Origin of the sequence: Kitasatospora setae KM-6054 (assembly GCF_000269985.1) — a bacterium.
Taxonomy (GTDB): Bacteria; Actinomycetota; Actinomycetes; order Streptomycetales; family Streptomycetaceae; genus Kitasatospora; species Kitasatospora setae.
The window spans coordinates 5,855,001-5,970,343 of the sequence record NC_016109.1 but is presented as its reverse complement, the minus strand read 5'-3'; the positions used below and the strand labels follow the sequence as shown (position 1 = coordinate 5,970,343).

Below are 115,343 nucleotides of genomic sequence, written 5' to 3'. Positions count from 1 at the left end.
CCCGGCCAGCACCGTCCCGAGCCCCTCCGCCCCGGTGCCGGCCAACGGCGGCACCGGGGCGGGCGACGCGCTCGGAGCGGGCGCGGACGAGGGCGCCCCCGACGGCGACGGGCTCGCGCTCGGCCCCGCCGTGGCCGTCGCCGTGGCCGTCGGGCTCGGGCTCGGGCTCGGGCTCGGGCTCGGCCCGCCCAGCACCCGGATGGTCTCCTCCGGGCTCCCCACCCCGTGCCCGACCGGTTCCTGCCCGCCGGTCAGCACGGTGTGCGTCATGACGGTGTCGAAGCTGTAGCACCCGTCCCGTTCGAGCCGGACCGGCTCGGTGGTGACCGAGCCGTCGGCGGTCAGGTCGTGCGGGGCGAGCCGGGCGGCGACCGGGAGGCCGGGGGCGGTCCAGTCGAGTCCGGCGCAGCCGCCGTCCCCGGCGGGGGCGAGCGGGCCGTACAGGGTGGGTTCGAGGTGGACGGTGCTCCCGGCGGTGACGCCGGTGACGGTGAGGGTGTCGGTGGCCTCCCCGCCGGCCGGGAGGGTGCTCGCGGAGGCCCGGGTGGTGAGGGCCGGCACGGGCGGGACCTCGCGCGGGTCGACCCGGAAGGTCTCGGCCGGGTCCCCGGGCAGGAGGTTCACCGGGTCGCCGCCGTCGGGCCGCAGCTCCGTGCCGAACGAGAAGCAGCCGGTCTCGCCGGTGTCCCGTTCGGGGACGACGGTCCGTCCGTCGCCGGTCAGCCGGATCGGGGCGAAGGCGGCCGCGACGGGTACGGCGACCGCCTCCCAGCCGGCCCGCGCGCAGTCGCCGGAGTCGGGGACGGGCAGCGGGCCGTACAGGGTGGCGGTGAGCGTGGCGGGGCCGCGCAGGCCGGCGACGTCGACCCGGTCGAAGACGGGGTCGCCGCTGGTCAGCACGGTCGCGGAGACCTGGCTGGCGAGGCGCGGCGGGTCGCCGGCCACCAGGGTCAGGGTCCGTTCGGACTTGCCGGTGAGGGTGACGGCGGTGGCCAGCACCATCGACTGCACCCGCACCGCCGGGTCCCCGGCGACGTACGTCCCGATCTCGGCCCGCACCGGCCCCTCGGCGTGCAGCACGACCGGCCCGGCGGGCCCGCGCAGCCACAGCTGTCCGCCGGGCGGGAGGGTGTCGCCGCTGGTGAAGGGCACCGTGCCGGCCGCGTCGGTGTACGCGCCGACCCCCGCACCGTCGATCCGGACGGTCACCGGCCCCACCGCGTTGGCGCCGACGGTGTACGGCCCGACCAGGTCCTGGGCGTCGCCGCCGGCGGGCCCGTCGAGGGCTGGGGTCGGGTCGGCGGGCGCGGCCAGCGGCCCGGCGGCGAGGGCGCCGTCGACGACCTCCTTGACGGACGCGTACAGCGCGGGCACCTGGTAGTCGGGCGGCATCACGATGCCGTCGCTGAACCAGTGGACGGCCATCGCGACGGCCCCGGAGCGCTGCCGGTTGGCCACCGTCGGGTTGGCGGCGCCGGGCACGGAGGGCAGGGCGCTGCTGGGCCAGTACGCGGCCAGGATCCGCCGGACGTACCCGGCGTTGCGGACGGGGGCGGCGTCCTGCGGGTCGTAGCCGGTGCCGGAGAGCTGCCCGGCGGCGTACTGCACGCAGTAGCCGGAGGCGATGTAGACGGCGGTCGGGTCGGTGCGCGGGTCCTTGTCGTAGAACTTGTACCGGCAGGCGTTGGTGCCGCCGGTGGCGGTGAACCCGAGCGCGACCGGGTCGTAGCCGAACGCGGGGTAGCCGGCCGTCGGGTCGTACCCGGCGGGCGCGGCGTACGGTTTGGGCTGCCCGTCCCGGGCGCCGACCTCCAGGCAGCCGTCGGTGCCGTACTGGTAGGCGGCGAACGGCGCGCTCGGCGGCACCGCCCCGGCCGTCCCGGCCCAGCCCCCGCACCAGCAGGCGGCCAGCAGCACCAGGGCCGCCCAGACCGCCGCCACGCTCCGCCGCATCGCCGTCCGCCTTCCCGCCGGGCACCCGTTCCGGCCCGACGCTAGGCAGCGCGCGCGCCGGACGGGCTCCGACACGGCCCGGCGGTCACCCTCCCGGCGGACCGCTTCGCACGCGGAGCGGCCCGGACGGAGCGGCCCGAACCCCCCGGGCCGCGCCGCCCGACCGCCCCGCCCGGCGGCCTACTCGGTCAGCATCTTCTCCCCCGCGTTCGGCAGTGCGGCCCCGGAGCGGTCGTAGAACCCCCAGGAGGCGACCTTCACGCCGGGCCGCTCCGCCACCACCAGGCGGCGGTACGGGGAGTCCCCGACGGTGACCGGCCGGAGCTCGGAGACGGTGCCGTCCGTCCAGGTCACCACGGTCTTGTCGATGCCGGGCCCGAGCGCCAGCACGGCGAGCGTCACCGGCAGCGGGCCGGGCCGGAAGTCCTTGTCCCGGGCCGCCAGCAGGCCGCCGCTGAAGGTGTCCGCCATCCACGGTTCGAGGTGCCCGGGCGCCGGGTAGCCGCCCTGCTCGTCGTCCTTCTGCCGGACGCCGTCCAGCGTCGCGTACGTGTTGACGACGTCCTCCCCCGGCTGCCAGTACTGCCGGACGTACGCCTCGGTCGGCGCCTCCAGGCCGGGGTCGACGGCGTGGCGCTCCTGCCAGACCGCCAGCGCCTGCTCGTAGGCCCGCTCCTGCGGGGCGAGCGGCCAGAGCGCCTCCCAGAGCTGCCACTCCCGGCCGTCCACGACGCCCTGCCCGATCAGCACCCGGACGGGCGTGAGCGGGTCCCGGACGGCCGTCGGGGCGGAGGCCGGGGCGGAGGCGGGCCCGGACGGGCTGGCCGGCCCGCCGAGGGCCGCCGGGCCGATCTCCCGGGCGGTGCCGGCCCCGCCCGGGGCCCCGGGCAGTCCGGCGGCCGCGCCGCCGCCGAGGACGGTCACCGCGGCCAGCGCGAGCGCGCCGACCGCGGTCCGGCGGCGGCGCCGGATCCGCCGGCCGCCGGCCACGATGCCGTCGACCGGGACCGGCCCGACCGCCACCTCCGCCGCCGCTCCCGCGAGCCCGAGCTCGACCCACATCGCGCCGTCGCCGCGCGTTCCCTCGCCGGTCCCGTTCACACCGCACCCCCGATTCGTGTCATGTCCCGCAGTTCCCGCAGACCGGCGCTCTGGCGCAGTCTGGCTATCCCCTTGGCCGCGTGGCTGCGCACGGCCCCGGCCGAGCAGCCCATCGCGGCGGCCGCCTGGCTGTCGCTCAGGTCGTCCCAGTGCCGCAGCACCACGGCCTGCCGCTGCCGGGTCGGCAGCGTCGCGAGGGCCGCCATCAGCTCCCGGCGCTGGTCCGACCTGGCGTACCCGTCCTCGGCCCCGGCCGTGTCGGGCACGGCCTCCACCAGCACCTCGGGCGCGCGGCGGCGCCAGCGGCGGGCGTGCTGGTTGACCATGATCCGCCGCACGTAGCCGTACGGGTCGTCGGCCCGGCGGACCCTCGGCCAGGCCGCGCAGGTCCGTTCCGCGACGGACTGCGCGAGGTCCTCCGCCGCGTGCCGGTCGCCGGTCAGCAGGTACGCCGTGCGGGTCAGCCAGGGCCAGGCCGCCACGACGAACGCCCGGAAGTCCTCGTCCGGATCGCTCCGTTTCCCTTTCATGACCACCTCCTTCACCCGTACAGAGCCCGGAGGGGGCGCGAACCGCTTACTCCCCCGGCGGATCCTCCCGCCGCCGCTCCGGGCGCTCCCCGCCGGGGCCGTCCGCGCCGCCCCCGCCCGAGCCGCCGGAGACCATCCGGCGCAGCCGCCGGACGGTGTGCCGGCGCCGTTCGCGGCGCTCCTCGCCGCGGTCGATCCGCGGGTCGTCCTCGACCTCGTAGCGGCGCACGTACGTCCCGACGAAGCCCTGCAGGGTGGCGGCGACCGGGATGGCGATCAGCGCGCCGACCGCGCCGAGCAGGGCGGCGCCGGCGATCACCGAGCCGAACGCGACGGCGGGGTGCACGTCGACGGTCCTCGCGGTGATCCGCGGGTGCAGCAGGTAGTTCTCGATCTGCTGGTAGACGGTGACGAAGACCAGCACCCAGAGCGCGTCCACCGGCCGCACGGTCAGCCCGACCAGGACCGGCAGCGCGCCCGCCAGGTAGGTGCCGATGGTCGGCACGAACTGCGACATGACGCCGACCCAGACCGCCAGCGCCGCCGCGTACGGCAGCCCGATCGCGGCGAAGAACGCCCAGTGCGCGAAGGTGGAGACCAGCGCGAGCAGCGCCCGGGAGTACAGGTAGCCGCCGGTCTTGGCGAGGGCGATCTCCCAGGCCCGGAGCACCTCGCCCTGCTTGGAGGGCGGCAGCAGCGAGCAGACGGTGCGCCGCACCCGGGGGCCCTCGGCGGTGAAGTAGAAGGTGAACAGGCCGACGGTGAACGCCTGGAACAGGCCGCCGACCACGGTGCCGGTGACGCCCCAGACGTTGTCGGCGGCCTGCTGGGCGTACTTCTCGATGGTGCCGGAGTCCTTGAGCACCTGGTGCTGGAGCTGGTCGAGCGACAGGTCGGTGTGGAAGGTGTGGTTGATCCAGTTGATCAGGTCCTGGAGCAGCTGCGGCAGCCGCCCGGCGATCTGGGTGATCTGGTCGACCAGCAGGGTGCCGAGCGCGGCGAGGAAGCCCGCGACGGCGAGGCCGACGCCGATGAAGACCAGGAAGGTGCCCAGGCCGCGGCGGACCCCGCGGGCGGCCATCCGGTCCACGGCGGGCTCCATCGCCAGCGACAGGAAGAACGCCACCAGCAGCATCACGAACAGGTCGATCAGCTGGTGGAAGGCCCAGTCGGCGAGCTGGAACAGGCCGACGCCGAGCAGCGCCAGCAGGATCGCCCGGGGCAGCCAGCGGGGCATCGCGCCGCCGCCGAGCTCGGCCCGGCGCAGCAGCCGGGCGGCGGCCGTGCGCACGGTCTCGGCGTCGGCGGCGTCCGTCTCGGCGGCGTCCGCCTCGTCCGCCGCGGCGTCGACGGCCGCGACCGCGTCGGCGGCCCGGGCGGTGGTCCCGGGGTTCGGTTCGGGGGCGGTCGGGTCGGGGTTCTCTGCGCTGCTCGCCACCGGGACAGTCTCACCCAACCCGGGGCGTTTACTCTCACCGCAGCTGCGCCGACACCCCCTGCGTGACGCAGACCACCCGCCAGACGTCCTTGGCCTCCCAGCCCGCGTCCAGCGCCTGCCGGACGGTGCGGCCGTCGAGCTCGCCCATCACGTGGTCCTGGGCGAAGGACTCCGCGTACGCCTCGCCGAAGTGCTCGTACATCCGTCGCCAGAACTCGGTCAGCCTCATGCGCCCCAGTATCGGGCACCGGTCGGGGCACCCGGCGTCAGTCGGCGGGGAGGATGAGGATGCCGGCGCCGTAGTAGTCGCGGTCCTGGCAGCCGAGCGGCAGGGTGCGGTCGCAGCCGTTCGCGGCGGCGGCCCGGGCGAGGGCGGCGGTGATCCGGTCGGGGCCCCAGTCGGGGTGCCGGGCGGCGACCACGGCGACGGCGCCGGTGACGTGCGCGGCGGACATCGAGGTGCCGGCCAGTGCCGCGTACCGGCCGCCGGGCCAGTCGGAGACGATCGCGCCCTGGTTGCCGCCGTCGGGGTCGCCGCCGGGGGCGGCGAGGGAGACCTTGCCGCGGCCGTGGTTGCTGTAGAGGGCGGGGCGGCCGTCGCGGTCGACGGCGGTGACGGTGACCACGCCGGGCAGTTCGCCGGGCAGCCGGATGCACTCGGTGCCGAGCCGGCGGTCCTCCGGCGGGGCCGTGGTGCGGTCGTTGGGGCTGCGGCGGTCCTCGCGGCCGGCGTTGAGGTCCTGTCCGTCGTTGCCCGCCGAGGCGACCACCACGGCGCCCTTGCGCTGGGCGTAGGCGACGGCCCGGCCGACGGCGGCGGCGAGCGCGGCCTGGTCGGCGTCCTCGGGGCAGTTGTACTTCCACGGGTCGGCGAAGTAGCTGTCGTTGATCGCCCGGGCGCCGTGGTCGGCGGCCCAGATCATGCCGCAGACGATGTTCTCGGCGTAGTACTGGCCGAGCGGGCCGAGCAGCCGGACGGCGGCGATCCGCACGCCGGGGGCGACGCCGGTGACGCCGCGGCCGTCCCGGGCGGCGCCGACGATCCCGGCGACGTGGGTGCCGTGGCCGCTCTCGTTGATCGCGGGGTCGGGCCGCCAGGCGCCGTCCCGGGAGTCGGGGCGGCCGTCGGCGCAGGACGCGGAGGCGGCCGGGTCGACGGCGGCGCGCAGGTCGGGGTGGGTGTCGTCGACGCCGGAGTCCAGCACCGCGACGGTGACCCCGGCGAGCTGCCCGGCGGTGGGCAGCGCCCCGGCCCGGTCGGCGGACGGCTGCTCGGCGGCGTTGCCGGCGGTCCCGACGGGCGGGCGGAGCAGCGCGGCGGTCCGTCCGGCGGGGCGGTCGAGGGCGCCGATCATGGCGAGGTTCCAGTCGGTCCGCTCGCCGGGGTCGGGCACGGTGGGGGTGGAGTCGTCGGCCCGCTCGACGGCGTCGCCCGCCGGCCCGGGGGCCCCGGCGGCCCCGGCGCCCCCGGCGTGCGCGTCGAAGCCGGCGCCGGCCAGCGGCCGGGGCGGCGAGGGGACGGGGACGGTGCGGGTGGCGCCGACGGCGGCTATCCCGGGCCGCTGCCGGAGCTTCTCGGCGAACCGCGGCCCGGCGTAGGCGAGCACCGCGCCGATCTGCGGGTAGTCCTGGACGACCCTGCCGCCGAGCGCCCTGGCCTGCTCGCCGGCGTGCTCGGCGCCCTCGGCGTCGGTGCGCTCGTCCAGCACCAGGTAGCTGAGGTAGGTGCCGCCGTTGCCGGTGACGTACGGGACGGCGCCGCCGAGCAGCAGTCCGGTGAGCAGCGTCGCGCCGAGCACCCGGACGCTGCGGCGCCGGCGGGTCGCGGGGGTGCTGCTGTGGGCGTGGCTCACCTGCTCCATCGCACGGTCTCCGCTCGTCAGGCAGGGCCGGACCCCGGGGGATCGGGTCCGGATCATCACGATATGAGCGATTTGTACGATTTGCTTCACGGGATTGGGTCAGACGGTGACCATTCCGTGACCTGTCAGCGTGTCGGGGCACCATGGGTCCATGGCCACCTCCGACGCTGACCCGCTGCAAGGCTTCGCCCCGGCCACCCGGGCCTGGTTCTCGGGGGCGTTCGCCGCGCCCACCGAGGCGCAGGCCCGGGCCTGGTCGGCGATCGGGCTGGGGACGGACGTGCTGGTGGTCGCCCCGACCGGCTCCGGCAAGACGCTGGCGGCGTTCCTCTCGGCGCTGGACCGGCTGGCCGCCGCCCCGCCCCCGGCCGACCCGAAGCGCCGCTGCCGGGTGCTCTACGTCTCCCCGCTGAAGGCCCTCGCGGTGGACGTCGAGCGCAACCTGCGCGCCCCGCTGGCCGGTCTGCGGCAGGCGAGAGTCCGACTCGGCCTGCCGGAGCCCGACGTCCGGGTCGGGGTCCGCTCGGGCGACACCCCGGCCGCCGACCGCCGCCGCTTCACCACCCATCCGCCGGACATCCTGATCACCACCCCCGAGTCGCTGTTCCTGCTGCTCACCTCGGCCGCCCGGGAGTCGCTGCGCGGCGTCGACACGGTGATCCTGGACGAGGTGCACGCCGTCGCGGGCACCAAGCGCGGCGCGCACCTGGCGCTCAGCCTGGAGCGGCTGGACGAGCTGCTGGACGCGCCGGCCCGCCGGATCGGCCTGTCGGCGACCGTCCGCCCGGTCGAGGAGGTGGCGCGGTACCTCAGCCCGCGGCGCGGCGCGGCGATCGTCCGGCCCGGCTCGGACAAGCGCTTCGAGCTGTCCGTGGTGGTCCCCGTCCCGGACTTGGCGGACCTGCCCGCCGCGCCCGCCGAGGAGGACGACCCGCAGCGGCAGTCGTCGATCTGGCCGCACGTCGAGGAGCGGATCGTCGACCTCGTGCAGGCGCACCGCTCGACCATCGTGTTCGCCAACTCCCGCCGGCTGGCCGAGCGGCTGTGCAACCGGCTGAACGAGATCGCGCACCAGCGGGCCACCGGGGCGCCGCTGCCCGCCGGGCACGCGCCCGCCGAGCTGATGGGCGGCTCGGGCGCGGCCGCGGGCGCCCCGCCGCTGCTGGCCCGGGCGCACCACGGCTCGGTCTCCAAGGAGCAGCGGGCGCTGGTGGAGGAGGAGTTGAAGGCCGGCCGGCTGCCCGCCGTGGTGGCCACCTCCAGCCTGGAGCTGGGCATCGACATGGGCGCGGTCGACCTGGTGGTGCAGGTCGAGTCGCCGCCGTCGGTGGCCTCCGGCCTGCAGCGGGTCGGCCGGGCCGGGCACCAGGTCGGCGCGGTCTCCCGGGGCGTGTTCTTCCCCAAGTACCGGGGCGACCTGGTGCAGTCCGCGGTGGTCACCGAGCGGATGCGGGACGGCCGGATCGAGGCGCTGCGGCTGCCCCGCAACCCGCTGGACGTGCTGGCCCAGCAGCTGGTCGCGATCACCGCGATGGACGTCCGGGACGTCGACGAGCTGCTCGCCCTGTGCCGCCGGGCCGCCCCGTTCGCGACCCTCCCGCGGTCCGCGTTCGACGGCGTCCTCGACATGCTGGCCGGCCGCTACCCGTCCGACGCCTTCGCCGAGCTCCGCCCCCGGCTGGTCTGGGACCGCGTCGCCGGCACCGTCACCGGCCGCCCCGGCGCCCAGCGCCTCGCCGTCACCTCGGGCGGCACCATCCCGGACCGCGGCCTGTTCGGCGTCTTCATCGCCGGCGCGGACCCGAAGAAGGGCGGCGGCCGGGTCGGAGAGCTGGACGAGGAGATGGTCTACGAGTCCCGGGTGGGGGACGTCTTCACCCTGGGCACCACCTCCTGGCGGATCCAGGAGATCACCCACGACCGGGTGCTGGTCGTCCCGGCCCCCGGCGTCCCCGGCCGGCTGCCGTTCTGGAAGGGCGACACCCTCGGCCGCCCGCTCGAACTCGGCCGCGCGGTGGGCGCGTTCGTCCGCGAGGTGGGCGCCCTGGAGCCCGCCGCGGCCACCGCCCGGCTGCGCGCGGCGGGGCTGGACGACTGGGCGGCCGGCAACCTGCTCGCCTACCTCGCCGAGCAGCGCGCCGCCTGCGGCCACCTGCCCGACGACCGCACCATCGTGGTCGAGCGGTTCCGCGACGAGCTCGGCGACTGGCGGATCGTCGTGCACTCCCCGTTCGGCGCCCAGGTGCACGCCCCGTGGGCGCTGGCGATCGGCGCCCGGCTGCGCGAGAAGCACGGCCTGGACCCGCAGGTGATGCACGCCGACGACGGCATCGTGCTGCGCCTGCCGGACGCCGACCTGCTGGCCGACTTCCCGTCCGCCGCGCCCGCCGCGACCGACCCCGACGAGGCGCCGGTCGGCGCGGACGCCGCGGTCTTCGAAGCCGACGAGATCGAGCGGCTGGTGACCGACCAGGTCGGCGGCTCCGCCCTGTTCGCCGCCCGGTTCCGCGAGTGCGCCGGCCGCGCCCTGCTGCTGCCCCGCCGCAGCCCGGGCAAGCGCACCCCGCTCTGGCAGCAGCGCCAGCGCGCCTCCCAACTCCTGGAGGTGGCGGCCGAGTACGGCTCGTTCCCGATCGTCCTGGAGGCCGTCCGCGAGTGCCTGCAGGACGTCTTCGACGTGCCCGGCCTGGTCGAGCTGATAGGAGACCTGGCCTCCCGGGCGGTCCGCCTGGTCGAGGTCACCACCCCCGAGCCGTCCCCGTTCGCCCGCTCGCTGCTGTTCGGCTACGTCGCCCAGTTCCTGTACGAGGGCGACTCCCCGATCGCCGAGCGGCGGGCTGCCGCCCTGGCGCTGGACTCCCGGCTGCTGGCCGAGCTGCTCGGCCAGGCCGAGCTGCGCGAGCTGCTCGACCCGCGGGTGCTCGCCGAGCTGGAGGCCGAGCTGCAGCGGCGCACCCCCGAGCGCCGGATCCGGGACGCCGAGGGCGTCGCCGACGCGCTGCGGCTGCTCGGCCCGCTGTCCGAGTCCGAGCTGGCCGAGCGCGGCGCCGAGCCGCTCTGGGCGCTGGAGCTGGAGGCCGCCCGCCGGGCGGTCCCGGTCCGGATCGGCGGCGTGCCGCGCTGGGCCGCGATCGAGGACGCCGGGCGGCTGCGCGACGCCCTGGGCACCCCGCTGCCGGTCGGCGTCCCCGAGGCGTTCACCGAGCCGGTCAAGGACCCGCTGGGCGACCTGCTGGCCCGCTACGCCCGCACCCACGGCCCGTTCACCGCGCGGCGGGCCGCCGAGCGCTTCGGCCTGGGCACCGCCGTCGTCACCGGCACCCTGCAGCGACTGACCGCGGCCGGCCGGCTGGTCCAGGGCGCGTTCCGCCCCGACGGGTCGAGCACCGTCCCGGAGTGGTGCGACGCCGAGGTGCTGCGCCGGCTGCGCCGCCGCTCGCTGGCCGCGCTGCGCCAGGAGGTGGAGGCCGTCCCGCCCCGGGCGCTGGCCGCGTTCCTCCCGCAGTGGCAGCACCTGGCCGGGCACCGGCTGCGCGGCGCGGACGGCCTCTACCGGGTGGTCGAGCAGCTGCAGGGCACCGCGCTGCCCGCCTCCGCGCTGGAGAAGCTCGTGCTGCCCGCCCGGCTGTCCGACTACTCCCCCGGGCTGCTGGACGAGCTGATGGCGGCCGGCGAGATCGGCTGGTCCGGCGCGGGCGCGCTGCCCGGCAAGGACGGCTGGATCGGCCTGCACCTGGCGGAGAGCGCCCACCTGCTGCGCCCCGAGCCGCTGCCGCTCACCCCGGGCCCGGTGCACACCGCCCTGCTGGAGGCGCTGGCCGGCGGCTACGGCGCGTTCTTCCGCCAGCTCGCCGAGCGCGTCCCGGACACCCCGGACGCCGAGATCGCCGACGCCCTGTGGGACCTCGTCTGGGCCGGGTACGCCACCAACGACACGCTGGCCCCGCTGCGCGGCCTGCTGGGCTCCGGCCGCACCGCGGGCGCCACCGCGCACCGCGCCCCGCGCGCCACCCCGCGCGGCCGCTACGGCGGCGCGGCCCGCGGCCTGGCCCGCCCGGCCTCCCGGACCGGCCCGCCGACCGCGGTGGGTCGCTGGTCGCTGCTGCCCGCGCTCGCCGCCGACCCGACGGTGCGGGCCACCGCCCGGGCCCAGGCCCTGCTGGACCGGCACGGCGTGCTGACCAGGGGCGCGGTCGGCGCCGAGCGCGTCCCGGGCGGGTTCGCGGGCGTCTACCGGGTGCTGTCGGCGTTCGAGGAGCGCGGCCGGGCCCGCCGGGGCTACTTCGTCGAGGGCCTGGGCGGCGCCCAGTTCGCGATGGACGGCGCCGCGGACCGGCTGCGCTCGGTCGGCTCCCGGCTGGAGCGGGCGGGCGGCGACGAGTGGTCCGCGCCGGCCGCGGACCGGGCCCCGCAGGCCCTGGTGCTGGCCGCCGCCGACCCGGCCAACGCGTACGGGGCGGCGCTGGCATGGCCCGAGCCGCCGACCGGCACCGCGGCGGCGCACCGCCCGGGCCGGAAGGCCGGCTCGCTGGTCGTCCTGGTCGACGGCGGGCTGGTGCTGTACCTGGAGCGCGGTGGGAAGTCCCTGCTGTCCTGGGCGGCCGACGGCCCGGCGGACGACCCGGCCGACGACCCGGTCCTGGCGGCCGCGCTGGGCGCGCTGGCCGGTCCGCTCGCGATCGAGCGGATCAACGGCCTCCCGGCGCTCACCAGCCCGCTGGGCCCCGCCCTGGAGGCGGCCGGTCTGCATCCCGCCCCGAAGGGCTACCGGCTCCGGTAGCGGCGCCGCGGTTCACCCGTCCGAGGGAGGCCCGCCCGCCCCGGACGGGTCCGGCGGCCCGCCGTCGGGGCTCTCGCCGGCCGGCCCGTCGGCCTGCTTGTCGGCCGACCCGCCGCGCGGCTCCGGCGGCGCCGTCGTCGCGTGCACCGGGATCAGCCCCATCCCCCACCAGCCGGCCGCGAGCATGCCGAGGGCGGCACCGCCGTTCATCGCGGTGCCGCCCACCAGCAGCAGTATCAGGCCCAGGCCGACCAGTGCCGTCGCACCGAGCAGCAGCGCACGTCGCGTACTCCGCATCGCGGCCCTCCTTCACCCGGCGCCCCGCGGTGGCGGGGCGGTCGAGGTCCGGTCAGGCCGCCACCACGTCCATCGCCGCCTTGGGCGCGATGGAGCCGGACCGGTCGACACCGGGGGCCGGCAGCGGAACCGGTTCGAGAACCGGCCTCAGCAGATCACCCTCCGAGAGGGTGGCCATCGCCGCAAGTTCGGCGAGCGACAGTTCGTCGCTGACCTCCCGCATGACCTCCGACATCCGGACGTCGAGCGCGTCGCAGATGGCGGAGAGCAGTTCGGAGGACGCCTCCTTCTGCCCCCGCTCGACCTCGGAGAGGTAACCGAGCGAAACCCTGGCGGCTGCCGACACCTCGCGGAGTGTGCGGCCCTGGCGCTGGCGCTGCCGACGCAGCACATCGCCAAGCAGGCGACGGAGCAGGATCATCGGTGCCTCCCTCCTCGGACTGCGGATCGAGATGTCACGACCCCACCGTACCGCCTTGCCAGCATCCCGTGCCGGGACCGGGGTCGTGTTCACTGTGGGCTGCAAGGCGCCCCCTCCCTGATTCTTCCCCTTCCGGGCCGTCGAACCACCCGTGAAGGCAGGATGTCCGGCTCCGGACGCGCGGTCGACGAACGACCCTCCGCCGGGGGTCGGCCCCGCCGGAGCATCCGGTCTAACACGTTCCCCCACCGGGTGCGGCGGGTTCGAGGGTTTTCGGCGCGGAGTGTCAGGTCTTTCGGCGAAGCTCAGCCCTCGCCGGGCGTCAGCCCTCGCCGGACGTCAGCCGGACGTCAGCCGGGCGTCAGTCGGCGGAGCAGCAGCCCCAGCGCGGCGTCCACCGACCCGTTCCGGATCGTGTCACGCCCACCCGACAACCGGAGCGGGAGCGCTTCTGTTCCCGCCGGCCCGGCCAGCGCGACGTGGACGGTGCCGACCGGCTGCCCGTCCTGCGGGTCGGGGCCGGCCACGCCGGTGGTGGCCAGCGCCCAGTCGGCGCCGAGCAGGCGGCGGACGCCCTCGGCCATCTGCCGGGCCACCACCGGGTGGACCGGGCCGTGCACGTCGAGCAGGCCCTCGTCGACGCCGAGCAGCGACGCCTTCAGCTCGGTGGCGTAGGCGGTGACCGAGCCCCGGAAGACCGCGGAGGCGCCGGGGACGGCGACCAGGGCGGCGGCCAGCAGGCCGCCGGTGAGCGACTCCGCGACGGCCAGCGTGGCCCCGCGGGCCCGCAGCGCCGCCAGCACCCCGGCCGCGGCGTCCGCCCCCGCCGCGGCGCCCGCCCCGCCCGTCGCGGCCTCACTCACCGCGGCGCTCCCTGGCGATGCCCTCGCGGCGCAGCCGGACGGCCTGCAGCACGTAGTCGAGGCCGGTCGCGAGGGTGAGGAACACCGCGACGCCCATCACCACGGCCCGGGCGGTGGCCAGCGGCCCGGTCAGCACCAGCACGTACATGCCGACCGCGGTGCCCTGGGCGAGCGTCTTGACCTTGCCGCCGCGGCTGGCCGGGATGACGGCGTAGCGGATCACCCAGAACCGCATCAGGGTGATGCCGAGCTCGCGGGCCAGGATCACCGCGGTGATCCACCAGGGCAGGTCGCCGAGCAGCGACAGGCCGATCAGGCCGGTGCCCATGATCGCCTTGTCGGCGATCGGGTCGGCGATCCGGCCGAAGTCGGTGACCAGGCCCTTGCGGCGGGCCAGCGCGCCGTCGAACACGTCGGTGATCATCGCGATCGCGAAGGCCGCCCAGGCGAGCGCCCGCCACTTGGGGTCGTGCCCGCCGCCGGCGAACAGCAGCGCGGCGAACACCGGGACGAGCAGCAGCCGGAACATGGTCAGCACGTTGGCGATGTTCCACACGCCGGGCTGCGGCGGGACGGCGGCCGGGGTCGGCCGGGTGGCGGCCGGGGCCCCCGGCCCCTTGGTCATACGTCGGCTCCGGCGAGCTCCGCGGCCTCGTCGCCCTCGATCGCCTCGGCGACCAGGTCGACGCCCTCGGTGCCGGTCACGACGGCCCGGTAGAACCGGCCGACCACCGCGTCCGGGGCGCCGAGCAGGGTGGTCAGGCCGTCGGTCTCCGGGGCCTGGTGGGCGGAGCGGCCCTCCACCACGCCGTCCTCGACCGACTCGACCAGCACGGTGACCTTGCTGCCGATCCGCTGCTCGGCGCGCTGCGCGGTGAGCTCCTCGGCGAGCTTGGAGAGCCGGGCGACCCGGTCGTCGACGACGTCCTGGTCGAGCTTGCCGTCGTAGCCGGCCGCCTCGGTGCCGTCCTCGTCGGAGTACCCGAACACGCCGATGGCGTCGAGCCCGGCGTGGATGACGAACCGTTCCAGCTCGGCGTAGTCCTCCTCGCTCTCGCCGGGGAAGCCGACGATGAAGTTGGAGCGGGCGCCGGCCTCCGGGGCCTTGGCCCGGATCGACTCCAGCAGGCCGAGGAACTGCTCGGTGGAGCCGAAGCGGCGCATCCGGCGCAGCACGGCGGGCGCGGAGTGCTGGAAGGACAGGTCGAAGTACGGGACGACCTTGTCGGTGCCGGTCATCACGTCGATCAGGCCGGGGCGCATCTCGGCGGGCTGCAGGTAGCTGACCCGGACCCGCTCGATGCCGTCGACGGCGGCGATCTCGCTCAGCAGGGTCTCCAGCAGGCGGATGTCGCCGAGGTCCTTGCCGTAGGAGGTGTTGTTCTCGGAGACCAGGACGACCTCGCGGACGCCCTGCCCGGCCAGCCAGACGGCCTCGTTCAGGACGTCGCTCGGCCGGCGGGAGATGAAGGAGCCGCGGAAGGCCGGGATGGCGCAGAACGAGCAGCGGCGGTCGCAGCCGGAGGCGAGCTTGATCGAGGCGACCGGGGCGTCGTCCAGCCGCTTGCGCAGGGTGCGCGGGCCGGAGGCGGGGGCGACGCCGTCGGGGAGGTCCTCGGGGGCGCCGTGGCCGGGCAGCGCGACCTCGGCGGCGGCGGCCTGCCGCTCGACCGGGGTGAGCGGCAGCAGCTTGCGGCGGTCGCGCGGGGTGTGGGCCTCGACGTGGCCGCCGGAGAGGATGGTGTTGAGGCGGCTGGAGATGTCGGCGTAGTCGTCGAAGCCGAGCACGCCGTCGGCCTCGGGGAGGGCGTCGGCGAGCTCCTTGCCGTAGCGCTCGGCCATGCAGCCGACCGCGACGACGGCCTGGGTGCGGCCGTGTCCCTTGAGGTCGTTGGCCTCCAGCAGGGCGTCGACGGAGTCCTTCTTGGCGGCCTCGACGAACCCGCAGGTGTTGACGACGGCGACGTCGGCCTCGCTGGCGTCGTCGACCAGTCGCCAGCCGTCGGCCTCCAGTCGCCCGGCGAGTTCCTCGGAGTCGACCTCGTTGCGGGCGCATCCGAGCGTGACCAGGGCGACAGTGCGGGTTTCAGGCATGACGCCAAGATTAACGCGCGCCCCCCGGTGGAGTTCCCCCCGGAGGGCGCGCGCGTTGCCGCAAGGGTCGGATCGTCCCGGTTCAGCCCGCCTGCGGGTCGCCGGGGGTGTAGGTGAGGTGCACGACCTGGCCGTCCTGGCCGGCCGTGCCGAGGTCCTTGCCGTTGACGAACAGGTGCACGGCCCCGGCGTTGCCGATCACCAGGGTGATCTTCTTGGCGTCGGTGAAGGTCTGGTCCTGGCCGGCTTCGAGGTTGTTGGAGAACAGCGACTTGCCGCTGCCGTCCTTGGCGGTGACCCAGCTCTTGTCCGGCCCGGCGACCAGCTTGACGGTGACCTTGTCGGCGGGCGCGGCGGCGATCGCGGCGGCGCTGGCCTCGGGGGCCGGCGGCTGGGCGGACGCGGCGGTGGCCGGGGCGGAGACGCCGGAGGGCAGCGGGGCGCTGGCCGCGCCGGGCTGGCCGCCGCCGGAGGACGAGGAGCCGACCAGGTTGTAGCCGATCAGCGCGACCACGGCGAGGATCGCGACGACCATCGCGCCGGTCCAGTTCGGCCGGTTGTGGTCACGGACCTTGATCGGGCCGGAGTCGAGCAGCGGGCCGGTCGGCCGGACCGGGGCGCCGCCGTGCTCGGCGTCGTAGCGGGCGACCAGCGCCTCGCCGTCCAGGCCGACCTCGCGGGCCAGCAGCCGCAGGTGGCCGCGGGCGTAGAAGGCGCCGCCGCAGCGCTCGAAGTCGTCGGACTCGATGGCGTGCACGATCGGGACCCGGATCCTGGTCCGGGTGCTGACCTGGTCGACCGTCAGGCCGGCGTCGATCCGGGCCCTGGCGAGCAGCCGCCCGACGCTCGGTCCGCCGGTGGCACGACCCGGTTCCTCGGCGGGCCCGGGCGCGGGCGCGGCGGAGTCGGGGGCGGAGCGGCGGGGGGACTTGCCGATGGTCACTGGGCACGCCTTTCGAGCGGAGGCCACCTGCTGAGGCACCAGTCTAGGGGTGCGGGCGGAACGTTTCTCAACCGGAGGGGGCCCGAACGTGCCACAGTCTCGCTACAGAAGTTGACGGGCCCTCACGGCCGCTTCCGGCCGCCGCACCGCCCCCGCCTACCCCCGCAGGGCGATCAGTACACCGTCCAGTTCGTCCGGTTTGACCAGGACGTCGCGGGCCTTGGAGCCCTCGCTCGGGCCGACGATGCCGCGCGACTCCATCAGGTCCATCAGCCGGCCGGCCTTGGCGAAGCCGACCCGGAGCTTGCGCTGGAGCATCGAGGTCGACCCGAACTGGGTGGTGACGACCAGCTCGGCGGCCTGGACCAGCAGGTCGAGGTCGTCGCCGATCTCCTCGTCGATCTCCTTCTTCGGGCCGCCGCCGACCACCACGTCGTCCCGGTAGCGGGCGGTCAGCTGGTCCTTGCAGTGCTGGACGATCTTGGCGATCTCGGCCTCGGTGACGAAGGCGCCCTGCATCCGGACCGGCTTGGAGGCGCCCATCGGGAGGAACAGCGCGTCGCCCTTGCCGATCAGCTTCTCGGCGCCGGGCTGGTCCAGGATGACCCGGGAGTCGGCCATCGCCGAGGTGGCGAAGGCCAGCCGGGACGGCACGTTGGCCTTGATCAGGCCGGTGACCACGTCGACCGAGGGGCGCTGGGTGGCCAGCACCAGGTGGATGCCGGCGGCGCGGGCGAGCTGGGTGATCCGGACCACGGAGTCCTCGACGTCGCGCGGGGCGACCATCATCAGGTCGGCCAGCTCGTCGACGATCACCAGCAGGTACGGGTAGGGCGCCAGCTCGCGCTCGCTGCCCAGCGGCGGCTGGACGGTGCCGGCCCGGACGGCGGCGTTGAAGTCGTCGACGTGCCGGAAGCCGTAGGCCGCCAGGTCGTCGTAGCGCATGTCCATCTCGCGGACCACCCACTGGAGGGCCTCGGCGGCCTTCTTCGGGTTGGTGATGATCGGCGTGATCAGGTGCGGGATGCCCTCGTAGGCGGTCAGCTCGACCCGCTTGGGGTCGACCAGCACCATCCGGACCTCGTCGGGGGTGGCGCGCACCAGCACCGAGGTGATCAGGCAGTTGATGCAGGACGACTTGCCCGCGCCGGTGGCGCCGGCCACCAGGACGTGCGGCATCTTCGCCAGGTTGGCCATCACGGTGTGGCCCTCGACGTCCTTGCCCATGCCGACCACCATCGGGTGGGTGTCCTCGGCGGCGGTGCGCGAGCGCAGCAGGTCGCCGAGGGTGACCATCTCCCGGTCCCGGTTCGGGATCTCCACGCCGACCGCGGACTTGCCGGGGATCGGCGAGATGATCCGGACGTCGGGGGTGGCCACCGCGTAGGCGATGTTCTTGGCCAGCGCGGTGATCCGCTCGACCTTCACGGCGGGGCCGAGCTCGACCTCGTAGCGGGTCACCGTCGGGCCGCGGGTGAAGCCGGTGACCCGCGCGTCGACCTTGAACTCGGTGAAGACGCCGCTGAGTTGGGTGACCACGTCGTCGTTGATCTGGGACCGGGCCTTGCCGGGGGCGCCGCGCTCCAGCAGGTCGAGGGAGGGCAGCGCGTAGCCGCCGTCGCCGGAGAGCCGGAGCTGTTCGGTCCGGGCCGGGGCGGCGCCGTGGCCCTCGGGGGCGCCGGCGGCCCGGGCGGCGGGCACCTCGGGCGTCCAGGGCTCCTCGGGGGGCGCGGTGTTGTCCTTGACCTGGCCGAGCATGCTGGCCACCGCGGGCGAGCCGGGCACGCCGTACAGCAGCGCGCCGTCCAGGTCGGCGGCGACGCCGGCCGCCAGGTCGCGGGTCTGGTACGGGTCCTTCTCCAGCGAGAGCGGCTCGGCGGTCCCGTCGGCGGTCCCGTCGTCGGCGGCGGCGGGGCCGGGGTCGGCCTTGCGGCGGCGCCGGCTGCGGCGGGCGGACAGCTCGTCGTCCTCGACGGTGATCGGCAGCGCGTCCGGGTCGGCGTCCTCGGGCGGGGCGGTGGAGTACTCCCGCTCGCCGGCCGCGTCCTCGGTGCCGTCGCCGTCGCCGGGCAGCGGCTCGACCACGCCGAGCCGGACGCCGAGCTGCCGCAGCCGCTCGGGGATCCGGTTGACCGGGGTGGCGGTGACCACCAGCAGGCCGAAGAACGCGACCAGCAGCAGCAGCGGGACGGCCAGCGGCGGGCCGGCCGCGGCCATCATCGGGGTGGAGGCGGCCCAGCCGATCAGGCCGCCGGCCTGCCGGATCCTGGTCGCCCCGGCGCCCATCGCGGGCCCGCCGCAGCCGATGTGCACCAGGCCGAGCACGCCGACCACCAGGGTGCTCAGGCCGATCGCGATCCGGCCGTTGGCCTCCGGCAGTTCGGGGTGCCGCATCAGCCGGACGGCGACCGCGCCGAGCAGGAACGGCACCAGCACGTCGAGCCGGCCGAACAGGCCGGAGACCACGTTGGTGGCGGCCTCGCCGAGCCAGCCCTGCGGGCTGAACCAGGTGCCCGCGGCGGTGACCAGGGCGAGCGCCAGCAGCAGCAGCGCCACGCCGTCCTTGCGGTGCTCGGGGTGCAGGTTGCGGGCGCCGTGGCCGAAGCCGCGGAACACCGCGCCCACCGAGTGCGCCAGGCCCAGCCAGACGGCCCGGACGGCGCGGAAGAGTATCGGCCGCTTCGGGGGCGACGGCGGCGGAGCGGCGGCGGCCGCCTTCTTGGCGGGGGCGGCCTTCTTCGCCGGGGCCTTCTTGGCGGGGGGCTTGGGCGCGGCCGCCTTGGCGGGTGCCTTCCTGGCCGGCGCGCTCTTGGCCGGCCCGGGCTTGCCGGTGCGGGCGGCGGCGCTTCCGGGCGTTCGTGTGGCCATGGGGGGCAGCCTACCGGCGGCCCCGGGCGGCGGACACGCTCGGGCGCCCTTCGGCGGGTTGTGTCGCCGACGCGCCGTCAGCCGCCCGGGAATCACCCGGACGGGCGACGGCTGAGGGTCCGTCAGCCGGAGCCGGGGCGCAGCGCGTCCAGCGCCCCGCGCAGGCCCGCGATCTTCCGCTCCAGGTGCGCGGCGGTCGCGGCGGCGCCGGCGTCGGCGGCCGCGTCGAGCTGCTTGGTGAGCGCCTCGGCCTGCTCCTCGACGGCGGCCAGCCGGGCCGACAGCTCGCCCAGCAGCGCCCCGCCGATGGCCGGCTCCGCGCCCGCCTCCAGTTGCAGGCGCAGCAGCGCGGCCTGCTCCTTGAGCTGGGTGTTCTTCTGGTAGAGGTCGACGAAGACGGAGACCTTGGCGCGCAGCACCCACGGGTCGAAGGGCTTGGAGATGTAGTCGACCGCGCCGGCCGCGTAGCCGCGGAAGGTGTGGTGCGGGCCGTGGTTGATCGCGGTCAGGAAGATGATCGGGATGTCCCTGGTCCGCTCCCGGCGCTTGATGTGCGCGGCGGTCTCGAAGCCGTCCATGCCGGGCATCTGGACGTCGAGCAGGATCACCGCGAAGTCGTCGGTGAGGAGTGCCTTGAGCGCCTCCTCGCCGGAGGAGGCGCGCACCAGGGTCTGGTCGAGCGCGGAGAGGATCGCCTCCAGGGCGAGCAGGTTCTCCGGACGGTCGTCGACCAGGAGGATCTTCGCCTTCTGCATCAGGACCCGCCCTCCTGCCGGTTGTTTCCCGAGGGCGGGCGCCTTCGCGCCGCCCATCACTGCCCCGGTCATGCTAGCCGTACCCCCTTGCCCGCCACAGGCCCGGTGCCGGGCGTCACCGTCCGGTCACTGTTGGCAACGACGGGTGACCTTGCCGGGTTCCCGCCCGCGGGTGCCAGCCGGAGCGGGCGCCCGCGGGCGGCGGTCACCGGACAGGCAGGTGCTGGCGCATCACCGCCAGCAGGTGGTCGGTCTCCACCGGCTTGGTGATGTGGTCGGTGGCGCCCGCCTGGAGGCTCTTCTCGCGGTCGCCCTTCATCGCCTTGGCGGTCAGCGCGATGATCGGCAGGCCGGAGAACCGGGGCATCCGGCGGATCTGCTCGGTGGTCGCGTAGCCGTCCAGCTCGGGCATCATGATGTCCATCAGCACCAGGGCGACCTCCTCGTGCTGCTCCAGCATCTCGATGCCCTCGCGGCCGTTCTCGGCGTACAGCACGGTCAGGCCGTACTGCTCCAGCACGCTGGTCAGGGCGAACACGTTGCGGATGTCGTCGTCGACGATCAGCACCCGCTCGCCGTCGAAGCGCGGCGGCGGGCCGGCCGGGGCGGCGGGGCGGGACGGCTCGCCCTGGCGCGGGACGCCCTCCTCGGCGCCGCGGGGGGCGTCGGCGGGGCGGCGGCGCTCGACGGTGGAGCGGCGGCGCTCCTCGACCAGGCCGCGGGCCTCCTGGGTCCACTGCTCGGCGGGTGTGCGGGGGGCCTCGAGGGCGCGCGGGGCGCCCGCGCGCTCCAGCGCGACCGGCTCGGGGCCCTCGCTGCGCAGCGGCAGGTAGAGGGTGAAGGCGGAGCCGCTGCCGATCTGGCTCTCGACGTGGATCTCGCCGCCGAGCAGTCGGGCGATCTCCCGGCTGATCGACAGCCCGAGGCCGGTGCCGCCGTACTTGCGGCTGGTGCCGCCGTCGGCCTGCTTGAACGCCTCGAAGATCTCGCGGAGCTTGTCGCCGGGGATGCCGATGCCGGTGTCGGCGACCGAGAAGGCGATCAGCGGCTCGTCCGGGTCGGCCATGGTGCCGGACTCCAGCAGCTGCTCGCGGACGTGCTGCGGGATCTCCGGGCCGGCCACCGGGCGGATCATCAGCTCGACCGCGCCGTTGTCGGTGAACTTCACCGCGTTGGAGAGCAGGTTGCGCAGCACCTGCTGGAGGCGCTGCTCGTCGGTGTGCAGGGTGGGCGGCAGCTCCGGGGAGACCCGGACCGCGAAGTCCAGGTTCTTGTCGGCGGCCAGCGGCCGGAACGCGGCCTCGACGTAGTCGACGAGCTGGACGAGGGCGATCCGGGCCGGGCGGACGTCCATCTTGCCGGCCTCGACCTTGGACAGGTCGAGGATGTCGTTGATCAGCTGGAGCAGGTCGCTGCCCGCGCCGTGGATGGTCTCGGCGAACTCGACCTGCTTGGCGGAGAGGTTGCCCTCGTTGTTGTCGGAGAGCAGCTTGGCCAGGATCAGCAGCGAGTTGAGCGGGGTGCGCAGCTCGTGCGACATGTTGGCGAGGAACTCGCTCTTGTAGCGGGACGCCTGGGAGAGCTGTTCGGCGCGCTCCTCCAGGATCTGCCGGGCGTCCTCGATCTCGCTGTTCTTGATCTCGATGTCGCGGTTCTGCTGGGCGAGCTGCTCGGCCTTCTCCTGGAGCTCCTCGTTGGTGCGCTCCAACTCCTCCTGGCGGGCCTCCAGTTCGGCGGAGCGCATGGAGAGTTCGGCGGTCAGCCGCTGGGATTCGAGCAGCAGGCCCTCGGTCTTGGTGTTGACCGAGATGGTGTTGACGGTGACGCCGATCTGGTCGGCGATCTGGTTGAGGAAGTCCAGCGCGACGGTGGTGAAGCTGGAGAAGGTGGCGAGTTCGATCACGCCGAGCAGCCGGCCCTCGAACAGCACCGGCATCACCACCACGTGCGCCGGGGAGGACTCGCCGAGGCCGGAGGAGATCTTCAGGTAGCCGGGCGGGGTCTCCTTGAGCACGATCGGCCGCTTCTCGACGGCGGCCTGCCCGATCAGGCCCTCGCCGAGCCGGAAGGTGGTGGGCATGGTGCGCCGGTGGTAGCCGTAGGAGCCGATCAGGCGCAGCACGATGTCGTTCTCGTCGTCGTCCTCGGTGACGAGTTCGGCGGTGCGGCCGGCCGGCTGGGCGAGGAAGAAGGCGCCGTGCTGGGCGGAGACCACCGGGGTCAGCTCGCTCATGATCAGCGAGGCGACGGCGGAGAGGTCGCGGCGGCCCTGCAGCATGCCGGACATCCGGGCCAGGTTGGACTTGAGCCAGTCCTGCTCCTTGTTGGTCCGGGTGGTCTCGCGCAGGTTGGCGATCATCTGGTTGATGTTGTCCTTGAGCTCGTCGAGCTCGCCGGACGCGTCCACGTTGATCCGCGGCGACAGGTCGCCGCGGGTGACGGCGGTGGCGACCTGGGCGATCGCGCGGACCTGCCGGGTCAGGTTGTTGGCCAGCTCGTTCACCGACTCGGTGAGGTCCTGCCAGGTGCCGGCCACGCCGGGGACGCGGGCCTGGCCGCCGAGCCGGCCGTCGGTGCCGACCTCGCGGGCGACCCGGGTGACCTCGTCGGCGAACGCGGAGAGCTGGTCGACCATGGTGTTGATGCTGGTCTTGAGCTCCAGGATCTCGCCGCGCGCGTCGACGTCGATCTTCTGCGAGAGGTCGCCGCGGGCGACGGCGGTGATGACGAGCGCGATGTTGCGGACCTGGCCGGTGAGGTTGTTGGCCATCAGGTTGACGTTCTCGGTCAGGTCCTTCCAGATCCCGGCGACGCCGGGCACGCTGGCCTGGCCGCCCAGGATGCCGTCGGTGCCCACCTCGCGGGCGACGCGGGTGACTTCGACGGCGAACGCCGACAGCTGGTCGACCATGGTGTTCAGGGTGTCGGCGAGCGCGGCGACCTCGCCGGCCGCGTCGATGGCGATCTTCTTGGACAGGTCGCCGCGGGCCACCGCCGAGGCCACCTCGGCGATGTTGCGGACCTGGCTGGTCAGGTTGGACGCCATCAGGTTGACGTTGTCGGTCAGGTCGCGCCAGATGCCGGAGACGCCGGAGACCCGGGCCTGGCCGCCCAGGATGCCGTCGGTGCCGACCTCGCGGGCCACCCGGGTGACCTCGTCGGCGAACGCGGACAGCTGCTCGACCATGGTGTTGACGGTGGTGACGAGTTCGCGGATCTCGCCCTTCGCGTCGACGGTGATCTTCTTGGAGACGTCGCCGCGGGCCACCGCGGTGGTCACCTCGGCGATCGAACGCACCTGGCTGGTCAGGTTGTTGGCCATCAGGTTGACCGAGTTGGTGAGGTCCTTCCAGGTGCCGGAGACCCCGGGCACGCTGGCCTGGCCGCCGAGGATGCCCTCGGTGCCGACGTCCCGGGCGACCCGGGTCACCTCGTCCGCGAACGCCGAGAGCTGGTCGACCATGGTGTTGATGGTGTTCTTCAGCTCCAGGATCTCGCCCCGGGCGTCGACCTGGATCTTCTGCGACAGGTCGCCCTTGGCGACCGCGGTGGTGACCTGGGCGATGCCGCGGACCTGCGAGGTGAGGTTGTTCGCCATCGAGTTGACGTTCTCGGTCAGGTCCTTCCAGACGCCGGCCACGCCCGGCACCTGCGCCTGCCCGCCCAGGATGCCCTCGGTGCCGACCGCGCGCGCCACCCGGGTCACCTGCTCGGCGAAGCCGGAGAGCTGGTCGACCATGGTGTTGATGGTGTTCTTCAGTTCGAGGATCTCGCCCCGGGCGTCGACCTCGATCTTGCGCGACAGGTCGCCCTTGGCGACCGCGGTGGTCACCTCGGCGATGTTGCGGACCTGCGCGGTCAGGTTGGCCGCCATGAAGTTCACCGAGTCGGTCAGGTCGCGCCACACGCCGGCCACGCCCGACACCTGCGCCTGCCCGCCGAGCCGCCCCTCGGTGCCCACGTCGCGGGCGACCGTGGTGACCTGCGCGGCGAACGAGTTGAGCTGGTCCACCATGGTGTTGACGGTGTTCTTGAGCTCCAGCATCTCGCCGTCGACGTCGACGGTGACCTTGCGGGACAGGTCGCCGCGGGCCACCGCGGTGGTCACCTCGGCGATGTTGCGGACCTGCGCGGTCAGCCGGCCGGCCATCGTGTTGACCGAGTCCGACAGGTCCTTCCAGGAGCCGGAGACGCTGCGCACCCGGGCCTGGCCGCCGAGCTTGCCCTCGGTGCCGACCTCGATCGCCACCCGGGTCACCTCGTCGGTGAACTCGGAGAGCTGGTCGACCAGCCCGTTGACGGTCCGGCCGACCTTCAGGAACTCGCCGCGCAGCGGGTAGCTGGCGCCGGTGGTGTGCAGCGAGCGCAGCTCCATGGTCTGGGTCAGGTCGCCCTCGGCGATCGAGGACAGCACCCGGCCGACCTCGGCCATCGGGCGGGCCAGGTCGTCGATCAGCGCGTTGCAGTTGTCGACGGCCGCCATCCAGGCGCCCTCGCCGACCCCGGTCTCCAAGCGCTCGGACAGCCGGCCCTCGCGGCCCACCGCCCGCCGCACCCGGGCCAGTTCGCCGGTCAGGTGCTGGTTGCGCTCGGCGACCTCGTTGAACACCGCGGCGATCTCGGCCAGCAGGCCGTCGCCGGGGAAGGTCAGCCGGCGGCGGAAGTTGCCGTCCCGCATCGCGGTCAGCGCGGTCAGCAGCTTGCGCAGCTCGGCGGGCTCGGCGCCGCGCCCCTGGCCGGGCCGCCGCCCGCCGCCGCCACCCCCGCCCGGGCGGGCCGCCGGCGGGGGCGGGGCCGGGCGGGCGCCGCGCGCGGCGGTGGTCGTACCGGACACGTCCTTGGTCGCCGAACTCAACGGGGGCCCTCCCAGGTCCTGACTCGGTTCACCGCCGCGGGGGAGGGCCGGAGTCCGGCCCGCCGCTCCCGCGCCGCCCCTCCGACCGTACTGCGGCGGTCACGGCACGCGGACCCCCCAGTGTGGCAGCACCGGCCCCCGGTGTCGGACCGGTTGCGGAGGGTTTTCCCGGCGACCAGGGAAAGTGGTGAACGAAATCACTCGCAGGGGCCTGTTTCGGCTCCCCGGCCCCATGGGGTACCAACCGGAAAGTAGGGTGGAGGGCCGCACCGGGCCCGGGCGACGCGTTCCGGCGCCTCCCGCACCGCCCGGAGCACCGCCCGAAGCCGTCCGCCGGACCAGCAGCAGAGGAGACGTGGACGTGGTCACCGCGCGCGCAGCCGCCACCTTCGAACCGGTCGACCGGTCGGCCGCCGCGGCCCGCGGCTTCGTCCGGGACGCCCTGCTCGGCTGGGGCGTGCCCGAAGTGGTGGACGACGCCGTGGTGCTGGTCAGCGAGCTGGTCACGAACGCCGTGGTGCACGCCGGGACGGCCGCCGAGGTGGCCTGCCTGCGCGAGCAGGAGACCGTCCGGATCGAGGTCAGCGACCGGCACCCGGAGCGCGGCCTGCCGTCCTTCGCCAACGTGACGCTGAACTCCGACCGGTACGCCGACCCGGACGGCGAGGGCGGCCGCGGCCTGCTGATGTGCTCGGCGCTGTCCAGCAGCTGGGGCGTCGAGTACGCGGCCGGCCGCAAGACCGTCTGGTTCCGCCTCGACCTGCCCGACCAGCGCCCCGGCACCCGGTACGCGCTGCCCAGCCTGCCCGGCGGCGAGCTCCCGGCCGCGGACGGGCCGGTGCGGGTGGCCGTCGTCCAGCTCGACGACCACGGCCGGGTCCGGCACTGGAACGCCGACGCCGAGTCGCTCTTCCACCGGCCCGCGGACGCCGTCTTCGGCCGCCCCTGGGCCGAGCTGGCCCGCTGGCCGCAGACCCCCGGCCTCGGCCTCGGCGACACCCTGCGCCTGGCCCGCTGGGAGGGCTCGTACGCGGTGCGCGGCGGCGACGGCGCGGAGCGCGAGGTGTACGGCACCCACGTGCGGCTGCGCGACAGCCAGGGCACCCCGACGGTGCTGTGCGTGCTGGTCCGGGAGGCCGACCGCGCGGTGCTGCGCACCCCCGGGACGTCCGCCGAGACCACCGCCACCGCGGTCGAGCCGCTGGACCTGCTGGTCGGCCCGGTCTCCCCCGACGACCTGCCCAGCCTGCTGCAGCGGATCGTCGAGCGGGCCCGCGACCTGCTCGACGCCGACGCCTCCTACCTGCTGCTCACCAGCGAGGACGAGACCGAGTTCGAGCTGCGCGCCGCCACCGGCCTGGCCGGCCCGTCCCGGCGGTTCGCCCGGCTGCCGGTCGACGCCGGCGCGGGCCGCTTCGACTCGGCCCGGCTGCCCGCCGTGCACGAGGACCTGGCGGTCCGCCCGGCCGGCGCCGCGCCGCTGCTGGACGGCACCGAGCTGCGGTCGCTGATCACCGTCCCGCTCAAGGTCGAGGGCCGGCTGACCGGTTCGCTCGGGGTGGCCGCGGCCGCCCCCGGCCGCTACGACAACGAGGACGCGCTGCGCCTGCAGTTCGCCGCCGACCGGATCGCGCTGGCCCTGGAGAGCGCCCGCCTCGGCGAGCTGGAGCGGCTGCGGCGCGGCTCGCTGTCCTTCCTGGTGGAGGCGTCCGACCTGCTCGCGGGCACCCTGGAGCACGAGCAGACGCTCGCCCTGATGGCGCAGATGGCCGTCCCCACCCTCTCCTCCTGGTGCGCCGTCTACACCACGGCGGACACCGCGGCGGGCGCCGAACTCGCCTTCGTGCTGCACGAGGACGAGGACCGGATCGACGCGCTGCGCGCCCTGCTCGACAAGTCGCCCGCCCCGGAGGCGGTGCCCAGCCCGGGCGCCCGCCCGTGGACGGCCCCGGCCGAGACCGCCCGGGCGCTCGGCCACCCGGTCGGCCCGGAGCTCGGCGAGACGGTGGTGCTGCCGCTGTCCGCCCGCAACCGGGTGATCGGCCTGCTGGTGCTCGGCACCCGGCGCGGCCTCCGGTTCCGCCAGGAGATCCTGGAGCTCGGCGAGGACCTCTCCCGCCGGGCCGCCCTGGCGCTGGACAACTCCCGGCTGTACTCCGAGCGGACCGCCACCAGCCAGGCGTTCCAGCGCGCCCTGCTGCCGCCCGAACTGCCGAAGATCCCCGGCGTCGAGGTCGAGGTCTTCTACCAGGCGGCGGGCGAGGGCAACGAGGTCGGCGGCGACTTCTACGACCTGTTCCCGATCCGCGAGGGCACCTACGGCTTCGCGATCGGCGACGTCTGCGGCACCGGCCCGGAGGCCGCCTCGGTCACCGGCCTGGCCCGCCACTCGCTGCGCCTGCTGGCCCGCGAGGGCCTGGACGCCCCGCAGGTCCTCACCCGGCTGAACGCGGCGATCCTCGACGAGGGCAGCCGGGCCCGCTTCCTGACCCTGCTGTACGGCGAGCTGACCCCGCGCGAGGACGGCTCGACCGCGCTCTCGCTGGTCTGCGCCGGCCACCCGCTGCCGCTGCGGCTGCGCGTCGACGGGCAGGTCGACCAGGCCGCCTCGCCGCAGCCGCTGCTCGGCGTGATGGACGAACTCGACCTGACCGCCGAGGAGTTGGTACTCGCCCCGGGCGAGGTGCTGCTGTGCGTGACGGACGGCGTGACCGAGCGCCGGGAGGGCCGCCGGATGCTCGGCGACGACGGCCTGGCCGAGGTGCTGACCGGCTGCGCGGGCCTGACCGCGGGTGCGGTCGCGGCCCGGGTGCACCGGGCGGTGGAGCGCTTCGCGCCCGAGCCGCCGTCCGACGACATGGCGATCCTGACGCTGCGCATCCCGACCCAGCGCGGGAACTGACCGGTCCGGAGTCGGTTCCGGCACCTGAACCGACCGGACCGGCGACCCGAACTGGTCACGGTTTGCTCACACTTGCTCATTCTGCGTGATTCACAAGGGTACAAGTCCGGGACGCCGGGTACACCGTAAGCACCGGGGGCTTCCACCCCGGAGGGCATGACCAGCGGCTGGGCCGCCGGTTCTCTCACTCGCCGCAGCCGCCGCACCCACCTTCGGTGCGCCCACGACCCGGCACCTGGCACCACCTCTTCGCACACCCACTTTTCACCGTGATCTCGCCATGCCCTGGCGCAGAGTGAAAGGAGCCTCCGGTGAGCAACGAAGCCTCCGGGGCGAACGCCCGATCCGCTGACGCGGGTCCGCTCGGTTACCTGGCCCTCGGTCTGACTCTGCTGGCGTACGGCCTGCTCGGCACCGGTGTCCTCAGTGGCACCTCGGTCGGCGGCGCGGCCTCGCTGGCGCACCTGGTCGGCGGTGTGACGCTGTTCGTCGCCGGCCTCTGGCAGTTCCGCGGCGGCGACCGCTTCAGCGGCACCGCGTTCACCGCCCTCGGCGCCTTCTGGGCGACCTGGGCCGCCGGCGGCGCCGCCGGCAAGAACACCGCGGGCCTGTTCCTGCTGCTGTGGGCGCTGCTGGCGCTCACCCTGACCGCCGCCTCCTGGGGCGCCGGCCTGCTCACCCGCGCCGTCTACGGCCTGCTGACGCTCTCGCTGGTGCTCAGCGCCGTCGGGGTCCTCGGCGAGGCGAGCGGCTGGGGCAAGGTCGGCGGCTGGGTCGCCGCCGCGGCCGGCCTGGCCGCCTGGTACTCGGCCACCTCCGAGCTGGCCGGCGGCCGCTGGGGCAAGCTCGCCCTGCCGACCAGGTAACCGCGCCACCGCACTGCCCGCTCGACCGCACCACCTGCTCGACCGCACCACCCGGAGCCCGGACGCCACCCCCACGGCGCCCGGGCTCCGGCCTGTCCGCAGGTCAACTGCCGCTTGAGATCATCTGATTGACAAGCAGTCAGCCCTCCAGTTCCATAGTGCTAGGAACCTAGATAAATGAGGTTGCGGTGATCGAGTTCCACATCGAGCCCCGGTCCGGCGTCGCCCCCTACCTGCAACTGGTCCACCAGGTGCGGCAGGCCCTGCGGCTGGGCCTGCTCTCCGAAGGGGACCGGCTGCCCAAGGTGAAGGAGGTCGCGGCGAAGGTCGCGATCAACCCGAACACCGTGCTCAAGGCGTACCGCCAGCTGGAGAACGAGGGGCTCGTCTCCCCCCGGCCCGGCGTCGGCACCTTCGTCAGCGGCACCCTCGGCTCCCCCGCGCCCTCCGAACAGGAGCCGCTGCGAAGGGAGTTGCGCCGCTGGCTGGACGCCGCCCGGGCCGCCGGGCTGGACGAGGAGTCGATCGAGGCGCTGTTCCGCCAGACCGTCCGAAGTCCCCCCGAGAGTCCCCCCGAGGAGGAGTGATGACCGCGATCGTCGAGGCCCGGGCGCTGGGCAAGCGCTACGGCCGCCGCCAGGCGCTCACCGACTGCACGCTGAGCGTCCCGGCCGGCCGGATCGTCGGCCTGGTCGGCCCGAACGGCGCCGGCAAGTCCACCCTGCTGCAGCTCGCCTGCGGCCTGCTCACCCCGACCAGCGGCGGCATCGAGGTGTTCGGCGCCCCGCCCGACCGGCCCGGATCGCGCGCCCGGATCGGCTTCGTCGCCCAGGACACCCCGGTGTACGCGGCCCTCTCGGTCGCCGACCACCTGCGGATGGGCGCCCGGCTCAACCCGCGCTGGGACGCCGCCCTCGCCGACCACCGGATCCGGCAGGCCGGACTCGACCCGGCCCAGAAGGCCGGCCGGCTCTCCGGCGGCCAGCGCGCCCAGCTGGCACTCGCGCTGGCCGTCGCCAAACGGCCCGAACTCCTGCTGCTGGACGAGCCGGTGGCCGCCCTCGACCCGCTGGCCCGGCGCGCCTTCCTGCAGGGCCTGATGGAGTTCGCCGCCGACGGCGGGCCGGAGACCACCGTGGTGCTCTCCTCGCACCTGCTCTCCGACCTGGAGCGGGTCTGCGACCACCTGGTGGTGCTGGCCGGCGGCCGGGTCCGCGCCGAGGGCGGCGTCGACGACCTGCTCGCCACGCACTTCCGGCTCACCACCGCCCGCCGGGCCGCCGACACCCTGCCCGCCGGGCTGCGGGTGCTGGCCGCCGAGCACACCGCGCGGCAGAGCACCTTCACCGTCCGGGCCGACGCTCCCGTCGACGACCCGTCCTGGGTGATGGAACCGCTCGGCCTGGAGGACCTGGTCCTGCACCACCTGTCCGCTTCCGCGGACGCTGCCGCCGCCCCCACCGCCGACCCCCGTCCCGTCCCGGAGCCGCAACGATGACCTGGCTGACCTGGCGCCAGTACCGCACCCCGTTCCTGGCCGCCGCCGCCCTGCTCGCGCTCGCCGCCGCCTACCTGCTGGTGGACGGACTCCGGCTGCGCGCCGGGCTGCACGGACTGCCCGCCGACTGCGGGGCCGACGCGTGCCCCGGCCTGGAGCGGCTGCTCGGCGCCAAGCGCAACGGCTACCTCGCGGCCGGCGCCCTGGTGCTGCTCGCCCCCGCGCTGATCGGCGCGTTCTGGGGCGCACCGATGATCGCCCGCGAGCTGGAGGCCGGCACCCACCGGCTGGTCTGGAGCCAGAGCGTCGGCCGCGGCCGCTGGCTGGCCGTCCGGCTGCTGCTCACCGTCGCGGCCGCGGTGCTGGTCACCGGACTGCTCAGCCTGCTGGTGGGCTGGTACGCCGCCCCGTTCGACCGCTTCGACCGCGACCGCTTCCAGCCGCTGCTGTTCGACGTCCGCGGCACCGTCCCGCTCGGCTACGCCGCGTTCGCGGTCGCGCTCGGCGCCTGCGCGGGCCTGCTGCTGCGCCGCACGGTCGCCGCGATGGCCGTCACGCTGGCCGTCTTCGCCACCGTCCAGGTCCTGGTGCCGCTGGCCGTCCGCCCGCACCTGCGGGAGCCGGTGCACGCGCTGACCGCGCTCGGCTCCGACCGGGGCCCGGGCAACCGCTCTTCGGTGGCCGGCTTCCAGTCCGCGGGCGACCACCTCGGCCCGGACGCCGTGATGGTCGCCCACGTCGAACTCCCCGACGCCTGGGTGCTGTCCGGCGGCGCCCCGCTGCCCGTCCGGGACGCCACCGGCCGCCCCCTCACCCTCGGCACCCAGCCCTGCCCGGCCGCCGCCGGCCTCCCGCCGGACGGCGCCTGCCTGGACCGGACCGCACTGTACGTCGCCGCCGACTACCAGCCGGCCGACCGCTACTGGACCTTCCAACTCGCCGAGACCGGCCTCTACCTCGCCGCCGCCGGCACCCTCGCCGCCCTCACCGCCCTGGGCCTGCGCCGCCGCCTCGGCTGACCGGCCGCCCGGGGTGAGCGCTGCTCGCCCCGCCCCCTCCGCCTCGCCCCGTCCGCCCCACGGTGATCGCGCATTCACCCCCTCCACCGGCCACCGGTTGCTACTGTCTGCCTGCGGAGGGGGACGCATGGGTCACTGGCTGGTGGGCGCGGAGTCCCTCGCCGCATGCCGTTTCGCGTTCTCGCCGCTGGTCGAGACGGTCGCCGCGCTCGGCGTCCTCGCCGAGATCCGCCCCGAGCCGTGGCGCCGCGACTGGCTCGCCGCCCACCAGCCCGCCTTCCGGGCCCACCTCGCGACCGCTCCCGGGCCCGCCGCCTGGCTCGCCGCCCGCCGCCCGGCCGACTGGCCCGCCGAACTGCGCCTGCCCGTCCCGGACCCGGACGCCGACCCCCGGCTGCCCGACCTCCCCACCGCCACCGGCCTGCCGCCCGAGGCCGCCACCCTGCTCGACTGGACGTGGCAGCACGTCGTCCGCCCCGAGTGGCCCGCCCGGCTGCGCGCCCTGCGCGCCGACCTCACCGCCCGCCGGGCCCGCGCCGAACGCCACGGCTGGCCCGCCGCCCTGCCCCAACCGGGCCCCCGGCACCGCTGGCTCCCCGACGGCCGCCTCCGCCTCACCGCCCCCGACGGAACCACCCCCCGCCCCGGCACCTCCCCCGCCCTGCTGCTCGTCCCCACCAGCGCCCGCCACGGCTGGCTCCTCCCGGACGAGTCGCACACCCGGCTGGCCGTCGTCTACCCCGTCTCCGCCGCCCCCGTCCCCGCCCCGCAGGCCGCCCCCGACAGCCTGGGCCGCCTGCTCGGCGGCGCCCGCGCCGCCCTGCTGACCGGCCTGGACCGCCCGCGCGACACCCGCCAGCTGGCCGGCCTCACCGGCCTCAGCCCGGCCGCCGTCGACGACCACCTCACCGTCCTGCTCGACGCCCGCCTGGTCGCCGGCACCACCACCCCCGGCCGCTACTACCGCACCGCCCTCGCCGAGGCCCTGCTCTCCGCCCAACCCCGCTGACCCGCCCCGGCCCCCGGAAACACCGAGGGCGGCCCGCAGGCCGCCCTCGTCCCCTCCACCGCTACCGCACCCCGGTGCGCTCCGGCTCCCCCACCCCCGGCGCAGCCTCCGCGGCCGGCTCCTTCTCCTGCCGCCAGCCCTTGACCGCCGCCTGCACCAGGTACACGGTCAGCAGGATCACCACCGCCACCAGGCCGTCCGCCCAGAAGTGGTTCGCCGTCACCACCACCACCCACACCGTCACCAGCGGATGCAGCACCACCAGCCACCGCCACGGCCCGCGCGCCACCGAGACCACCGCCACCGCCGCGATCACGCACCACGCGACGTGCACCGAGGGCATCGCCGACAACTGGTCCGCCACCACCCCCGCGACCGCGCCGCCGTACACCGACTGCCCGTACTGCTCCGCCAGGTCGACGAACCCGTTCCCCGGCAGCATCCGCGGCGGCGCCACCGGGATGAACTGGATCAGCAGGCACACCGCCGTCGTCGCCACCACCGTCGTCCGCACCCACGCGTACCGCGCCCGGTGCCGCAGGAACAGCCAGAGCAGCACCAGCAGCATCACACCGAAGTGCATCGTCGCGTAGTAGTAGTTCGCCGCCTGCACCAGCCACGGATGCCCCACCACCGCCCGCTGCCAGGACGCCTCGTCCGGCAGCCCGAACTCCCCCTCCGTCCGGTGGATCCACTCCGCCCGCTGCAACGCGTGATCCGTCCCCAGCAACGACAGGTGCCCCACCACCTGCCACAGCGCGAACAACGCCAACAGCGTCCCCGCCTCCCGCAGCACATCCGCAGCCACCCCCGCCCGACGCCGCCGCACCCCCTCCCCGGCCGGCCGGGCCGCCCCCCTCCTGACCGCGAACGCCGCAGCGTACAGCGCCGCGGAGGCACCGGCCGAGGTTTGCCACGTCAACGTCAGGTTCTGCATTGGCGCAGGCTACCCGGCATGTCCCGGAAACGCGAGAAAGCCCCCCGACATCCCGTCGGGGGGCTTTCTCAGAAGAATTGTTCGGCGGCGTCCTACTCTCCCACAGGGTCCCCCCTGCAGTACCATCGGCGCTGTGAGGCTTAGCTTCCGGGTTCGGAATGTAACCGGGCGTTTCCCTCACGCTATGACCACCGAAACACTATGAAACCGTGCACCACCCACCATGCGGTGGGGGTCGTTGTTTCAGAACAACACAGTGGACGCGAGCAACTGAGGACAAGCCCTCGGCCTATTAGTACCGGTCAACTCCACCCCTCACAGGGCTTCCATATCCGGCCTATCAACCCAGTCGTCTACTGGGAGCCTTACCCTCTCAAGGAGGTGGGAGTGCTCATCTCGAAGCAGGCTTCCCGCTTAGATGCTTTCAGCGGTTATCCCTCCCGAACGTAGCCAACCAGCCATGCCCTTGGCAGGACAACTGGCACACCAGAGGTTCGTCCGTCCCGGTCCTCTCGTACTAGGGACAGCCCTTCTCAACACTCCTACGCGCACAGCGGATAGGGACCGAACTGTCTCACGACGTTCTAAACCCAGCTCGCGTACCGCTTTAATGGGCGAACAGCCCAACCCTTGGGACCTACTCCAGCCCCAGGATGCGACGAGCCGACATCGAGGTGCCAAACCATCCCGTCGATATGGACTCTTGGGGAAGATCAGCCTGTTATCCCCGGGGTACCTTTTATCCGTTGAGCGACGGCGCTTCCACAAGCCACCGCCGGATCACTAGTCCCTACTTTCGTACCTGCTCGACCCGTCAGTCTCACAGTCAAGCTCCCTTGTGCACTTACACTCAACACCTGATTGCCAACCAGGCTGAGGGAACCTTTGGGCGCCTCCGTTACCCTTTAGGAGGCAACCGCCCCAGTTAAACTACCCACCAGACACTGTCCCTGATCCGGATCACGGACCCAGGTTAGACATCCAGCACGACCAGAGTGGTATTTCAACGATGGCTCCACCATGACTGGCGTCACGGCTTCAAAGCCTCCCACCTATCCTACACAAGCCGAACCGAACACCAATATCAAGCTATAGTAAAGGTCCCGGGGTCTTTCCGTCCTGCTGCGCGAAACGAGCATCTTTACTCGTAATGCAATTTCACCGGGCCTGTGGTTGAGACAGTCGAGAAGTCGTTACGCCATTCGTGCAGGTCGGAACTTACCCGACAAGGAATTTCGCTACCTTAGGATGGTTATAGTTACCACCGCCGTTTACTGGCGCTTAAGTTCTCAGCTTCGCCACGACGAATCGTGACTAACCGGTCCCCTTAACGTTCCAGCACCGGGCAGGCGTCAGTCCGTATACATCGCCTTACGGCTTCGCACGGACCTGTGTTTTTAGTAAACAGTCGCTTCTCGCTGGTCTCTGCGGCCACCACCAGCTCAGGGAGCTAAGTCCCGTCACCAGCAATGGCCCCCCTTCTCCCGAAGTTACGGGGGCATTTTGCCGAGTTCCTTAACCACAGTTCACCCGAACGCCTCGGTATTCTCTACCTGACCACCTGAGTCGGTTTGGGGTACGGGCCGCCATGAAACTCGCTAGAGGCTTTTCTCGACAGCATAGGATCATCCACTTCACCACAATCGGCTCGGCATCAGGTCTCAGCCTTGATGAGTGACGGATTTGCCTATCACTCGGCCTACACCCTTACCCCGGGACTACCACCGCCCGGGCTGGACTACCTTCCTGCGTCACCCCATCGCTCACCTACTACAGGCTTGGACCGGCGGCTCCACCACGTCCCATCGTCCGAAGACTCCGGGCCGGCTTCACGGCCTTAGCATCACCTGGTTCGACGTTGGCGCTTCAAAGCGGGTACGGGAATATCAACCCGTTGTCCATCGACTACGCCTGTCGGCCTCGCCTTAGGTCCCGACTTACCCTGGGCAGATCAGCTTGACCCAGGAACCCTTGGTCAATCGGCGCAAGAGTTTCCCACTCTTGTATCGCTACTCATGCCTGCATTCTCACTCGTGAACCGTCCACAACTCGATTCCTCGGCTGCTTCACCCGGCACACGACGCTCCCCTACCCATCACAGCCTCCGTTGGGAGTATTGCTGCAATGACACGACTTCGGTGGTGTGCTTGAGCCCCGCTACATTGTCGGCGCGGAATCACTTGACCAGTGAGCTATTACGCACTCTTTCAAGGGTGGCTGCTTCTAAGCCAACCTCCTGGTTGTCTCTGCGACTCCACATCCTTTCCCACTTAGCACACGCTTAGGGACCTTAGTCGGTGTTCTGGGCTGTTTCCCTCTCGACCATGGAGCTTATCCCCCACAGTCTCACTGCCGCGCTCTCACTTACCGGCATTCGGAGTTTGGCTAAGGTCAGTAACCCGGTGAGGCCCATCGCCTATCCAGTGCTCTACCTCCGGCAAGAAACACGCGACGCTGCACCTAAATGCATTTCGGGGAGAACCAGCTATCACGGAGTTTGATTGGCCTTTCACCCCTAACCACAGGTCATCCCCCAGGTTTTCAACCCTGGTGGGTTCGGTCCTCCACACGGTCTTACCCGCGCTTCAACCTGCCCATGGCTAGATCACTCCGCTTCGGGTCTTGGGCATGCAACTCGAACGCCCTATTCGGACTCGCTTTCGCTACGGCTACCCCACACGGGTTAACCTCGCTACACACCGCAAACTCGCAGGCTCATTCTTCAAAAGGCACGCAGTCACAGCCCGAAGGCTGCCCCCACGGCTTGTAGGCACACGGTTTCAGGTACTATTTCACTCCGCTCCCGCGGTACTTTTCACCATTCCCTCACGGTACTATCCGCTATCGGTCACCAGGGAATATTTAGGCTTAGCGGGTGGTCCCGCCAGATTCACACGGGATTTCTCGGGCCCCGTGCTACTTGGGAGAAGCTCAAGCGAGCCGTACAGATTTCGTCTACGGGGGTCTTACCCTCTACGCCGGACCTTTCGCATGTCCTTCGACTACCCATACGGTTTCTGACTCGCCCAGCCGCCGGCAGACGACTGAAGAACTTTCCCACAACCCCTTGAGCGCAACCCCTGCCGGGTCTCACACGCTCAAGGTTTGGCCTCATCCGGTTTCGCTCGCCACTACTCCCGGAATCACGGTTGTTTTCTCTTCCTGCGGGTACTGAGATGTTTCACTTCCCCGCGTTCCCTCCACATACCCTATGTGTTCAGGTATGGGTGACAGCCCATGACGACTGCCGGGTTTCCCCATTCGGACACCCCCGGATCAAAGCTCGGTTGACAGCTCCCCGGGGCCTATCGCGGCCTCCCACGTCCTTCATCGGTTCCTGGTGCCAAGGCATCCACCGTGCGCCCTTAAAAACTTGGCCACAGATGCTCGCGTCCACTGTGCAGTTCTCAAACAACGACCAGACACCCAAACCCGACACCCCCAAGACAGGGACGCCCGGCATGAGGCCGGCAACCTGAAGACAACGATTACTCGTTCCCTCAGGACCCAACAACGTGCCCGACCCGACGACCAGACGAAGCGCTTTCCACGCCGAAGCAGTACTACCGCTCGTCTCGTTCATCGTGCCGAATAGTCAACGTTCCACCCATGAGCTAGCACTCCGGGACATTCGCCCGAAGCTGCCGTGTGCTCCTTAGAAAGGAGGTGATCCAGCCGCACCTTCCGGTACGGCTACCTTGTTACGACTTCGTCCCAATCGCTGGTCCCACCTTCGACGGCTCCTCCCCTCACGGGTTAGGCCACCGGCTTCGGGTGTTACCGACTTTCGTGACGTGACGGGCGGTGTGTACAAGGCCCGGGAACGTATTCACCGCAGCATGCTGATCTGCGATTACTAGCAACTCCAACTTCATGGGGTCGAGTTGCAGACCCCAATCCGAACTGAGACCGGCTTTTTGGGATTCGCTCCGCCTCGCGGCATCGCAGCCCTTTGTACCGGCCATTGTAGCACGTGTGCAGCCCAAGACATAAGGGGCATGATGATTTGACGTCGTCCCCACCTTCCTCCGAGTTGACCCCGGCAGTCTCCTGTGAGTCCCCATCACCCCGAAAGGCATGCTGGCAACACAGAACAAGGGTTGCGCTCGTTGCGGGACTTAACCCAACATCTCACGACACGAGCTGACGACAACCATGCACCACCTGTACACCGACCACAAGGGGGCTGATATCTCTACCAGTTTCCGGTGTATGTCAAGCCTTGGTAAGGTTCTTCGCGTTGCGTCGAATTAAGCCACATGCTCCGCTGCTTGTGCGGGCCCCCGTCAATTCCTTTGAGTTTTAGCCTTGCGGCCGTACTCCCCAGGCGGGGAACTTAATGCGTTAGCTGCGGCACCGACGACGTGGAATGTCGCCAACACCTAGTTCCCAACGTTTACGGCGTGGACTACCAGGGTATCTAATCCTGTTCGCTCCCCACGCTTTCGCTCCTCAGCGTCAGTAATGGCCCAGAGATCCGCCTTCGCCACCGGTGTTCCTCCTGATATCTGCGCATTTCACCGCTACACCAGGAATTCCGATCTCCCCTACCACACTCTAGCCTGCCCGTATCGAATGCAGACCCGGGGTTAAGCCCCGGGCTTTCACATCCGACGCGACAGGCCGCCTACGAGCTCTTTACGCCCAATAATTCCGGACAACGCTCGCACCCTACGTATTACCGCGGCTGCTGGCACGTAGTTAGCCGGTGCTTCTTCTGCAGGTACCGTCACTTGCGCTTCTTCCCTGCTGAAAGAGGTTTACAACCCGAAGGCCGTCATCCCTCACGCGGCGTCGCTGCATCAGGCTTTCGCCCATTGTGCAATATTCCCCACTGCTGCCTCCCGTAGGAGTCTGGGCCGTGTCTCAGTCCCAGTGTGGCCGGTCGCCCTCTCAGGCCGGCTACCCGTCGTCGCCTTGGTGGGCCGTTACCCCACCAACAAGCTGATAGGCCGCGGGATCATCCTGAACCGCCGGAGCTTTCCACCACCCCCCATGCGGGAAGCGGTCGTATCCGGTATTAGACCTCGTTTCCAAGGCTTGTCCCAGAGTTCAGGGCAGATTCCCCACGTGTTACTCACCCGTTCGCCACTGATCCACCCCGAAGGGCTTCACCGTTCGACTTGCATGTGTTAAGCACGCCGCCAGCGTTCGTCCTGAGCCAGGATCAAACTCTCCGTGAATGCTTCTCACAAAGAGCGGCACGGCGACCAACCGGAATAAGGCGGTCCCGCGCACTGCGTCCTCGCTAGTGTTACTTCATAAAGGAATCTCCAACCAACCGAACACGTCGGCCGGCCGGGGATGTCAACATATCTGGCGTTGACTTTTGGCACGCTGTTGAGTTCTCAAGGAACGGACGCTTCCTTCGACCGGCCTTCCGACCGCATCTCCGGGCGCTTCGTTCTTTCGTGTTCCCAGCTTAGCAGATGTTTTCCGCTCCGTTTTCCGGAGTTTCATTCGATCTGCTTCGCTTTTGCCTTTCGGCGCTCCCGAACTCTACCAGAGTTATTCGGCCTGTTTTCCCCGCCCCGATTCGAACGATGAATTCGAATCCTGGGCGAAGCCGCACGACCGTGGGGCAACCCGGAGAACGTTACGCACCGGGCTGCCCCAGGTCAAATCGGGTCGGGGGTCAGACCTCGACGACGACCGGGAGGATCATCGGGCGGCGGCGGTAGTTGTCCGCGACCCACTTGCCGATGATCCGGCGGACCAGCTGCTGGATCTGGCGGACCTCCAGGACGCCCTCGCCGGCGGAGCGGGTCAGGGCCTCCTCCAGCTTGGCGGCGACCGCGCCGAACGCGCCGTCGTCGATGCCGGAGCCGCGGGCCTGGATGGTCGGGCCGCTGACGATCTTGCCGTTGGTGGAGTCGACCACCACGAAGACCGAGATGAAGCCCTCCTCGCCGAGGATCCGGCGGTCCTTGAGCGAGGCTTCGGTGATGTCGCCGACCGAGGAGCCGTCGACGTAGACGTAGCCGGCCCGGACCTTGCCGACGATCCGGGCGACGCCCTTCTCCAGGTCGACGCAGACGCCGTCCTCGGCGATGACCACGCGGTTGCGCGGGATGCCGGTGGCGATGCCGAGGTCGGCGGCGGCGCGCAGGTGGCGCCATTCGCCGTGGACCGGCATCAGGTTCTTCGGCTTGCAGATGTTGAAGAAGTACAGGAGTTCGCCGGCCGAGGCGTGGCCGGAGACGTGCACCTTGGCGTTGCCCTTGTGGACGACCTTGGCGCCCCAGCGGGTGAGGCCGTTGATGACGCGGTAGACGGCGTTCTCGTTGCCGGGGATCAGCGAGGAGGCGAGGACGACGGTGTCGCCCTCGACGATGCGGATCTGGTGGTCGCGGTTGGCCATCCGGGAGAGCGCTGCCATCGGCTCGCCCTGGGAGCCGGTGCAGATCAGCACCACCTCCTTGTCGGGGAGGTCGTCGAGGGTCTTGACGTCGACGAGCAGGTTGCCGGGGACCTTCAGGTAGCCGAGCTCGCGGGCGATGCCCATGTTGCGGACCATCGAGCGGCCGACGAAGGCGACCTTGCGCTTGTACTCGTGCGCGGCGTCCAGGACCTGCTGGATGCGGTGCACGTGGCTGGCGAAGGAGGCGACGATGATGCGCTTGTCCGCGTTGGCGAAGACGTTGCGCAGGGCCGCGGAGATGTCGCGCTCGTGCGGGATGAAGCCGGGGACCTCGGCGTTGGTGGAGTCCACCAGGAGGAGGTCCATGCCCTCCTCGGCCAGCTTGGCGAAGGCGGGGAGGTCGGTGAGCCGGCCGTCCAGCGGGAGCTGGTCCATCTTGAAGTCGCCGGTGGCGACGACCATGCCCGCGGGGGTGCGGACGGCGACGGCGAGGGCGTCCGGGATGGAGTGGTTGACCGCGATGAACTGGCAGTCGAAGGGGCCGATCCGCTCGCGGTCGCCCTCCACGACCTCCAGGACGTAGGGGTGGATCCGGTGCTCGGCGAGCTTGGCCTCGATCAGGGCGAGGGTGAGCTTCGAACCGATCAGCGGGATGTCCGGGTTCTCCCGGAGCAGGTAGGGCACGGCACCGATGTGGTCCTCGTGGCCGTGGGTCAGGATGATGCCGTCGACCTTGTCGAGGCGGTCCCGGATGTAGCTGAAGTCCGGGAGGATCAGGTCGACGCCGGGCTGCTCGTCCTCGGGGAAGAGCACGCCGCAGTCGACGATCAGGATCCGGTCGCCGTACTCGAGGACCGTCATGTTGCGGCCGATCTCGCCGAGGCCGCCGAGCGGGGTGATGCGGAGGGCGCCTTCCTTGAGTGCGGGCGGCGCGCCGAGTTCGGGGTGCGGGTGGCTCAAAAGACTCTCCTCACGACGCACGCCATATGCCCGGGGGGTTCTTCCCCCGGCGGCATATGGCGTGCGTCCATCGTGGTTACCTGACTGCCGATTGCCGCGCGCCTTCGGTCCCGGTCCAGCGGCGGACCCGGGCGGGTCCGGCGAGCCGGGGGCGCGCACGTCTGTTGTTGGTTACAGGTGTACCCCGCCGGCGGCGAGATCCTCCTTCAACCGGGCGGTCTCCGCGTCCGTGGCGGGAACCAGGGGCAGTCGGAGCGGGCCGGACGGGTGTCCCTGCAGGTTCAACGCCGCCTTGGCGAGGATCACTCCCTGGGTGCGGAAGATCCCGGTGTAGACCGGCAGCAGGGACTGGTGCACGGCGAGCGCCTTGGCGGTGTCGCCGGTGGTGAACGCCTCGATCATGGCGCGCATCTCGGCCGCGACGACGTGGCCGACCACGCTGACCACGCCGACGGCTCCGACCGAGAGCAGCGGCAGGGTCAGCACGTCGTCGCCGGAGTACCAGGCGAGGTCGGCGCGGGCGATCGCGTGGGCGGCCGCGGCGACGTCGCCCTTGGCGTCCTTGTTGGCGACGATCCGGGGGTGCTCGCCGAGGCGGACCAGGGTGTCGACGTCGAGGGCGACGCCGGCCCGGCCGGGGATGTCGTACAGCATCACCGGCAGCTCGGTGGCGTCGGCGACGGCGACGGTGTGCCGGTACAGGCCCTCCTGCGGGGGCTTGCTGTAGTACGGGGTGACGGCGAGCAGGCCGTGCGCGCCGGCCGCCTGGGCCTGGCGGGCGAGTTCGATGCTGTGCCGGGTGTCGTTGGTGCCGACGCCGCTGACGACGTGGGCGCGGTCCCCGACCGCCTCGACCACGGCCCGGACCAGCTGGGCCTTCTCCGCGTCGGTGGTGGTGGGCGACTCGCCGGTGGTGCCGTTGAGCACCAGGCCGTCGTTGCCGGAGTCCACCAGGTGGGCGGCGAGGCGCTGGGCGCCGTCGAGGTCGAGGGCGCCCTCGGCGGTGAACGGGGTGACCATGGCGGTCAGGACCCGGCCGAAGGGCGTCTGCGGAGTGGAGGTCGGAGCCATGGGTCCAAAACTACTCGTAGGGCGGTGGTCGATAGCCACGCAGGTCCAGGGTTTGGACAGACCAGGGGGTCGCGGAGGGCCCCGGTGCCCGGGCCGGACATGGGATTCCGGTGCTGCGCGCTCGGGGGTTCACGCAGCACCGGAATCCGTGTCCTGAGCGTATGGAGCGGCCGAGAAAGCCGCAATCCAGACATGCCGGACAGTCCGCCCGTCTGCTCGTCGGCCCAGGTCAGCGACCGGACGACGGCCCCGGCGGCGGTCCGCACGGGTGAGCGGGCCGCCCCGGCGGACCGGCGGACCGGCGGCCGGTCAGACCTTGCGCCAGCCCGGCACCCAGGCGCCGTTCTCGACGGTGTAGTCGCCGAACAGCGACGGCGCCTCCTTGGCCATCAGTTCGCCGATCCGGCCGAACAGCAGCCGGATCTCCTCCTCGGCGCCCGGCGCGGTGCGGTTCTCGATGACGTGCCGCAGGGTGCGGACGTTCGCCGTCCAGACCAGGCCGGTGGCCAGGCCCTCGGGGGCGAAGCGGCGCATGAAGGAGGTCTTCTCCTTCTTCTCGTGGAACGGCACGCCCTCCTCGTCCAGCCCGAAGTGGTCGGCCATCCAGTGCTGGAACTCCTCGATCTCCTTCATCAGGCCGGTGGCCCGGGACATCAGCTCCTCGTCCTCCTTGGCCCACTCGGGGAACCAGAACGGGATGTCGTCCAGGCGGACGAAGCGCAGCGACTCCTGGGAGACCGCGACGCCGGCCCGGTGCCGGACCAGCTCGTGGGTGACCACCCGGCTGACGTTGTGCAGGACGAAGGTGAAGGAGACGTGCTCCAGCACCGAGCCGTGCGCGCTGGCCAGGATGTTCTTCAGGTAGGCGTCCTGGTCGGTGCGGACCTTGGTGACGTTCGGGTTGAGGCCCGGCTTCCAGGAGCGGTAGCAGATCCGGCCGGCGAACTCCGCGAGGTTCTGGGCGTCGTCCAGGTCGCCGCGGTCGACCCGCTCCAGCCAGCTCTCGCCGCCGACGTCCTGGAGGTAGGCGGCGACCTCGTCGTAGTCGAGCTCGGGGCGGGCGATGAGGTGGACCTGGGGTTCGACTGCGCGCATGGGAGAACGTCCTGAGGGGTCTGAGGCGGGTTACGGGTCAGTCTACGGCGGCGGGCGAGGCGCCCCGGTCGTGCAGCTTGATGGCGTGCTGCATGGCCTTGCGGGCGCGCGGGACGTCGCCCGCGTCGGCGTACGCCACGGCGAGGCGGAAGAAGTTCCGCCAGTCGGTGGGGCCGGCCTCGGCCTCGGCCTTGCGGCGGGCGAACACCGCGTCGGCCGAGGCCCGGTCGATCCGGCCGCCCGCGGTGCGCTTCAGCTCGTCGACCGGCAGCCCGCCCTCGGCCTCCAGCTCGCGGCCGAGCCGCTCGCCGGCCCGGCCGAAGCGGACGGTCTGGACGAGGAACCAGACGCCGATCACCGGGATCACGAAGGCGCACAGGCCGATGCCGATGCCCAGCGGTTTCCCGGTGGCGACGAGTTGGATCCCCTCGCCGACGCAGACCAGGCTGACCAGCAGCAGGACGCCGGAGAGGACGAAGAAGCCGGTGCGGGAGGTCATGTCACGGGTCCAGTCACAGGTCCAGGAAGTGTTCCAGGCCGAGGGTCAGGCCCGGGTGGTCGGCGATCTTCCGCGCGCCGAGCAGGATGCCGGGCATGAAGCTGCTGTGGTGCGTGGAGTCGTGCCGGATGGTCAGGGTCTCGCCCTCGCCGCCGAGCATCACCTGCTGGTGGGCGAGCAGGCCGCGCAGCCGCACCGCGTGCACCGGGACGCCGTCGACGTCGGCGCCGCGGGCGCCGGGCAGGCCGTGGGTGGTCGGGTCGTGCTGCGGGGGCAGCCCGGCCTCGGCGCGGGCGGCGGCGATCAGCTGGGCGGTGCGGGTGGCGGTGCCGGAGGGGGCGTCCGCCTTGCCGGTGTGGTGCAGTTCGAGCACCTCGACGGACTCGAAGTACCGGGCGGCGGTCTGGGCGAACTTCATCCCGAGGATCGCGCCGATGGAGAAGTTCGGGGCGATCAGCAGGCCGAGTCCGGGGGCCTTGGCGAGCAGGTCGCGGGCGGTCCCCAGCCGTTCCTCGGTCCAGCCGGTGGTGCCGGTGACCACGTGGACGCCGTTGCCCAGGCAGTAGTCGAGGTTGCCCATCACCGAGTCGGGGTGGGTGAGCTCGACGGCGACCTGGGCCCCGGCGGCGGTGAGTTCGGCCAGGTCGGAGCCGCGGCCGAGGGCGGCCACCAGCTCCATGTCCTCGGCGGCCCGGACGGCCTTGACGGCCTCCGAGCCGATCCGGCCCTTGGCGCCGATTACGGCGACGCGCAGCGTCATGTCTGTCTGTCCTCTCAGCCGGTCGTCAGACCAGCAGGTCGGCGAGCTTGGCGGCCCGCCGGTCGTTGACCGGGCCGATCAGGGCGAGCGAGGGCCGGTGTGCCCCCAGCACATCACGGGCGACGGCGTGCACCTCGTCCAGGGTCACGGCGGCGATCCGGCCGAGCATCTCGTCCACCGACAGGTGGTGGCCGTAGGAGAGTTCGGCCTTGCCGATCCGGTTCATCAGCGAGCCGGTGTCCTCCATGCCGAGCACGGTGGAGCCGGAGATCTGGCCGATCGCGCGGCGCAGCTCCTCCTCGGTGATGCCCTCCTCGACGACCCGGGCGAGTTCGGCGCGGCAGATCCTCAGCACTTCCTCGACCCGCTTGGGCTGGCAGCCGGCGTAGATGCCGAACAGGCCGGTGTCGGCGTACGAGGAGGAGTAGGAGTAGACGGAGTACGCCAGGCCGCGCTTCTCCCGGACCTCCTGGAACAGCCGGGAGCTCATGCCGCCGCCGAGGGCCGCGTTGAGCACGCCGAGCGCCCAGCGGCGCTCGTCGTGGCGCGGGATGCCGGGGACGCCGAGGACCAGGTGGGCCTGTTCGGTGGGGCGGTTGAGGACGGCGGCCCGGCCGGCGGTGCGGACCGCCTTGTGGCCGCGGCGGGCCTCGGCGGGGTGGCCCTTGGACTTGGCCAGGACGGGCGCGAACGCCTGCTCGACCAGCTTGACCACCTTGGCGTGGTCGAGGTTGCCGGCCGCGGCGACCACCAGGTTCTCCGGCTTGTAGCGGCGCTGGTAGAAGCCGGCGATCTGGTCGCGGGTGAGGGCGGTGACGGTCTCCTGGGTGCCCAGGATCGGGCGGCCGAGCGGGCCGTCGCCGAAGAGCACCTTGGCGAACAGGTCGTGCACGACGTCGCCCGGGTCGTCCTCGGCCATCGCCATCTCCTCCAGGATCACGCCGCGCTCGGACTCGACGTCCTCGGGGCGGATCAGCGAGCCGGTCAGCATGTCGCAGACCACGTCGATGGCGAGCGGCAGGTCGGTGTCCAGGACCCGCGCGTAGTAGCAGGTGTTCTCCTTGGCGGTGAAGGCGTTCATCTCGCCGCCGACCGCGTCCAGCGCGGCGGAGATCTCCAGGGCGTCGCGCCGGGCGGTGCCCTTGAAGAGCAGGTGCTCCAGGTAGTGGGTGGCGCCGTTCAGGACCGGCGTCTCGTCGCGGGAGCCGACGCCGACCCAGATGCCGAAGGTGGCGCTGCGCACCGTCGGGAGGGTCTCGGTGACGACCCGCAGGCCGCCGGGGAGGACCGTGCGGCGGACGGTGCCCGCGCCGCCTTCGGTGCCCTTGAGCAGGGTCCGGGTGGTTCCGGGGCGCTGTTTCGCCGCCGAGGCCTGGGCCACGGGTGTTCCTTCCAACTGCTGCTGCACGAACAGGACTTCTGTGAACAGGGTGCGGCCCGCACGCGCCGGGAAGGGCGTGCGGGCCGCGGGTGCTACCGGGTGGTCACTCGGAGTCGGCGGCCTCGCCGCCCTCCTCGCCCTCGACCACCGGGATCAGCGAGAGCTTGCCGCGCGGGTCGATCTCGGCGATCTCGACCTGCACCTTGGCGCCGACGGCGAGGACGTCCTCGACGTTCTCGACGCGCTTGCCGCCGGCCAGCTTGCGGATCTGCGAGATGTGCAGCAGGCCGTCCTTGCCGGGCATGAGCGAGACGAAGGCGCCGAAGGTGGTGGTCTTCACCACGGTGCCCAGGTAGCGCTCGCCGACCTCCGGCATGGTCGGGTTGGCGATCTGGTTGATCGTCGAGCGGGCGGCCTCGGCGGCCGGGCCGTCGGCGGCACCGATGTAGATGGTGCCGTCGTCCTCGATGGTGATCTCGGCGCCGGTGTCCTCCTGGATCTGGTTGATCATCTTGCCCTTGGGGCCGATGACCTCGCCGATCTTGTCCACCGGGATCTTGATGGTGATGATCCGCGGCGCGTTCGGGGACATCTCGTCGGGCGCGTCGATGGCCTCGTTCATGACGTCGAGGATGTGCAGGCGGGCGTCCTTGGCCTGCTTGAGCGCGGCGGCCAGCACCGAGGCGGGGATGCCGTCGAGCTTGGTGTCGAGCTGCAGCGCGGTGATGAAGTCGCGGGTGCCGGCGACCTTGAAGTCCATGTCGCCGTACGCGTCCTCGGCGCCGAGGATGTCGGTGAGGGTCACGTAGTGGGTCTCACCGTCGATCTCCTGGGAGATCAGGCCCATCGCGATGCCGGCGACGGGGGCCTTCAGCGGCACACCGGCGTTCAGCAGCGACATGGTGGAGGCGCAGACCGAGCCCATCGAGGTGGAGCCGTTGGAGCCGAGCGCCTCGGAGACCTGGCGGATCGCGTAGGGGAACTCCTCGCGGGTCGGCAGGACCGGGAGGATCGCCCGCTCGGCGAGCGCGCCGTGGCCGATCTCGCGGCGCTTGGGCGAGCCCACCCGGCCGGTCTCGCCGACCGAGTACGGCGGGAAGTTGTAGTTGTGCATGTAGCGGCGACGGGTCTCCGGGGAGAGCGTGTCGAGCTGCTGCTCCATGCGCAGCATGTTCAGCGTGGTGACGCCCAGGATCTGGGTCTCGCCGCGCTCGAACAGGGCCGAGCCGTGCACCCGCGGGATGGCCTCGACCTCGGCGGCCAGGGTGCGGATGTCGGTGACGCCGCGGCCGTCGATGCGGACCTTGTCCTTGATGACGCGCTCGCGGACGATCTTCTTGGTCAGCGCGTTGTAGGCGGCGCTGATCTCCTTCTCGCGGCCCTCGAACTCCGGGAGGAGCTTGTCGGCGGCGACGCCCTTGATCCGGTCCAGCTCGTTCTGGCGCTCCTGCTTGCCGGCGATGGTGAGCGCCTTGGCGAGCTCGTCCTTGACGGCGGAGGTCAGCGCGGCCAGCACGTCGTCCTGGTACTCCAGGAAGCGCGGGAACTCGCCGGTCGGCTTGGCGGCCTGCTTGGCGAGCTGGGCCTGGGCGGCGCACAGCACCTTGATGAACGGCTTGGCGGCCTCCAGGCCGGCCGCGACGACCTCCTCGGTCGGCGCCTCGGCGCCGCCCTCGACCAGCTGGATGGTCTTGGTGGTGGCCTCGGCCTCGACCATCATGATCGCGACGTCGCCGTCGGGCAGCGCCCGGCCGGCCACGACCATGTCGAAGACGGCCGACTCCAGCTCGGAGTGGGTCGGGAAGGCCACCCACTGGCCGTTGATCAGCGCGACGCGGACGCCGCCGATCGGGCCGGAGAACGGCAGGCCGGCCAGCTGGGTGGAGGCGGAGGCCGCGTTGATGGCCACCACGTCGTACAGGTGGTCGGGGTTGAGCGCCATGACGGTCACGACGACCTGGATCTCGTTGCGCAGGCCCTTGACGAAGGACGGGCGCAGCGGGCGGTCGATCAGGCGACAGGTGAGGATCGCGTCCTCGGAGGGGCGGCCCTCGCGACGGAAGAACGAGCCGGGGATGCGGCCGGCGGCGTACATCCGCTCCTCGACGTCCACCGTGAGGGGGAAGAAGTCGAAGTGCTCCTTGGGCTGCTTCGAGGCGCTGGTGGCCGACAGCACCATGGTGTCGTCGTCCAGGTAGGCCACGGCGGAGCCGGCGGCCTGACGGGCCAGGCGGCCGGTCTCGAAGCGGATGGTGCGGGTACCGAAGCTGCCGTTGTCGATGACGGCCTCGGCGTAGAAAACGTTCTCTTCCACCTGGAAGATCTCCTCTTTCGTACGTCTCCCCAGGAGCGTCCCTGCGCTTGCCTGCCGTGGCCCGGGCAGCTGGGCCGGTCTTCGATCGAAGCCACCGGGGCGGTCCCCTCGTCTCGGGGTTCCCGGCGGCCACTACCGAGGACCGGCGCCTTTCGGCGCGCGGCGGTCGGCGTCTGGACGCTCCTGCGGGGTGCGGGCGGCCTCCGTTTGAGGCCTTGATCCGGCCCGCTAGGGCGGGCATGCCCTTTACCTTACAAATTCACACCCTACCGAGCGCGGCTTTAAGCGGACGGTTTCGTCGCGGGGTGTGGTCGCGGGGTCCCGCTCGGTGGCGCGAGATGCGCCGAGGGGCGGCTCCCCGGTGTGGGGAGCCGCCCCTGCGAGCGGTGTCAGCGGGCGCCGCCGGCGGCACCGCGGCGGATGCCGAGGCGGTCCACCAGGGTGCGGAAGCGCTCGATGTCCTTCTTGGCCAGGTACTGCAGCAGGCGGCGGCGCTGGCCGACCAGGATCAGCAGGCCACGGCGCGAGTGGTGGTCGTGCTTGTGGAACTTGAGGTGCCCGGTCAGGTCCGAGATCCGGCGGGAGAGCATGGCCACCTGGACCTCGGGGGAGCCGGTGTCGCCCTCCTTCTGGCCGTACTCGGCGATGATCTGCTTCTTGACGTCAGCGGCGAGGGCCACGGGCATCTCCTTCGGTGTGGGTGGCCGAGTGGTCCTGGTATGAGGCACAGGACCTGACAAGACTCGGACGGGCCAACGATACCAGTGCGGCTCAGCCGGTCGCGCCGCGCACCACGTTGTAGACGTCGAGGACGGCGAGCGCGAGCGGGACGAGCGCGATCAGCATCAGGCTGTCGACCATGTCCAGGATCCGGCCCCAGAACGGGGAGACGCCGGAGCGCGGGACGATCAGCGCGATCGCGGTCATCACCGCGGCGCCGGCCGCGATGGACGCGGACAGCCAGACCGTGCGCAGGTCGCCGCCGCCCTCGTTGGCGGCCAGGTCCGCCAGCAGGTGCAGCGGGGTGTGCAGGGCCAGGCCGAGGATCAGCAGCGAGAGCGCGGCCAGGCCGGAGACGGTGAGCGCGAAGACCTGCGCGGTGTAGCGGAACAGCCGGGCCCGCAGCATGGTCGAGACGCCGACGGCCAGGGCCAGCAGCTCGGCCCAGGTGCGGTCGCTGAAGCCGAGCACGGCGCAGGCGCCGACGATGGTGGCGGAGGCGCCGCCGACCAGGCCGACCAGCACCTCGTGGCCGCGGCGGGCCTGGGCGGCGATCCGCTCGTACTGGACGGTCTCGGCGCCGACCTGCTCCTCGCCGTAGGCGGTGGCGCGGGTGCGGGTCTGGCCGGGGGCGCTGAAGCCGACGGGCAGCCGGGCGAAGCGGGCGGAGAGCGCGGGCAGGAAGCCGACCGCGGCGACCGCGGCGACGGCGGTGACGGCGGCGATGTCGGTGATCGCGGTGCCGGACATCAGGACGGCGGCGAAGGTGGCCAGGGTGCCGGCGGCGGCCAGGAAGGACGCGGCGACGAACACCGAGTCCTTCTCCGGCAGCAGGCCGACCAGCAGCACGGAGACCACCAGCACGGTGACGCAGCCGACCAGGAACTGCAGCCGGCCGGGGCCGGCGCCGGCGTTGGCGACGTCGATGACGCCGGAGCCGGCCAGCATGGCGTGCGGCAGCGCGCCGAGGCCCAGGGCGAGCGCGGCGGTGTGGTCGGCGTAGACCCGGGCCCGGACGCCGGCGAAGGTGACCAGGACGACTGCGGTGACGCCGGACAGGATGCCGGGCAGGCCGAACATGTTGTGGCGCAGGTCGGAGAACCAGAGCGCGAAGGCGAGCAGCGTGAGCAGCACGGTGCCGGCGATCAGGCCGAAGGCCCGCATCAGGTCCGGGCTCCAGAACCGGCGGTCGGCCTCGACCGCGGAGGCGATGGCGTCCGCGACGTCGTCGTAGACCGCGGGCGGCAGCGACTCGGCGAACGGCCGCAGGCTCAGCAGGTCGCCGTCGCGGACCTGCTGGGCGGCCAGCGGCAGTCCGCTGTCGAGCACGGTGCCGTCCCGCCGGACCAGGTGGAAGCCGGTCGGCGTCCCGTCCACCTGGGTCTGTCCGGAGAGCCTGAGCACCTCCGGGTAGATGTCCGCGAGCGGGACATCCTCCGGCAGGGCGACGTCGATCCGGCTGTCCGGAGCCACCACGGTGACCCGGCAGAAACCGGTCGTTGCGTTGTTGCTCACCGGCCCTCTCCCCCTCGTTGGCAGTGTCAGCAAGTCTGCGGACCACTCCCCGTCGCGGCTGCCGGAACTGTCACGGTCCGGACGAGAGTTGGCGCGGCGACACCTTACCCCCCGGTGGAAGGGTGGTGTACGCGGGGCCCCGGCCCGCTCGGGCCGGGGCCGTCCGGAGGCGGTCTTGACGCGGTGTCAGTCCCGGTGCGGAGCCCGGGGCGACCCCGTGGACGAACGGCTTGGCGCGCGCAGTAGGATCGGCCCCTGCGCACGGCGTACGGGGGCGGCGGTCGAAGACGCGGCAGCCCCGCGCGCCTGCGGTTCGGCGGAGCGGGGGCGGCGTCATCACACGGGGCGCCCTCACCGTACGTATCCAGATGCGTGAGGGCGGATTGTGAGCGAGCGATGGGGGCGCCCCCTGTCAAGTGCCCTGGGAGGGCACGCCGTTGAGAGCGACGGGGAGTCGAGCGCTGCGGCTGCCGCCCGGGACGGGGTGACGGCGTGAGTACGGTGACGGTGAAGCGCCCGCCGCGGGCGTTCCCGCCCGCGGTGTCGGAGGAGCCGGTCGAGCTGGTTCCGCCGCCCGAGCTGCCGCGCGGCGGCGGCGAGGACTGGTTGATGACGCTGATGCCGATGCTCGGCATGGGCGGCAGCGCGGCCTTCCTGTTCCAGGGCGGCCAGGGTCCGATGAAGATGATGGGCGTCCTGATGATCGCGTCGACCGCCGCGATGGCGGTGGCGCAGATCGTCCGGGCCCGCAAGGGCGGCAGCGCGGCCACCTCGGACGAGCGCCGCGACTACCTGAAGTACCTGCAGCAGAAGCGCCGCGAGGTGCGCCGGACGGCGGAGCGGCAGCGCGGGGCGCTGCTGTTCACCCACCCGGAGCCGGACCAGCTGTGGTCGGTGGTGGCGGAGGGGCGGCGGCTGTGGGAGCGCCGGCCGACCGACCCGGACTTCGCGCAGATCCGGGTGGGCCTGGGTCCGCTGCAGCTGTCGACCCCGCTGGTGGCGCCGCAGACCGCGCCGATGGACGAGCTGGAGCCGCTCGCCGCGGAGGCGATGGGCACCTTCATCAAGACCCACGGCACCCTGCAGGACCTGCCGCTGGCGGTCTCGCTGCGCGCCTTCTACCACATCACCGTGTGCGGCGACCCGGACTCGGTGTACGGCAACGTGCGGGCGATGGTGGCCCAGTTGGCGACCCTGCACTCCCCCGAGGACCTGATGATCGGGGTGGCCGCCGCGCCGGGCGCGGTGGAGGAGTGGGAGTGGGCGAAGTGGCTGCCGCACACCCAGCACCGCAAGGAGAGCGACGGGGCCGGTTCGCGCCGCCTGATCGCCTCCGGGCTGGGCGAGTTGGAGGAGCTGCTGGCCGGCGAGCTGGCCGGCCGCAAGGGCTTCTCCCGGGACAGCACGCCGACTCCGGACCAGCCGCACCTGGTGGTCATCATGGACGGCGCCTCGGTGCCGGTGGACTCGGTGATCGCCGGTCCGGAGGGCGTCCAGGGCGTCACCGTGATCGAGGTCGTCCCGGGTGACCTGGACGAGCCGAACGGCCACCTGGTGATCACCGTCGGCAAGGACTCGCTGCTGCTGGAGGCCGCCTCCGGGGCGAGCTACCCGGGCAAGCCGGACGGGCTGTCCGGCTGGCAGTCCGAGGCGCTGGCGCGGCAGTTGGCGCCGTTCCGGGCGTCCGCGGGCGGCGACGACAGCGACCCGTCGCTGGTGTCGATGGACTTCACCGAGATGATGCACACCGGCGACCCGGGGTCCTTCGACCCGGCCCGGCACTGGCGTCCCAAGCCGATCCGGGAGAAGCTGCGCGTCCCGCTGGGCGTCGGCAGCAACGGCGAGTACGTCTGGCTGGACCTCAAGGAGGCCTCGCTGGAGGGCATGGGCCCGCACGGCATGTGCGTCGGCGCGACCGGTTCCGGCAAGTCCGAGGTGCTGCGCACCATCGTGCTGGCGCTGGCGGTCACCCACTCCTCCGAGGTGCTGAACCTGGTCCTCGCGGACTTCAAGGGCGGTGCGACCTTCGCGGGCATGTCCGAGATGCCGCACACCGCGGCCGTGATCACCAACCTGGAGGGCGAAGCGACCCTGATCGACCGCATGCGCGACGCGATCGAGGGCGAGATGAACCGCCGGCAGGAGCTGCTGCGCGCGGCGGGCAACTACGCGAACATCAACGAGTACGAGCGGGCCCGCGCGGCCGGCGCGCCGCTCGACCCGCTGCCCTCGCTGCTGATGATCATCGACGAGTTCTCCGAGCTGCTCACCGCGAAGCCGGACTTCATCGAGCTGTTCATCCAGATCGGCCGGATCGGCCGTTCGCTCGGCATGCACATGCTGCTGGCCTCGCAGCGACTGGAGGAGGGCAAGCTCCGCGGTCTGGACACCTTCCTCTCCTACCGGCTGGGCCTGCGCACCTTCTCGGCCGCCGAGTCGCGGGCCGCGATCGGCGTGCCGGACGCCTACCACCTGCCGCCGATCCCCGGCGTGGGCTACCTCAAGTTCGGCTCCGACGTGATGGAGCGCTTCCGCGCCGCGTACGTCTCCGGCAAGTACCGGGCGCCGGGCACCCAGCGCGCGGTCGGCGGCCAGGTGGTCACCGCCCAGCCGGTGCTGTTCACCGCCGCCGAGGTCGAGGTCGTCGAGCCCGAGGTGGAGGTGCTCCCCGAGCTGCCCGCCGAGGAGGAGATGGACGAGGCGCTGCTGGACACCATGCTCGACGTGTTCGTGCAGCGGATGATCGGCCAGGGCCCGCCCGCCCACCAGGTGTGGCTGCCCCCGCTGGACGCCTCGCCGTCCGTGGACAGCCTGCTGGAGCCGCTGCAGGTCAGCCCGGACCGCGGCCTGACCCCGGCGGCCGTCCGCCAGGGCAACCTGGTGGTGCCGGTCGGCATCGTCGACAAGCCGCGCGACCAGCGCCGCGACGTGATGTACCTGGACTACTCGGGCGCGGCCGGCCACGGCATGATCGTCGGCGGTCCGCGGTCCGGCAAGTCGACCATGGTGCGCACCGTGGTGGCCGGCTTCTCGGTCACCCACACCCCGGTGGAGACGCAGTTCTACCTGCTCGACTTCGGCGGCGGCGGCTTCGGCTCGCTGGCCGACCTGCCGCACGTCGGCGGCGTCGCGGGCCGGTTGGACGTCGAGAAGGTCCGCCGCATGGTCAGCGAGGTGCACGGCGTGCTCAACCGCCGCGAGGAGCTGTTCCGCGCGACGGGCATCGACACCATCGCCACCTACCGGGCCCGCCGGGCCGCCGGGCAGCTGCCCGACGAGCAGTTCGGCGACGTGTTCCTGTTCATCGACGGCTGGCTGACCTTCAAGCAGGAGTTCGAGGTCCTGGAGCCGGTCATCGCCGACATCGTGCAGCGCGGCCTCGGCTACGGCGTGCACGTGGTGATCACCGCGGCCCGCTACGCCGAGGTCCGCCCGGCGCTGAAGGACCAGCTGCAGAACCGGGTCGAGCTCAAGCTCGGCGACTCGATGGAGTCCGAGATCGGCCGCAAGGCCGCCGCGAACGTGCCGCCGATCCCGGGTCGCGGTCTGACCGCGGACCAGCTGCACTTCCTGTCCGGCCTGCCCCGGATCGACGGCTCCAGCGAGATCGCCGACCTGGTGGACGGCGTGGCCGGCCTGGTCGCCCAGGTCAACGCGGCCTGGACCGGCCCGCGCGCCCCGCAGGTCCGGATGCTGCCGCCGGTGCTGGACGGCCACTCGCTGCCCAAGGGCTTCGAGCACCCCGAGCTGGGTGTCGCGTTCGGCGTCGACGAGGTCGAGCTGGCACCGGTGTTCGTCAACTTCGAGAACGACCCGCTGTTCGTCGTCTTCGGCGAGAGCGAGTCCGGCAAGTCGGCGATGCTGCGGATGCTGATCAAGCAGATCACCGAGCGGTACACCCCGGACCAGGCCGGCATCGTGGTCGGCGACTTCCGCCGCTCGCTGCTCGGCGTGGTGCCGCCGGAGTACCTGGTGGAGTACGCGGCCGCCGCCCCCGCCATGACGGCGATCGTGGAGATGCTGCGCGGGGCCTGCGGGCGCCGCCTGCCCGGCCCGGACGTCACGCCGGAGCAGCTGCGCAACCGCAGCTGGTACACCGGCAAGGACATGTTCGTGATCGTGGACGACTACGAGCTGGTCGCCACCCAGTCCGGCAACCCGATGGCGCCGCTGGCGGAGTTCCTGCCGTTCGCGCGCGACATCGGCCTGCGCCTGATCATCGCCCGCAACGCGGGCGGCGCCGGCCGCTCGCTGTTCGAGCCGGTGATGCAGCGGATGCGCGAGCTGGGCGGCCAGGGCCTGATCCTGTCCGGTGACAAGGGCGAGGGCGTGCTGCTCGGCACGGTCAAGCCGCAGCCGCTGCCGCCGGGCCGCGGCGTGTTCGTCTCCCGCCGGATCCAGTCCGGCCAGACGGTGCAGACCGGCTGGCTGCCGACGCAGGTCTAGCGCGGGCGCCGTTCACGGACGGTGACCGAAGGTGGTCGGGAGGGCCGGGCTCCGGAAGGAGCCCGGCCCTCCCGGCGTTCCCGGCCCGGCCTTTTCCGATGCCGCCCGAGCGCTCCCCGGCACTCCCCGGACAGATCTGTGCCATAACGTTATCTTCCGATTTTCGCAGCCCTCCTTCGATTCCCGTACCCCTCCGAGCTGCCCGGAGGCGGTTTTCGGCCCGGCGGCGCGGGGCGCCGGAGCGCCTTGGAATCGGACGTAACCCCGCTCACTTCACCTTCGATTCAAGCGTCGTTCACCGGAGTTGACACCACGGAAACATGCGTCCCGGCGGCCCGGGAGCTGGGTTCCGCAGGCGCGCCGCCCTTACGACAACGGAATCCGCAGCTCATCGCGCGTTGACTGGACCAATTCACCCAGGCAACCTGGCGATCCGGGAGCGAAGCAGAACCAAGACCGCGAGACCGTGCTTCGGAGGCGATAGCGCTCCCCACCCCCACACCGCCGCTCAGTGGATCGGATGCCCGATGACCGACACGCTCCCCCCGCAGGTAGCCTCCCCCGCCGCGGGGGACACCGCGGGCAGCCCCAAGAAGCTCGCCCGGTCGCTCGGCGTCGTGGGCGGCACGCTGCTCACGCTGTCCTGCGTGACCCCGGCTTCCTCACTGTTCGTGATCGTCCCGGAGCTCTTCAACTCGCTCGGCACCTTCACCCTGATGTCGATCCTGATCGGCACGGTCATCTGTATCGCGGTGGCGTTCTGCTACTCCGAGCTCGGCACCCTGGTGCCCTCGGCGGGCGGCGAGTACGCCATGGTCGGCACGCTGGCCGGCAAGTTCACCGGCTGGCTGGTGTTCATCCAGTCGCTGATCGTGGTGATGATCGTGCCCTCGCTGATCGCCATGGGCACCGCCGACTACCTGGAACCGATCATCCACCTCGACCCCAAGTGGGCGGGCGCCGCGGTGATGCTCGCGGCCACCGTGGCCGGCCTGCTGGACCTGCGGGCCAACGCCTGGATCACCGGCGTCTTCCTGGTGCTGGAGGTCGTCGCCTGCGCCGTGGTCGCCTTCCTCGGCTTCGGCCACTCCGAGCGCGGCGTGAGCAGCCTGCTGCACGGCACGCTGGCCACCGACTCGGGCACCTCCTCGGTGGGCTTCGCGGCGATCCTGGCCGCGATGGGCACCGCGCTGTTCGTCACCCAGGGCTTCTCCACCGCGATCTACCTCTCCGAGGAGCTGGAGAACCCGCGCAAGAACGTCGCCCGCACCGTGCTGTGGACGCTGGGCCTGTCCACCGCGATCATCCTGATCCCGGTCGCCGCGATCACCATGGGCGCCCCGGACCTGAAGGCGCTGACCGAGGGCGACATCTCCGCGCTGGTGATCGGCTGGAGCAACAGCGCCGTCGGCACCTTCATCAGCCTGTGCATCGCGCTGGCGATCATCAACGCCGGCATCGTGATGGTCATCCAGAACTCCCGGGTGCTGTTCGCCTCCGGCCGCGACAAGGCGTGGCCGGAGCCGGTCAACAAGGCGTTCGGCACCCTCAACAAGTTCAGCGCCCCGTGGATCTCCACCCTGGCGGTCGGCGTGCCCGGCGCGGCGCTCTGCTTCGTCGGCCAGGACCTGCTGACCAACATCACCGGTGTCGCGGTCGCCGCGCTCTACCTGCTGGTCGCGGTCGGCGCGCTGTTCTCCCGCCGCGGCCACCACAAGGACGCCCCGGCCTGGCGCCAGCCGCTGTGGCCCGCGCTGCCGATCCTGGTGATCGTCGCCCTGGCGTACACCCTGACCAAGCTCGACACCACCGCCCTGCTCTGGACGCTCGGCATCACCGTCGCGGCCGGCCTGTACTGGGCGCTCTACCTCCGCCCCCGCCCGGAGACCCGCTGGGTGATCACCCTCCCCGAGGACGAGCGGGTCTGACCCCACGCGGGCCGCTCCTCCCCCTTCGGCCCCCGTCCCGGTTCCCCCAGACCGGAACGGGGGCCGGACCCTTTCCCGGGTCCGGCCCCCGTCGCGGGGTGTCCGCCGCTCAGCCCTCGCGGCCGCGCCGGCGGTTCATGTCCCGGGTGACGATCGCGCCGCCCGCCAGGCCGGCCACCACCAGGGCGCCGATGCCCAGCACGAAGGTGCCGGTGCGGCGGTCCCGGTCGGCCTGGGTCTCCTCCAGGCCGAGCGGCTGCGCGACCAGCGGGAGGGCGTCCAGCTTGGTCGGCGCGTCCGGGTGCGGCGACTCGGACGGGCCGGGCACGGTGGTGTACTGGACGGCCTTCACCGGGTCGACCACGCCCCAGCCGATGTACTTGTTGCGGCCGTGCTCGGTGCGCTGCGCGGTCTGCTCGATCACGGTCCGGATCTGGTGGGCCGTCCAGTCCTTGTGCATGCCGCGGAGGATCGCCGCGACGCCCGAGACGTACGGCGCGGAGAAGCTGGTGCCGTTGTCGGTGCACTGGCCGTGGCCGGGGACGGTGGAGAGCATGTCGACGCCGGGCGCGGCCACGTCGACGAAGTCGCCGTACTGCGAGAAGCCGGCCCGCTCGTTGTTCCGGTCGGAGGCGCCCACCGCCAGCACCGACTCGTAGAAGGCCGGGTAGGTGGGCCCCTCGGCGCCGTCGTTGCCGGACGAGGCGACCACCACGACCTGGGCCTTCTCGGCCCGGTCCAGCGCGGCGGTCAGCTGCTTCTCGTCGGTGAAGCGCTCCTCGCCGGCCGGCTTGGCCGGGTCGGCCTCGACCCGGACGTCCTGCGAGATGTTGATGACCTTGGCGCCCTTGGCGAGCGCCTCGTCGATCGCGCGGGCCAGCGTGAGGACGCTGCCGTGGCCCTCCGCGTCGTTCTGCCGGATCGACAGGACGGTGGCGTCCTTCGCCAGGCCGACGAAGCCGATCTTCGGGTTCGCGGCGGCCGCGATGATGCCCGCGACCTTGGTGCCGTGGCCGACCTTGTCGGTCAGGCTGTCGCCCTCGGGGCGCTGCTGGTCCTTGCCGACGTTCTCGCCGAGGAAGTCCCGGCCGGCCACCACCTTGCCGGCCAGCTGCGGGTTGTTGGCGTCCACCCCGGTGTCGATGACGGCGACCACCACGCCCTGGCCGGTCTGGTTCGGCAGGTCGGCCGGCTTGCCGGACTGCTTGGCGGCCTGCTGGCCGTCGACGTTCCACAGCTCGTCGAGGAAGACCCGCTGCAGCGCCCACGGCTTGGCCTCGACGTCCTGCTGGACGGGGAAGTTGCAGTCGCCCGACGCGTCGAGCCGCACCACCGCCCCCGGAGCGGCAGCGCCCGTCGGCGCGGGGGCGGCCCAGGCCGGCCCCGCCGCGGTCGTGCCGACCACCCCGAGCACCAGCAGCACCGCACCGGCCCGGCGCAACGATCCTGACGACACCTCTGCTCCACCCCTCACTGCGTTCCACCCGTGTAGGCCGTGCGCCGCCCCCTGCGACGCACGGAGGGCGGGCGCCCCTGAGGACGCCCGCCCGTGTCAAGCACTTGCCGTGCCGATCCCCCCGCCGACCGTCAGCTGACGGTCAGCCGCCCCAGATGGCGCTGTTCTGGTTCTCGGTCTGCTGGTAGCTCTGCGCGGCGTTGTCGAGCGCGGCGGCGATCCGGCCCAGCACCTGCTGGAGGTCGGCGGCCTTGGCGTCCCACTGGGCCTGGCGGGCCTGGTAGCCCTGCTGAGCCGCGCCCTCCCAGCTGGAGGCGATGCGCTGGACGCCGGACTTCAGGTCGTCGAGCTGGCTCTGGATGCGAGCGGCGGTCTGACGGACCTCGGAGCTCGCGCTCTGGATGGTCTGGAAGTTGACTTTGATGCCGGACATTGATCTCTCCCCTTCGATGGAATCACGGCGCGCCTTCGGTACGACAAAGGCGCTGTGTGGTGGCGGTGTGGGTTACCGGCCTCAGCCGATGCCGCCGACCGCGGCGCGCTGCTCTTCCTCAGTCATCGAGTAGGCCTTGGTGGTCGCCTCGATGGCCTGCCGGATCTCGTCCAGGATCTGGTTGAGCTTGGTCGCGTCGTCGTTGAACTGCGACTGCATCTGCTGGTACGCGGTCGCGGCCGCGCCCTGCCAGCCCGAGGCGATCTCGCCGACCAGGGTGTTCAGGCGGCCGATCTCGCCCTGCACCTGCTGGTTGACCTCGGTGATGCGGTTCGCGAAGGCGGTCATTTCCTCCGCGGTCGTCGTGAACTGACCTGCCATGATCCACCGTCCCCCATGAGACAGACTACGTCCGGACGCCCCTGTGGCGAACGTCCGTACGGGCACCACCGGTGTGGTGCTCAGAAGCACTGTAACGGCCAACTGCTGTGCGCCCAACACCGGGTAGCGGGTAGTTACCAGACCATGACACTGAACTCCCGCACCGCGCCTGACGGTTCGTCAGGCGTTCTGCCGCTGGAGTGCGGCGTTGGTGTTCAGCACCGGTCCGGCCGGGACCAGCTTCGACCAGGCCAGCGGCACCGGCGGCGGCAGGACGTCCTTGTAACCGAGCCGCGCCTGGGACTCGTTGGTGGTCGTCTTGCCCGCTTCCGGCGCAGGGCTGGGCGTGCTGCCGGAGCCGCCGTCGCTGTTGGCGGGCAGCGAGTAGCGCAGGCCCGAGTCGGTGATCAGGAAGTCGCTGCCGGAGGACGCCTGGCCGTCGGCGCCGAGCGTCTCGCCCTCCACCGCGCGGTACAGCAGGCCGTGGCCGGGCGTCACGTGGGCGCTGACCGAGCCCGAGGTGACCTGCGCCGGGTACTCGGTGCCGGCCCAGACCGAGCGCTTGATCTGGCCCTTCTCGCCGACCCCCTCGAAGGTCGAGCAGACCACCGTGCGGCCGCCCTTGCCGCCGACGTTGACCGCCTGCTGCTTCTTGGCCGGCCAGTCCTTGTACTTGTCCATCAGCTGCTCGGTGATCTGCGGCTTGAGCTTGCTGATGTCGCCGGCGCCGACCGCCTCGATCTGCGGCGCGCCGGTCTTGCCGTACGCGTCCTGCACCAGCGGGTCGGTGCGCAGCAGTTCGGCCTGGAACTGGGTGACCCGGTACAGCTGGGTGCTGCCGACCACGTAGTAGGCGTCCTGGAACTGCAGCAGCCGGCCGACCTTCTTCTGCTCCGGGTTGGTCAGCTCCAACTGGGAGCCGGCCGACTTGCCGGTGGTCAGGAAGGTGTCGATCCGCGGGAACTGCACCGGGGCGCCGTTGGCCAGCGTGGCCAGCCACTCCTTGGTGACCTGCTGCGGCTTGGTGCCGGGGCTGGTCAGCGCCGACACCAGGTTGTCGCGCTCGGCGGTGTCGGTGCCCCACTGGCCGAGCGCGTGCTTCAGCCCCCTGGAGTCGATCATGTACAGCGCGCCGTTGTCGGTCTTGCCGTCCAGCGGCGGCTCCTGGACCAGGACCATCTGCCCGTCGTTCAGCACGTTGTCCGGCGCGGCCAGCACCTTGGCGTCCGCCCCGGCCGCGATGAACACCGACTGGCCGACCGTGGACTGCCGGTTGTCGGCGCCCATCTTGTCGCAGACCGACCACTTCTTCGGGTCCTTGGCGTCCCCGGGCGAGGGCAGCTTGTCCGGCGCGTACGGGATCCCGATGGTGGCGCCGCGCCGCGGGTACTTGTCCAGCACGTCGTCGGCGACGGTCTGCACGGTGGCGTTCTCCGGCAGCACCAGCCGGGCCGAGGACATGTTCAGCACCTGGTGCAGGGTGGGCTCCCTGTTCGGCCCGTCCTTCAGGATCACGTAGCGGGTGGTCGAGGACTTGCCCTGGATGACGTACTTGCCCTCGTCCCAGTTCGGCGGCGCGGCGGGCTTGAGGACGCCCCACATGCCGAAGCCCGCGACGACCACCGCGGCGACCACGAAGCTGGGCAGCACGGCCCGCAGCGGACGCGGCGCGTCCTCGTCGTTGCCGCCGCCGCCCGGCTGCAGGAAGGCCCCCACCATCCGCTTCCGGGCGAAGGTGTAGGCGTTCAGCTCGTCCCGGCGTGATGCCATGCTCGTCCCCGTCTCCCCTGTGTGGCCCGCCTCCGCGGGCCGTCAACGCGCTTGTGCCGTCGGATGAGTCTGCCACCCGGCGGGCGGACCGCTCGGCCACCCCTCTACGATGCGGCAGCAGACGGTGAGTACGGTAACGGGTAGGCTCCGACGGTCCGCCATCCGGGCCGCCGCGCCGGACCCCGGCCCGCGCTCGCCGGGCCCGCAGGGGGAATCTGACGGACCATCCGGACATCTGATGGACATCTGAAGCAGAGAGGGCAATTCGGGGGATGCCAAGCCAGTCCGCTCCAGCACGACGACGCTCCACCTCGCACGGCCGGAGGCCGGACGCCCCGGGCGGACGCCGGGCCCGCACCGCGCCCGCCGCCCCGCCGGCCGCGCTCGGCCCGGTCGGCCTGCGGCTGCTGCCCAGGCCCGGCCTGCTGGGCCGCCGGCTGGAACTCAAGCAGATCGTCCAGTTGGAGGTCGCCGCCGCGCTGGTCGCGGTCGGCTGGTCGATCAACACCATGATGGCGGGCGTCTTCGCGGTCCCCGCCCTGCTGCTGGTCGTCGTCGCGCTGCTGCGCCTCGGCGGCCGCACCACCGGCGAGGCGCTGGGCGTCCGCTCGACGTACAACTCCCGCCGCCGGGACGCGAAGTACAACGTGCCGCCGCCCGGCACCGACCCGGCGATCGCGCCGGTGATGGAGCTGGACCCGGCGCTGAAGACCTCGACCCACGCGATCGAGACCGACCTCGGCGACGGCCGTCCGCTGCGCCGGGAGACCGGCATGGTCGGCGACGGCACCTTCTTCACCTCGGTGCTGCTGGTGCAGTCCAAGGACCAGCCGCTGCGTCCGGGCCGGGCCGCCTCCTCGGTGCCGCTGGACCTGATCTGCTCGGTCCTGCGGGTCGACGACATCGCGCTGGAGTCGGTGCAGCTGGTCCAGCACACCCAGCCGGCGCCCGCGCCGCACCTGCCCGAGCACTCGCTGGCTGCCCGCGCCTACCAGCAGACCCCGGGCGGCGTGAACACCCCGGCGCTGCGGCTGACCTGGGTCGCGCTCAAGCTCGACCCGGAGCGCGCGGCCACCGCGGTGCTGGCCCGCGGCGGCGGCGAGGAGGGCGCCCGCAAGACCCTCCAGCGGGTCACCGACCAGCTGGCCGGCCGGCTGAACAGCGCCGGCTTCACCGCGACCGTGCTGGACGAGCGCGAGCTGATCGCCGCGCTGGCCATCTCGGTGTGCGCCAACCCGGTCGCGGTGGCGGGCCGGCAGGGCTCCGGCGGCGGCGGGGTCGGCGTGCGCCGCACCCAGGAGTCGGCGAAGTACTGCCGGATCGACGACCGCTGGCACGCCACGTACTGGATCTCCAAGTGGCCGGTGCTGTCCCGCCCGGGCATGGGCGGCGGCCGGGTGACCGCGCCCGACCTGGTCAACCAGCTGACCGGCACCCCGGCGTTCGCCTCGACCTTCTCGGTCACCGCGACCCAGGCGATGGGCGGCGCGGTCGCGCTCAGCGGCCACCTGCGGCTGACCGAGCACAACGAGTCCAGGCTCGACCAGATGGGCCGCCAGGCGGAGTCCCGGGCGCAGCACAGCGGCGCCTCGCTGACCCGCCTCGACCTGGAGCACGCCCCCGGCCTGCTCGCCACGCTGCCCCTGGGAGGGACGTCCTGATGGCCTACCAGACCTACTCCGGCCAGGCCCCGCAGCCGGTCGAGCAGCGCCCGGTGCGGGTGCGTCCCGGCTTCGGCCTGCGCGGTCCGCGCCGGGAGAAGCACGTGCTGACGGTCGAGGACCTGTCGGCGCTGGCCTTCCCGGTCGGCGACGACGGCGTGGTGATCGGCCTGGACCACCAGCAGCAGCCCGCGGTGATCGGCCTGTTCCGCCCGTCCGCGTTCGAGGTGGTGCTGGTCGGCGGCATGTGGACAGCGCAGCTGATCGCGCTGCGCGCGGCCGCGACCGGGGCCCGGATCGCGGTGGAGACCGGCCGTCCGCAGGCGTGGGCGCCGATGGCGCAGGCGGCCGGCGGCGGGCAGCCGTGCGTGACGATCCACCAGGTGGGACGGCTGGGCGCGCAGGGCGCGTCGGTGGCCTCGCCGGTGCTGGTGGTGCGCGACCTGGGCGCCCGGCCCAACCGCAGCCGGCTGTCGGCGGCGCCCTGGCAGACCACGCTGACCGTGCTGCCGTACCTGGGCCCGAACGCGAGCCGGGTGCTGAACGCGGCCGACCTGGTCGGCCTGCAGCGGGTCTCGCCGCAGGAGGCCGAGCTGCTGGGCCGGCTGCTGTCGCTCTCGCCGGGCGACGTCAGCGCGCTGCCGACGCTGCCGGACAACGTGACGCTGTGGGCGACCCGGATGCGGCGCCAGTACGTGATGACCAACCAGGGCGAGGCCGAGACCCAGGTGCTGGGCGGCCCGCGCCGCATGGACTGACCGGCCGCCGGCCGGTCGGGCCGCCCCGGGGGATGCCGTCCGCGCCCCCGGGCGGACCGGCCGGCGGGCCGGTCCGATCCGCCGTCAGGTCCGGCACCGCCTTCAACGCGGGCACCTGCACGGCCTAGTCTTGTTGCCCGACGGCAACCGCCGAAGCAGCTTCGGCGAGAACGAGGGAGCCCCAGTGAGCAGCGATCGGGACGGCGTCTACGTCGGCGACAACCCAGCCGAGGACGACGATGACTGGTCCGACGCCCCGGACTACACCGCTCCGTCCTGGTACACCCAGAGCGCCGCGCCGGGCGCTCCGACCGCCGCGCCGCAGCCGCAACCGCAGCCGCAGCCGCCCGTGCAGCAGCAGGTGCCGCCGGCCCAGGTTCCGCCGGTCGCGCAGCCCCCGGTGCAGCAGCAGCCCACCGTCCAGCAGCCGCCCGTCCAGCCGCAGGTCGCGCAGCCGCCGGTCGCGCAGCCCCCGGTGCAGCAGCCCCCCGTCCAGCAGCAGCCTCCGGTGCAGCAGCCGCCCGCGCAGCCGCAGCCCCCCGTCCAGCAGGCTCCCGTCCAGCCGCCGGTGGCCGAGCAGGCCGCGCAGCCGCCCGTCCAGCAGCCTCCCGCGCAGCCGGAGCCGCCGCAGGTTCCGCAGCCGCCGGTCCAGCAGCAGGCTCCCGTCCAGCCTCCGGTGGCCGAGCAGGGCGCGCAGCCGCCCGTCCAGCAGCCTCCGGTGCAGCAGCCGTACCCGCCGCAGCAGCAGTACCAGCAGCCCGGCCCGCCGCAGCCGGACCCGCAGCAGCAGTGGCCGGGCCAGCCGTACCCGCAGCAGCAGCAGCAGTACCCGCCGCAGCAGCCGCAGTACCCGCAGCCGGACCCGCAGCAGCAGCCGTGGCAGAACCCGCAGAACCCGCAGCAGCCGCCGGCCGACCCGCGGGCGGGCGGCTGGCCGCAGCCGGGCCAGACGATGGGCGGGCAGCCGCCGCAGTACCAGCAGCCGCAGCACGGGGTGGGCGGTGCCCCGCAGGCGCCGCCGCAGTTCCAGCAGGCGGCCGCGCAGCCGTCCGCGCACGGGGCGGCGCTGGGGTACACGGCCGCGGTGGAGCTGTCCTCGGACCGGCTGCTGCGCGGCCAGCCGAAGGCGCAGAAGCAGTCGCGGTTCCAGTTCGGCGGCAAGTCGGCGCAGGCCGGCAAGCAGCAGAAGCTGGAGCTGATCCGGCACCCGGTGACGACCTGCTACCGGATCGCGGTGATCAGCCTGAAGGGCGGGGTCGGCAAGACCACGACCACCACCTCGCTGGGCGCGACGCTGGCCAGCGAGCGGCAGGACAAGGTCATCGCGATCGACGCCAACCCGGACGCGGGCACCCTGGGACGCCGGATCAAGCGGCAGACCGGGGCGACCATCCGCGACCTGGTGACGGCGATCCCGAGCATCCGCAACTACATGGACATCCGCCAGTACACCTCGCAGGACCCGAACTCGGGCCTGGAGATCGTCGCCAACGACGTGGACCCGGCGGTCTCCACCACCTTCGACGACTCGGACTACCGCCAGGTCATCCAGGTGCTCGGGCAGCACTACCCGATCATCCTGACCGACTCCGGCACCGGTCTGCTGTACTCGGCGATGCGCGGCGTGCTGGACCTCGCGGACCAGCTGATCGTGGTGGCCACGCCCAGCGTGGACGGCGCGTCCAGCGCCTCGACCACGCTGGACTGGCTGAGCGCGCACGGCTACGCGGACCTGGTGCAGCGGTCGATCACGGTGGTCTCCGGGGTGCGCGAGACCAGCAAGATGATCAAGGTCGAGGACATCGTCGCGCACTTCCAGACCCGCTGCCGCGGCGTCGTGGTGGTGCCGTTCGACGAGAGCCTGGCGGCCGGCGCCGAGGTCAACCTGCAGATGATGCGGCCGAAGGTGCGCGACGCCTACTTCGAGCTGGCGGCACTGGTCGGCGAGGACATCGCCCGCTCCCAGCAGCAGGCCGGCTGGCAGCAGCAGCAGTACCCGCAGCAGGGCGGCTACCCGCAGCAGCAGCCGTACCCGCCGCAGCAGCCCCAGCCGGCGTACCCGCAGCAGGGCGGCTACCCGCAGCAGGGCCAGCCGTGGCAGCAGCCGCCGCAGCCGGGCCAGCCCTACCAGCAGCCGTACCCGCCGCAGGCCCCGCAGCCCGGCTACGGCTACCCGCCGCCGCACGAGGCGCCGCCCCCGGGCTACGGCTACCCGCCGCCGCACCAGGGCTGAACGTGCCGGAGCCCCCGGCGGGAAGGAGGTCCTTCCCGCCGGGGGCTCCGCCGTGCTCAGGGGCGCTCGGTGAGGTCCCGGGCGCGCTTGACGTCCTCGGCCATCCGCTCCAGCAGGGCCTCGATCGAGTCGAACTTCTCCATGCCGCGCAGCCAGGCCAGGAAGTCGACGGCGACGTGCTGCCCGTACAGGTCGAGGCCGACCCGGTCGATGGCGTACGCCTCGACGGTGCGGTGGGTGCCGTCGAAGGTCGGGTTGGTGCCGACCGAGATCGCGGCCGGCATGGTCTCGCCGTCGGCGGTCAGCCAGCCCGCGTACACGCCGTCGGCGGGGATCGCCGAGTGCGCGACGGTGTCCACGTTGGCGGTGGGGTAGCCGAGTTCGCGACCGCGCTGGGCGCCCCGGACGACCTCGCCCTCGACCCGGTGCGGGCGGCCGAGGATCTCGGCGACGCCCGCCAGGTCGCCGGCCGCGACCAGCCGGCGGCACAGGCTGGACGAGAACGGCTCGCCGTCGCCCGCCGCGCCGCGCACCTGCAGGTCGACCACCTCGACGGTGAAGTCGTCCGCCCGGCCGAGCTCGGCCAGCAGCCCGACGTCGCCCGCCGCGCGGTGCCCGAAGCGGAAGTTGGGGCCCTCGACGACCGCCTTCGCGTGCAGCGCGTCGACCAGCACCGACCGGACGAAGTACTCCGGCGACTCCTTCGAGAACTCGGCGGTGAACGGCAGCACCAGCACCGCGTCCACCCCCAGCTGCTCGACCAGCTCGGCCCGGCGCGGCTGCGGCGCGAGCAGCGGCGGGTGGCTGCCGGGCCGGACCACCTCGCTGGGGTGCGGGTCGAAGGTGACCACCACCGACCTCGCCCCCAACTCCCCGGCCAGCTCCACCACCCGATTGATGATCAACTGGTGTCCGCGGTGGACCCCGTCGAACGATCCGATGGTGACGACGCTGCGCCCCCAGTCCCCGGGGATCTCCTCCAGGCCGTGCCAGCGCTGCACCTGACCGCTCCTTGTTCCTACCGTGTGCACGGACCGTGCACTCGAAAGACCGAAACCGAACCCCTATAGCGTGCCATGCGACCGGCCCTGCCCAGGTACCGGAAGGCCCTTGGTGTGACCGGAGAGACGGCCGCCGGGACGGTCGACCCGCCGTTCGGCCTCGGCCGCGGCGTACTGCGGGTCCCGGCCGGCCGCCGCGAGGGCCCGCAGCAGGGCCAGCCGGGGCCCCTGCGGCGGCTCCGGGGCCTCCTCGGGCCAGGACGCCAGCAGCCGGGCGAAACCCGCCCAGCGGCCCGCACAGCGCACCAGGACGGCGTCCGCGCCCGGCCAGCGCGCGGCGACCGCCGCCAGCAGCTCGCGCACCCGCCCCGGCGGGTGCCCGGCGTGCCGGGCCGCCAGCGCCTCCACCACGGCCGCCAGCACCCGCTCGTCCCGCTCGGCGGCCAGCAGCGCGTCCAGCAGCCCGGCCCGGCCGCCGCCGGGCGCCGCCAGCACCGGCGCGAACAGCGCCCGCACCGGCGGCTCGGCGGCCAGCACGGCGGCCAGCAGCGGGCGGCCGTCCCGCCCGGCGTCCAGCAGCCCGTCCAGGTGCCGGGCGACCTCCGCGGCCCGCTCCGGGGCGTCCTCCAGCAGCTCGGCCGCCAGCAGCAGCCCGCTCCGGGCCACCGCCGGGTCGGCCGCCCCGTCCAGCACCCGCAGGCCGTCGCCGACCCGGGCCCCCGGCACCCGCAGCCGCTCCCGCACCGCCGCCAGCACCTCGCCCGGGTGCTCCGGCAGCAGCCCGGCCAGCACCTCGGCGGTCAGGAACGGGTCGCCCGCCCGGTACGCGGCCAGCGCGGCCGGCAGGTGCTCGGCCCGGCCCTCCGGGTCCCGCACCAGCAGCGCCAACGCCGCGCCGTGCAGGGCCGGTTCGTCCTCCCGGGCGAGCAGCGTGCGGGCCGCCAGCCGCAGCAGCCCGGCGCCCGAGCCGCCCGCGTGCGGGGCGGTGCGCAGCGCGTGCACCGCCGCCGCGACGTGCCGCTCGGGGCGCGGGTCGTGGCTCCACCGGTCGACGGCCCGGCACAGCGCGGACGGCTCCCGCTCGGCCAGCCGGCCCAGCAGCGCGTCCGCCCTCGGGTGCGCGGCGGCGACCAGCGCCTCCGTCAACTCGTCGAGCGCCAGCGCCCGGTGGGCGTACAGCAGCTCGTCGGCCAGCTCGGCGGCGCCCGCGCCGGGCAGCCCGTACCAGGCGCACAGCAGCGGCAGCACGCCGCGCGGATCGGCGGCCAGCAGTTCGGCCGCCGCCGCCCGGGCCACCTCCGCCCGGCCCGGCGCCTGCTCCTGCGCCTGTGCCAACCCGCCCAGCAGCGCGAGCAGTTCGGCCAGCGGCAGCGGCAGGCCGGTCCAGAACGCGGCGCCGAACCGCTCGTCGCGGCCGGCCCGCTCGGCCAGCAGCTCCAGCAGCTCCCGGTGCGCGGACGGCTCCGGGCTGGCCGCCAGCCCGGCCGGCAGCAGCCGGCCCGCCCACCAGTCGGCCTCCCCGCCGCGCTCCGACCGCTCCAGCGCGGCCCGCAGCCGCCGCAGCCACCCGTCCAGCACCGCCGCCCCGCGCACCTCCCCCACCCGCCGCAGCGCCCCCGCCACCACCCCGACCCGGCTCCGCCCGACCCCGGCGGGGGCGGACGCGGCGGGGGCGGCGGACGCGGCGGGGGCCCGTTCAGGGGCCCGTTCAGGAGTCCGGGGAACGGCGCCCTCCCGGCCCCCGCCGGCCTCGTCCCCGCCCCCGTCCGGCCCCGCCCCCGTCCGCTCCCCCGCCGGCCCGTCCGCGTCCTCCGCGTCCTCCAGCACCAGCCGCAGCGCCGCGTCCAGGTCCAGGTGCAGGCTCTGCAGCCACTCGCCCCACTCCTCGTGCCCGGCCCGGTAGCCGGCGCCCGCCGGGACCAGCACCCGTTCCTCCCGGACGGCCCGCGCCCAGCCGCCGGTATCGGGGAACAGCCGGGCGAACTCCTCGGCGGTGAGCGCCCCGTCGCCCGCGCCGAGCATCAGCCGGGCGGCCTCGTGCAGCCGTCCGGCGACCACGGCGGCGAGCCGTCGCACCTGCCGGGCGTCCTCGCCGGGGGTGGGGGGCGCGCCGCGGCGGTGGCGGCGCGGGCCGCCGGGGGTGAGGGCGATCCGGCGGGCGACGGTGAGGCAGGCCAGGTCGAGCCAGCCGTCGAAGAGTTCGGCCCGGCTGCCGACCGGTCCGCGGACGCCCGCGCCGCGCAGCTCGCCGGCCAGCCGCAGGGCCAGCGGGTGGCCCTGCTCGGCCGGTCCGAGGAAGGCGCCGGGCAGTCCGTAGCGGCGGCCGGCCCGGGTGGCGGCGTCGGCGGTGAGCGGGCCGAGCCAGAGCGCGCGGGCGGCGGTCCGCCAGGGGCCGAGCTGTTCCCAGCCGTCGGGCCGGCAGGCGACCAGGGCCCGGGCCCGGTGGGTGCGCAGCCAGTCGAGGCAGGCGGTGAGCCAGCGCGCGGAGAGCGCGAGCGGCGCCTCCTCGGGGGCGTCGAGGATCACCAGCAGGGGCCGTCCGGCGTCGGCGCAGAGCGCGGCCAGCTCGCCGGGTTCGACTTCGGGTACGCCCAACTCCCTTGCGGCAGTGGCGAGTCGGCGGCGCAGCGGGTCGCCGAGGGTGCGGTCGCCGGCGGCCAGGTCGGCGCCGCGCAGCCAGAGCGTGGGCAGCGGCCGGGCGGTGCCGGAGCGGCGGACGGCCAGGGCGGCGAGTTCGGTGCTGCGGCCGCTGCCGGTCTCGCCGAGCAGCACGGTGAGGGCGTCCTGGGGTTCCTCGCCGCTGAGGCCGTCGGGGCGGTCGACCCGGTCGGCGGCGAGTTCGGCGATCCGGCCGGGGCCGGCGGCGGCGCCGTCGAGCTGGGCCTGGGCGAGCCGCAGCACCCCGCCGAGGTTGAGCGCCCGCCCGTACGCGGGGGCGTCGGCGGCGTTGCGGCCGAGCAGCCGGCCGAGCGGGGTGTCGCCGGGGGGCGCGCCGTCGGCGGTGAGCGGGACGGCGGCCACGCCGGGCCCGGCGACGGCGCGCACCCGGGGGGCGATCACGGCGAGCACCGCGCCGGTGTCCGGGTCGAGGACGGGGGCGCCGGCCAGCGGGGTGACCGGCAGGTCGAGCACCAGGACGCCGCTGACGGTCCGGATCGTCGCGCCGTCGCCGCACCGGCCGCGCTCCCGGCCGAGCGGTCCGCCGCGGGCGAGCGCGGGGGCGCCGTCCTCCCAGCGCTGGTGCGGCACCGCGACGGGGCCGTCGACCGGGCCGCGGCCGATCGGCAGCGCGGGGCCGGGGACGCCGCCGACCGCGGCGGTGCGCAGCAGGGCCAGGCCGCGCTCGGGCAGCAGGTCGACGCTCTCCGGGCCGAGCACCCGGGTCTGCCCGCCGGGGGTGTGCAGCACCAGCCGGGGCACTCCGGCCACCGCCTCGTGCGCGGTGACCACCGTGCCGTGCCGGTCGGCGACGAAGCCGAGCCCGCACAGCCGGCCCTGCTGGTCCCTGATCCGCAGCAGCGCCTGCGCCGGATCCCCCGCGAAGCCGGCGCCCGCACCCTCGCCCATCCGCCAGTCCTCCCGCCGGGCCGCCACCGGCCCCGCGCGGGACCGGGGTACGGCCGCCGTACACGCCGCGGTCAGCCTGCCCCCCACCAGCCCCACAGCACCCCGCACGCCCCTCTCACCACACCCGTTCACTCCGTGCGCCCCCTACCCGCCCGCCCGGCGCGCACCCCGCCCCGGACAACCCACCCCGCCCCCACCCGCCGCCTCCGGCGCCCAACTCCCGTCCGCCCGGACGCACTTGGCCGGCCGCCGCTCAGCCGAGCTCCCGCACCCGGGTGAAGCGCGCCGCGACGCCGGGCACCGCGCGGCGCGGCAGCAGCCGGGGCGAGGCGGCGGTGAGCCGGTTGAGCAGCCCGTCGACCCGGCTGGCCCGGCCCCGGGCGAGGGCGCGCAGCGCGGTGCCGACGACCTGCTCGGGGGTGCGCTTGCCGCCGGGGCCCGTGACCTCGCCGCCCATCACCGCGAAGAACGGGGTCTCGGTGGCGCCGGGGCAGATCGCCAGCGCCCGGACGCCGGTGCCGCGCAGTTCGTGGGCGAGCGCCTCGGTGAAGGAGAGCACGTAGGCCTTGGTGGCGCCGTAGACGGCCATGCCGGGCAGCGGTTGGAACGCGGCGGTGCTGGCGAGGTTGACGATCGCACCGCGGCGGCGCGCGAGCATGCCGGGCAGCAGCCGGGTGGTGAGCTCGGTGAGGGCGAGGCAGTTGAGCCCGACCTGTTCGGCGATCCGGTCCGGGTCGGCGGCGCCGAGCGGGCCGTGGGTGCCGAAGCCGGCATTGTTGACCAGCAGGTCGACCGTCAACTCCCTTTCCGTCAGCTGTCGTTCGAGTTCGGCGGCGGCGCCGGGCGCGGCCAGGTCGCGGGCCAGCACGACGGGGCGGACACCGTGCGCGGCGTCGAGTTCGGCGGCGAGGGCGGTGAGCCGGTCCTCGCTGCGGGCGACCAGGACGGGGCGGGCGCCGCGGGCGGCGAGTTCCCGGGCGAAGGCGGCGCCGATGCCGGTGGAGGCTCCGGTGATCACGGCGGTGCGGCGGGCGAAGTCCATCACGTACTCCTGACGGGGGCGGGCCGCCCGGTGCCGGCGGCGACGACGGATCCGAATGTAGTCGCTGACTACAAAGTGGTCAACGCCTACATTGATGCACCGTCGCCTATCATGGGCCCATGCGAACGGGCCGCTACCACCACGGAGACCTCCGCGCCGCGCTGCTGGCCCAGGCCGAGCTGGCCCTCCAGGAGCACGGCCCGGACGCCCTCTCGCTGCGCGAACTCGCCCGCGCGCTGGAGGTCAGCCACGCCGCGCCCAGCCGCCACTTCCGTGACAAGCGGGCCCTGCTCGACGCCCTGGCGCTGACGGGCATCCAGCGGATCTCCGCCGCCGCCCGGGAGCGGCTGGCCGCGGCCGGACCCGGGTTCGACGCCCGGATCCGCGCTTTCGCCGGCGCCTACGTGGACTTCGCGGCCGAGCGGCCGGCCATGCTCGAACTGACCTTCATACGCAAGCACGACCCGGCCGTCACCGACGAACTGCGCACCGCCTGGCAGCCGTTGGAGTCCGAGGCGCACCAGGTGATCGTCGACGGCCAGCGGGCCGGGCTGGTCCGCCCGGGCAGCCCGGCCCGTGTCTTCGAGGTGCTGTTCACCGCCGTCCACGGCGTCGCCGCCCGCGCCGCCGCCGGCGTCCTGACCGGCCCGGCGCTCGCCCGGGTCCTCGACGACGTCGTCGACCACCTGCTGCGCGGCCTCGTCCCCGCCCCCGGCGACACCCCGCTCGCCCCGCCGGCCGCACCCCCCTGCTGACCCGGACGGCCGCCGCCCGCCGCAGTCCCTTCCGGAGAACCACCGGCACCCGTCACCCGGTCGGACAACCACCGCCGCCCGCCGCGGCCCCGCCGGAAAACCACTGGCCCCCGGCCCCCGTCCCGGGCCACCCTGCCGGGCATGGACGTGCGCCTGGAACCCTGGTCCGACTCCCACCTCGACCTGCTGCGCCGGATCAACACCCCGGCGATGCGCCGGCACGTCGGCGGCCCGGAGTCCCCGGAGCTGCTGCTCGCGCGCCACCGCCGCTACCTCGAACTCCCGTCCCTGGGCGGCACGATGTACGCCGTGCTGGCCGACGGCGAGCGGGCCGGGTCGATCGCGCACCACCGGCGCGAGTGGCGGGGCGCCGAGGTGCACGAGGCCGGCTGGAACGTGCTGCCGGAGTTCCAGGGCCGCGGTGTCGCGGCCGCGGCCGGCCGGGCGCTGCTGACCGCCCTGCGGGCCCTGGTGGCGGCCGATCCGGCGGCGCCGGGCGTGCTGCACGCGTTCCCGGCCGTCGACAACGCCCCGTCCAACGCGCTCTGCGCCCGGCTCGGCTTCAGCTGCGACGGCCCGTGCGCCTTCGAGTACCCGCAGCGCTCGGGCCGCTTCCTGCACAGCAACGACTGGCGCCTGCGGCTGCGTTGAGCGCCCCGGGCGCCCTCTCAGCCGACGAACACCGCGACCGGCTTGGCCTTCCCGCCGCTCTCCTCGATCAGCGCCAGGAACCGCCCGTCCGGGTCGAAGACCGCGATCGGCCCGTCGGCGCCGAGCCCGGGCGCGTCCAGCCGCATGCCGTTGGAGAGCAGCCGGGCCTGTTCGGCGTCGACGTCCCAGCGCGGGAAGGCGGCGGCCGCGGCCTCGGCGATGGGCAGCACCTCCAGCTTCTCCTCCAACTGCTCCAGGGTGTGCGCCGACTCGACCGCGTACGGCCCGACCCTGGTGCGCCGCAGCGCGGTCAGGTGCCCGCCGACGCCGAGCGCCGCGCCGAGGTCGCGGGCCAGCGCCCGGATGTACGTCCCGGAGGAGCACTCGACGGTGACGTCGAGGTCGAGCACCGGCGTGCCGTCCTCGGCGACGGCCGCCCGCCGCTCGTGCACGGTGAACGCGTGCACGGTGGTCGGCCGGGCGGCGAGCTCGAACTCCTCGCCCTCCCGGACCCGGGCGTACGAGCGCTTGCCGTCGATCTTGATCGCGCTGACCTTGGACGGCACCTGCATGATCTCGCCGGTGAGCTCGGCGACCTGGGCGTCGACGGCCTCGGGGGTCACGCCGTCGGCCGGGACGGAGGCGGTGACCTCGCCCTCCCGGTCGTCGGTGACCGTGGTCTGGCCGAGCCGGATCGTCGCCTCGTAGGTCTTGGCGGTGAGCATCAGGTGCCCGAGCAGCCGGGTGGCCCGCTCGACGCCGATCACCAGGACTCCGGTGGCCATCGGGTCGAGGGTGCCCGCGTGCCCGACCTTCCGGGTCCCGGCCAGCCAGCGCAGCTTGGCGACCACCCCGTGCGAGGTGATGCCCTCCGGCTTGTCGACGATGACCAGCCCGTCGGGGCCCGTCCCTTTACGCTTCATCGCTCATCATCATTTCGAAAGTCCTGCGCGCACTGCCTGCGCGCGTTCCCGCAACCCGCCCGGCGACCGGCCGGCCGCCGAACCGCACGAGCCTAGCGCGCGCCCGGCCCGACCGCGTCCGACCCCACCGCGCCCGGCCCCACCGCGTCCGACCCCGCCGACGGCCCGCTCTCCGCCGCGACGGCGGCCAGCGCCGCCCGGAACCGCTCCACGGTCTCGGCGACGGCCTCCCGGGCGCTGAACCCGGCCGCGTACACGTGCCCGCCGCCGCCGAGCCGCGCGCAGGCGGCCGCGACGTCGACGGCGCCGCGCGAGCGGCAGGAGCCGCGCAGCGTGCCGTCCGGGTCCTGCTTGAGCACCAGCGCGACGTCGGCCTCGGCGGGCTTGCGCAGCACGTCGATCAGGCCCTCGATCTCCTCGACGGTGACGCCGAACAGCGCCAGGTCCTGGTAGGGCACCCAGGTCCACACCAGCCCGTGGCCGCCGGCCTCCTCGGGCTCGAACGCGGCCCGTTCCAGGGCCCCGGCGAGCACCTTGAGGTACCCGAAGGAGGTGGTGTCCCACAGCTGGCGGGAGATCAGGTCGTGCCGGATGCCGGTGGCCAGCATCCGCCCGGCCATCTCGTGGGTGGCGGGCGTGGTGGCCCGGTACTTGAACGAGCCGGTGTCGGTGGCGATGCCGGTGTACAGGCAGGCCGCGATCGCCTGGTCGAGCGGCACCCGCAGCCGCCGCAGCAGTTCGTCGGCGAGGACGGCGGTGGCGGGCGCGGCCGGGTCGATCAGCCGGACGGTGCCGAAGCCGGGGTTGGAGGCGTGGTGGTCGAAGACCACCAGCGCGCCGGCCGCGAACGCCTTCCCGCGCAGCAGGCCGAGCCGTTCCTCGGAGGCGGCGTCGAAGGCCAGCACCAGCGCGGGCGCGGCGGGCACGGCGGCGGCGGGCACGATCAGCTCCTGGCCCGGCAGGAAGGACAGCGACTCCGGGATGACCTGCGGGTCGTCGCCGAACGACACCCGCACCCGCTTGCCCAGGCCGCGCAGCGCCAGCGCGACGGCCAGCGCCGAGCCGAGCGCGTCGCCGTCCGGGCAGATGTGGCAGATCAGGTCGATCTCGTCGGCGCCGGCGATCAGTTCGAGGGCCCGCCGCCACTCCTCCTCGAACGCCCCGGCCGCCCCGGCCGCCTCAAGCGGCTCGGACGCCTCGGACCGCCCGCCGCCGGCCGGTTCCGCCTCCGCCCCGGATCCGGCCGATGACGCGCTGCGAGGGCCCGGAAGCACCGCGAGGGCGGTCTCCACCTCGACAGTGGAGACCGCCCTCGCGGTGCCGGACCCGGCCGGCTCGCCGGCCGTGGTCACTCGTCCTCGTCGTCGTCGCGGGAGGACTTGTACGGGTCGGCGTCGCCGGCGTACGCGGCCCCGGCGGCGGTGGTGCGGACGGCGGCGTCGGAGGCCCGGGCCTTGTCCAGCAGGTCGTCGATGTTCTTCGCGTTGTCCGGCAGCGCGTCGGCGACGAAGGTCAGGGTCGGCGTGAACCGGACCCCGGTCTGCTTGCCGACCTCGGAACGCAGGATGCCCTTGGCGCTCTCCAGCGCGGCCGCGCTGGACTCCCGCTCCGTCTCGTCACCGTAGACGGTGTAGAAGACGGTGGCCTCGCGCAGGTCCCCGGTGACCCGGGCGTCGGTGATGGTGACGTACCCCAGGCGCGGGTCCTTGATCCGGCGTTGCAGGGTCTCCGCCACGACCACCTGGATGCGGTCGGCGAGCTTGCGCGCCCTAGCGGTGTCGGTCACGTTGCCTCCTCGTGCAGTAGGCGCGTACCCCGGGTCATGACCTCGCCCGGTGGGGCCCTCTCCCCAACGTACCCGCCCGCGCCCAGCCTTGTGGGCGCTCTCGGTCCTGTGCGGGTGTGACGGTGGTGACTCCCGCAGGTCATTCGTCGTCGTCGTGGTGGTACCGCCTCCGCGTGGAGAGCAGCACCACCTCTGGGCGGCCGGCGACGAGCCGCTCACAGCTGTCCAGGACCTCGCTGACGTACCCGGCGTCGCCGGACACCACCGCGCAGCCGATCTCGGCCCTGCGGTGCAGATCCTGGTCTCCTACCTCCGCCGCGCACACGCTGTGCTTGCGCTGCAGTTCGGCCACGATGGGCCGCACGATCGACCGCTTCTCCTTGAGCGAGTGCACGTCGCCGAGGAGCAGGTCGAAGGTGAGTGTTCCTACGAACATGTGGGACAGACCTGAGCCGGTCTGGGGGCCTCGAAGGATGTTCTTCCGACTGGCCCCGACCCTAACAAGCGCGGCCGGGGCCGGTCGACGGGATAAGACACCCGTCGGCCGGCCCCGGTCAGGCACCTGTTACGAGCGCGGCTTCTCGCGCATCTCGTAGGTCTCGATGACATCCTCGATCTTGATGTCGTTGAACGAGCCCAGGGTGACACCCGCCTCGAAGCCCTCGCGGACCTCGGTGGCGTCGTCCTTGAAGCGGCGCAGGCCCTCGATGTTGAGGTTCTCCGCCACGACCTTGCCGTCGCGCAGCAGGCGCGCCTTGGTGTTGCGGCGGATGATGCCCTCGCGGACGAGCACACCGGCGATGTTGCCGAACTTGGAGGAGCGGAACACCTCGCGGATCTCCGCGGAGCCGAGGCGCACCTCCTCGTACTCGGGCTTGAGCAGGCCCTTGAGCGCGGCCTCGATCTCCTCGATCGCCTGGTAGATGACCGAGTAGTACCGGATGTCGACGCCCTCGCGCTCGGCCGCGGTACGGGCACGCCCCTCGGCGCGCACGTTGAAGCCGATGATGATGGCGTCCGAGCCCATCGCCAGGTCCACGTCGGACTCGGTGATGGCACCCACACCGCGGTGCAGGATCCGGAGCTCGACCTCCTCGCCCACGTCGAGCTTGACGAGGGCGTCCTCGAGGGCTTCGACGGAACCGGAGACGTCACCCTTGATGATGAGGTTGAGCTTCTCGATGTTGCCGGCGGCCAGCGCGGCCTCGAAGCCCTCCAGCGAGACGCGGACGCGGCGCTGGGCCATCGAGGCGTTGCGGTCGCGGGCGGAGCGCTTCTCGGCGATCTGGCGGGCGGTGCGGTCCTCGTCGACGACGATGAAGCTGTCGCCGGCGCGGGGCACCGAGGTCAGACCGAGCAGCATGACCGGACGGGACGGGCCGGCCTCGGAGAGGCTGTTGCCGTTCTCGTCCAGCATGGCGCGGACGCGGCCGTAGGAGTCGCCGACCACGATCGAGTCGCCGACCCGCAGGGTGCCGCGCTGGATGAGCAGCGTCGCCATGGCGCCGCGGCCCTTGTCCAGGTGGGCTTCGATCGCGATGCCCTGGGCGTCCTGCTCCGGGTTGGCGCGCAGGTCGAGGGAGGCGTCCGCGGTCAGGACCACGGCCTCCAGCAGCTCCTCGATGTTGAGGCCCTGGCGGGCGGAGATGTCGACGAACATGGTGTCGCCGCCGTACTCCTCGGCCACCAGGCCGAACTCGGTGAGCTGGCCGCGGACCTTGGTCGGGTCCGCGCCCTCGACGTCGATCTTGTTGACCGCGACCACGATCGGCACGCCGGCGGCCTTGGCGTGGTTCAGCGCCTCGACCGTCTGCGGCATGACGCCGTCGTTGGCCGCGACCACCAGGATCGCGATGTCGGTGGACTTGGCGCCACGGGCACGCATGGCGGAGAACGCCTCGTGACCCGGGGTGTCGAGGAAGGTGATCCGGCGCTCCTCGCCGTTCACCTCGGTCGCCACCTGGTAGGCACCGATGTGCTGGGTGATGCCGCCGGCCTCGCCCGCGACCACGTTGGTCTTGCGGATCGCGTCGAGCAGGCGGGTCTTGCCGTGGTCGACGTGACCCATGACGGTGACCACCGGCGGACGCGGGGCCAGCTGCTCCTCGTCGCCCTCGTCGACACCGAAGTCGATGTCGAACGACTCCAGCAGCTCGCGGTCCTCGTCGTCCCGGCTGACGATCTCCAGCACGAAGCCCATCTCGTCGGCCAGCAGCTGCAGCGTGGCGTCGGAGACCGACTGGGTGGCGGTGACCATCTCACCGAGGTTGAACATCACCGAGACGAGCGCCGCCGGGTTGGCGTTGATCTTCTCAGCGAAGTCCGTCAGCGAAGCGCCGCGCGAGAGGCGAACGGTCGAGCCGTTGCCGCGCGGCAGCATCACGCCGCCGACGGACGGGGCCTGCATGGCCTCGTACTCCTGGCGCTTCGCGCGCTTCGACTTCCGGCCGCGCGCCGGACGGCCACCGGGGCCGCGACCGAACGCGCCCTGCGTGCCGCCACGGGCACCCGGGCCACCGGGACGGCCGGCGAAACCGCCGCCACCCGGACGGGCACCGCCGAAGCCGCCGCCGCCACCGGCGCCGCCACCCGGACGGGGGCCGCCGAAGCCGCCGCCGGCCGGACGCGAGCCCGGACCGGCCGGACGGCCCTGGAAACCGGGACGGGCACCGCCCGGAGCACCCGGACGGGCGCCGGGGCCACCCGGACGCGCGCCGGCACCCGGACCCGGGCGCGGGCCCGGACGCTGCGGCATCATGCCGGGGTTGGGACGGGGCATCCCGGACGGGCTCGGCGCACCGGGGCGCGGAGCGGCCGGACGGGGCATGCCGTCGGGACGCGGCGCACCGGCACCCGGGCCGCCGGGACGCGGGGCGCCACCGGGACGGGGACCGCGCTCGCCGGACGGCGCGCCGCCCGGACGGGGGCCGCGGTCGCCGGCACCCGGCGCACCGGCCGGACGGGGACCGCGCTCGCCACCGGGACGGGGGCCGCGCTCACCGGCACCCGGCGCACCGGCCGGACGCGGACCGCGCTCGCCACCCGGACGGGGGCCGCGCTCACCGGACGGCGCACCGCCCGGACGCGGGGCGGACGGACGGGCCATGCCCGACGCTCCGCCCGAGGTGAAGGGGTTGTTGCCCGGACGCGGACCGGCCGGACGCGGGCCCGGACGGGCCGCGGGGTTGGCCGGGGCCGGCCGCGGGGCGGCCGGACGCGCCGGGGCCTCGCCGGCCGGGGCCGGGGAGGAGAACTCCGCCGCCGGGGCCGGAGCGGCCGGGGCGGGCGCCGCCGGGCGCGGGCCCGGGGTCGGGGCCTGGCCGGCCGGCTTCGGCGCGGCCGGCGCGGGGGCCGCGGCGGCGGGGGTGGGACGGGGGCCCGGCGTCACAGTGGGACGCGGGCCGGGGGTGGGGGCACCCGGCTTGGGTGCGGCCGAACCGGCGCCGCCGGTCGGCTGGGGCGCCGCGGGCTTCCGCGGGCCAGGCTTCGCGGAGGACGCGCCGCCGGACGGCGGGGTCGCTCCCAAAGCGTCAGTCAGCTTACGCACGACCGGCGCCTCGATCGTCGAGGACGCCGAACGCACGAACTCGCCCAGCTCGGTGAGCTTGGCCATGACGGCCTTGCTCTCCAAACCAAGCTCCTTGGCGAGTTCATATACCCGGACCTTAGCCACTTCGCTCCTGTCTATGCGTCCGGGGTATTCGTCCGCCGGACTGCCGTTACTTCATGGGCGTACTCATCGCGTACTCATCGAGTGCTCATCGCAATCTCGACCTACTTCCATCTCGCGAGGTACCTGACTGGGTGCACGGCGGCGTGACCGCGTGCCGTGCGCTGGTGCGTGTTGCCGGGCGCGTGGCCCGTCAGTGGGCCGACTGCCGGTCGGCCTGGCTCGCTGCCGCCCCGACGTGCTCCCGCAGGGCGCCGGGGTCGAGCGCGCCCTGGGCCTTGAGGGCCCGGGGGAACGCCCGGCGGCGGACCGCGAGGTCGAGGCAGTTCGGATCGGGGTGCAGATAAGCACCCCGGCCCGGCAGTGTGCCGCGGGGGTCGGGGACGCATTCGCCCTCGCCCGCCACGACACGCAGCAGCTCGTGCTTGGCCGCGCGCTTGCGGCAGCCCACGCAGGTGCGTTCAGGGCATGCCCGGACATGCGTCCGGCCAGACACGTTCAAGTCTACCCCTCCGAAGGGACTCGCCGCCGCCGAGTAGTTCCCCGGAGGCCCATGACAACGTTCTCAACGCCCCGGGGATTCCTCGGCCGGAGCCTCGGTGTCCGGACGGATGTCGATCCGCCAGCCGGTCAGCCGGGCGGCCAGGCGGGCGTTCTGGCCCTCCTTGCCGATCGCCAGCGACAGCTGGTAGTCCGGCACGATCACCCGGGCGGAGCGCTGGGCCAGGTCGACGATCTCCACCTTCGTCACCCGGGCGGGCGACAGCGCGGCGGCGACCATCTCGGCCGGGTCCTCCGACCAGTCGACGATGTCGATCTTCTCGCCGTGCAGCTCGGCCATCACGCCGCGCACCCGCATGCCGTTCGGGCCGATGCAGGCGCCCTTGGCGTTCAGGCCCTGCCGGCGCGACCAGACCGCGATCTTGGTGCGGTGGCCGGCCTCGCGGGCGATCGCGGCGATCTCCACCGAGCCGTCCGCGATCTCCGGCACCTCCAGCGCGAACAGCCGCTTCACCAGGCTCGGGTGCGTGCGCGACAGCGTCACCGACGGGCCGCGCACACCGCGCCGCACGCCCACCACGTAGCACTTCAGCCGGGTGCCGTGCCGGTAGTCCTCGCCCGGGACCTGCTCCTGCGGCGGCAGGATGGCCTCCAGCTTGCCGATGTCGACCAGCACGCTCTTCGGGTCGTTGCCCTGCTGGACGACACCGGTGACGATGTCGCCCTCCTTGCCCGCGTACTCGCCGAAGGTCTGGTCGTCCGCGGCGTCCCGCAGCCGCTGCAGGATGACCTGCTTGGCGGTGGACGCGGCGATCCGGCCGAAGCCCGACGGGGTGTCGTCGAACTCCTTCGGCTCGACGCCCTCGTCCAGCTCGGACGCGTCCTCCAGGGCCCAGACCGTCACGTGCCCGGTCTTGCGGTTCAGCTCCACCCGCGCCCGGCGGCGCGAGCCCTCGGTGCGGTGGTACGCGATGAGGAGGGCCGACTCGATCGACTCGACCAGCAGGTCGAACGGCACGCCCTTCTCGGTGACCAGCCCGCGCAGGGCACTCATGTCGATGTCCACGACTACGCCTCCTCTTCCTCTTCGTCCACGTCCGCGTCGACGTCCGCGATGTCCTCGGCGGCGTCGAGCGTCTCCTCGTCCTTGCGGTTGAACTCGACCTGCACCCGGGCCCGCGCGACCTCCGCGAACTCCAGTCGGCGCTCCTTGGGGCGGCCGCGCCCCTTGACCGGCTGCACCTCGACCAGCGCGCCGTCCTCGTCGCTCTCCAGCACCCGCGCGGTCAGCTCCGCGCCGTCCACCAGCTTGACCGCCGCCAGCCGGCCGACCGCCCGGCGCCAGTGCCGCGGCTCGCTCAGCGGGCGCTCGGCACCCGGGGAACCGACCTCCAGCACGTACGGGGTCTCGCCCATCAGCGCGGAGTCGTCCAGCGCCCGGCTGACCAGGCGGGAGAACTCGGCGACGGCGTCGAGGTCGACGCCGCCGTCGGCGTCCACGTCGATCTGCACCTGGCGGCGGCTGCCGGCCTGGGTCACCTTGACCTCTTCGAGGTCGAGCCCGGCGTCGGCTGCCAGCGGCTCCAACAACGCGCGCAGCCGGTCGGTGGGGGTGGTGCTCATCCGGGTGACTCCTCGGCCGCGTCTGCTGTTGTCGAAGGTGCTAACTCACCGCGAAGCCTATCGGGTCAACCCCCGAACCGCCGATTCCGACCCATCTCCCCGGCACCCCCTGCGAGGAACCTCACAGGAGTCGTATACCGTCCGAAAATCCGTACGGATGCTGTGCGGCTCAGGTAAAGATTCTCCCGACGAGGCGCACCGCGCCCCCACCGCGACCAGCAGGAGCCCCCGATGCCCGCGCCCACACGGCGGACCGCCCTGGCCCTCGGAGCGCTCACCGGGGTCCTGCTGCTCGGCGGCTGCACCGGCGAACCCCCGGCGAAGCCCGGCGCCAGTGCCGCCGCGGCCGACGCCGACCGCCCGCTGCGGCTGCGCCAGCTCGCCGCCACCGACGCCCTGCTCGCCGACTACGACGCCGCGCTGGCCGCCGCCCCCGCCGAAGCCCAGCGGCTCGGCGACCTGCGCGACGACGTCGCCCGGCACCGCGAGGCACTGGCCGGCCCGCTGCCGTCCGCGTCCGCCTCCGCGCCCGCGTCCACCGCGGCGCCCGCCGGGGCCGCGACCGTCGCCGCGCTGGCCGCCGCCGAACAGCGCACCGCCGCGGCCCGGCTGGCCGACCTCGACGCGGCCTCCCCTGAGCTGGCCCGGACGCTGGCCTCGATCGCCGCCTCCGACAGCGCCCACGCGGCCGCCCTCGGCGACACCGCCCTCACCCTCAACGTCACGCAGAGCCCCACCGCCTCCCCCTCGGCCTCCCCCTCGGCCGTCCCGGCCGCCGACACCGCCGCCCTGCAGAACGCCCTCGCCGCCGAGCACGCGGCCGTCTACGGCTACGGCGTCGTCGGCGCGTTCCTCCCGACCGGCCCGCAGCGCGAGGACGCCCGCACCACGTACGCCGCGCACCAGGCCCGCCGCGACACCTGGCAGCGCGTCCTCAGCGGCACCGGCGCCTCCCCCACCGCCGCGGCCGCCGGCTACCGCCTCCCCTTCCAGGTCAAGGACGCCCCCACCGCCACCCAGCTGGCCGCCTACCTGGAGACCCAGCTCACCGCCGCCTACGCCGACCTGGCCGCCGCCCCCGCCTACCGCGCCGCCGCCGCGACCGCCCTGCGCGACTCCACCCTGCGCGCCGCCCACTGGGGCGCCGACCTCCCCGCCCTCCCGGGCCTGGCCGACCAGTAGCGGAACCCGCCGCCACCGCCCCGCCACCGCCCTGCCGCGGCCCCCGGCTGCCCGATAATGACGGCATGTCGGCACAACCCGCGCGGTTCAGCGTCCCCGCCCGCCTCACCGAGTCGGTCCGCGCGACCGGCTCCCCCGCCGATCTGGCGTGGCTCGCGGGCCTGCCGCGGGCCCTCCCGGCGCGGCTGGCCGACCGGGGCCTGGTGGCGGAGCGGCTGGCCGAACCGGGCGGCCGGGGCAGCCTGGTGGTGTTCGCGCACCGGGCGGACGACCTGGCGCCGGTCGCCCTGAAGCTGACCCGCCCGTCCGCCGGCGCCGCCGAGGCCGCCGCGCTGCGGGTGTGGGCGGGCCGGGGCGCGGTGCTGCTGCTGGACGGCAGCGACGAAGGGGCCGGCCCGGACGCGGCCGGCGGCGCGCTGCTGCTGGAGCGCCTGCACGGGGAGATCCCGCTGCGGTCGCTGGCCGAGGCGAAGGCGATGCTGGAGGCGACCAGCCTGCTGCGCCGGCTGTGGGTGCCGGCCCCGCCCGGGCACCCGTTCGAGTCGCTGGCCGACCGGGCCGCCGCCACCGCGTCCCGGCTGGCCGAACGCCGGTCGCTGCCCGCCGCGGCCGACGCCGCCCCGCTGGTGGACGAGGCGCTGGAGGCCCTCGCGCTGGCCGGGGACGGCGGCGACTGGCTGCTGCACGGGGACTTCCAGCACGGCCGGGCGCTGGCGGCGGACCGCTCGCCGTGGCTGGCGGTGGCGCCGCGCCCGCTGGTCGGCGACCGGGCGTACGACCTGGCCCGGCTGGTGCTGGACCGGCTCGACACGCTGGCGGCCTCGCCGGGTCCGCGCGGGGCGGCCCGGCGCCGGCTGGCGCGGCTCGCGGAGGCGGTGGAGCTGCCCGCCGAGCGGGTCCGGGCCTGGACGCTGCTGCGGGCGGTGGACGCCGCGCTGGGCGCGTTCGCGGCGGGGGACGCCGGGCGGGCCGAGCTCCGGCTGGAGTTCGCCTCCTGGCTGTGAGGCCGGGGCGATCGGCCGCCCGGGACGGCAGGTAGTAACGTCCCGCTTCATGGAGCAGCTCACCGGGGTGACGATCGAGGCCATCGACCTTGCGGCGTGGGCGCCCGCCGCGCTGGAGGTCCAGGCGGTCGCCTTCGGCCTCGGGCCGCACGAGGTCGCGGTGCGGCTGCCGATCGTGGGGCGGCACGCCCTGCAGCCGGGGGTGCTGGCGCTGGGCGCGATGGCGCGGGGGCGGCTGGTCGGCTTCGGGTACGGGATGCCGAACCGGCGGGACCACTGGTGGTCGACGGTGATCGAGCCGTACCTGGCGGCGCGCGGCCACGAGCACTGGCTGGACGGGGTGTTCGCGGTGACCGAGCTGCACGTGCTGCCGGAGTTCCAGGGCCGGGGCGTGGGCAGCCGGCTGATCCGCTCGCTGTGCGAGCGCTCCGGCCTGGACCGGTCGATCCTGTCGGCGATCGACGCGGAGACCCCGGCCCGCCGGCTCTACCGCTCGCTCGGCTACCAGGACCTGGCGTCGGCGGTGCGCTTCCCGAACACCGAGCGCCCGTACGCGGTGATGGGCGCGCGGCTGCCGCTGCGCGACCCGTCCGCGCCCTGACCGGACGTCAGAACAGCACGCTCATGAACGCGCCGACCTCGCGGAAGCCGACCCGGCGGTAGGCGGCGCGGGCGCGGACGTTGAAGTCGTTGACGTAGAGCGAGACGACCGGGGCGACCTCGGCGAGGGCGGTGTTGACGACGGCGGCCATGCCGGTCTCGGACAGGCCCCGGCCGCGGTGCTCGGGGGCGACCCAGACGCCCTGGATCTGGCAGGCGCCGGCCGTGACGGCGCCGATCTCGGCCTTGAAGACGACCTTGCCGTCCGGGTCGAAGCGGGCGAACGACCGTCCGCCGGCGACCAGTTCGGCGACCCGGGCCTGGTAGAGCAGTCCGCCGTCGCCGGCCAGCGGGGAGATGCCGACCTCCTCGGTGAACATGGCGACGCAGGCGGGCATCAGCGCCTCGATCTCGGCCCGGCCGACCCGGCGGACCAGCGGGTCGGGCTCGACCTCGGTGACGGGCGTGGAGGTGGCCATCAGCGGCTGGTGGGCGCGGACGTCCCGGGCCGGGCCCCAGGAGCGCTCCAGCAGCGCCCAGAGGGTCGCGGTGGCCTCGGCGGGGCCGACGATGGAGGAGCAGCGGCGGCCCTGCCGGCGGGCCCGCTCGGCGAAGGCCCGGACGGCCTCCGGCCCGGCGTTGACCGGGACGAGGTTGGCGCCGGCGTAGCAGAGCGCGTCGAGCCGGCCGTCGGCGTCGTGCCAGCCCCACATCTCGCCGCCGAGCCGCCAGGGGTCGAGGCCGACGGCCTCGACCCGGGTGGCGACGAAGGCGTTGGCGACCGGGTCGCGGTGCAGGATCTCCAGCGCGTCGTCGAGGTCGGGGGCCTCCAGCACGCGGGTCGCGGCGAGCGCCCGGGCGACCTGGAACGGGCCGGGCAGCATGACACCTCGGTCGAGCACGGGGGTACCTCTCGGACGAGGCGGGACCGCCCCGCCCGGGGCGGTCCCGCCTGGGGTTTTCAGACCGTCACTCGGCGGCCACGACGACGGGGGCGCCGGAGGCGACGCCCTCCTCCAGCATCTGCTCGGCCAGCTTCATGGCCTCCTCGATCAGGGTCTCGACGATCTTCGACTCGGGCACGGTCTTGATCACCTCGCCCTTGACGAAGATCTGGCCCTTGCCGTTGCCGGAGGCGACGCCGAGGTCGGCCTCGCGGGCCTCGCCGGGGCCGTTGACGACGCAGCCCATGACGGCGACCCGGAGCGGCACCTCCATGCCCTCCAGGCCGGCGGTGACCTCCTCGGCGAGCTTGTAGACGTCGACCTGGGCGCGGCCGCAGGACGGGCAGGAGACGATCTCCAGGCCGCGCTGGCGCAGGTTCAGCGACTCCAGGATCTGGATGCCGACCTTGATCTCCTCGGCCGGCGGGGCGGACAGCGAGACCCGGATGGTGTCGCCGATGCCCTCGGCGAGCAGCGCGCCGAACGCCACCGCGGACTTGATGGTGCCCTGGAAGGCGGGGCCGGCCTCGGTGACGCCGAGGTGCAGCGGGTAGTCGCAGGCGGCGGCGAGCTGCCGGTAGGCGTTGATCATCACGACCGGGTCGTTGTGCTTGACCGAGATCTTGATGTCGCGGAAGTCGTGCTCCTCGAACAGCGAGCACTCCCACAGCGCGGACTCCACCAGCGCCTCCGGGGTGGCCCGGCCGTACTTCTCCAGCAGCCGCTTGTCGAGCGAGCCGGCGTTGACGCCGATCCGGATCGGCACGCCGGCGGCCTTGGCGGCCTTGGCGATCTCGCCGACCTTGTCGTCGAACGCCTTGATGTTGCCGGGGTTGACCCGGACGGCGGCGCAGCCGGCGTCGATCGCGGCGAACACGTACTTCGGCTGGAAGTGGATGTCGGCGATCACCGGGATCTGCGACTTCTTCGCGATGATCGGCAGCGCGTCGGCGTCGTCCTGGGAGGGGACGGCGACCCGGACGATCTGGCAGCCCGAAGCGGTCAGCTGGGCGATCTGCTGCAGCGTCGCGTTGATGTCGGAGGTGAGCGTGGTGGTCATCGACTGCACCGAGACGGGCGCGTCGCCGCCGACCGGCACGTTGCCGACCATGATCTGACGCGAGTGGCGGCGCTGGGCCAGCGGCTTGAGCGGCAGGGCGGGGATACCGAGCGAGATCGCGGTCATGTGTGCGGTGTTTCCTCTGGAGAGGTCGGTGATGCCGGCGCGCGCCGCGTGGCGGGGGCGCCCGGCGTCCAACGGTACGGCACGGCCGGGTGACGGAGCACACCCGGCCGCGGGGCGGCGCGGCTAGTTGATCCGGACCGGGTTGACGATGTCGGCGGCCATCACGAGGCCGGTGAAGCAGACGAAGATCCCGGCGACCACGTAGGCCAGCGGCATCAGCCGGGCCACGTCGAACGGGCCGGGGTCGGGCCGGCGCAGCACCCGGGCGGCGGTGCGGCGCACCGACTCCCAGAGCGCGCCGGCGATGTGGCCGCCGTCGAGGGGCAGCAGCGGCAGCATGTTGAACAGGAACAGCATGAAGTTCATGTAGGCGAGCATCTGGACGAAGAACGACAGCTGCTGGGTGGCCGGCAGGTCCATCGCGAACACGTCGCCGCCGAGCCGGGCCGCGCCGACCATGCCGACCGGGGAGTCCTGCGCGCGCGGGGCGCCGTCGACCACGGCGTGCCACAGGCCGGGCACCTTGCCGGGCAGCTGGGCCAGCGACTGCACGCCGTGGCTCGCCATCCGGCCCATCTCGTCGAAGCTCTCGGCGACCGTCATGTGGTGGACGCCGGTGGCGGGGCTGATGCCGAGGAAGCCGGCGGTGACGGTCTTGTCCTTGATCGGGACGCCGTCCTTGTCCAGCGCGGCGAGGGTGTTGGTCTTGATGTCGGCGGCCAGCGTGCCGGGGGTGCCGTCCCGGTGCCGGACCTCGATCGCCACGTGCTTGCCGGCCGAGTCCCGGATCAGGCCCTGCAGCTGGGGGTAGTCGTGGACCCGGACCCCGTCGAAGGCCAGGATGGTGTCGCCGGCCCGCAGCCCGGCCTCGTTGGCCGGGGTCCGGGCGGCCCCGGCCGGGCAGCTGTCGGTCTGCTGGCCGACCGGGACGACGCACTCGTTGACCTCGTTGACGGTCAGCGTGGACCGGGGGACGCCGATGCCCATGAACAGGGCGAGGAACATCCCGACCGCCAGCACCAGGTTCATGCCCGGCCCGGCGAACATCACGATGACGCGCTTCCACGGCTTGCGGGTGTAGAACAGCCGGTCCTCGTCGCCGGGCCGCAGCTCCTCGTAGGAGGCGGCCCGGGCGTCCTCGATCATGCTCCGCCAGGGCGAGGAGGAGCGCTGCTTTATCCGGCCGTCCGCGCCGGGCGGGAACATGCCGATCATCCGGATGTAGCCGCCGAACGGGATCGCCTTGAGGCCGTACTCGGTCTCGCCGCGCTTGGTCGACCAGATCGTCCGGCCGAAGCCGACCATGTACTGCGGCACCCGGATGCCGAACAGCTTGGCGGTGGAGAGGTGGCCGAGCTCGTGCCAGGCGATCGAGAAGAGCAGCCCGACCACGAAGATCAGGACGCCCAGCACCCACATCAGCTTGTCCACCGCGTCGCCTCCGTCGTACCTAACCTGCCGCCAGTTCCCGGGCCCGGGCGCGGGCCCAGTGCTCCGCGTGGAGTACGTCCTCCACGGTGAGCGAGGTTCCCGCCGCCGGGGTGCCGTGTTCGGCGACCACCTTCGCCACAGTGTCCACGATTCCGGTGAAGGGCAGTGCGCCCTTCAGGAAAGCGTCCACACATTCCTCGTTCGCGGCGTTGAAGACCGCGGGGGCCGTCCCGCCGAGCGTACCCACCTCCCGGGCGAGCTCGACGGCGGGGAAGGCCTCGTCGTCCAGCGGGAAGAACTCCCAGGTCGCGGCCTTGGTCCAGTCGCAGCCGGGTGCGGCGTCCGGGACCCGGTCGGGCCAGCCGAGGCCGAGCGCGATCGGCATCCGCATGTCCGGCGGGCTGGCCTGGGCGAGCGTTGAGCCGTCCGTGAACTCCACCATCGAATGGACGATCGACTGCGGGTGGACGACGACCTCGATCCGGTCGAAGGGCACGTCGTAGAGCAGGTGCGCCTCGATCACCTCCAGGCCCTTGTTCACCAGGGTCGCCGAGTTGATCGTCACCACCGGGCCCATCGCCCAGGTCGGGTGCGCCAGCGCCTCCGCCGGGGTGACCCCGGCCAGCTGCCCGCGGCTCCGGGTGCGGAACGGGCCGCCGCTGGCGGTCACCACCAGCTTGCGGACCTCGGCCCGGGTGCCGCCGGCCAGCGCCTGGAACAGCGCGGCGTGCTCGGAGTCCACCGGCACGATCTGGCCCGGCCGGGCCACCGCCTTGACCAGCGGGCCGCCGACGATCAGCGACTCCTTGTTGGCCAGCACCAGCACCCGGCCGGCCCGCAGCGCGGCCAGCGTCGGCGCCAGGCCGATCGAGCCGGTGATGCCGTTCAGCACCGAGTGGCACTCGGTCGCCGCCAGCTCGGTCGCCGCGTCCGGGCCGGCCAGCACCTCGGGCAGCGGGGCGCCGCCGGCCCGCGCGGCCAGCGCGGCGCGCAGCGGCCCCTCGGCGGCCGGGTCGGCCACCGCGACGGTGCGCACGCCCAGCGCGAGCGCCTGCTCGGCGAGCAGCTCCACCCGGCCGCCGGCCGCGGACAGCGCGACCACCCGGAACCGGTCGGGGTTGCGGAGCACCACGTCGATGGCCTGGGTGCCGATCGAGCCGGTCGAGCCCAGGATGACCAGCTCCCGGGGGCCGTCCTGGTCCCGGACGACCGGAGTGAAGCGCGACTGCGGATGGGCGAGCGAGTTCATGCCCCCATTGTGTCCTGCCCCGGGCCCCGCTCCGGACGCCGCGGCGCCCGCGGCGGCCCGCACGGCGGACGCCCCGCCGGCCGCTGGGGGCAGCGGGCGGGCGGGGCGTCCGGGGGTCCGGCCGGGCGTCCTCAGAGGTCCAGGCCGGTCAGGACCAGCACCTTCTCGAAGGTGAAGTCGTCCATCGCGTAGCGGACGCCCTCGCGGCCCACGCCGGAGTCCTTCACGCCGCCGTACGGCATCTGGTCGGCCCGGTAGGACGGCGCGTCGCCGATCACCACGCCGCCGACCTCCAGCTCGCGGTGGGCCCGGAACGCGGTCTGCACGTCGTGCGTGAAGACGCCCGCCTGCAGGCCGAACGCCGAGTCGTTGACCGCGGCGAACGCCTCCTCGGCGCCCTCCACCTTGTGCAGCGACAGCACCGGGCCGAACACCTCGGCGGTGGCCAGGATGGCGTCCGCGGGCAGCTCGGCGAGCACGGTCGGGGCGTACGCGGCGCCGTCCCGGCTGCCGCCGGTGAGCACCTTGGCGCCCTTGGCGACCGCGTCCTCGACCCAGGACTCGACGCGCTTGGCGGCGTTCTCGTCCACCAGCGGGCCGACGTCGGTGGCCTCGTCCGACGGGTCGCCGGTGACCTGCGCCCGCACCTTCTCGACGACCTTCTCCACCAGGCGGTCGTAGACGCTCGCGTCGGCGATCACCCGCTGCACCGAGATGCAGGACTGGCCGCCCTGGTAGTTGGCGAACAGCGCGATCCGGCCCGCCGCCCAGTCGAGGTCGGCCTCGGAGCTCCAGTCGGCCAGCACCACGGCCGCGGCGTTGCCGCCGAGCTCCAGGGTGACGTGCTTGCGCGGCACCGAGTCCATGATCTGGTAGCCGACCTTGTCCGAACCGGTGAACGAGATCACCGGCAGGCGCTTGTCCTGGACCAGCGCGGGCATCTTGGCGTTCTCGACCGGCAGCACGCTCCAGGAGCCGGCCGGCAGCTCGGTCTCGGCCAGGATCTCGCCCAGCACCAGGGCGGACAGCGGGGTGGCCGGGGCCGGCTTGAGGATGATCGGCGCGCCCACCGCGATCGCCGGGGCGACCTTGTGCGCCACCAGGTTCAGCGGGAAGTTGAACGGGGCGATGCCGAGCACCGCGCCGCGCGGGAAGCGCCGCACGATCGCGTACCGGCCGGTGCCGCCCGGGTCGGTGTCCAGCCGCATGGTCTCGCCGTTGGTCCGGCGGGCCTCCTCGGCCGCCCAGCGGAACACCGACACGGCCCGGCCGACCTCGCCGCGCGCCCACTTGATCGGCTTGCCGTTCTCGGCGGTGATCAGCCGGGCGATCTCCTCGGTGCGCTCGGCCAGCCGCCTGGCGACGTGGTCCAGCGCGGCCGCCCGCTGGTGCGCCGCGGTCGCGGCGAACACCGGCACCGCGGCGGCGGCGGCCGCCACGGCCTCCTCCACCTGCGCGTCGGTCGGCACGCTGACCTCCGCCACCAGGCTGCCGTCGTGCGGGTGGCGCACCTCGAACGCCGTCTCGCCGCTCGCCCGGCGCCCGGCCAGCCAGAACTCATGAGTGGTGGTCACGGTCGCACCGGCCCCTTCCCTCGAAGACTTGTCGCCTTCACGGTAGGGCGCGGCGCCGGGGTTTCCGATTGGACGGACGGGACGAAACCGGGGGTCCGATTAGTACGCAGCGGACGACAGGGCGCCTACTCCTCGCCGGACCGCAGCGCCAGCCACAGCTCCATCCGGACGTCGGTGTCGTCCAGCGAGCGCCCCAGCAGCTCCTCGACCCGCCGCATCCGGTAGCGCAGCGTGTGCCGGTGCACGCCCAGGTCGGCCGCGGCGGCGTCCCACTGGCCGTGCCGGGAGAGCCAGGCGCGCAGCGAGGCGACCAGGTCGCCGCGGGCGGTCCGGTCGTGCTCGCGCAGCGGGCGCAGCAGGCCCTCGGCGAAGGCGGTCACCGCCTCCTCGCCGAGCAGCGGCAGCAGCGAGCCGGCCCCGACCTCCTCGTGGTCGACGGTGCGCCGACCGCCGCGCTGGGCGACCGCCAGGGCCCGCTCGGCCTGGGCCTGCGCGGTGCCGGCCTCCTCCAGCGCGGTGGGGGCGGAGACGCCCAGCGCCAGGCCCTCGTGCTCCTCGACGGCGCCCAGGCAGGCCCGGTGCACCGAGCCGTTGTCCAGCGCGAGCACGGTCAGCCGCGGCCCGTGCGCGCCGTCCTCGCGGGCCACCAGCAGCTTCTCGCCGACCTTGCCGCCGGCGTTCTCCGCCCGGTCGGCCAGCTCGCCCAGCGCCTCGGCGGCCTCCGGTCCCGGCCCGGCGGCGGCCACCAGCACCCGGACGGTGCCCTCGGGCAGGCCGCCGAACAGCCCGGCCGCGACCTGCCGGGCGGTGCCGACCTCGCCGGCCAGCACCATCCGCAGCAGCGCCGCGCCCATCCGCTCCTCGGCCTGCCGCAGCTCGCGGGAGCGCTCCAGGGTGAGGGTGAGCAGCGCGACGGCGGCGTTCAGCACGTACCGCTCGGTCGGGGTGATCCGGTCCTCGGTGCCGACCGCCAGGAAGCCGCGCGGGCGCCGGTCGGCGCCCAGCGACTGGACCACCACGTAGTCCTCGTCGGCGGTGTCGATCGTCCCGGCCCGGCCCTGCAGCGCGGCGCTGGACGGCGCGGGGCGGCGGCGCAGCCGGTCGACCTCGGCGGCCAGCCGGCCGGCCCGGCGGGCGGCCCAGTCGGGGGCGACCGCGGACAGCGCGCCGGAGCCGTCGTACAGCGCGGCCCAGCCGCCCAGCCGGACGGCCAGCTTGCGGACGATCGCGGTGGTGCCGTCCTTGCCGAGCGCGGCCCGGGTCAGCTCCTCCTGCGCCTCGAAGCTGGTGGTGACGGCCTCGTACTGCTCGGCGGCCAGCGCGGCCGAGACGGTCTTGGAGATCGCGATGAACGGCGTCGCCTCGGGCACCCGCAGCAGCGGCAGCCCGCGCTGCGCGGCGGCCTCCACCAGCGCCTGCGGCACCTCGCTGTGCGAGAGCCCGACGCCCAGCCCGAGGCCCACCACGCCCGCGTCGGCCAGCCGGTGCACGTACGCCTGCAGTTCGGCTGCCCCCCGGCCCAGCTTGATGCCGGTGGTGAGGAGCAGCTCGCCGCCCTCCAGGAAGGGGGTGGGGTCGTCCAGCTCGCTGGTGTGCACCCAGCGGACGGGGCGTTCCAGGTGGTCCGCGCCGGCCAGCACCGTCAGGTGGAGCGCGCTGGTGCGGACGACGGAGGCGAGAGTGGGGGGCATGGCACCTTCGGGGGTTCGACCCGGACGCGACGCTGCGGCCGGGCGAGTGAGGGTTCTCCCCCCATTATGGACGCTCCGGACAAGCCGGAGCGCCGAAATCCGCCGGTCCGTAACTTCCGTGACCCAACGCTGATCCGCGTCGATCCGCCGCCGCCCCCTCGCCCCTCCCCCGCTCAGTGCCGCAGGTCGACCAGCAGCGGCGGCACCTGCTCCCCCGTCACCGAGGTCAGCGAGACCACCGCGTGCCCGGACGGCAGCGCGTGCGCCAGGTCGGACGGCGACCAGCGGTGCCGCTCGACGTCCCGGGTGGTGACCGACTCGGTCTGCGCGGTCGTCCCGGACAGCGCCTTGCGCAGCAGCCGCCCGGCCCGGCGAACCGTTCCGCCCGAGGTGTCCGGGACGTGCGTCACCGCGGTCTCCCGCACCAGGTGGGTGCCCCAGGCCTCGGAGAACAGCCGGCCGTCCCAGGGCGCGATGCCCGGGAACGCCATCCGGTTGCCGACCGCGCCGAACAGCGGCGCCCGCAGCCCCTCCGGCAGGTCGGAGAGCGTGCGCAGCAGCAGCACCACGCCCGCGTTGGCCCCGCGCAGCCGCTGCACGCCGCGGACCGCCTGCGCGTCGACGGCGGCGGTCGCGTCGTCCAGCACCATCCCGGCGAACAGCTCGCGGCCCTTGCGGTCGGCGGCGGCCTGGGTGAACTGGCCCAGCAGCAGCCGCGACAGGATCCGGGCGGCCTCCGGGTGGCTGCGCTCGGGCAGCTTCACCCGCACCCGCAGCGGGTGCTCCAGGGCGCGCATCGCGAACGCCGGCTTGGCGTCCGGCCCGCCGGAGAACCCGGCCGCCAGCGCGGGCCGGTCCAGCAGCGCCAGCCGGTCGGCGAGCAGCGCGCCCGGGTCGTCGGCCCGGCCGTGCATCCGCTCGCGCTGCTGCAGGTCCGGCTCGAACTCCGACCGCCGCCCCGACTTCTGCAACGCCTCGCCGAGCTCCGCCCAGCCCTCCGCGTCCCCCGCCAGCAGCGCCCGCAGCGCCCGCACCCCCGGGTACCGCCCGTACGCCGCCCGGTACGGCCCGACCACCTGCTGCATCGCGGCCCGGGCGCTCTCCGCGCGCGGCGCCAGCTCGTCCGGCAGCAGCGCGTCGGCCAACCGGGCCGCCGCCTCGTCCGAGTGCGGCGCCGCACCGTACAGGTCCAGGCCGTACGGGGCGTCCGGGTCGCCGGGGGCGATCACCACGTCGTACCAGTCGTCCGGCCCGAGGTCGGCGTCGGCCGCACCGACCACCACCGCGCAGGCCGCGCCCGCCAGCGCCTGCAGGCACAGCGCCTCGGCGACCGGGCGGGCCAGCGCCGCGGTCTTCCCGGTGCCGGCCGGGCCGACCGCCAGCAGCGAGGTGCCGAGCACCCGCGGGTCCAGCGCGAAGCCGGCGTTGCGGTGCTCGACCGGGTTCTTCGGCACGTCCTGCGCCGTCCCCAGCCGCACCTGCCGCACCAGCAGGTCGTGCCGCGCCGACCGCCCGCCCGGCAGGTCCCGCTGCTCGGACGGGTGCGCGCAGGCCGCCGCCCCCCGCGCCGCCACCTGCCCGGCGAACTCCCGCCACGCCGCCGGATCGCCCCCCACCGTCCGCCACGCCTGGTGCAGCCGCACGTAGTCCACGTCCCCGACCTGCTCCCCCTCCAGCCGCCGCACCGCGTCCCCGGCCGGCCGCAGCTCGGCCCACACGTCGACGACGGGGGCCTCCTCGGGGGCGGGGGCGACGTCGGTGACGGTGTGCGAGACCAGCGGCAGCAGGAACCGCCGGCCGACCTCGCGCCAGCGGCCCATCCGGCCGAAGACCCAGATCTCCAAGACCGCGGCGATCACCCCCAGCAGCAGGGCGATCGGGTTGGCGAGCGCGCTGGTGAGCTGAGTCCCCAGGCCGACGGCCTGGATCAGGAACACCTCGGCCTCGACCAGGTACGGGTACAGGACGAGCGCCACCAGCAGGTTGAGCGCCGCCCGCAGCAGCAGCGGCCCTGCCGGGGTCCTGGCCTGTTCGGCGGCCTTCGGGTCGTGCGGGGTGTGGTGCTGCCGGTAGATGCCGGGGGCGGCCTCGGGGCGCGGGGCGGTGGCCCAGGTGGGGAGGTGGAAGGGTGCGCGGGGGGGTGGGAGATGGGGGTGGGTGTGCTGGGTTCTCGCGTCGTTCAGTTCCACTTCGGGCCCCTCCTACGTTGCCGGCGGTGCCATACCCGCATCGCCGTCCCACCGACACACCCGGGGGCCAATGTAGTGGAGTGCGCGGGCGCGCAGCCGATCTTCGGCCACTGGCCGCGTCGGACAAGTGGGTCGTCCGAGCACTACCGAGTGGCGCATGCCCGGGCCGGTCGGCCGGTCGTAGCCTGCGGTTACCGCGTCAAGAACTTGGAGAAGACAGATGAGCGCTGCAACGCCGCTCCCGCAGGAGCGCCGACTGGTCACCGCGATCCCCGGCCCGAAGTCGCAGGAGCTGCAGTCTCGCAAGCTCGGCGCGGTCCCGGCCGGCGTGGGCACCACGCTGCCGGTGTACGTGTCGCGGGCCGGCGGCGGCGTGCTGGAGGACGTGGACGGCAACAGCCTGATCGACTTCGGCTCGGGCATCGCCGTGACGAACGTGGGCAACAGCGCCGCGGCCGTGGTGGCACGGGCGACCGAGCAGCTGGCCGCGTTCACGCACACCTGTTTCATGGTGACCCCGTACGAGGGCTACGTGGCGGTGGCGGAGCAGCTGAACGAGCTGACCCCGGGCGGCCACGACAAGCGCACCGCGCTGTTCAACTCGGGTGCCGAGGCGGTGGAGAACGCGGTGAAGATCGCCCGCGCCTACACCAAGCGGACCGCCGTGGTGGTGTTCGACCACGGCTACCACGGGCGCACCAACCTGACCATGGGCCTGACGGCGAAGAACATGCCGTACAAGCAGGGCTTCGGCCCGTTCGCGCCGGAGATCTACCGCGTGCCGGTGGCGTACCCGTACCGCTGGCTGACGGGTGCGGAGAACTGCGCCGCCGAGGCCGCCGCGCAGGCGATCGAGATCATCACCAAGCAGATCGGCGCGGAGAACGTCGCGGCGATCATCATCGAGCCGATCCAGGGCGAGGGCGGCTTCATCGAGCCGGCCAAGGGCTTCCTGCCGGCGATCGTGGAGTTCGCGAAGGCGAACGGGATCGTGTTCGTGGCGGACGAGATCCAGACCGGTTTCTGCCGCACCGGCCAGTGGTTCGCGTGCGACGACGAGGGCATCGTCCCGGACCTGATCACCACCGCGAAGGGCATCGCCGGCGGTCTGCCGCTGGCGGCCGTGACCGGCCGGGCCGAGATCATGGACGCCGCGCACTCGGGCGGCCTGGGCGGCACCTACGGCGGCAACCCGGTGGCCTGCGCGGCCGCGCTGGGCGCGATCGAGACCATGAAGTCCGAGGACCTGAACGGCAAGGCCCGGCAGATCGGCGAGGTCATGCTCGGCCGCCTGCGGGCCATGCAGGAGAAGTTTGACGTGATCGGCGAGGTCCGCGGCCGCGGCGCGATGATCGCGGTCGAGCTGGTGAAGCCGGGCGGCAAGGAGCCGAACCCGGAGGCGACCGCGGCGATCGCGAAGGCCTGCCACGCCGAGGGCCTGGTGGTGCTGACCGCCGGCACCTACGGCAACGTGCTGCGCTTCCTGCCGCCGCTGGTGATCCCGGAGCACCTGCTGGCCGAGGGCCTGGACATCCTGGAGTCGGCCTTCGCGGGCGTCTGACATCCCGGCGCTGACCAGCGACGATCCCCATGAGCGGCGCGGGGGCCGGACGGAGCGGATCCCGTCCGGCCCCCGCGCGTTCGGCGCCGCGCGCCCGGCCTTCGGCCGTCCGGGTGGAGTTCCTCCCGCCGGTGGTGAAGATGCTGTGCACGATGACGGGTCCGCCGCTGCGGGCCTCGGCTTTGACGTACTGTCATCACAGATGGACAGCGAAGAACAGCGCGCACTGCCCACCGCTTCGTCCGCCCCACCGGCGGACGCACCTGACCGATCGACCGGCCGTCCCGCCCACACCCCCCGGGCCGCACGGCGCGGCGATCGCCTTGGCCGCCCCGGAGCTCTCCCCCCTGCTCCGGGGCGGCCGGTTTTTGCTGTCCTGTTCACGACACTGGCGCTGGTGCTGGCCGTCGTCTCCTGGCAGGTGGCGGTGGACGGGCCGCTGCTGGCACTCGACACGGCGGTGCGGGACGGGGTGTGGCGGACCCGGCACGCGATCGGTTCGCCGCTGCTGAACCACCTGGGCGTGGCGCTGTCCGACCTGGGCGGCGGGCTGGTCGCCGTCCCGGTGCTGCTGGCGTGCGCGGGCCCGGCGGCCTGGCTGGCCCGGCGCGGCGGCCGTCCGCGCTGGTGGGTGCCGGTGCCGGTGGCGGCGGCCGCCGCGGTGCTGGTGCCGCTGCTGGTGGTGCCGGCGAAGGTCTGGTTCGCCCGGCCGGGCCCGTACGGGGATCCGCTGGCCGCCGACCAGTGGGGCTGGTACCCGTCGGGGCACACGGCGACCGCGTCGATCGCGTACGGGACGGCGGCACTGCTGCTGGCCCGGGTGCTGCCGGCGGCGGCCGGGCGATGGCTGGGGGCGGCGGCCGCGCTGCTCTGCCTGGGCGTGGGGGCGGGCCTGGTGTGGAGCGACTTCCACTGGCTGCTGGACGTGGTGGCGAGCTGGTGCCTGGCGGGCCTGCTGCTGCTCGGGCTGCACCGGCTGCTGCCGCGCCTGCTGCCCGACCGGGACGCCGGGAGCGGCCGGGACGCCGGGAGCAGCCCGTCCGGTAGTTGACGTCGCGTCAGTTCGCAGTTCGGTCCGGACCATTGACGCCCTCCCGGCCCGCGCGCACCCTGTTCCCCACCCATCAGCACGCGAGCGCCGGGAGGCGGATGTGCGTTCCCCAGCCAGGTCCATGGTCATGCTCATGACGCGTTTGGCGGTGGCGGCCGCGCTGCTGTCGCTGCCGCTGACCGCCCAGCCCGCCGCCGCCACCACCGCCACGGCCACTGCGGCCGCCGACCCGATGCAGGTGTACGGCGCCTGGCACTGCAGCGACGACGCCTGCACCTGGGCGAAGGTCCGCGACCTGGCGGCCTTCGACACCGCCAACCACTGGCTGGTGGACCGCGGCGACGGCCGCCCCTCGGTGAACGTGGTGGTGCTGAGCTTCGTCAACCCGCTGCGGCTGCTGGACGGCACCACCGACGCGGGGAACGCCGCCGGGGTGCCGGTGGGGATGAACCAGCAGGTGGTGGACTACTTCACCGCGCACGGCATCCGGGTGATGCTCTCCATCGGCGGCATCACGTACACCGGCGACTGGGACACCGCGCTGGCCCGGAACGGCACGCTGCTGGGCCAGAAGGCGGCGGCACTGGCGGGCAGGCTGGGCGTCGGCATCGAGATCGACTACGAGAACAGCAGCAACCCGAACCTGACCGGCTTGCAGGCTTTCGTGACCGCCTACCGGGCCGCCCACCCGTACGACGCCTCGGGCGCGGACCCGACCGCCCGGCTGACCATCGACGTGGCGGCCGGCGACCGCTGGCTGAGCGGCATCGACCAGTACGCCACCGCGAACTGGCTGACCACGGCGAACCCGGTGCTGGACTACGCCAACGCGATGGTGCCGAACAAGCAGCCGAGCGCCTCGACCGCGATCGCCAACTGGCAGGAGCACCTGGACGGCAAGCCGACGTACAGCCCGGCGATCCCGCCGCTGGCGCCGGCCAAGTTCACCGCCGGCCTGTACATCGCGGAGGGCTCGCAGGTCCGCCCGGAGTGCGTGAACTTCGCGAACTCGGTGCAGCAGGCCACCGGGAGCTGGGTCCGGAGCGCGGCGCCGAACGGCGCGGGCAGCACGGCGGGGCTGCTCGGCTTCATGTTCTGGGCGGCCGAGAAGCCGTCGACGCGGGGCGTCACCACCGCGCCGCCGAACGGCTGCGCGGGCGGCGTCGGCGCGGGGGCGACGGCCTTCGCCGTGCCGGTGCCGATGCCGCCGCTGCGCCAGAGCTGAGCGGACGCGGCCCCGCGCCTCACCGGCGAGGCGCGGGGCCGGTCAGCCCTCCTCGCCGGTGAGGCGCTGGACGGTGCCGGCCGCCCCGCCCTCGCGCTGCCAGGCGACGACCAGCTCGTCGCGGGTGCCGAAGCGGACGAGGTGGCGGCCGACCACGTCCTCCAGCTGGTCCAGACTCTCCTCGGCGCCCTCGACGGAGAGCAGCAGCGCGCCCTCCTCGGCGGCGAGCTCGGCCCGGCCGGCGCCGAAGACGAGCGAGCCGCGGCCGGTCTCCTCCGACCACTCGGCGGGGACCTTGCGGCCCATGTGGGCGGCGAGCTGCTTGGCGTAGCGGGCGGGGCGGTCGGTGCTGACGCGGGCGGTGGAGCGGGCCACGACGGACTCCTCTGAACACGGGGACACGAATCACTTAGGCTGCCCTAAGCTACTGGATTACTGAGTCAAGCTCAACATGTTATCGAGGCGAGATCGATCACCCTCCGTACCGGCCCCGAGCCGCCCGCTACCCTGTGCCCATGACCTCCCCCGGCCCCGCCGACACCGCCGCGGAACTCGCCGACGCGCTCACCCGGGCGATGAAGCGGATCCGGCGGCGGACCATGCAGCGGCTGGAGCCCTACGGCCTCACCCCGGCCCAGGGGCGGGCCCTGCGCACGCTGGCCCACGCACCCGGCTGCGAGAGCGCCGAGACCATGCGGCTGAGCGAGCTCGCCGAGCGGCTGCGCATCGCCCCGCGCTCGGCCACCACCGTGGTCGACGCCCTGGAGGAGGCCGGCCTGGTCGCCCGCACCCCCGACCCGGCCGACCGCCGGGCGGTGCGCCTGGTGCTCACCGAGGACGGGCACGGCGCGCTGGAGCGGATCTCCCGGGTCCGGCACGAGGTCGCCCAGGAGTACTTCGGCCCGATCAGCCCTGCCGAGCAGGACGTCCTGCTGCGAGCGCTGCGGCGCGCCGAGGAAGCCCACGAAGCCGGCCCCACAGCGCCGTAGGCACCGCCCCCAGCCCGATCCCGGCGATCACCAGCGCCGTCGCCGCCCCCGCCAGCGGGCTGAACCGCTCGCCGAGCAGCAGCGCCGCCGAGGACATCCCGAACACCGGCACCAGCAGCGAGTACGGGGCGACCACCGAGGCGTCGTAGCGGCGCAGCAGGTGGCTCCAGGCGACGAACGCGAACAGCGTCGAGACCAGGCCGACGTACAGCACCGCGCCGACGCCCGCCGCGCTGATCCCGCGCAGCGCCGCCCAGTCCGCGGCCGGGCCCTCGACCAGCAGGGAGAGCGCGAGCAGCGGCAGCGGCGGCACCGCGGAGACCCACACCATCCAGCGCAGCGCGTCCGGCGGGGCGGCCTTCCGGGTCAGCACGTTGGCCAGGCCCCAGGCCGCCGCCGAGCAGATCACCAGCACGAACGCGCCGACCGGCCCGCCGGCGCCGCGGTCGACGGCGGCCAGCGCGATGCCCGCGAAGGCCACCCCCAGCCCGGCGATCCGCAGCGGGGCGGGCCGCTCGCGCAGCATCCCGGCGGCGAACAGCGCGGTGAACCCGGCCTGGCCCTGCAGCACCAGCGAGGACAGTCCGGCCGGCATCCCGGCGTGCATGCCGAGGAAGAGCAGCCCGAACTTCACCACCCCGAGCGTCACCCCGACCCCCAGCACCCAGCGCCAGGCCACCCGCGGCCGGCCGACCAGGAAGACGGCGGGCAGCGCGACCACGGTGAACCGCAGCGCGCAGAACAGCAGCGGCGGGAAGTCGTGCAGTCCGACCTCGATCAGGACGAAGTTCAGGCCCCAGACGGCGGCGATCAGCACGGCGAGGGCGACGTGGCGCGGGGTCATGGCGACCCCCGGACGGGGAGGAGTGGGCATGCTCCGAGCATCCACCGGGCCGACCGTTCAGCACCAGCGATGATTCCTCAACCCCACGGTTTAGCATTGCTGCATGATGGATCTGGGACGCCTGCGCGCCCTGCACGCGGTCGCCGTGCACGGCTCGGTCGGCGGGGCCGCCGCGGCCCTCGGCTTCACCCCGTCCGCGATCTCCCAGCAGATCGCCAAACTCGAACGCGAGACGCGCACCGTCCTGCTCGAACGCCAGGGCCGGGGCGTCCAGTTGACCGACGCCGCGCACCGGCTCGCGGACACCGCGCAGCGCGTGCTGGCCCTGGTCGAGCAGGCCGAGGTGACGCTGGAGGAGCAGCGCGGCCGGGCGGTCGGCCGGCTGCTGGTGGCCGCCTTCCCCACCGCGGCGCGCGGCCTGCTGCCCGCCGTCCTGGCCGAACTCCGGGAGACCTGCCCCGAGTTGGACGTCCGCCTGCTGGAGAGCGACCCGTACCCGGCGGCCGAGCTGGTCGCCCGCGGCGAGGTCGACCTGGCGGTCGTGCAGGACTGGGCGACCGTCCCGCTGCCGGTGCAGGACGGGCTGGACCGGCTCGACCTCGGCGACGACCCGGTCGACCTGCTGCTGCCCGCCGGACATCCGCTGACCGAACTGGCCGCCGTCCCGGTGGAACGGCTGCGCGGCCAGCGCTGGATCAGCGTGCCGCCCGGCAACATCTGCCACGACTGGCTGCTGCGCACCATGCGGGAGACCGGCGAGGAACCGGACGTCGCCCACTGGGTCGGCGAGTTCCAGACCCAACTCGCCCTGATCGCCGCCGGCCTGGGCCTCGGCCTGATCCCCCGCCTCGGCCGCGGCCCCCTCCCGCCCGACATCACCGCCCGCCCCGTCACCCCCGAACCCGCCCGCCGCATCCACGCCCTCTGGCGCACCCAGACCTCCCGCCGCCCCGCCATCACCGCCACCCTCACCGCCCTGCGCCACCACTGGGACGCCCTCAACCCCCCGCACACCCCCGCCGCCTAGCCCCGCCCCGCCGCAGGCGCCTCCCCCCGCTCCACCCCCGCCCCGCCGCAGGCACCCCTCACGCCAACCCGACCACCAGCCACATGAACGCCACCCCCAGCAGCGTGCAGGCCAGCGTGCCCGCACCCCCATCCCTCCCGCCCGCCGCAGGCACCTCCCCTCACTCCACCCCCGCCCCCCGCAAGCACCCCTCACGCCAACCCGACCACCAGCCACATGAACGCCACCCCCAGCAGCGTGCAGGCCAGCGTGCCCGCACCCCCATCCCTCCCGCCCGCCGCAGGCACCTCCCCTCACTCCACCCCCGCCCCCCGCAAGCACCCCTCACGCCAACCCGACCACCAGCCACATGAACGCCACCCCCAGCAGCGTGCAGGCCAGCGTGCCCTTCGACGGGTGCGGGCTGTGCGCCTCGGGCAGGATGTCGGCGGTCGCCAGGTACATCAGGAAGCCGCCGAAGAAGCCGAGGTAGAGCCCGAGCAGCTGTTCCGGGATGGTGAACAGCAGGGTGATCCCGGCTCCGGTGACGGGTGCGAGCGCGTCGGCGAACAGCAGGGTGACGGCCCGTCGCCGGTTGTTCCCGTACAGCCGGGTGAGGGTGTACGTGTTGAAGCCGTCGGCGAAGTCGTGCGCGACGACGGCGATGGCGACGACGGTGCCGACCGTCGTGCCGGCCTGGAACGCGGCGCCGATCGCGAAGCCGTCCATCATGCTGTGCAGGACCAGCGCGGAGGCGGCGGCGAGTCCGACGCCCTGTTCGCGGGTGCGTTCGCCGGGGCCGTGGGTGTGCGCGTGGCCGTGGCTGTGGGCGTGGCTGTGGGCGGCGTACTCGCCCTCGTGGCCGCGGTGGATGGCGACGGCGCGTTCGACGACGTGGATGGCGAGGAACCCGGCGGCGAACATCAGCAGCGCGACGGGGACGCCGTGCAGTTCCTGCGGGGCCTGGGCGATGGCTTCGGGGAGCAGGTCGAAGGCGACCACGCCGAGCATCAGTCCGGCGGCGAGGCCGAGGACGAGGTGGCGGCGGTCCCCGGTGTGCTGGGCGACGAAGCCGCCGAGCAGGGTCATCAGGAACGCGCCCGCGGCGACCAGGACGGCGGTCAGTGTCGGCCTCCCCCGTCACGTCACGGTGCGGGGGCCGGACGGCTGCGTCGACCGCTGCCCACGGAGACCCAGTCCGTCCGGCCCGGGCCGGACGGTGCCGGGCCCTGGGTCCAGCCTGCGGAAGCGGGTGGCGGCGCGCCGCCCGGGCGACCCGTCGGGGTGACGCCCGGGCGCGGGCGCGGCGGGGGTCAGCCGTCGCCGGCGGCCCGGTAGACGGCGGCGAGCTGCGGCGCGCCTTGGACGGCCCAGTCGCGGCCGATCGCGGTGGCGTCGAGCTCGAAGCCGGTGTCGAGGACCATCAGCGGGCGGCCGTCGGCGGCGAGCCGCCAGCGGGCGCCGGGCACCCGGCGGCGGATCACGGTGCCGAGATAGAGGCCCGCGTCGGTGCCGAGCCACTGCGAGACCTGCGGGTCGTCGCGCCAGCGCGGCAGCAGCTGGTCGAGGGCGGTCAGCGAGTCGACGGTGTCGTCGAGGCGGACGCCGCTGGCCTCGGCGAGTTCGCGCAGCAGCCCGCACTCGCCGTACATCTCGGCCATCGCCAGTTCGCGGTCCCGCTCGGCCACCTGCCGGGCCACCCGCCGCTCCGCCTGCCGGTCCTGCCGGTCGGTCTGCCGGTCCTGCCCGTCGGTCTGCCGGTCCTGCCCGTCGGTCTGCCGGTCCTGCCCGTCGGTCTGCCGGTCCTGCCCGTCGGTCTGCCGGTCCTGCCGGTCGGTCTGCCGAGCCGTCCGCCGATCCACCTGTGCCTCCTGCGCGCTCGTCTGCCGGTCCGTCCGGGCGGCCGGGTGACCGATTCCGCTCTCCCCCCAGCCTGACAGCCCGTCCGGTCCGGCGCCGGGCGAACGCCGGTCCGGGGCGGGGCGGGCGGGCGCGGCCGGGGTCAGAGGGTGAGCGGGAGGGCCAGGTGGGTGGCGGCGAGTTCGCGCAGGCCGGGGCCGTCCATCAGGTGGATGCGCTGGTAGCGGTCGTCGCCGCCGAGGTCGAGCGCCTCGTCGGTGAAGCGGCCGCAGGTCATCCGCAGGCCGCGGTCGGCGCCCTCCTCGCGGACGGCCTCGGCGAGGGTGGCGATCTCCTCGGCGGTGACGGGGGCGGCGGTGCGGGAGGCCCAGACCACCCAGCGGCCGGGCAGTCCGCTGCCGGGGTCGCCCTCGGCGGTGGCGACCAGGCCGGCCGGGCCGCGCAGCCGGACGCTCCAGTCCCGCAGGCCGCCGGCGGTGAGGACGGCGCGCACCAGGCGGGCGAACTCGCCGGGCGCCAGTTCGCCGAGCGCGGGCACCGCGGAGGAGGCGGTGCCCCAGGGCTGCACGGTCTCGTCCGCGTACGGGTCGGGGGTGATCGCGGCGGCCAGCGCGCGCAGCCGCAGCAGCGACTCGTCGTGTTCGGCCTCCGCGTAGACGCCGCCGTCGGCGCCCTCGTCGCCGAGGTGTCCGGCGTCGGGGACGAGGCGGGTGCGGGCCAGCGCGTCCCGGTCGGCGTCGACGCTGAGCAGGCAGCGCGGGGGCTGTCCGGGTTCGCGCAGCCAGCCGTTCAGGACGACGCCGGCCAGCACCTCGTCGGTGTCGACGGCGTCGGCGGCCTGCAGGGCGCGCAGCGCGAGCCGGGCGGCGAGGCGCAGGTAGTCGGCGCGGACGTCGGCGGCGGGGCGGGGCACGGGTTCGACCTGGTCGGCGGCGGTGAGCCGGTAGCCGTCCAGTGCGGGGACGGTGTCCAGCGGCGGCAGGTCGAGGTCGAGGACGGCGGTGCGGGTGAGGGCGCGGAACACGGCGCGGCAGGGGGCGGGCAGGTCCCGGGTGGCGCCCTCGGCGGCGGCCAGGGCGCGTTCCAGCAGCGACTCGACGGCGGCGGGTTCGGCCTGCCGGTAGGCGCGGCGGCACTCCTCCAGGCTGTCGTTGTACTCCTGGACGGCCCGGGCCCTGGCCTGTTCGGCCTCCTCGTGGGCCCGGCGGGCGGCGACGGCGCCGCTGTCGGCGCGTTCGGCCTGCTTGGTGCGCCACTCGCGCAGCGCGCGCTGGTGCAGCAGCCGGGCCTGGGCGAGTTCGCGCTGGTAGCCGGAGTCGAGCAGGCGGCGCGAGCGCGGCTGGTCGGGCTCGGCGCCGGCGGGTTCGGGCGGCGCGAAGTCGGCCCAGTCGGGCTCGGGTTCGGCGTCGGGTCCGGCGTCATCCGGGAAGGGCTTGGGCTGGTAGTCGCGCAGCTGGCTCTCGAAGTCCATCGCGGAGACCGGCTGGGCCGCTCGGCGCAGCAGGTCGGCGAGGCGCTGGTGGTCGGCCTGGACGGCGAGGGTGCGGTGGTGGGTGAGCGCGGCGGCCCGGCCGTGCACGGCGACCGGGTCGTCGGCGTCGTCCGCCTCGCGCGCCTCGTCCGCCTCGCGCGCGGCCGCGCCGGCGGGGGCGGTGGCCGGCCCGGGCTGCGGCGGGATGACGGGCGGAGCGGCGGGCGGGACGGTAGGCGGCTCGGCGCGGGGGTCGGCCGGTTCTCCGGCGTACTCCTCCTCGTCCTCGTCGGCGCCCAGTTCCTGGAAGAGCGTGGCGAGGAACCCGGGCTGGAGCACCGTGGTGGTGCCGTCGGCGCTGCCCTCGGCTGGCTGCTGCATCGGCGGTGCTCCCCCTGCTCGTCCGGCCCCTGCTCGTCCGGCGTCCGCCCTGCTGGTGCGGCGCACGCCGGCGGGCCGCCGCGGCGGGGCCCGAGCAGCATTGTCCCCCGTCCGGGCTCCGGGGTCAGCCAACCCGGTTGGTTTGGCCGACCCTTGACGTCGGGTCGGCCGGGGAGGGCGGGGGCCGGTGCGCCACCGGCCCCCGTGGGGCGGTCAGTTGGTGCGGGTGTTGGTGAGGTGGAGGCCGATGTAGCCGACGTAGATCCGGCCGCTGCCGGAGCAGTCGTCCAGGTAGTGCACCCGGGGGGCGGTGCCGCCGCCGCCGATCCGCAGGTGTGCTCCCATGAAGGCGCGGCAGGAGGAGTCGACGGCGGCGGGGACGGGCAGCATCCGCTGGCGCTTCCACTTGCCGTGGCTGGCGACGGTGCGGGACTCGCCGCGGACGGCCTTGCGCGGCGGGAAGCGGTGGCAGCCGGGCGGGGTGTGCTCGCACCACTGCTTGAAGTCGCCGCCGGCCTCGCCGCGGACGGCCGCGGCCGCGTACTCCTGGAGCGCGGTCAGGCCGTCCCAGGTCAGCCGGGCCCAGCCGTCGGCCTCGCTCTGGCCGTCCAGGGCGAGCGTCTCCTTGCTGTCGCCGGTGAACTCCAGCAGGGTGAACTCGCCGAAGCGGTCGACGAGTTCGCCGAAGCTGACCGGTCCGCCGCCGCACCTCGCGCGGCGGGCCTCGCGCGGCGGGTCGATCCGCAGCCGGCAGCGTTCCAGCCGGACCGGCGGGCGTTCGACGACGGCCCGGGGCGCCGCGGGGGCCTTGCGGGCCTCGGGCGGCAGCCACAGTTCGGGGACGGCGTCCAGCGGTGCGGGCGGCGGGAGTTCGGCGGCGATCCGGCGCGGTTCGCGGGCCAGCAGGGCGGCGGCCCGGCGCGGGTTCTCGTCGATCCGGCCGCGCGGCAGGACGGGGTGGCGGGCGGCGTCGGCGCGCGAGGCCGGGTCGGCCTCGGGCAGGAAGGTACGGACCGCGCCGCCGTACACCTTGTGGTACTCCAGCGCCAGGTTGAACCGGGGCAGCGCGGCGTGCCCGAGCACGTACAGCGAGGCCAGGCCCGGGAGTTGGCGCAGCAGCGGGTCGAGCACCTGGCGCTGCCACTGCTCCACCGGCACGGCGGGCGGCACGCTGGCCACCACGGTGGGCAGCCGGCGCTCGGGGTCGCAGAGTTCGTCGATCAGGCCGTCCAGGTCGGCGGGGGCGACCAGCCGGGGCGCGGCGGCGAGCGGCACCGGGCCCTCGGCGGCGTCGAGCAGCGGCAGCAGCAGCCGGACGAGTTCGGGGACGGGCGCCCGGCCGGGCGGGACGGCGGTCGGCCCGGCGGGGAGGTGATCGGCCTCGATCCGCAGCCGGGTCGGCCCCCCGGCGCTCTCGGCGGCCAGGACGACGGTCAGTTGGTCGGTGCCGTGCGCGGCGGGCGTGCGCAGTCTGCGGCGGCTGTAGCGGGCGCCGGGGCCTCGGCCTGGCAGTGGGCCGTCGTCGCGGTCCAGCAGGACCTTCTCGCCGAGCCGCAGCCGCTCCGGCGGCGCGTGCCGCTCGCGGGGCGCGGGCTCCTCGTGGCCCTCGGCCTTGAGCCGTTCGGCGAGCAGTTGGTCGACGAGGGCGGTGGTCTCGTGGTGCGGGCGTGGTGTCGCGGCCGTCAGCCGGTACGGCGGCTGGGCGTGGTCGGTGGGCATGCGCGGAACCTCCCGTGGTGCGGTGCTGGGCTCTGCGAGTCCTCCTCCCGGAGTCGTTGGCGAATCGTTGCTCCTGTACTAGGAGACGAAGCGATCAGGAGCGGAAGTTCCGCATCCGGCCCCGCTTCCTTCGATCGGGTGTCATCCGGTGGCAACGGGAACACCACCGGCGTCGCCTCTGCTACCCGCCTTTCCGCGTTTGATGCGGACGCCTCCGGTCCACGGCCGGCGGGGCGCTGACCGGCCGTCAGACGTCGACCTCGACGAACGTCCGCCCGGCCGGCCGGGCCGACGCGGACCCGCCGGTGGCCTCGGCCAGCCAGGTGTGGAACTCCGCGGTCTCCGGTTCGGGCACGCCCACCTCGATCCGCACCCCGTCCGCCAGGTACTCCAGCCCGGCCACCGCGTACCCGGCCGCCCGCAGGTCGTTCTCCAGCCGTCCGGCCCGGGTGTGGTCGACGGCCACCGACAGCAGCGCGACCGGCCGCCGCTCCAGCAGCCCGAGTTCGTCCAGCGCCTCGGAGACCGCCGCGCCGTACGCCCGGACCAGGCCGCCCGCGCCCAGCTTGATCCCGCCGAAGTACCGGGTCACCACGGCGACCGTGTCGGTCACCCCGCGCCGGCGCAGCACCTCCAGCATCGGCACCCCGGCCGTCCCGGCGGGCTCGCCGTCGTCGCTGGAGCGCTCGCGCGGCTGCTCGCCGCCGACCACGAAGGCGGTGCAGTTGTGCCGGGCGTCCCAGTAGCGCTTGCGGATCCCGGCGATGAACGCCTGCGCCTCGTCCTCGTCGGCCACCCGCTCCAGGTGGCAGATGAACCGGGACTTCTTGATCTCCAACTCGTGGCTGCCGGAGCCCCGGACGGTCAGGTACGGCTTGGGGCTCGGCTCCGCCATGGCGCTGGTGCTCTCCGCTGTCGGTCGTCGGTGGTCGGTCGTCGGTCGTCGGGCTCGGCCCGGCGCCGGTCCCGCCGCCCAGCCTATGCCCAGCGCCGGCGGCTCCCGCTCAGCGGCCGGCGAGGGCGTCCAGCCGGGCGCGGTCCAGGCCGGTGCGCTCGGTGACCTCGGCGAGGTCGACGGCGCCGCAGTCCAGGCCGCGCAGCACGTAGCCGCTGAGCGCGCGGGCGGTGGCGGGCTCGTCCATCACGTCGCCGCCGGCCTTGGCGACGTACGCGGCGAGCCGGGCGCAGGCGGCGGCCAGGCCCTCGCGGTAGAAGGCGTAGACGGCGGCGTACCGGGTGGGCAGGTGGGCGGGGTGCATGTCCCAGCCCTGGTAGTAGGCGCGGGCCAGCGAGCGGCGGACCAGGCCGTGGTGCAGCCGCCAGGCGGCGTGCACCTGCTCGGCGGTGCCGGCCGGGACGACGTTGGTGGAGCCGTCGGAGAGCCGGACGCCGGTGCCGGCCGCGGCGGCCTGCATGACGGCCTTGGCGTGGTCGGCCGCCGGGTGGTCCATGCTCTGGTGGGCGGCGGAGACCCCGCAGGCGGCGCTGTAGTCGAAGGTGCCGTAGTGCAGGCCGGTGGCGCGGCCCTCGGCGGCCCCGATCAGCAGCGCGACGGTGGCCCGGCCGTCCGGGCCGAGGATCGCCTGGGTGGTCTCGATCTGGATCTCGAACCCGATCCGCCCGGCGGGCAGCCCGGACCGCCGCTCGAAGTCCGCCAGCAGCCGCACCAGCGCGGTGACCTGGGCGGGGTGGGTGACCTTGGGCAGGGTGAGCACCAGCCCGTCCGGCAGGCCGCCCTCCGGCCCGCCCTCGGCCAGCAGGGTGGCGAGGAACAGCTGCAGGGTGCGGATGCCGCGGGCCCGGACGGGGGCCTCCAGGCACTTGATCCGGATCCCGACGTACGGCGGGGCGCTGCCGTCGGCGACCGCGGCGGCCACCAGCCGGGCGGCCCGGACGGCCTCGGCGTCCTCCTCGGCGTCGGGGCGCGGGCCGTAGCCGTCCTCGAAGTCGATCCGCAGGTCCTCGACCGGTTCGCGCTCCAGCTTGGCCCGCACCCGGGCGTGCACGTCGGCCAGCAGCGCGTCGTCCGCGACCCCGAGCGCCTCGGCCAGCCGCCCGGGCGTGCCGGCGTGCTCGTCGAACGCGGCCAGCGCCCGCGCGCCCCACTCCCGGACGGTGTCCGCCCCGAACGCGTCGGCCGGCACGTACACGGTGTGCACCGGCTGCCGCGCACCCCTCTCGCCCGGGTAACGGCGCGTCAGCTCGGCGTCCACCGGCGCCAGCAGCGCCTCGACGTCCGCCAGCGCGGCGTCCGAGAACGAGACGGGCGACGCGACGGGCGACACGACGGACTGGGCGGCATCGACCTGGGCAGGCTGCGACATCCGGGGGCTCCTCCACTCACCGCACGACTTCAACAATTTGTTGAGGCGAAGGTAGTGGCGGCCCCGCGGAACCGTCAATGGCCGCCCGGCCGGGGAAACCGGCGGACGGCCATCGGGTGCCTGTGGTTCTCTCCAAACGGGCCCCCGCCCGGTCACTCACCCCGGCCGGAGGTCACGTACCGGCGCTGGAGGACGCCCCAGACCTTGTCCACGTCCTTCACCGTGACGCCGCCGTCCGACCGCGAACCGGCCAGGCCGCGCTGCGTCAGGTACTCGGCGAACTGCTCCTTGTCCGGGTGGTCGTCATAGGTGTCCATGTACGCCACCAGCGCGTCGAAGCACTCCTCGCCGTCCAGCGGCTCCGGCGCGCCCCCGAACGGGCGCCGCGCCGGGGCCTGCTCCGGCTCCTCGAACGACAGCGGCTCCGGCTCCGACTCCGACTCCGGGCCGGGCACCGTCATCGCGTCCAGCCGCACCGGCCGGCCCGACACCAGGATCGGCTCCGCCCCGGCCTCCGCCCGCACCTGCTGCGACTGCGACGGCTGCTGCTGCCCGACCGGACCGCGGCCGTTCGCCGCCGGACGGTACTCCGCCGGCCGACCTTGCTGCTCCGGCTGGCCCTCGTAGCCGCCCGGATAGTCCTCGTACGCCTCGTAGCCCTCGTACCCCTCGCCCTGCGGCGGCTGGTAGCCCGACTGCGGCCGGGGCGCCTCCTCCGGACGCGGCGCCTTGAACCACGGCGACGCCTGCCCCGGCACCCGGGCCGTGTGCACCTGCTCCGCCGCGACGTGCGAGCGCACCGGACGGGTGGTCCACACGTTCAGTTCGGCGGACGGGTCGATCGGCGGCGCGGCCTGCGCGGCCTCCGGGTCCTGCTGGTCGCGCAGCCGCACCGCGGCCAGCTTCGCCAGCGTCGGCACCGCGACCGCCGCCGACACCTGCGGCACCGCCTGACCCTGCTGCTGGGCCTGCTGCTGATGCTGGGCCGGCTGCGCCCGCCGCTCGGCCGCGCCCAGCGCGGCCGCCTGTACCTGCGCCGCCTGTACCTGCTGGACCTGTTGCGCCGACTGCACCTGCGCCGGCTGCCCGACCCGCACCGCCGGGGCCGCCTGCTCCTCGGCACCCGGTAGCGCGCCGCCGCCGGAGACCACCAGCGGGCCGTCGATCCGGTCCAGCACCGACGGGTCCAGCGGGACGCCGTACTTCGCCAGCTTCAGCGGCAGCAGCGCCTGGAACGGCGCGGACCGCCGCCAGCCCCGCCCGTACCGGAACCGCAGCTGCGCCCGGTACACCAGCCGGTTCTGCTCCAGCCGCACCGTCTCGTCGTACGAGCGCAGCTCCCACAGCTTCATCCGCCGCCAGAGCCGGAACGTCGGCACCGGCGACAGCACCCAGCGCATCAGCCGCACCGACTCCATGTGCCGGTCCGCGGTGATCGCCGCGATCCGTCCCACCGCGTGCCGGGAGGCCTCGACCACCACCACGAACAGCACCGGGATCACCGCGTGCATCGCCATGCCCAGCGCGTCGCCCCAGGACGCCGCCGCGTTGAACGCGATCGTCGCCGCCGTCAGCAGCCAGGCCGTCTGCCGCAGCAGCGGGAACGGGATCCGCAGCCAGGTCAGCACCAGGTCCAGCGAGAGCAGCACCACGATGCCCGCGTCGACGCCTATCGGGAAGGCGTAGGCGAAGGTGCCGAAGCCCTTCTCCAGGGCCAGGTCCCGCACCGAGTTGTACGACCCCGCGAAACCGATCCCCGAGATCACGCACGCGCCGACGGCCACCACACCCAGCAGTGCCCGGTGCGCGCGGGTAAGGGAAGGACGTGCCATTCGTTGATCAACCCCTGGGACTCGGCAGCTGCCGTATACGACCTGTAGCCGCCGAGTACACGTCCCCGCCCCGGGGCACACCCGTCACGGCACCGCGTCAGCACGCGGTACCGGTCGGTGCGCCGTCGACAGACTCGGCCCACCGGATACTACTCGTACGGGCGTTCTGCCCCACCGCCAGGCCGGACCGCCACTGCACCTCCACTGGTCCACACCACTACGCGCACCACCTCCCTACCGCCGGCCCGACCGCCGCCCCGGCCCCTGCTCACTCCCCCGCCGGATGCCGCGCCGCGCCGTTCAGGTACGCCAGCACCGCCAGCACCCGCCGGTTGCCGTCCTCGGTCGGCACGAGCTCCAGCTTCCCGAAGATGTTGGCGATGTGCTTGGCCACCGCCCCGTCGCTGACCGTCAGGCGCGCCGCGATCGCCGAGTTCGAACAGCCCTCCGCCATCAGCCCCAGCACCTCCCGCTCCCGTGGCGACAACCGCCGCAGCGGCTCGGACCCGGCGTTGTGCTGCAGCAGCCGGCCGATCACGTCCGGATCCATCGCCGTCCCGCCGGCCGCCACCCGCCGCACCGCGTCCACGAACTGGTCGGCGTTGAACACCCGGTCCTTCAGCAGGTAGCCGACGCCGCCCGTGCCGTCCGCCAGCAACTCCCGCGCGTACAGCTGCTGGACGTGCTGCGACAGCACCAGCACCGGCAGGCCGGGGATCTCCCGCCGCGCCGCCAGCGCCGCCTGCAACCCCTCGTCCGTCAGCGTCGGCGGCAGCCGGACGTCCACCACCGCCACGTCCGGCCGCTCCGACAGCAGCGCCGCCAACAGGTCGGGCCCGGTCTCCACCGCCGCCGCGATGGTGAACCCGTGGGCCTCCAACAGCCTCGTCAGACCTTGGCGGAGGAGGTAGAGGTCCTCGGCGAGGACAACGCGCACGGCAGCTCCATCGTGATCGTGGTCGGCCCGCCCACCGGACTGTCGAGCGAGATCGTCCCGTCGAACGTACCCAACCGCCTCTCGATCCCCCGCAGCCCGCCGTCCGCCTCCATCCGCGCACCCCCGTGCCCGTCGTCCGTCACCACCACCCGCAGCCGGCCCGCCCGGTACAGCACGTCCACCCACACCAGCCGGGCCCCGGCGTGCTTCACCGCGTTCGTCAGCAGCTCGCTCACACTGAAGTACACCGCCGTCTCCAACGCGGCCTCCGGACGCCCCGGCAGACCCACCGTCACCTCCGTCGGCACCGCCGCCGTCAGCGCCAACTCACGCACCGCGTCCGGCAGTCCGCGCTCCGCCAGCACCGGCGGATGGATGCCCCGCACCAGGTCGCGCAGCTCCTGCAGGGCCTTCGCCGACGCCTCCCGGGCCTCGGCCAGCAACTCGCGGGCCGCAGCCTGGTCGACGGCCATCAGGTGCTCGATCGTCCCCAGCGTCAGCCCGATCGACACCAGCCGCGCCTGCGCCCCGTCGTGCAGGTCTCGCTCGATCCGGCGCAGTTCGGCGGCCTGCGCGTCCACCGCGTCGGCCCGCGTCTCCGTCAGGTGCGCCACCCGCTCGGTCAGCTGCGCCCGGCTGGGCTGCGGCCCGCCGCCCAGCACTCGGCAGGCGAACGCCCCGTGCGCCCGCACCGCCCACGGCATCGCCGCCAGGCCGGCCGCCGCCAGCACCACGCCGATCAGCGTGGAGAACAACAGGCTGATCGGCCCGCTGTTCAACCCGAAGAAGGTCCGCGAGTCCACCGTCGCCGTGAGCACGAACACCAGCCCGCCCCACACCATCGCCATCGGCACCCCCAGCAGCACGGCCACCGCCACCGGATTGGCCAGCAGCCACACCCCCTCCCGCTGCACCTGGTGGTCCCGCAGCACCCACCGCACGAACTGCACCGACCGCGCCACCTCACGCCGCCGGTGGTACGACACCCCCGTCCACCAGAACCCCCGCTCGTCGCGCTCCAACGCCTCCCGCGCCGAATACACCACCCTCCACCGCTCGCCGGCCTCCCGCTCCACGCGCCCCCGCGTCCACGCCGCTCCCCGCCGCACGAACCAGTACAGCGCCGACACCCCCGCCCCCGCCGCACACAGCACCGCCGCGTACGGCGCCAACGGCCCGTGGTCGAAGAACGCCACCGCCACCAAGGCCGCACACACCGCGGCCCCCAACGGCACTAGCACCCCCGCGGCAGCCGCCACCGCGATCACCACCCCCTGCCCGGTCGCCCGCACCGCCAGCCGAGCCCGCTCACCCACCGCCGACCCGGCACCCCCACCGCCGAACCACACCGTCGTCGTCAAAGCCCACTCCCGAGAAGTCGAACGCCGTCCCAGCAACGCCCCCAGTCTCTCCTCGGCCCCCCCGGCCGGCACATTGGCCGTGCCACCCCTCTTTGAGGTGGACCTAGCACCACCCCTCGACCTCCGGTTTCCGGTTCACGGCTTCCGGGACGGAAACGCGAGAAAGCCCCCCGACATCCCGTCGGGGGGCTTTCTCAGAAGAATTGTTCGGCGGCGTCCTACTCTCCCACAGGGTCCCCCCTGCAGTACCATCGGCGCTGTGAGGCTTAGCTTCCGGGTTCGGAATGTAACCGGGCGTTTCCCTCACGCTATGACCACCGAAACACTATGAAACCGTGCACCACCCACCCGTGTCGGTGGGGGTCGTTGTTTCAGAACAACACAGTGGACGCGAGCAACTGAGGACAAGCCCTCGGCCTATTAGTACCGGTCAACTCCACCCCTCACAGGGCTTCCATATCCGGCCTATCAACCCAGTCGTCTACTGGGAGCCTTACCCTCTCAAGGAGGTGGGAGTGCTCATCTCGAAGCAGGCTTCCCGCTTAGATGCTTTCAGCGGTTATCCCTCCCGAACGTAGCCAACCAGCCATGCCCTTGGCAGGACAACTGGCACACCAGAGGTTCGTCCGTCCCGGTCCTCTCGTACTAGGGACAGCCCTTCTCAACACTCCTACGCGCACAGCGGATAGGGACCGAACTGTCTCACGACGTTCTAAACCCAGCTCGCGTACCGCTTTAATGGGCGAACAGCCCAACCCTTGGGACCTACTCCAGCCCCAGGATGCGACGAGCCGACATCGAGGTGCCAAACCATCCCGTCGATATGGACTCTTGGGGAAGATCAGCCTGTTATCCCCGGGGTACCTTTTATCCGTTGAGCGACGGCGCTTCCACAAGCCACCGCCGGATCACTAGTCCCTACTTTCGTACCTGCTCGACCCGTCAGTCTCACAGTCAAGCTCCCTTGTGCACTTACACTCAACACCTGATTGCCAACCAGGCTGAGGGAACCTTTGGGCGCCTCCGTTACCCTTTAGGAGGCAACCGCCCCAGTTAAACTACCCACCAGACACTGTCCCTGATCCGGATCACGGACCCAGGTTAGACATCCAGCACGACCAGAGTGGTATTTCAACGATGGCTCCACCATGACTGGCGTCACGGCTTCAAAGCCTCCCACCTATCCTACACAAGCCGAACCGAACACCAATATCAAGCTATAGTAAAGGTCCCGGGGTCTTTCCGTCCTGCTGCGCGAAACGAGCATCTTTACTCGTAATGCAATTTCACCGGGCCTGTGGTTGAGACAGTCGAGAAGTCGTTACGCCATTCGTGCAGGTCGGAACTTACCCGACAAGGAATTTCGCTACCTTAGGATGGTTATAGTTACCACCGCCGTTTACTGGCGCTTAAGTTCTCAGCTTCGCCTAGCCGAAACTAGACTAACCGGTCCCCTTAACGTTCCAGCACCGGGCAGGCGTCAGTCCGTATACATCGCCTTACGGCTTCGCACGGACCTGTGTTTTTAGTAAACAGTCGCTTCTCGCTGGTCTCTGCGGCCACCACCAGCTCAGGGAGCTAAGTCCCGTCACCAGCAATGGCCCCCCTTCTCCCGAAGTTACGGGGGCATTTTGCCGAGTTCCTTAACCACAGTTCACCCGAACGCCTCGGTATTCTCTACCTGACCACCTGAGTCGGTTTGGGGTACGGGCCGCCATGAAACTCGCTAGAGGCTTTTCTCGACAGCATAGGATCATCCACTTCACCACAATCGGCTCGGCATCAGGTCTCAGCCTTCATGAGTGACGGATTTGCCTATCACTCGGCCTACACCCTTACCCCGGGACTACCACCGCCCGGGCTGGACTACCTTCCTGCGTCACCCCATCGCTCACCTACTACCCCGTTGGGTCACCGGCTCCACCACGTCCCTTTGTCCGAAGACTCCGGGCCGGCTTCACGGGCTTAGCATCAAGAGGTTCGACGTTGGCGCTTCAAAGCGGGTACGGGAATATCAACCCGTTGTCCATCGACTACGCCTGTCGGCCTCGCCTTAGGTCCCGACTTACCCTGGGCAGATCAGCTTGACCCAGGAACCCTTGGTCAATCGGCGCAAGAGTTTCCCACTCTTGTATCGCTACTCATGCCTGCATTCTCACTCGTGAACCGTCCACAACTCGATTCCTCGGCTGCTTCACCCGGCACACGACGCTCCCCTACCCATCACAGCCTCCGTTGGGAGTATTGCTGCAATGACACGACTTCGGTGGTGTGCTTGAGCCCCGCTACATTGTCGGCGCGGAATCACTTGACCAGTGAGCTATTACGCACTCTTTCAAGGGTGGCTGCTTCTAAGCCAACCTCCTGGTTGTCTCTGCGACTCCACATCCTTTCCCACTTAGCACACGCTTAGGGACCTTAGTCGGTGTTCTGGGCTGTTTCCCTCTCGACCATGGAGCTTATCCCCCACAGTCTCACTGCCGCGCTCTCACTTACCGGCATTCGGAGTTTGGCTAAGGTCAGTAACCCGGTGAGGCCCATCGCCTATCCAGTGCTCTACCTCCGGCAAGAAACACGCGACGCTGCACCTAAATGCATTTCGGGGAGAACCAGCTATCACGGAGTTTGATTGGCCTTTCACCCCTAACCACAGGTCATCCCCCAGGTTTTCAACCCTGGTGGGTTCGGTCCTCCACACGGTCTTACCCGCGCTTCAACCTGCCCATGGCTAGATCACTCCGCTTCGGGTCTTGGGCATGCAACTCGAACGCCCTATTCGGACTCGCTTTCGCTACGGCTACCCCACACGGGTTAACCTCGCTACACACCGCAAACTCGCAGGCTCATTCTTCAAAAGGCACGCAGTCACAGCCCGAAGGCTGCCCCCACGGCTTGTAGGCACACGGTTTCAGGTACTATTTCACTCCGCTCCCGCGGTACTTTTCACCATTCCCTCACGGTACTATCCGCTATCGGTCACCAGGGAATATTTAGGCTTAGCGGGTGGTCCCGCCAGATTCACACGGGATTTCTCGGGCCCCGTGCTACTTGGGAGAAGCTCAAGCGAGCCGTACGGATTTCGTCTACGGGGGTCTTACCCTCTACGCCGGACCTTTCGCATGTCCTTCGACTACCCATACGGTTTCTGACTCGCCCAGCCGCCGGCAGACGACTGAAGAACTTTCCCACAACCCCTTGAGCGCAACCCCTGCCGGGTCTCACACGCTCAAGGTTTGGCCTCATCCGGTTTCGCTCGCCACTACTCCCGGAATCACGGTTGTTTTCTCTTCCTGCGGGTACTGAGATGTTTCACTTCCCCGCGTTCCCTCCACATACCCTATGTGTTCAGGTATGGGTGACAGCCCATGACGACTGCCGGGTTTCCCCATTCGGACACCCCCGGATCAAAGCTCGGTTGACAGCTCCCCGGGGCCTATCGCGGCCTCCCACGTCCTTCATCGGTTCCTGGTGCCAAGGCAT

General features: G+C 73.3%; 80 protein-coding genes and 5 rRNA genes (2 of these 85 cut by a window edge). 22 read left to right on the top strand and 63 right to left on the bottom strand.

The annotated features are described in order from the left end of the window. The 6 genes from KSE_RS26490 to KSE_RS26465 form a co-directional block, all read right to left on the bottom strand. Positions 1-1,953 carry the 5' portion of a hypothetical protein gene (locus tag KSE_RS26490; RefSeq protein WP_014138430.1) on the bottom strand. Its footprint begins 57 nt before the window's first position, so the window shows 1,953 of its 2,010 coding nt (coding positions 1-1,953); it begins with the start codon at positions 1,951-1,953; its stop codon lies beyond the left edge, outside the window. A 180-nt stretch (positions 1,954-2,133) separates the two neighbouring features. Continuing rightward, positions 2,134-3,054 carry a hypothetical protein gene (locus KSE_RS38785; protein ID WP_014138429.1) on the bottom strand — a complete coding sequence of 307 codons (921 nt, stop codon included), beginning with the start codon at positions 3,052-3,054 and terminating at the stop codon, positions 2,134-2,136. Then, positions 3,051-3,584, bottom strand: coding sequence for a SigE family RNA polymerase sigma factor (locus KSE_RS26480; RefSeq protein WP_014138428.1), 534 nt, complete (start codon positions 3,582-3,584; stop codon positions 3,051-3,053). The genes KSE_RS38785 and KSE_RS26480 overlap by 4 nt, the downstream gene beginning before the upstream one ends. A 46-nt stretch (positions 3,585-3,630) precedes the next feature. Next, positions 3,631-5,022, bottom strand: a complete 1,392-nt coding sequence (locus tag KSE_RS26475) for an AI-2E family transporter (RefSeq protein ID WP_014138427.1) — start codon at positions 5,020-5,022, stop codon at positions 3,631-3,633. Between the two features lie 34 nt (positions 5,023-5,056). Further along, complete coding sequence (locus KSE_RS26470) at positions 5,057-5,251, bottom strand: DUF3046 domain-containing protein (protein WP_014138426.1); 195 nt, start codon at positions 5,249-5,251, stop codon at positions 5,057-5,059. 37 nt (positions 5,252-5,288) lie between these two features. Continuing rightward, complete coding sequence (locus tag KSE_RS26465; RefSeq protein WP_014138425.1) at positions 5,289-6,884, bottom strand: S8 family peptidase; 1,596 nt, start codon at positions 6,882-6,884, stop codon at positions 5,289-5,291. 151 nt (positions 6,885-7,035) lie between these two features. On the opposite strand from KSE_RS26465, the gene KSE_RS26460 reads away from it, so the two are divergent. Then, positions 7,036-11,664, top strand: a complete 4,629-nt coding sequence (locus KSE_RS26460) for an ATP-dependent helicase (RefSeq protein WP_014138424.1) — start codon at positions 7,036-7,038, stop codon at positions 11,662-11,664. A 12-nt stretch (positions 11,665-11,676) separates the two neighbouring features. Here the strand turns inward: KSE_RS26460 and KSE_RS26455 are convergent, their stop codons facing one another. The 9 genes from KSE_RS26455 to KSE_RS26415 all read right to left on the bottom strand — a co-directional run bounded on the left by KSE_RS26455 (position 11,677) and on the right by KSE_RS26415 (position 24,583). Beyond that, the gene (locus tag KSE_RS26455) at positions 11,677-11,961 is read right to left on the bottom strand and encodes a hypothetical protein (protein WP_014138423.1); all 285 of its coding nucleotides are present in this window, start codon (positions 11,959-11,961) and stop codon (positions 11,677-11,679) included. Positions 11,962-12,013: 52 nt separating this feature from the next. After that, positions 12,014-12,382: a helix-turn-helix domain-containing protein gene (locus KSE_RS26450; RefSeq protein WP_014138422.1), complete on the bottom strand. Its 369-nt coding sequence runs from the start codon at positions 12,380-12,382 to the stop codon at positions 12,014-12,016. A 350-nt stretch (positions 12,383-12,732) separates the two neighbouring features. Next, entirely contained in the window at positions 12,733-13,185 is a 453-nt protein-coding gene (locus tag KSE_RS26445) for a CinA family protein (RefSeq protein WP_231873421.1), read from the bottom strand. Positions 13,186-13,237: 52 nt separating this feature from the next. Continuing rightward, on the bottom strand, positions 13,238-13,870 hold the full coding sequence (gene pgsA / locus KSE_RS26440) for a CDP-diacylglycerol--glycerol-3-phosphate 3-phosphatidyltransferase (protein ID WP_014138420.1): 633 nt from the start codon (positions 13,868-13,870) through the stop codon (positions 13,238-13,240). Next, positions 13,867-15,339 (bottom strand): 30S ribosomal protein S12 methylthiotransferase RimO, encoded by a 1,473-nt coding sequence (rimO, locus tag KSE_RS26435; RefSeq protein WP_014138419.1) that lies wholly within the window; start codon positions 15,337-15,339, stop codon positions 13,867-13,869. Before rimO ends, pgsA begins: the two co-directional genes overlap by 4 nt. Before the next feature lie 82 nt (positions 15,340-15,421). Next, entirely contained in the window at positions 15,422-16,282 is an 861-nt protein-coding gene (locus KSE_RS26430; protein ID WP_231873232.1) for a helix-turn-helix domain-containing protein, read from the bottom strand. 156 nt (positions 16,283-16,438) lie between these two features. Continuing rightward, positions 16,439-19,150, bottom strand: coding sequence for a DNA translocase FtsK (locus KSE_RS26425; RefSeq protein ID WP_014138417.1), 2,712 nt, complete (start codon positions 19,148-19,150; stop codon positions 16,439-16,441). Positions 19,151-19,272: 122 nt separating this feature from the next. Beyond that, complete coding sequence (locus KSE_RS26420) at positions 19,273-19,908, bottom strand: response regulator (protein ID WP_033258485.1); 636 nt, start codon at positions 19,906-19,908, stop codon at positions 19,273-19,275. Positions 19,909-20,110: 202 nt separating this feature from the next. After that, the gene (locus tag KSE_RS26415; protein WP_051055965.1) at positions 20,111-24,583 is read right to left on the bottom strand and encodes a hybrid sensor histidine kinase/response regulator; all 4,473 of its coding nucleotides are present in this window, start codon (positions 24,581-24,583) and stop codon (positions 20,111-20,113) included. 409 nt (positions 24,584-24,992) lie between these two features. Here KSE_RS26415 and KSE_RS26410 point away from each other — a divergent pair, with 409 nt between their 5' ends. The 6 genes from KSE_RS26410 to KSE_RS26385 all read left to right on the top strand — a co-directional run bounded on the left by KSE_RS26410 (position 24,993) and on the right by KSE_RS26385 (position 32,054). After that, positions 24,993-27,662, top strand: coding sequence for a SpoIIE family protein phosphatase (locus tag KSE_RS26410; protein ID WP_014138414.1), 2,670 nt, complete (start codon positions 24,993-24,995; stop codon positions 27,660-27,662). A gap of 311 nt (positions 27,663-27,973) precedes the next feature. Next, entirely contained in the window at positions 27,974-28,528 is a 555-nt protein-coding gene (locus tag KSE_RS26405) for an acetate uptake transporter (protein WP_014138413.1), read from the top strand. Between the two features lie 188 nt (positions 28,529-28,716). Next, a complete protein-coding gene (locus KSE_RS26400) occupies positions 28,717-29,115 on the top strand; it encodes a GntR family transcriptional regulator (RefSeq protein ID WP_014138412.1) in 399 nt (132 codons plus the stop codon). Then, positions 29,115-30,026: an ABC transporter ATP-binding protein gene (locus KSE_RS26395; protein WP_014138411.1), complete on the top strand. Its 912-nt coding sequence runs from the start codon at positions 29,115-29,117 to the stop codon at positions 30,024-30,026. Before KSE_RS26400 ends, KSE_RS26395 begins: the two co-directional genes overlap by 1 nt. After that, complete coding sequence (locus KSE_RS26390; RefSeq protein WP_014138410.1) at positions 30,023-31,045, top strand: ABC transporter permease; 1,023 nt, start codon at positions 30,023-30,025, stop codon at positions 31,043-31,045. The genes KSE_RS26395 and KSE_RS26390 overlap by 4 nt, the downstream gene beginning before the upstream one ends. A 127-nt stretch (positions 31,046-31,172) precedes the next feature. Further along, complete coding sequence (locus KSE_RS26385) at positions 31,173-32,054, top strand: ArsR family transcriptional regulator (RefSeq protein ID WP_014138409.1); 882 nt, start codon at positions 31,173-31,175, stop codon at positions 32,052-32,054. Between the two features lie 61 nt (positions 32,055-32,115). Here the strand turns inward: KSE_RS26385 and KSE_RS26380 are convergent, their stop codons facing one another. The 13 genes from KSE_RS26380 to eccD form a co-directional block, all read right to left on the bottom strand. Then, entirely contained in the window at positions 32,116-32,862 is a 747-nt protein-coding gene (locus KSE_RS26380) for a phosphatase PAP2 family protein (RefSeq protein WP_269450315.1), read from the bottom strand. Positions 32,863-33,070: 208 nt separating this feature from the next. After that, positions 33,071-33,187: ribosomal RNA gene (gene rrf / locus KSE_RS26375) — 5S ribosomal RNA — on the bottom strand. Positions 33,188-33,263: 76 nt separating this feature from the next. Further along, positions 33,264-36,370: ribosomal RNA gene (locus KSE_RS26370) — 23S ribosomal RNA — on the bottom strand. A gap of 280 nt (positions 36,371-36,650) precedes the next feature. After that, a 16S ribosomal RNA gene (locus KSE_RS26365) occupies positions 36,651-38,174 on the bottom strand. The 16S, 23S and 5S rRNA genes sit together here, the layout of an rRNA operon. Positions 38,175-38,626: 452 nt before the next feature. Next, positions 38,627-40,312, bottom strand: a complete 1,686-nt coding sequence (locus KSE_RS26360) for a ribonuclease J (protein ID WP_014138407.1) — start codon at positions 40,310-40,312, stop codon at positions 38,627-38,629. Positions 40,313-40,483: 171 nt separating this feature from the next. Further along, entirely contained in the window at positions 40,484-41,383 is a 900-nt protein-coding gene (dapA, locus tag KSE_RS26355; protein WP_014138406.1) for a 4-hydroxy-tetrahydrodipicolinate synthase, read from the bottom strand. Positions 41,384-41,692: 309 nt separating this feature from the next. Beyond that, positions 41,693-42,478, bottom strand: a complete 786-nt coding sequence (gene thyX / locus KSE_RS26350) for an FAD-dependent thymidylate synthase (protein ID WP_014138405.1) — start codon at positions 42,476-42,478, stop codon at positions 41,693-41,695. Between the two features lie 37 nt (positions 42,479-42,515). After that, positions 42,516-42,977, bottom strand: a complete 462-nt coding sequence (locus KSE_RS26345; protein ID WP_014138404.1) for a hypothetical protein — start codon at positions 42,975-42,977, stop codon at positions 42,516-42,518. Positions 42,978-42,990: 13 nt separating this feature from the next. Then, entirely contained in the window at positions 42,991-43,737 is a 747-nt protein-coding gene (gene dapB / locus KSE_RS26340; RefSeq protein WP_014138403.1) for a 4-hydroxy-tetrahydrodipicolinate reductase, read from the bottom strand. 25 nt (positions 43,738-43,762) lie between these two features. Then, the gene (locus KSE_RS26335) at positions 43,763-45,118 is read right to left on the bottom strand and encodes a M16 family metallopeptidase (RefSeq protein ID WP_231873231.1); all 1,356 of its coding nucleotides are present in this window, start codon (positions 45,116-45,118) and stop codon (positions 43,763-43,765) included. Between the two features lie 103 nt (positions 45,119-45,221). Further along, the gene (locus KSE_RS26330; protein ID WP_014138401.1) at positions 45,222-47,432 is read right to left on the bottom strand and encodes a polyribonucleotide nucleotidyltransferase; all 2,211 of its coding nucleotides are present in this window, start codon (positions 47,430-47,432) and stop codon (positions 45,222-45,224) included. A 389-nt stretch (positions 47,433-47,821) separates the two neighbouring features. Next, positions 47,822-48,112 carry a 30S ribosomal protein S15 gene (gene rpsO / locus KSE_RS26325; RefSeq protein WP_033260027.1) on the bottom strand — a complete coding sequence of 97 codons (291 nt, stop codon included), beginning with the start codon at positions 48,110-48,112 and terminating at the stop codon, positions 47,822-47,824. 91 nt (positions 48,113-48,203) lie between these two features. After that, entirely contained in the window at positions 48,204-49,667 is a 1,464-nt protein-coding gene (gene eccD / locus KSE_RS26320; RefSeq protein WP_014138399.1) for a type VII secretion integral membrane protein EccD, read from the bottom strand. 492 nt (positions 49,668-50,159) lie between these two features. Here eccD and KSE_RS26315 point away from each other — a divergent pair, with 492 nt between their 5' ends. Together KSE_RS26315 and KSE_RS26310 are read left to right on the top strand one after the other, a co-directional pair. Next, positions 50,160-54,113, top strand: a complete 3,954-nt coding sequence (locus tag KSE_RS26315) for a type VII secretion protein EccC (RefSeq protein ID WP_014138398.1) — start codon at positions 50,160-50,162, stop codon at positions 54,111-54,113. Between the two features lie 527 nt (positions 54,114-54,640). Beyond that, on the top strand, positions 54,641-56,041 hold the full coding sequence (locus KSE_RS26310; RefSeq protein WP_014138397.1) for an APC family permease: 1,401 nt from the start codon (positions 54,641-54,643) through the stop codon (positions 56,039-56,041). A 109-nt stretch (positions 56,042-56,150) separates the two neighbouring features. On the opposite strand, the gene mycP is transcribed toward KSE_RS26310, so the two are convergent. The 4 genes from mycP to eccB form a co-directional block, all read right to left on the bottom strand. Then, complete coding sequence (gene mycP / locus KSE_RS26305) at positions 56,151-57,497, bottom strand: type VII secretion-associated serine protease mycosin (RefSeq protein ID WP_081539633.1); 1,347 nt, start codon at positions 57,495-57,497, stop codon at positions 56,151-56,153. A gap of 142 nt (positions 57,498-57,639) precedes the next feature. Then, on the bottom strand, positions 57,640-57,930 hold the full coding sequence (locus tag KSE_RS26300) for a WXG100 family type VII secretion target (RefSeq protein ID WP_014138395.1): 291 nt from the start codon (positions 57,928-57,930) through the stop codon (positions 57,640-57,642). Positions 57,931-58,011: 81 nt separating this feature from the next. Then, a complete protein-coding gene (locus tag KSE_RS26295) occupies positions 58,012-58,278 on the bottom strand; it encodes a WXG100 family type VII secretion target (protein ID WP_231873230.1) in 267 nt (88 codons plus the stop codon). Between the two features lie 213 nt (positions 58,279-58,491). Then, complete coding sequence (eccB, locus tag KSE_RS26290) at positions 58,492-60,081, bottom strand: type VII secretion protein EccB (RefSeq protein ID WP_014138393.1); 1,590 nt, start codon at positions 60,079-60,081, stop codon at positions 58,492-58,494. A 272-nt stretch (positions 60,082-60,353) separates the two neighbouring features. Between eccB and eccE the strand changes: the two genes are divergently transcribed. The 3 genes from eccE to KSE_RS46515 all read left to right on the top strand — a co-directional run bounded on the left by eccE (position 60,354) and on the right by KSE_RS46515 (position 64,733). Next, on the top strand, positions 60,354-61,742 hold the full coding sequence (gene eccE / locus KSE_RS26285; RefSeq protein ID WP_014138392.1) for a type VII secretion protein EccE: 1,389 nt from the start codon (positions 60,354-60,356) through the stop codon (positions 61,740-61,742). Further along, positions 61,742-62,500, top strand: coding sequence for a hypothetical protein (locus KSE_RS26280; protein ID WP_014138391.1), 759 nt, complete (start codon positions 61,742-61,744; stop codon positions 62,498-62,500). Before eccE ends, KSE_RS26280 begins: the two co-directional genes overlap by 1 nt. A gap of 184 nt (positions 62,501-62,684) precedes the next feature. After that, a complete protein-coding gene (locus KSE_RS46515; RefSeq protein ID WP_014138390.1) occupies positions 62,685-64,733 on the top strand; it encodes a MinD/ParA family ATP-binding protein in 2,049 nt (682 codons plus the stop codon). A 56-nt stretch (positions 64,734-64,789) separates the two neighbouring features. Here the strand turns inward: KSE_RS46515 and KSE_RS26270 are convergent, their stop codons facing one another. From KSE_RS26270 to KSE_RS26260, 3 genes are all read right to left on the bottom strand, one after another. After that, positions 64,790-65,734: a bifunctional riboflavin kinase/FAD synthetase gene (locus tag KSE_RS26270; protein ID WP_014138389.1), complete on the bottom strand. Its 945-nt coding sequence runs from the start codon at positions 65,732-65,734 to the stop codon at positions 64,790-64,792. A gap of 63 nt (positions 65,735-65,797) precedes the next feature. Next, the gene (locus KSE_RS26265; protein WP_051055383.1) at positions 65,798-69,301 is read right to left on the bottom strand and encodes a serine protease; all 3,504 of its coding nucleotides are present in this window, start codon (positions 69,299-69,301) and stop codon (positions 65,798-65,800) included. A 253-nt stretch (positions 69,302-69,554) separates the two neighbouring features. Next, positions 69,555-70,343 (bottom strand): SDR family NAD(P)-dependent oxidoreductase, encoded by a 789-nt coding sequence (locus KSE_RS26260; protein ID WP_014138387.1) that lies wholly within the window; start codon positions 70,341-70,343, stop codon positions 69,555-69,557. Positions 70,344-70,462: 119 nt separating this feature from the next. On the opposite strand from KSE_RS26260, the gene KSE_RS26255 reads away from it, so the two are divergent. Both KSE_RS26255 and KSE_RS26250 read left to right on the top strand, forming a co-directional pair. Next, the gene (locus tag KSE_RS26255) at positions 70,463-71,098 is read left to right on the top strand and encodes a TetR/AcrR family transcriptional regulator (RefSeq protein WP_014138386.1); all 636 of its coding nucleotides are present in this window, start codon (positions 70,463-70,465) and stop codon (positions 71,096-71,098) included. Positions 71,099-71,239: 141 nt separating this feature from the next. Continuing rightward, on the top strand, positions 71,240-71,749 hold the full coding sequence (locus tag KSE_RS26250; RefSeq protein ID WP_014138385.1) for a GNAT family N-acetyltransferase: 510 nt from the start codon (positions 71,240-71,242) through the stop codon (positions 71,747-71,749). 17 nt (positions 71,750-71,766) lie between these two features. On the opposite strand, the gene truB is transcribed toward KSE_RS26250, so the two are convergent. The 8 genes from truB to rimP all read right to left on the bottom strand — a co-directional run bounded on the left by truB (position 71,767) and on the right by rimP (position 80,252). Beyond that, positions 71,767-72,672: a tRNA pseudouridine(55) synthase TruB gene (truB, locus tag KSE_RS26245; protein ID WP_014138384.1), complete on the bottom strand. Its 906-nt coding sequence runs from the start codon at positions 72,670-72,672 to the stop codon at positions 71,767-71,769. 92 nt (positions 72,673-72,764) lie between these two features. Continuing rightward, positions 72,765-74,024 (bottom strand): DHH family phosphoesterase, encoded by a 1,260-nt coding sequence (locus KSE_RS26240; RefSeq protein WP_014138383.1) that lies wholly within the window; start codon positions 74,022-74,024, stop codon positions 72,765-72,767. After that, positions 74,021-74,458, bottom strand: coding sequence for a 30S ribosome-binding factor RbfA (rbfA, locus tag KSE_RS26235; RefSeq protein WP_014138382.1), 438 nt, complete (start codon positions 74,456-74,458; stop codon positions 74,021-74,023). The genes KSE_RS26240 and rbfA overlap by 4 nt, the downstream gene beginning before the upstream one ends. A 139-nt stretch (positions 74,459-74,597) precedes the next feature. Then, the gene (locus KSE_RS26230; protein WP_014138381.1) at positions 74,598-74,894 is read right to left on the bottom strand and encodes a DUF503 domain-containing protein; all 297 of its coding nucleotides are present in this window, start codon (positions 74,892-74,894) and stop codon (positions 74,598-74,600) included. A 129-nt stretch (positions 74,895-75,023) separates the two neighbouring features. Continuing rightward, positions 75,024-78,131, bottom strand: coding sequence for a translation initiation factor IF-2 (gene infB / locus KSE_RS40360; RefSeq protein ID WP_014138380.1), 3,108 nt, complete (start codon positions 78,129-78,131; stop codon positions 75,024-75,026). A 190-nt stretch (positions 78,132-78,321) separates the two neighbouring features. Next, a complete protein-coding gene (locus KSE_RS26220) occupies positions 78,322-78,624 on the bottom strand; it encodes a YlxR family protein (protein ID WP_014138379.1) in 303 nt (100 codons plus the stop codon). Between the two features lie 69 nt (positions 78,625-78,693). Then, positions 78,694-79,695 carry a transcription termination factor NusA gene (gene nusA / locus KSE_RS26215; protein ID WP_014138378.1) on the bottom strand — a complete coding sequence of 334 codons (1,002 nt, stop codon included), beginning with the start codon at positions 79,693-79,695 and terminating at the stop codon, positions 78,694-78,696. A gap of 2 nt (positions 79,696-79,697) precedes the next feature. After that, positions 79,698-80,252 carry a ribosome maturation factor RimP gene (gene rimP, locus KSE_RS26210; RefSeq protein ID WP_014138377.1) on the bottom strand — a complete coding sequence of 185 codons (555 nt, stop codon included), beginning with the start codon at positions 80,250-80,252 and terminating at the stop codon, positions 79,698-79,700. Positions 80,253-80,483: 231 nt separating this feature from the next. Here rimP and KSE_RS44985 point away from each other — a divergent pair, with 231 nt between their 5' ends. The 3 genes from KSE_RS44985 to KSE_RS26195 all read left to right on the top strand — a co-directional run bounded on the left by KSE_RS44985 (position 80,484) and on the right by KSE_RS26195 (position 83,039). Beyond that, entirely contained in the window at positions 80,484-81,434 is a 951-nt protein-coding gene (locus KSE_RS44985; protein WP_014138376.1) for a ferritin-like domain-containing protein, read from the top strand. Between the two features lie 65 nt (positions 81,435-81,499). After that, positions 81,500-82,438 carry an aminoglycoside phosphotransferase family protein gene (locus KSE_RS26200; protein ID WP_014138375.1) on the top strand — a complete coding sequence of 313 codons (939 nt, stop codon included), beginning with the start codon at positions 81,500-81,502 and terminating at the stop codon, positions 82,436-82,438. 49 nt (positions 82,439-82,487) lie between these two features. Continuing rightward, positions 82,488-83,039 (top strand): GNAT family N-acetyltransferase, encoded by a 552-nt coding sequence (locus KSE_RS26195; protein ID WP_014138374.1) that lies wholly within the window; start codon positions 82,488-82,490, stop codon positions 83,037-83,039. A gap of 7 nt (positions 83,040-83,046) precedes the next feature. Here KSE_RS26195 and KSE_RS26190 read toward each other — a convergent pair whose 3' ends face one another. From KSE_RS26190 to KSE_RS26160, 7 genes are all read right to left on the bottom strand, one after another. Next, complete coding sequence (locus tag KSE_RS26190) at positions 83,047-83,922, bottom strand: GNAT family N-acetyltransferase (protein WP_014138373.1); 876 nt, start codon at positions 83,920-83,922, stop codon at positions 83,047-83,049. 85 nt (positions 83,923-84,007) lie between these two features. Then, complete coding sequence (ispG, locus tag KSE_RS26185) at positions 84,008-85,168, bottom strand: flavodoxin-dependent (E)-4-hydroxy-3-methylbut-2-enyl-diphosphate synthase (RefSeq protein ID WP_014138372.1); 1,161 nt, start codon at positions 85,166-85,168, stop codon at positions 84,008-84,010. A 123-nt stretch (positions 85,169-85,291) separates the two neighbouring features. Next, positions 85,292-86,599: a M50 family metallopeptidase gene (locus KSE_RS26180; RefSeq protein ID WP_014138371.1), complete on the bottom strand. Its 1,308-nt coding sequence runs from the start codon at positions 86,597-86,599 to the stop codon at positions 85,292-85,294. Between the two features lie 19 nt (positions 86,600-86,618). Beyond that, on the bottom strand, positions 86,619-87,848 hold the full coding sequence (gene dxr, locus KSE_RS26175; RefSeq protein WP_014138370.1) for a 1-deoxy-D-xylulose-5-phosphate reductoisomerase: 1,230 nt from the start codon (positions 87,846-87,848) through the stop codon (positions 86,619-86,621). Positions 87,849-87,979: 131 nt separating this feature from the next. Continuing rightward, complete coding sequence (locus tag KSE_RS26170; protein WP_014138369.1) at positions 87,980-89,422, bottom strand: aldehyde dehydrogenase family protein; 1,443 nt, start codon at positions 89,420-89,422, stop codon at positions 87,980-87,982. A 125-nt stretch (positions 89,423-89,547) separates the two neighbouring features. After that, positions 89,548-91,113, bottom strand: coding sequence for a PucR family transcriptional regulator (locus tag KSE_RS26165; RefSeq protein WP_014138368.1), 1,566 nt, complete (start codon positions 91,111-91,113; stop codon positions 89,548-89,550). A gap of 173 nt (positions 91,114-91,286) precedes the next feature. Next, the gene (locus KSE_RS26160; protein ID WP_014138367.1) at positions 91,287-93,302 is read right to left on the bottom strand and encodes a hypothetical protein; all 2,016 of its coding nucleotides are present in this window, start codon (positions 93,300-93,302) and stop codon (positions 91,287-91,289) included. A gap of 220 nt (positions 93,303-93,522) precedes the next feature. Here KSE_RS26160 and gabT point away from each other — a divergent pair, with 220 nt between their 5' ends. The 3 genes from gabT (at position 93,523) to KSE_RS26145 (ending at position 97,139) form a co-directional block, all read left to right on the top strand. Beyond that, positions 93,523-94,863, top strand: coding sequence for a 4-aminobutyrate--2-oxoglutarate transaminase (gabT, locus tag KSE_RS26155; RefSeq protein WP_014138366.1), 1,341 nt, complete (start codon positions 93,523-93,525; stop codon positions 94,861-94,863). A 397-nt stretch (positions 94,864-95,260) separates the two neighbouring features. Further along, the gene (locus tag KSE_RS26150; protein WP_014138365.1) at positions 95,261-95,914 is read left to right on the top strand and encodes a phosphatase PAP2 family protein; all 654 of its coding nucleotides are present in this window, start codon (positions 95,261-95,263) and stop codon (positions 95,912-95,914) included. 133 nt (positions 95,915-96,047) lie between these two features. Then, positions 96,048-97,139, top strand: a complete 1,092-nt coding sequence (locus tag KSE_RS26145; protein WP_106438029.1) for a glycoside hydrolase family 18 protein — start codon at positions 96,048-96,050, stop codon at positions 97,137-97,139. A gap of 42 nt (positions 97,140-97,181) precedes the next feature. On the opposite strand, the gene KSE_RS26140 is transcribed toward KSE_RS26145, so the two are convergent. After that, the gene (locus KSE_RS26140) at positions 97,182-97,514 is read right to left on the bottom strand and encodes a DUF2218 domain-containing protein (protein ID WP_014138363.1); all 333 of its coding nucleotides are present in this window, start codon (positions 97,512-97,514) and stop codon (positions 97,182-97,184) included. Positions 97,515-97,654: 140 nt separating this feature from the next. Between KSE_RS26140 and KSE_RS26135 the strand changes: the two genes are divergently transcribed. After that, a complete protein-coding gene (locus tag KSE_RS26135) occupies positions 97,655-98,128 on the top strand; it encodes a MarR family winged helix-turn-helix transcriptional regulator (protein ID WP_014138362.1) in 474 nt (157 codons plus the stop codon). Here KSE_RS26135 and KSE_RS26130 read toward each other — a convergent pair. Beyond that, a complete protein-coding gene (locus tag KSE_RS26130; protein ID WP_014138361.1) occupies positions 98,046-98,972 on the bottom strand; it encodes an EamA family transporter in 927 nt (308 codons plus the stop codon). The genes KSE_RS26135 and KSE_RS26130 overlap by 83 nt on opposite strands. Before the next feature lie 103 nt (positions 98,973-99,075). On the opposite strand from KSE_RS26130, the gene KSE_RS26125 reads away from it, so the two are divergent. Continuing rightward, complete coding sequence (locus KSE_RS26125; RefSeq protein WP_014138360.1) at positions 99,076-99,999, top strand: LysR family transcriptional regulator; 924 nt, start codon at positions 99,076-99,078, stop codon at positions 99,997-99,999. Between the two features lie 324 nt (positions 100,000-100,323). On the opposite strand, the gene KSE_RS26120 is transcribed toward KSE_RS26125, so the two are convergent. The 11 genes from KSE_RS26120 to KSE_RS26070 form a co-directional block, all read right to left on the bottom strand. Continuing rightward, entirely contained in the window at positions 100,324-101,067 is a 744-nt protein-coding gene (locus KSE_RS26120) for a ZIP family metal transporter (RefSeq protein WP_014138359.1), read from the bottom strand. 224 nt (positions 101,068-101,291) lie between these two features. Beyond that, the gene (locus KSE_RS26115; protein ID WP_014138358.1) at positions 101,292-101,840 is read right to left on the bottom strand and encodes a DUF6278 family protein; all 549 of its coding nucleotides are present in this window, start codon (positions 101,838-101,840) and stop codon (positions 101,292-101,294) included. A 140-nt stretch (positions 101,841-101,980) separates the two neighbouring features. Continuing rightward, entirely contained in the window at positions 101,981-103,690 is a 1,710-nt protein-coding gene (locus KSE_RS45925) for a restriction endonuclease (RefSeq protein WP_014138357.1), read from the bottom strand. Between the two features lie 213 nt (positions 103,691-103,903). Beyond that, positions 103,904-105,409 (bottom strand): hypothetical protein, encoded by a 1,506-nt coding sequence (locus KSE_RS38780; protein ID WP_014138356.1) that lies wholly within the window; start codon positions 105,407-105,409, stop codon positions 103,904-103,906. Positions 105,410-105,656: 247 nt separating this feature from the next. Beyond that, positions 105,657-106,304 (bottom strand): YigZ family protein, encoded by a 648-nt coding sequence (locus tag KSE_RS26100; protein ID WP_014138355.1) that lies wholly within the window; start codon positions 106,302-106,304, stop codon positions 105,657-105,659. Between the two features lie 109 nt (positions 106,305-106,413). Further along, positions 106,414-107,733: a DUF6986 family protein gene (locus KSE_RS26095; protein WP_014138354.1), complete on the bottom strand. Its 1,320-nt coding sequence runs from the start codon at positions 107,731-107,733 to the stop codon at positions 106,414-106,416. A gap of 152 nt (positions 107,734-107,885) precedes the next feature. Next, positions 107,886-109,565, bottom strand: coding sequence for a DUF2637 domain-containing protein (locus tag KSE_RS44975; RefSeq protein WP_014138353.1), 1,680 nt, complete (start codon positions 109,563-109,565; stop codon positions 107,886-107,888). Positions 109,566-109,833: 268 nt separating this feature from the next. Beyond that, positions 109,834-110,502, bottom strand: a complete 669-nt coding sequence (locus tag KSE_RS26085) for a response regulator transcription factor (RefSeq protein ID WP_014138352.1) — start codon at positions 110,500-110,502, stop codon at positions 109,834-109,836. After that, entirely contained in the window at positions 110,454-111,863 is a 1,410-nt protein-coding gene (locus KSE_RS44970; protein WP_231873229.1) for a sensor histidine kinase, read from the bottom strand. The genes KSE_RS26085 and KSE_RS44970 overlap by 49 nt, the downstream gene beginning before the upstream one ends. A gap of 205 nt (positions 111,864-112,068) precedes the next feature. Then, positions 112,069-112,185: ribosomal RNA gene (gene rrf, locus KSE_RS26075) — 5S ribosomal RNA — on the bottom strand. Positions 112,186-112,263: 78 nt separating this feature from the next. Next, a 23S ribosomal RNA gene (locus KSE_RS26070) occupies positions 112,264-115,343 on the bottom strand (it continues 27 nt past the right edge of the window).

Coding starts and splice junctions, on each gene's coding strand:
- KSE_RS26480 (WP_014138428.1), bottom strand. CDS start 3,584: ATGAAAGGGAAACGGAGCGATCCGGACGAGGACTTCCGGGCGTTCGTC.
- KSE_RS26470 (WP_014138426.1), bottom strand. CDS start 5,251: ATGAGGCTGACCGAGTTCTGGCGACGGATGTACGAGCACTTCGGCGAG.
- KSE_RS26465 (WP_014138425.1), bottom strand. CDS start 6,884: ATGGAGCAGGTGAGCCACGCCCACAGCAGCACCCCCGCGACCCGCCGG.
- KSE_RS26460 (WP_014138424.1), top strand. CDS start 7,036: ATGGCCACCTCCGACGCTGACCCGCTGCAAGGCTTCGCCCCGGCCACC.
- KSE_RS26455 (WP_014138423.1), bottom strand. CDS start 11,961: ATGCGGAGTACGCGACGTGCGCTGCTGCTCGGTGCGACGGCACTGGTC.
- KSE_RS26450 (WP_014138422.1), bottom strand. CDS start 12,382: ATGATCCTGCTCCGTCGCCTGCTTGGCGATGTGCTGCGTCGGCAGCGC.
- pgsA (WP_014138420.1), bottom strand. CDS start 13,870: ATGACCAAGGGGCCGGGGGCCCCGGCCGCCACCCGGCCGACCCCGGCC.
- rimO (WP_014138419.1), bottom strand. CDS start 15,339: ATGCCTGAAACCCGCACTGTCGCCCTGGTCACGCTCGGATGCGCCCGC.
- KSE_RS26425 (WP_014138417.1), bottom strand. CDS start 19,150: ATGGCCACACGAACGCCCGGAAGCGCCGCCGCCCGCACCGGCAAGCCC.
- KSE_RS26415 (WP_051055965.1), bottom strand. CDS start 24,583: ATGCGGGACGGCAACTTCCGCCGCCGGCTGACCTTCCCCGGCGACGGC.
- KSE_RS26410 (WP_014138414.1), top strand. CDS start 24,993: ATGGGGTACCAACCGGAAAGTAGGGTGGAGGGCCGCACCGGGCCCGGG.
- KSE_RS26395 (WP_014138411.1), top strand. CDS start 29,115: ATGACCGCGATCGTCGAGGCCCGGGCGCTGGGCAAGCGCTACGGCCGC.
- KSE_RS26390 (WP_014138410.1), top strand. CDS start 30,023: ATGACCTGGCTGACCTGGCGCCAGTACCGCACCCCGTTCCTGGCCGCC.
- KSE_RS26385 (WP_014138409.1), top strand. CDS start 31,173: ATGGGTCACTGGCTGGTGGGCGCGGAGTCCCTCGCCGCATGCCGTTTC.
- dapA (WP_014138406.1), bottom strand. CDS start 41,383: ATGGCTCCGACCTCCACTCCGCAGACGCCCTTCGGCCGGGTCCTGACC.
- thyX (WP_014138405.1), bottom strand. CDS start 42,478: ATGCGCGCAGTCGAACCCCAGGTCCACCTCATCGCCCGCCCCGAGCTC.
- KSE_RS26345 (WP_014138404.1), bottom strand. CDS start 42,977: ATGACCTCCCGCACCGGCTTCTTCGTCCTCTCCGGCGTCCTGCTGCTG.
- dapB (WP_014138403.1), bottom strand. CDS start 43,737: ATGACGCTGCGCGTCGCCGTAATCGGCGCCAAGGGCCGGATCGGCTCG.
- KSE_RS26310 (WP_014138397.1), top strand. CDS start 54,641: ATGACCGACACGCTCCCCCCGCAGGTAGCCTCCCCCGCCGCGGGGGAC.
- KSE_RS26300 (WP_014138395.1), bottom strand. CDS start 57,930: ATGTCCGGCATCAAAGTCAACTTCCAGACCATCCAGAGCGCGAGCTCC.
- KSE_RS26295 (WP_231873230.1), bottom strand. CDS start 58,278: ATGACCGCCTTCGCGAACCGCATCACCGAGGTCAACCAGCAGGTGCAG.
- eccB (WP_014138393.1), bottom strand. CDS start 60,081: ATGGCATCACGCCGGGACGAGCTGAACGCCTACACCTTCGCCCGGAAG.
- eccE (WP_014138392.1), top strand. CDS start 60,354: ATGCCAAGCCAGTCCGCTCCAGCACGACGACGCTCCACCTCGCACGGC.
- KSE_RS26280 (WP_014138391.1), top strand. CDS start 61,742: ATGGCCTACCAGACCTACTCCGGCCAGGCCCCGCAGCCGGTCGAGCAG.
- KSE_RS26265 (WP_051055383.1), bottom strand. CDS start 69,301: ATGGGCGAGGGTGCGGGCGCCGGCTTCGCGGGGGATCCGGCGCAGGCG.
- KSE_RS26260 (WP_014138387.1), bottom strand. CDS start 70,343: ATGGACTTCGCCCGCCGCACCGCCGTGATCACCGGAGCCTCCACCGGC.
- KSE_RS26255 (WP_014138386.1), top strand. CDS start 70,463: ATGCGAACGGGCCGCTACCACCACGGAGACCTCCGCGCCGCGCTGCTG.
- KSE_RS26250 (WP_014138385.1), top strand. CDS start 71,240: ATGGACGTGCGCCTGGAACCCTGGTCCGACTCCCACCTCGACCTGCTG.
- truB (WP_014138384.1), bottom strand. CDS start 72,672: ATGAAGCGTAAAGGGACGGGCCCCGACGGGCTGGTCATCGTCGACAAG.
- KSE_RS26230 (WP_014138381.1), bottom strand. CDS start 74,894: ATGTTCGTAGGAACACTCACCTTCGACCTGCTCCTCGGCGACGTGCAC.
- rimP (WP_014138377.1), bottom strand. CDS start 80,252: ATGAGCACCACCCCCACCGACCGGCTGCGCGCGTTGTTGGAGCCGCTG.
- KSE_RS44985 (WP_014138376.1), top strand. CDS start 80,484: ATGCCCGCGCCCACACGGCGGACCGCCCTGGCCCTCGGAGCGCTCACC.
- KSE_RS26200 (WP_014138375.1), top strand. CDS start 81,500: ATGTCGGCACAACCCGCGCGGTTCAGCGTCCCCGCCCGCCTCACCGAG.
- KSE_RS26195 (WP_014138374.1), top strand. CDS start 82,488: ATGGAGCAGCTCACCGGGGTGACGATCGAGGCCATCGACCTTGCGGCG.
- KSE_RS26190 (WP_014138373.1), bottom strand. CDS start 83,922: ATGCTGCCCGGCCCGTTCCAGGTCGCCCGGGCGCTCGCCGCGACCCGC.
- ispG (WP_014138372.1), bottom strand. CDS start 85,168: ATGACCGCGATCTCGCTCGGTATCCCCGCCCTGCCGCTCAAGCCGCTG.
- dxr (WP_014138370.1), bottom strand. CDS start 87,848: ATGAACTCGCTCGCCCATCCGCAGTCGCGCTTCACTCCGGTCGTCCGG.
- KSE_RS26165 (WP_014138368.1), bottom strand. CDS start 91,113: ATGCCCCCCACTCTCGCCTCCGTCGTCCGCACCAGCGCGCTCCACCTG.
- gabT (WP_014138366.1), top strand. CDS start 93,523: ATGAGCGCTGCAACGCCGCTCCCGCAGGAGCGCCGACTGGTCACCGCG.
- KSE_RS26145 (WP_106438029.1), top strand. CDS start 96,048: ATGACGCGTTTGGCGGTGGCGGCCGCGCTGCTGTCGCTGCCGCTGACC.
- KSE_RS26135 (WP_014138362.1), top strand. CDS start 97,655: ATGACCTCCCCCGGCCCCGCCGACACCGCCGCGGAACTCGCCGACGCG.
- KSE_RS26130 (WP_014138361.1), bottom strand. CDS start 98,972: ATGACCCCGCGCCACGTCGCCCTCGCCGTGCTGATCGCCGCCGTCTGG.
- KSE_RS26125 (WP_014138360.1), top strand. CDS start 99,076: ATGATGGATCTGGGACGCCTGCGCGCCCTGCACGCGGTCGCCGTGCAC.
- KSE_RS26120 (WP_014138359.1), bottom strand. CDS start 101,067: ATGACCCTGCTCGGCGGCTTCGTCGCCCAGCACACCGGGGACCGCCGC.
- KSE_RS45925 (WP_014138357.1), bottom strand. CDS start 103,690: ATGCAGCAGCCAGCCGAGGGCAGCGCCGACGGCACCACCACGGTGCTC.
- KSE_RS38780 (WP_014138356.1), bottom strand. CDS start 105,409: ATGCCCACCGACCACGCCCAGCCGCCGTACCGGCTGACGGCCGCGACA.
- KSE_RS26100 (WP_014138355.1), bottom strand. CDS start 106,304: ATGGCGGAGCCGAGCCCCAAGCCGTACCTGACCGTCCGGGGCTCCGGC.
- KSE_RS26095 (WP_014138354.1), bottom strand. CDS start 107,733: ATGTCGCAGCCTGCCCAGGTCGATGCCGCCCAGTCCGTCGTGTCGCCC.
- KSE_RS44975 (WP_014138353.1), bottom strand. CDS start 109,565: ATGGCACGTCCTTCCCTTACCCGCGCGCACCGGGCACTGCTGGGTGTG.